Origin of the sequence: Allobrachymonas denitrificans DSM 15123, assembly GCF_900110225.1 — a bacterium.
GTDB lineage: Bacteria > Pseudomonadota > Gammaproteobacteria > Burkholderiales > Burkholderiaceae_C > Brachymonas > Brachymonas denitrificans.
Map to the genome: position 1 here is coordinate 1 of NZ_FOCW01000001.1, position 113,214 is coordinate 113,214.

General features: G+C 65.6%; 101 protein-coding genes and 1 CRISPR repeat array (1 of these 102 only partly in view). Of the genes, 55 read left to right on the forward strand and 46 right to left on the reverse strand.

All coding sequences use genetic code 11. The features are described from left to right. Positions 1–2: 2 nt before the first annotated feature. Positions 3–368: direct repeats of the CRISPR family, unit length 32 nt; unit sequence GTCGCGCCCCGTGCGGGCGCGTGGATTGAAAC. 338 nt (positions 369–706) lie between these two features. Then, a complete protein-coding gene (locus BMW28_RS00005; RefSeq protein WP_091812621.1) occupies positions 707–1,831 on the forward strand; it encodes an alkene reductase in 1,125 nt (374 codons plus the stop codon). Positions 1,832–1,964: 133 nt separating this feature from the next. Beyond that, entirely contained in the window at positions 1,965–3,146 is a 1,182-nt protein-coding gene (locus BMW28_RS00010) for a PQQ-dependent sugar dehydrogenase (RefSeq protein ID WP_091812623.1), read from the forward strand. Positions 3,147–3,152: 6 nt separating this feature from the next. Here the strand turns inward: BMW28_RS00010 and BMW28_RS00015 are convergent, their stop codons facing one another. Beyond that, positions 3,153–4,394 carry a cation:proton antiporter gene (locus BMW28_RS00015; RefSeq protein ID WP_091812624.1) on the reverse strand — a complete coding sequence of 414 codons (1,242 nt, stop codon included), beginning with the start codon at positions 4,392–4,394 and terminating at the stop codon, positions 3,153–3,155. A 62-nt stretch (positions 4,395–4,456) separates the two neighbouring features. Beyond that, a complete protein-coding gene (trxA, locus tag BMW28_RS00020; RefSeq protein ID WP_091812625.1) occupies positions 4,457–5,350 on the reverse strand; it encodes a thioredoxin in 894 nt (297 codons plus the stop codon). A 190-nt stretch (positions 5,351–5,540) separates the two neighbouring features. Here trxA and purE point away from each other — a divergent pair, with 190 nt between their 5' ends. The 3 genes from purE (at position 5,541) to BMW28_RS00035 (ending at position 8,509) form a co-directional block, all read left to right on the forward strand. Next, complete coding sequence (gene purE, locus BMW28_RS00025) at positions 5,541–6,047, forward strand: 5-(carboxyamino)imidazole ribonucleotide mutase (protein ID WP_091812626.1); 507 nt, start codon at positions 5,541–5,543, stop codon at positions 6,045–6,047. Further along, positions 6,047–7,267: a 5-(carboxyamino)imidazole ribonucleotide synthase gene (locus tag BMW28_RS00030; protein ID WP_091812627.1), complete on the forward strand. Its 1,221-nt coding sequence runs from the start codon at positions 6,047–6,049 to the stop codon at positions 7,265–7,267. Before purE ends, BMW28_RS00030 begins: the two co-directional genes overlap by 1 nt. A 132-nt stretch (positions 7,268–7,399) precedes the next feature. Beyond that, complete coding sequence (locus BMW28_RS00035; RefSeq protein WP_091812628.1) at positions 7,400–8,509, forward strand: L-threonylcarbamoyladenylate synthase; 1,110 nt, start codon at positions 7,400–7,402, stop codon at positions 8,507–8,509. A 31-nt stretch (positions 8,510–8,540) separates the two neighbouring features. Here BMW28_RS00035 and BMW28_RS00040 read toward each other — a convergent pair whose 3' ends face one another. Both BMW28_RS00040 and dacB read right to left on the reverse strand, forming a co-directional pair. Beyond that, complete coding sequence (locus tag BMW28_RS00040) at positions 8,541–9,179, reverse strand: MarC family protein (RefSeq protein ID WP_091812629.1); 639 nt, start codon at positions 9,177–9,179, stop codon at positions 8,541–8,543. An 83-nt stretch (positions 9,180–9,262) separates the two neighbouring features. Further along, positions 9,263–10,861, reverse strand: coding sequence for a D-alanyl-D-alanine carboxypeptidase/D-alanyl-D-alanine endopeptidase (gene dacB / locus BMW28_RS00045; RefSeq protein WP_091812630.1), 1,599 nt, complete (start codon positions 10,859–10,861; stop codon positions 9,263–9,265). A gap of 198 nt (positions 10,862–11,059) precedes the next feature. On the opposite strand from dacB, the gene tsaB reads away from it, so the two are divergent. The 8 genes from tsaB (at position 11,060) to BMW28_RS00085 (ending at position 19,569) form a co-directional block, all read left to right on the forward strand. Next, complete coding sequence (gene tsaB / locus BMW28_RS00050) at positions 11,060–11,818, forward strand: tRNA (adenosine(37)-N6)-threonylcarbamoyltransferase complex dimerization subunit type 1 TsaB (RefSeq protein WP_091815239.1); 759 nt, start codon at positions 11,060–11,062, stop codon at positions 11,816–11,818. Further along, positions 11,815–12,336 carry a ribosomal protein S18-alanine N-acetyltransferase gene (gene rimI, locus BMW28_RS00055; protein ID WP_091812631.1) on the forward strand — a complete coding sequence of 174 codons (522 nt, stop codon included), beginning with the start codon at positions 11,815–11,817 and terminating at the stop codon, positions 12,334–12,336. The genes tsaB and rimI overlap by 4 nt, the downstream gene beginning before the upstream one ends. An 80-nt stretch (positions 12,337–12,416) precedes the next feature. After that, a complete protein-coding gene (locus BMW28_RS00060; RefSeq protein ID WP_091812632.1) occupies positions 12,417–13,394 on the forward strand; it encodes a uracil-DNA glycosylase in 978 nt (325 codons plus the stop codon). Continuing rightward, positions 13,391–14,248 carry an orotidine-5'-phosphate decarboxylase gene (gene pyrF, locus BMW28_RS00065; RefSeq protein ID WP_091812633.1) on the forward strand — a complete coding sequence of 286 codons (858 nt, stop codon included), beginning with the start codon at positions 13,391–13,393 and terminating at the stop codon, positions 14,246–14,248. Before BMW28_RS00060 ends, pyrF begins: the two co-directional genes overlap by 4 nt. 541 nt (positions 14,249–14,789) lie before the next feature. Continuing rightward, positions 14,790–15,035 carry a GlsB/YeaQ/YmgE family stress response membrane protein gene (locus BMW28_RS00070; RefSeq protein WP_091812634.1) on the forward strand — a complete coding sequence of 82 codons (246 nt, stop codon included), beginning with the start codon at positions 14,790–14,792 and terminating at the stop codon, positions 15,033–15,035. Between the two features lie 253 nt (positions 15,036–15,288). Continuing rightward, entirely contained in the window at positions 15,289–15,963 is a 675-nt protein-coding gene (locus tag BMW28_RS00075; protein WP_091815241.1) for a response regulator, read from the forward strand. An 18-nt stretch (positions 15,964–15,981) separates the two neighbouring features. Next, positions 15,982–17,499: a sensor histidine kinase gene (locus BMW28_RS00080; RefSeq protein WP_091812635.1), complete on the forward strand. Its 1,518-nt coding sequence runs from the start codon at positions 15,982–15,984 to the stop codon at positions 17,497–17,499. A gap of 186 nt (positions 17,500–17,685) precedes the next feature. Beyond that, on the forward strand, positions 17,686–19,569 hold the full coding sequence (locus BMW28_RS00085; RefSeq protein ID WP_091812636.1) for a potassium transporter Kup: 1,884 nt from the start codon (positions 17,686–17,688) through the stop codon (positions 19,567–19,569). A 113-nt stretch (positions 19,570–19,682) separates the two neighbouring features. Here BMW28_RS00085 and BMW28_RS00090 read toward each other — a convergent pair whose 3' ends face one another. Beyond that, complete coding sequence (locus BMW28_RS00090) at positions 19,683–20,117, reverse strand: SRPBCC family protein (protein WP_159430664.1); 435 nt, start codon at positions 20,115–20,117, stop codon at positions 19,683–19,685. 228 nt (positions 20,118–20,345) lie between these two features. Between BMW28_RS00090 and BMW28_RS00095 the strand changes: the two genes are divergently transcribed. After that, a complete protein-coding gene (locus BMW28_RS00095; RefSeq protein WP_091815244.1) occupies positions 20,346–21,533 on the forward strand; it encodes an MFS transporter in 1,188 nt (395 codons plus the stop codon). 223 nt (positions 21,534–21,756) lie between these two features. Then, entirely contained in the window at positions 21,757–22,272 is a 516-nt protein-coding gene (gene ssb, locus BMW28_RS00100; RefSeq protein ID WP_091812638.1) for a single-stranded DNA-binding protein, read from the forward strand. A gap of 316 nt (positions 22,273–22,588) precedes the next feature. Here the strand turns inward: ssb and rpoN are convergent, their stop codons facing one another. From rpoN to argS, 6 genes are all read right to left on the reverse strand, one after another. Next, complete coding sequence (gene rpoN / locus BMW28_RS00105) at positions 22,589–24,319, reverse strand: RNA polymerase factor sigma-54 (RefSeq protein ID WP_091812639.1); 1,731 nt, start codon at positions 24,317–24,319, stop codon at positions 22,589–22,591. A gap of 5 nt (positions 24,320–24,324) precedes the next feature. After that, positions 24,325–25,140, reverse strand: coding sequence for an LPS export ABC transporter ATP-binding protein (gene lptB / locus BMW28_RS00110; protein ID WP_091812640.1), 816 nt, complete (start codon positions 25,138–25,140; stop codon positions 24,325–24,327). Continuing rightward, on the reverse strand, positions 25,137–25,799 hold the full coding sequence (gene lptA, locus BMW28_RS00115; RefSeq protein WP_091812641.1) for a lipopolysaccharide transport periplasmic protein LptA: 663 nt from the start codon (positions 25,797–25,799) through the stop codon (positions 25,137–25,139). The genes lptB and lptA overlap by 4 nt, the downstream gene beginning before the upstream one ends. Positions 25,800–25,885: 86 nt before the next feature. Next, positions 25,886–26,548 (reverse strand): thiol:disulfide interchange protein DsbA/DsbL, encoded by a 663-nt coding sequence (locus BMW28_RS00120; RefSeq protein ID WP_091812642.1) that lies wholly within the window; start codon positions 26,546–26,548, stop codon positions 25,886–25,888. Between the two features lie 125 nt (positions 26,549–26,673). Beyond that, positions 26,674–27,573, reverse strand: a complete 900-nt coding sequence (locus BMW28_RS00125) for an SPOR domain-containing protein (RefSeq protein WP_091812643.1) — start codon at positions 27,571–27,573, stop codon at positions 26,674–26,676. 17 nt (positions 27,574–27,590) lie between these two features. Then, positions 27,591–29,300, reverse strand: a complete 1,710-nt coding sequence (argS, locus tag BMW28_RS00130) for an arginine--tRNA ligase (protein WP_091812644.1) — start codon at positions 29,298–29,300, stop codon at positions 27,591–27,593. 350 nt (positions 29,301–29,650) lie between these two features. On the opposite strand from argS, the gene BMW28_RS00135 reads away from it, so the two are divergent. The 5 genes from BMW28_RS00135 (at position 29,651) to BMW28_RS00155 (ending at position 39,053) form a co-directional block, all read left to right on the forward strand. Beyond that, the gene (locus BMW28_RS00135) at positions 29,651–31,804 is read left to right on the forward strand and encodes a hydantoinase/oxoprolinase family protein (protein ID WP_091812645.1); all 2,154 of its coding nucleotides are present in this window, start codon (positions 29,651–29,653) and stop codon (positions 31,802–31,804) included. 29 nt (positions 31,805–31,833) lie between these two features. Continuing rightward, complete coding sequence (locus BMW28_RS00140; RefSeq protein ID WP_091812646.1) at positions 31,834–34,152, forward strand: hydantoinase B/oxoprolinase family protein; 2,319 nt, start codon at positions 31,834–31,836, stop codon at positions 34,150–34,152. Positions 34,153–34,277: 125 nt separating this feature from the next. Continuing rightward, positions 34,278–34,781: an acetone carboxylase subunit gamma gene (locus tag BMW28_RS00145; protein WP_091812648.1), complete on the forward strand. Its 504-nt coding sequence runs from the start codon at positions 34,278–34,280 to the stop codon at positions 34,779–34,781. Positions 34,782–35,275: 494 nt separating this feature from the next. Beyond that, positions 35,276–37,090, forward strand: coding sequence for a sigma-54-dependent Fis family transcriptional regulator (locus BMW28_RS00150; protein ID WP_234969902.1), 1,815 nt, complete (start codon positions 35,276–35,278; stop codon positions 37,088–37,090). Positions 37,091–37,229: 139 nt separating this feature from the next. Beyond that, positions 37,230–39,053, forward strand: coding sequence for an IucA/IucC family protein (locus tag BMW28_RS00155; RefSeq protein ID WP_143280520.1), 1,824 nt, complete (start codon positions 37,230–37,232; stop codon positions 39,051–39,053). A gap of 65 nt (positions 39,054–39,118) precedes the next feature. Here the strand turns inward: BMW28_RS00155 and dnaA are convergent, their stop codons facing one another. Next, complete coding sequence (dnaA, locus tag BMW28_RS00160; protein ID WP_091812652.1) at positions 39,119–40,600, reverse strand: chromosomal replication initiator protein DnaA; 1,482 nt, start codon at positions 40,598–40,600, stop codon at positions 39,119–39,121. Between the two features lie 355 nt (positions 40,601–40,955). Here dnaA and rpmH point away from each other — a divergent pair, with 355 nt between their 5' ends. The 4 genes from rpmH to yidC all read left to right on the forward strand — a co-directional run bounded on the left by rpmH (position 40,956) and on the right by yidC (position 43,633). Continuing rightward, positions 40,956–41,090, forward strand: a complete 135-nt coding sequence (gene rpmH, locus BMW28_RS00165; protein ID WP_012207856.1) for a 50S ribosomal protein L34 — start codon at positions 40,956–40,958, stop codon at positions 41,088–41,090. Positions 41,091–41,163: 73 nt separating this feature from the next. Continuing rightward, positions 41,164–41,685, forward strand: a complete 522-nt coding sequence (locus tag BMW28_RS00170; RefSeq protein ID WP_091812654.1) for a ribonuclease P protein component — start codon at positions 41,164–41,166, stop codon at positions 41,683–41,685. Next, positions 41,682–41,990: a membrane protein insertion efficiency factor YidD gene (yidD, locus tag BMW28_RS00175; protein WP_091812656.1), complete on the forward strand. Its 309-nt coding sequence runs from the start codon at positions 41,682–41,684 to the stop codon at positions 41,988–41,990. Before BMW28_RS00170 ends, yidD begins: the two co-directional genes overlap by 4 nt. Continuing rightward, positions 41,987–43,633: a membrane protein insertase YidC gene (gene yidC, locus BMW28_RS00180; protein WP_091812657.1), complete on the forward strand. Its 1,647-nt coding sequence runs from the start codon at positions 41,987–41,989 to the stop codon at positions 43,631–43,633. The genes yidD and yidC overlap by 4 nt, the downstream gene beginning before the upstream one ends. 70 nt (positions 43,634–43,703) lie before the next feature. Here yidC and BMW28_RS00185 read toward each other — a convergent pair whose 3' ends face one another. The 4 genes from BMW28_RS00185 to BMW28_RS00200 form a co-directional block, all read right to left on the reverse strand. Further along, positions 43,704–44,402 (reverse strand): DUF938 domain-containing protein, encoded by a 699-nt coding sequence (locus tag BMW28_RS00185; protein ID WP_091815246.1) that lies wholly within the window; start codon positions 44,400–44,402, stop codon positions 43,704–43,706. Positions 44,403–44,556: 154 nt separating this feature from the next. Next, positions 44,557–45,342: an SDR family oxidoreductase gene (locus BMW28_RS00190; RefSeq protein ID WP_091812659.1), complete on the reverse strand. Its 786-nt coding sequence runs from the start codon at positions 45,340–45,342 to the stop codon at positions 44,557–44,559. A gap of 46 nt (positions 45,343–45,388) precedes the next feature. Further along, complete coding sequence (locus BMW28_RS00195) at positions 45,389–48,061, reverse strand: flavin-containing monooxygenase (RefSeq protein ID WP_234969904.1); 2,673 nt, start codon at positions 48,059–48,061, stop codon at positions 45,389–45,391. Beyond that, the gene (locus BMW28_RS00200) at positions 48,045–49,688 is read right to left on the reverse strand and encodes a GMC family oxidoreductase (RefSeq protein ID WP_091812663.1); all 1,644 of its coding nucleotides are present in this window, start codon (positions 49,686–49,688) and stop codon (positions 48,045–48,047) included. Before BMW28_RS00200 ends, BMW28_RS00195 begins: the two co-directional genes overlap by 17 nt. Before the next feature lie 307 nt (positions 49,689–49,995). Here BMW28_RS00200 and mnmE point away from each other — a divergent pair, with 307 nt between their 5' ends. Together mnmE and BMW28_RS00210 are read left to right on the forward strand one after the other, a co-directional pair. Beyond that, positions 49,996–51,390, forward strand: a complete 1,395-nt coding sequence (mnmE, locus tag BMW28_RS00205; protein ID WP_091812665.1) for a tRNA uridine-5-carboxymethylaminomethyl(34) synthesis GTPase MnmE — start codon at positions 49,996–49,998, stop codon at positions 51,388–51,390. A 62-nt stretch (positions 51,391–51,452) separates the two neighbouring features. Further along, positions 51,453–52,487, forward strand: coding sequence for a virulence RhuM family protein (locus tag BMW28_RS00210; RefSeq protein ID WP_091812666.1), 1,035 nt, complete (start codon positions 51,453–51,455; stop codon positions 52,485–52,487). A gap of 20 nt (positions 52,488–52,507) precedes the next feature. Here BMW28_RS00210 and BMW28_RS00215 read toward each other — a convergent pair whose 3' ends face one another. After that, positions 52,508–53,515 (reverse strand): AraC family transcriptional regulator, encoded by a 1,008-nt coding sequence (locus tag BMW28_RS00215; RefSeq protein WP_091812668.1) that lies wholly within the window; start codon positions 53,513–53,515, stop codon positions 52,508–52,510. 209 nt (positions 53,516–53,724) lie between these two features. Between BMW28_RS00215 and BMW28_RS00220 the strand changes: the two genes are divergently transcribed. The 3 genes from BMW28_RS00220 (at position 53,725) to BMW28_RS00230 (ending at position 57,842) form a co-directional block, all read left to right on the forward strand. Further along, a complete protein-coding gene (locus tag BMW28_RS00220; protein WP_091812669.1) occupies positions 53,725–54,876 on the forward strand; it encodes an acyl-CoA dehydrogenase family protein in 1,152 nt (383 codons plus the stop codon). Between the two features lie 31 nt (positions 54,877–54,907). Further along, complete coding sequence (locus tag BMW28_RS00225; RefSeq protein WP_091812671.1) at positions 54,908–56,101, forward strand: thiolase family protein; 1,194 nt, start codon at positions 54,908–54,910, stop codon at positions 56,099–56,101. Positions 56,102–56,285: 184 nt separating this feature from the next. After that, on the forward strand, positions 56,286–57,842 hold the full coding sequence (locus tag BMW28_RS00230) for an acyl-CoA synthetase (protein WP_091812672.1): 1,557 nt from the start codon (positions 56,286–56,288) through the stop codon (positions 57,840–57,842). 162 nt (positions 57,843–58,004) lie between these two features. Here BMW28_RS00230 and BMW28_RS00235 read toward each other — a convergent pair whose 3' ends face one another. The 4 genes from BMW28_RS00235 to minC are packed head-to-tail and all read right to left on the reverse strand — an operon-like array spanning position 58,005 to position 60,205. Next, the gene (locus tag BMW28_RS00235) at positions 58,005–58,316 is read right to left on the reverse strand and encodes a monooxygenase (protein WP_091812673.1); all 312 of its coding nucleotides are present in this window, start codon (positions 58,314–58,316) and stop codon (positions 58,005–58,007) included. After that, on the reverse strand, positions 58,316–58,579 hold the full coding sequence (gene minE, locus BMW28_RS00240) for a cell division topological specificity factor MinE (RefSeq protein ID WP_091812674.1): 264 nt from the start codon (positions 58,577–58,579) through the stop codon (positions 58,316–58,318). Before minE ends, BMW28_RS00235 begins: the two co-directional genes overlap by 1 nt. Before the next feature lie 3 nt (positions 58,580–58,582). After that, complete coding sequence (gene minD / locus BMW28_RS00245; protein WP_091812675.1) at positions 58,583–59,398, reverse strand: septum site-determining protein MinD; 816 nt, start codon at positions 59,396–59,398, stop codon at positions 58,583–58,585. Positions 59,399–59,440: 42 nt separating this feature from the next. Next, the gene (minC, locus tag BMW28_RS00250; protein WP_091812676.1) at positions 59,441–60,205 is read right to left on the reverse strand and encodes a septum site-determining protein MinC; all 765 of its coding nucleotides are present in this window, start codon (positions 60,203–60,205) and stop codon (positions 59,441–59,443) included. A gap of 328 nt (positions 60,206–60,533) precedes the next feature. Here minC and BMW28_RS00255 point away from each other — a divergent pair, with 328 nt between their 5' ends. The 8 genes from BMW28_RS00255 to BMW28_RS00290 all read left to right on the forward strand — a co-directional run bounded on the left by BMW28_RS00255 (position 60,534) and on the right by BMW28_RS00290 (position 71,206). Then, positions 60,534–61,739 carry an efflux RND transporter periplasmic adaptor subunit gene (locus tag BMW28_RS00255; RefSeq protein WP_091815249.1) on the forward strand — a complete coding sequence of 402 codons (1,206 nt, stop codon included), beginning with the start codon at positions 60,534–60,536 and terminating at the stop codon, positions 61,737–61,739. 113 nt (positions 61,740–61,852) lie between these two features. After that, positions 61,853–63,829 carry a MacB family efflux pump subunit gene (locus tag BMW28_RS00260; protein WP_091815250.1) on the forward strand — a complete coding sequence of 659 codons (1,977 nt, stop codon included), beginning with the start codon at positions 61,853–61,855 and terminating at the stop codon, positions 63,827–63,829. Between the two features lie 8 nt (positions 63,830–63,837). Next, entirely contained in the window at positions 63,838–65,310 is a 1,473-nt protein-coding gene (locus BMW28_RS00265) for an efflux transporter outer membrane subunit (protein WP_091812678.1), read from the forward strand. Between the two features lie 292 nt (positions 65,311–65,602). Then, positions 65,603–66,709, forward strand: coding sequence for a DNA polymerase III subunit beta (gene dnaN, locus BMW28_RS00270; protein WP_091812680.1), 1,107 nt, complete (start codon positions 65,603–65,605; stop codon positions 66,707–66,709). A gap of 333 nt (positions 66,710–67,042) precedes the next feature. Next, positions 67,043–68,563 (forward strand): acetyl-CoA hydrolase/transferase family protein, encoded by a 1,521-nt coding sequence (locus BMW28_RS00275; protein ID WP_091812682.1) that lies wholly within the window; start codon positions 67,043–67,045, stop codon positions 68,561–68,563. A 230-nt stretch (positions 68,564–68,793) separates the two neighbouring features. Beyond that, entirely contained in the window at positions 68,794–69,618 is an 825-nt protein-coding gene (locus BMW28_RS00280) for an amino acid ABC transporter substrate-binding protein (protein ID WP_091812684.1), read from the forward strand. Between the two features lie 171 nt (positions 69,619–69,789). Beyond that, on the forward strand, positions 69,790–70,443 hold the full coding sequence (locus BMW28_RS00285; RefSeq protein ID WP_091812686.1) for an amino acid ABC transporter permease: 654 nt from the start codon (positions 69,790–69,792) through the stop codon (positions 70,441–70,443). Continuing rightward, positions 70,424–71,206, forward strand: a complete 783-nt coding sequence (locus BMW28_RS00290; RefSeq protein ID WP_200785683.1) for an amino acid ABC transporter ATP-binding protein — start codon at positions 70,424–70,426, stop codon at positions 71,204–71,206. The genes BMW28_RS00285 and BMW28_RS00290 overlap by 20 nt, the downstream gene beginning before the upstream one ends. Positions 71,207–71,403: 197 nt before the next feature. On the opposite strand, the gene rsmA is transcribed toward BMW28_RS00290, so the two are convergent. Genes rsmA through BMW28_RS00305 form a run of 3 tightly spaced genes read right to left on the reverse strand, consistent with a single transcriptional unit; the run spans position 71,404 to position 75,760 of the window. Next, positions 71,404–72,216 (reverse strand): 16S rRNA (adenine(1518)-N(6)/adenine(1519)-N(6))-dimethyltransferase RsmA, encoded by an 813-nt coding sequence (gene rsmA / locus BMW28_RS00295; RefSeq protein WP_091812688.1) that lies wholly within the window; start codon positions 72,214–72,216, stop codon positions 71,404–71,406. 26 nt (positions 72,217–72,242) lie between these two features. Continuing rightward, positions 72,243–73,307: a peptidylprolyl isomerase gene (locus BMW28_RS00300; protein WP_091812689.1), complete on the reverse strand. Its 1,065-nt coding sequence runs from the start codon at positions 73,305–73,307 to the stop codon at positions 72,243–72,245. A gap of 14 nt (positions 73,308–73,321) precedes the next feature. Next, a complete protein-coding gene (locus BMW28_RS00305; protein ID WP_091812690.1) occupies positions 73,322–75,760 on the reverse strand; it encodes an LPS-assembly protein LptD in 2,439 nt (812 codons plus the stop codon). Positions 75,761–76,077: 317 nt separating this feature from the next. Between BMW28_RS00305 and BMW28_RS00310 the strand changes: the two genes are divergently transcribed. Continuing rightward, positions 76,078–77,166, forward strand: coding sequence for an aminoglycoside phosphotransferase family protein (locus BMW28_RS00310; protein ID WP_091812691.1), 1,089 nt, complete (start codon positions 76,078–76,080; stop codon positions 77,164–77,166). Between the two features lie 105 nt (positions 77,167–77,271). Continuing rightward, entirely contained in the window at positions 77,272–78,036 is a 765-nt protein-coding gene (locus BMW28_RS00315) for a 16S rRNA (uracil(1498)-N(3))-methyltransferase (protein ID WP_091812692.1), read from the forward strand. A 57-nt stretch (positions 78,037–78,093) separates the two neighbouring features. Here BMW28_RS00315 and BMW28_RS00320 read toward each other — a convergent pair whose 3' ends face one another. The 3 genes from BMW28_RS00320 to BMW28_RS00330 all read right to left on the reverse strand — a co-directional run bounded on the left by BMW28_RS00320 (position 78,094) and on the right by BMW28_RS00330 (position 79,586). Then, entirely contained in the window at positions 78,094–78,315 is a 222-nt protein-coding gene (locus BMW28_RS00320) for a YdcH family protein (protein ID WP_091812694.1), read from the reverse strand. Between the two features lie 150 nt (positions 78,316–78,465). After that, positions 78,466–78,633 carry a DUF3149 domain-containing protein gene (locus BMW28_RS00325; protein ID WP_143280521.1) on the reverse strand — a complete coding sequence of 56 codons (168 nt, stop codon included), beginning with the start codon at positions 78,631–78,633 and terminating at the stop codon, positions 78,466–78,468. A 125-nt stretch (positions 78,634–78,758) separates the two neighbouring features. After that, entirely contained in the window at positions 78,759–79,586 is an 828-nt protein-coding gene (locus BMW28_RS00330; protein WP_234969908.1) for an alpha/beta hydrolase, read from the reverse strand. 70 nt (positions 79,587–79,656) lie between these two features. Here BMW28_RS00330 and BMW28_RS00335 point away from each other — a divergent pair, with 70 nt between their 5' ends. Continuing rightward, complete coding sequence (locus BMW28_RS00335) at positions 79,657–81,147, forward strand: CHASE3 domain-containing protein (RefSeq protein ID WP_091812696.1); 1,491 nt, start codon at positions 79,657–79,659, stop codon at positions 81,145–81,147. An 18-nt stretch (positions 81,148–81,165) separates the two neighbouring features. Then, a complete protein-coding gene (locus BMW28_RS00340; protein WP_091812698.1) occupies positions 81,166–81,579 on the forward strand; it encodes a rhodanese-like domain-containing protein in 414 nt (137 codons plus the stop codon). Between the two features lie 9 nt (positions 81,580–81,588). Here the strand turns inward: BMW28_RS00340 and BMW28_RS00345 are convergent, their stop codons facing one another. Both BMW28_RS00345 and BMW28_RS00350 read right to left on the reverse strand, forming a co-directional pair. After that, the gene (locus tag BMW28_RS00345; protein ID WP_091812699.1) at positions 81,589–82,788 is read right to left on the reverse strand and encodes an AI-2E family transporter; all 1,200 of its coding nucleotides are present in this window, start codon (positions 82,786–82,788) and stop codon (positions 81,589–81,591) included. Between the two features lie 164 nt (positions 82,789–82,952). Beyond that, complete coding sequence (locus BMW28_RS00350; protein ID WP_091812701.1) at positions 82,953–83,222, reverse strand: GlsB/YeaQ/YmgE family stress response membrane protein; 270 nt, start codon at positions 83,220–83,222, stop codon at positions 82,953–82,955. A 298-nt stretch (positions 83,223–83,520) separates the two neighbouring features. Here BMW28_RS00350 and BMW28_RS00355 point away from each other — a divergent pair, with 298 nt between their 5' ends. Continuing rightward, positions 83,521–83,739, forward strand: coding sequence for a DUF2061 domain-containing protein (locus BMW28_RS00355; RefSeq protein ID WP_091812703.1), 219 nt, complete (start codon positions 83,521–83,523; stop codon positions 83,737–83,739). Here BMW28_RS00355 and metW read toward each other — a convergent pair. From metW to BMW28_RS00370, 3 genes are all read right to left on the reverse strand, one after another. Next, complete coding sequence (gene metW, locus BMW28_RS00360) at positions 83,726–84,313, reverse strand: methionine biosynthesis protein MetW (RefSeq protein ID WP_091812705.1); 588 nt, start codon at positions 84,311–84,313, stop codon at positions 83,726–83,728. The two genes, BMW28_RS00355 and metW, sit on opposite strands and share 14 nt — an antisense overlap. Next, a complete protein-coding gene (gene metX / locus BMW28_RS00365) occupies positions 84,310–85,461 on the reverse strand; it encodes a homoserine O-succinyltransferase MetX (protein ID WP_091812707.1) in 1,152 nt (383 codons plus the stop codon). Before metX ends, metW begins: the two co-directional genes overlap by 4 nt. 189 nt (positions 85,462–85,650) lie before the next feature. Next, the gene (locus BMW28_RS00370; RefSeq protein ID WP_091812709.1) at positions 85,651–86,208 is read right to left on the reverse strand and encodes a TMEM165/GDT1 family protein; all 558 of its coding nucleotides are present in this window, start codon (positions 86,206–86,208) and stop codon (positions 85,651–85,653) included. 312 nt (positions 86,209–86,520) lie between these two features. On the opposite strand from BMW28_RS00370, the gene BMW28_RS00375 reads away from it, so the two are divergent. Then, positions 86,521–87,027 (forward strand): RNA recognition motif domain-containing protein, encoded by a 507-nt coding sequence (locus BMW28_RS00375; RefSeq protein ID WP_091812710.1) that lies wholly within the window; start codon positions 86,521–86,523, stop codon positions 87,025–87,027. A 73-nt stretch (positions 87,028–87,100) separates the two neighbouring features. Here the strand turns inward: BMW28_RS00375 and BMW28_RS00380 are convergent, their stop codons facing one another. From BMW28_RS00380 to BMW28_RS00400, 5 genes are all read right to left on the reverse strand, one after another. Continuing rightward, entirely contained in the window at positions 87,101–87,718 is a 618-nt protein-coding gene (locus BMW28_RS00380; RefSeq protein ID WP_091812711.1) for a chorismate--pyruvate lyase family protein, read from the reverse strand. Continuing rightward, a complete protein-coding gene (locus tag BMW28_RS00385) occupies positions 87,715–88,572 on the reverse strand; it encodes an SDR family oxidoreductase (protein ID WP_091812712.1) in 858 nt (285 codons plus the stop codon). Before BMW28_RS00385 ends, BMW28_RS00380 begins: the two co-directional genes overlap by 4 nt. A 69-nt stretch (positions 88,573–88,641) precedes the next feature. Beyond that, positions 88,642–89,346, reverse strand: a complete 705-nt coding sequence (gene lptC, locus BMW28_RS00390; protein ID WP_091812713.1) for an LPS export ABC transporter periplasmic protein LptC — start codon at positions 89,344–89,346, stop codon at positions 88,642–88,644. Beyond that, positions 89,343–89,909, reverse strand: a complete 567-nt coding sequence (locus BMW28_RS00395; RefSeq protein WP_091812714.1) for a KdsC family phosphatase — start codon at positions 89,907–89,909, stop codon at positions 89,343–89,345. Before BMW28_RS00395 ends, lptC begins: the two co-directional genes overlap by 4 nt. A 1-nt stretch (position 89,910) precedes the next feature. Next, entirely contained in the window at positions 89,911–90,927 is a 1,017-nt protein-coding gene (locus BMW28_RS00400) for a KpsF/GutQ family sugar-phosphate isomerase (protein WP_091812716.1), read from the reverse strand. A gap of 165 nt (positions 90,928–91,092) precedes the next feature. Between BMW28_RS00400 and BMW28_RS00405 the strand changes: the two genes are divergently transcribed. From BMW28_RS00405 to BMW28_RS00420, 4 genes are all read left to right on the forward strand, one after another. Then, the gene (locus BMW28_RS00405) at positions 91,093–92,382 is read left to right on the forward strand and encodes a lytic murein transglycosylase (RefSeq protein ID WP_091812718.1); all 1,290 of its coding nucleotides are present in this window, start codon (positions 91,093–91,095) and stop codon (positions 92,380–92,382) included. Positions 92,383–92,536: 154 nt separating this feature from the next. Next, positions 92,537–94,849, forward strand: coding sequence for an NADP-dependent malic enzyme (locus BMW28_RS00410; RefSeq protein WP_091812720.1), 2,313 nt, complete (start codon positions 92,537–92,539; stop codon positions 94,847–94,849). Next, a complete protein-coding gene (locus BMW28_RS00415; protein WP_091812722.1) occupies positions 94,849–95,586 on the forward strand; it encodes a class I SAM-dependent methyltransferase in 738 nt (245 codons plus the stop codon). The genes BMW28_RS00410 and BMW28_RS00415 overlap by 1 nt, the downstream gene beginning before the upstream one ends. 61 nt (positions 95,587–95,647) lie before the next feature. Continuing rightward, positions 95,648–96,307 (forward strand): LysE family translocator, encoded by a 660-nt coding sequence (locus tag BMW28_RS00420; protein WP_091812724.1) that lies wholly within the window; start codon positions 95,648–95,650, stop codon positions 96,305–96,307. Positions 96,308–96,310: 3 nt separating this feature from the next. Here BMW28_RS00420 and ubiA read toward each other — a convergent pair whose 3' ends face one another. Then, entirely contained in the window at positions 96,311–97,192 is an 882-nt protein-coding gene (gene ubiA / locus BMW28_RS00425; protein WP_091812726.1) for a 4-hydroxybenzoate octaprenyltransferase, read from the reverse strand. A 198-nt stretch (positions 97,193–97,390) separates the two neighbouring features. Continuing rightward, positions 97,391–98,491, reverse strand: coding sequence for a LysR substrate-binding domain-containing protein (locus BMW28_RS00430; protein ID WP_091812727.1), 1,101 nt, complete (start codon positions 98,489–98,491; stop codon positions 97,391–97,393). Between the two features lie 266 nt (positions 98,492–98,757). Between BMW28_RS00430 and BMW28_RS00435 the strand changes: the two genes are divergently transcribed. Both BMW28_RS00435 and BMW28_RS00440 read left to right on the forward strand, forming a co-directional pair. Next, on the forward strand, positions 98,758–100,464 hold the full coding sequence (locus BMW28_RS00435; RefSeq protein WP_091815257.1) for a long-chain-fatty-acid--CoA ligase: 1,707 nt from the start codon (positions 98,758–98,760) through the stop codon (positions 100,462–100,464). Positions 100,465–100,515: 51 nt separating this feature from the next. Then, positions 100,516–100,863, forward strand: coding sequence for a phage holin family protein (locus BMW28_RS00440; protein ID WP_091812729.1), 348 nt, complete (start codon positions 100,516–100,518; stop codon positions 100,861–100,863). 141 nt (positions 100,864–101,004) lie between these two features. Here the strand turns inward: BMW28_RS00440 and arsC are convergent, their stop codons facing one another. The 3 genes from arsC to BMW28_RS13215 form a co-directional block, all read right to left on the reverse strand. Beyond that, the gene (gene arsC / locus BMW28_RS00445) at positions 101,005–101,433 is read right to left on the reverse strand and encodes an arsenate reductase (glutaredoxin) (protein WP_091812731.1); all 429 of its coding nucleotides are present in this window, start codon (positions 101,431–101,433) and stop codon (positions 101,005–101,007) included. Positions 101,434–101,499: 66 nt separating this feature from the next. Further along, positions 101,500–102,414 carry a LysR family transcriptional regulator gene (locus BMW28_RS00450; protein WP_091812733.1) on the reverse strand — a complete coding sequence of 305 codons (915 nt, stop codon included), beginning with the start codon at positions 102,412–102,414 and terminating at the stop codon, positions 101,500–101,502. 72 nt (positions 102,415–102,486) lie between these two features. Further along, positions 102,487–102,891: a BLUF domain-containing protein gene (locus BMW28_RS13215; protein WP_327020803.1), complete on the reverse strand. Its 405-nt coding sequence runs from the start codon at positions 102,889–102,891 to the stop codon at positions 102,487–102,489. A gap of 172 nt (positions 102,892–103,063) precedes the next feature. Between BMW28_RS13215 and BMW28_RS00460 the strand changes: the two genes are divergently transcribed. Then, a complete protein-coding gene (locus BMW28_RS00460; protein WP_091812736.1) occupies positions 103,064–105,055 on the forward strand; it encodes a monovalent cation:proton antiporter family protein in 1,992 nt (663 codons plus the stop codon). A gap of 39 nt (positions 105,056–105,094) precedes the next feature. Here the strand turns inward: BMW28_RS00460 and BMW28_RS13060 are convergent, their stop codons facing one another. Together BMW28_RS13060 and BMW28_RS00470 are read right to left on the reverse strand one after the other, a co-directional pair. Further along, a complete protein-coding gene (locus BMW28_RS13060) occupies positions 105,095–106,036 on the reverse strand; it encodes a M23 family metallopeptidase (protein ID WP_234969911.1) in 942 nt (313 codons plus the stop codon). Positions 106,037–106,045: 9 nt separating this feature from the next. After that, positions 106,046–107,116, reverse strand: a complete 1,071-nt coding sequence (locus BMW28_RS00470; RefSeq protein WP_234969912.1) for a L,D-transpeptidase family protein — start codon at positions 107,114–107,116, stop codon at positions 106,046–106,048. A 278-nt stretch (positions 107,117–107,394) separates the two neighbouring features. Between BMW28_RS00470 and BMW28_RS00475 the strand changes: the two genes are divergently transcribed. Beyond that, the gene (locus BMW28_RS00475) at positions 107,395–107,955 is read left to right on the forward strand and encodes an adenine phosphoribosyltransferase (RefSeq protein ID WP_091812738.1); all 561 of its coding nucleotides are present in this window, start codon (positions 107,395–107,397) and stop codon (positions 107,953–107,955) included. A gap of 110 nt (positions 107,956–108,065) precedes the next feature. After that, complete coding sequence (locus BMW28_RS00480; RefSeq protein ID WP_091815263.1) at positions 108,066–108,485, forward strand: YXWGXW repeat-containing protein; 420 nt, start codon at positions 108,066–108,068, stop codon at positions 108,483–108,485. A gap of 32 nt (positions 108,486–108,517) precedes the next feature. On the opposite strand, the gene ahpF is transcribed toward BMW28_RS00480, so the two are convergent. Together ahpF and ahpC are read right to left on the reverse strand one after the other, a co-directional pair. Further along, entirely contained in the window at positions 108,518–110,083 is a 1,566-nt protein-coding gene (gene ahpF, locus BMW28_RS00485) for an alkyl hydroperoxide reductase subunit F (RefSeq protein WP_091815265.1), read from the reverse strand. 184 nt (positions 110,084–110,267) lie between these two features. Beyond that, entirely contained in the window at positions 110,268–110,834 is a 567-nt protein-coding gene (gene ahpC / locus BMW28_RS00490; RefSeq protein ID WP_091812740.1) for an alkyl hydroperoxide reductase subunit C, read from the reverse strand. A 310-nt stretch (positions 110,835–111,144) separates the two neighbouring features. On the opposite strand from ahpC, the gene BMW28_RS00495 reads away from it, so the two are divergent. The 3 genes from BMW28_RS00495 to fumC all read left to right on the forward strand — a co-directional run. Next, positions 111,145–111,447 (forward strand): type II toxin-antitoxin system Phd/YefM family antitoxin, encoded by a 303-nt coding sequence (locus BMW28_RS00495; RefSeq protein WP_091812742.1) that lies wholly within the window; start codon positions 111,145–111,147, stop codon positions 111,445–111,447. Between the two features lie 8 nt (positions 111,448–111,455). Further along, complete coding sequence (locus BMW28_RS00500) at positions 111,456–111,851, forward strand: type II toxin-antitoxin system RelE/ParE family toxin (RefSeq protein ID WP_407640935.1); 396 nt, start codon at positions 111,456–111,458, stop codon at positions 111,849–111,851. A gap of 66 nt (positions 111,852–111,917) precedes the next feature. Beyond that, positions 111,918–113,214: the 5' portion of a class II fumarate hydratase gene (gene fumC / locus BMW28_RS00505; RefSeq protein WP_091812745.1), read on the forward strand. Its footprint extends 110 nt past the window's final position; the window shows 1,297 of its 1,407 coding nt (coding positions 1–1,297); it begins with the start codon at positions 111,918–111,920; the stop codon falls past the right edge of the window.

A 113,214-nucleotide genomic window follows, 5' to 3' on the forward strand; every position in this document is an offset into this window, starting at 1 on the left:
CTGTCGCGCCCCGTGCGGGCGCGTGGATTGAAACGCTATCTTGTAAAGCGTCGTGCGCGAGATTGCCAGGTCGCGCCCCGTGCGGGCGCGTGGATTGAAACTGCAGCCAGGACGCTGCGCAGTCCAGCTCGTCGCCCGTCGCGCCCCGTGCGGGCGCGTGGATTGAAACTCGATGCTTTGACGAATCATCTCCAGATCGACAGCGTCGCGCCCCGTGCGGGCGCGTGGATTGAAACATCCAAGAGACCGCGATTGATACGCTGGAACACGTCGCGCCCCGTGCGGGCGCGTGGATTGAAACAACCGAAGCCGCCCTGGCAACAGAGGCGGCTTTTTGTCGCGCCCCGTGCGGGCGCGTGGATTGAAACGGGAATGCGAGATCGGTACGCGTCCGGCAAACCCATCTTGAAACGGCAGCCGTAATCGAGGATCGTCCCCACGAAGGAGATCGTGGAGACGATGGAACGCTTGATCGATGGAGAGCGCCGGCTGCGGCGCGCATACGTATTGCCGAGAGAGTAGTTTTGCTGGAAAGCGAACTCAGATCGGAAGCAAGGGTAATTTTGTCACTACTTGGAAGAATAGCCACCTGAACCACTTGGAAACATCCCGCTGCAGCACGACTGCTTGTAATCAACGAAAATTAGCTAGCGTAAGCAACTATCGATTTCTGTTGCCGGCTTCCACTACTCCCGATCCCCCCACCATGCCCCAGCTCTTCGACTCCTACCCCCTCTCCGGCCACACCCTCGCCAACCGCACCGTCATGGCCCCCATGACACGCGCCCGCTCGCCCAGCCATGTGCCGGACGAGATGGTGGCCACCTACTACCGCCAGCGCGCCAGCGCCGGCCTGATCGTGACCGAGGGCGTGCCGGTGTCACCCGCAGCGCATGGCGTGCTGTATGTGCCGGGCATCTACACGCCCGAGCAGGTGGCTGGCTGGCGCAAGGTTACGGAGGCCGTGCATGCCGAGGGCGGCGTGATCTTCGCGCAGCTCTGGCACGTGGGCCGCGCCTCGCATGCCTCGCTGCAGGCAGACGGGCAGGCGCCGGTCAGTTCCACCAGCCAGGCGTCCGACAAGATCATGGTGTTCGCGCTGGATGCCGAAGGCAAGCCCGGCTTCATCCCCGCCACACCGCCGCGCGCCATGACCACGGCCGAGGTGCAGCAGACCGTGCAGGACTTTGCCCAGGCCGCCGCCAACGCCATCGAGGCCGGCTTTGACGGCATCGAGATCCACAGCGCCAATGGCTATCTGCTGGAGCAGTTCCTCAATCCGGTGGTCAACGACCGTACCGACCAGTACGGTGCCGACACCATGGAGAACCGCTGCCGCTTCGTGCTGGAAATCGTCGATGCCGTCATCGACCGCATCGGCGCGCAGCGCACCGGCATCCGCTTCTCGCCCTGGGGCAATTTCAACGACATGCCGGCCTATGACGAAACCGCGCAGACCTACCTCTATCTGGCCGGTGAAATGGCCAACCGCGAGGTGGCCTATGTGCACCTGATGGACCAGCACGTCGGCCAGGGCCGCCCGGATGCCTCCGGCATCAACCTGGATTACCTGCAGCTGATGCGTGCCGCCTACCCGCGCGGCGCGCTGATCCTGGCCGGCAACATGACGCTGGACACCGGCAACCGCCTGCTCGAAGCCGGCGTGCTGGATCTGGTCGGTTTCGGCCAGCCCTTCATCAGCAACCCCGATCTGGTCGAGCGCCTGCGCAACGGCTGGCCGCTGGCCACGCCCAACCGCAAGACCTACTATGGAGGCGGTGCAGAAGGCTATACCGACTACCCCGCCTACGACCCGGCCGCCGCAAGCTGAGCGGCGAAGCCAGCCGGACCGGGGCTGGCCGGGAGCGCGATGCCCGCGGCAGACTGCCGCCACGGCCCACGCAGAGGGATTGCAGGAGCATGCGTGCAGCCTGCACCCCTCGGCAGACAGAAGGAAGAGTGCCATGGATCCCCGTCACCACCGTCTGCAACGGCTTGCCACCGGCAGTGCCCTGTTGTTCGCCTGCCTGCCGCTGACGCAGTTGCAGGCCCAGACGCATGCCCCCGTCAATCCCACGCCCGAGCCGGGTGCAGCCGTGGCCGAGACGATTGCCAAAGGGCTGGAGCATCCCTGGGCGGTCGCCTTCCTGCCCGAGGGGCGCTTTCTGGTCACCGAGCGCCCCGGCCGCATGCGCATCGTGCAGGCCAATGGCAGCGTCAACCCGCCGCTGCAAGGCGTGCCGGAGGTGGCTGCCAGCGGCCAGGGCGGTATGCTGGACGTGATCACCGACAGCGACTACGCCCGCAACCGCACGCTCTACTTCTGCTACGCCGAGCCCGGCCCCGGCCGCACCAACAGCACGGCGCTGGCGCGGGCACGGCTGTCGGCCGACGGCCGCAGCCTGGAGCAGGTGCGCGTGCTGTTCAGCCAGAAGCCCAAATTCGCCAGCAGCGCCCATTTCGGTTGCCGCATCGTCGAGCGCAAGGTGGCGGCGGGCAAGCCCGATGGCACGCTGTTCCTCACCCTGGGCGACCGCTACAGCCGGCGTGACGATGCCCAGACGCTGGACAACCACCACGGCAAGATCGTGCGCATTGGCAAGGATGGCTCCGTGCCCAGGGACAACCCCTTTGTCGGCAAGGCAGGCGCGCTGCCCGAAATCTGGAGCTACGGCCACCGCAACGTGCAGGGCGCCACGCTGGCGCCCGATGGCACGCTCTGGGCGCACGAGCATGGCCCGCAAGGGGGTGACGAGATCAACCTGCCGCAGCCCGGCCGCAACTATGGCTGGCCGGTCATCACCTACGGCAAGGAATACAGCGGCGCCACCATCGGCCGCGGCTTGCGCAAGCAGGATGGCATGGAGCAGCCGCTGTACTACTGGAATCCGTCCATCGCGCCTTCGGGCATGGCCTTTGTCACCAGCGAACGCTATCCGGGCTGGAAGGGCGACCTGATGGTGGCGGCGCTCAAGTTCCAGTACCTGGCGCGCCTGCAGATCAGGGACGGCAAGGTGGTGGCCGAGCACAAGCTGCTGCCCGATGTGGGCGAGCGCCTGCGTGATGTGCGGCAGGGGCCGGATGGCTGGCTCTATCTCGTCACCGACAACAGCGACGGCAAGCTGCTGCGCGTGAAGCCGCGCTGAGGCGGCTTACTGCAGGTGGTGCCGGTCCACCCGGGCCTTTTCTGGTGGCGGCACGGCATCACCCAGTCGCAGGCCATAGGCCACCAGCGGCGGCCCCAGCGTTTCCAGCACGGCCACGGCGGCCAGCACGATGGCGCTGACCTGTGTGGCAATATGCGGTGCCAGCACGTTGGTGGACTGCACCAGCCCGATGGCCAGGCCAGCCATGGGAACCAGCGTGAGGCTGATGGCAAAGGACTGGTTCCAGGGGTAGCCGAAATAGCGCGCACTCAGCACCACGCCCACGCCCTTGCTCAGGCTGCGCACCAGCACCAGTGCCAGCGCAAACGGGGCGTACTGGATCACATCGTCCACATTGAGCTTGGCGCCGGCGTAGACGAACAGCACGATGAAAAACAGGTCGGCCCCGCTGCCCAGATCGGTGTTGGCCAGCCGCGCCCGGCGCTGCAGGCCGCGGCAGGCAATGCCCAGCGTCAGGTTGGCAAACAGTGGCGACACCTTGAACGCGACCGACAGGCCCAGCACCAGCATCACCGCGCCCACGATCAGGGCAAAGCGGTAGTGCGCATCATCGCTCTGCGTGAAGCGGCCGATGCTGGTCACCAGCACGGCCACCAGCAGGCCCAGCACCATGGCGCCCAGCATCTGGTAGGCCGGCAGGCCGATGGCGAAGGCCCAGCTGGTTTCGTTGTTCCACAGCGCCACCGGCATGGCCAGCGAATACAGCACAAAGGCGAACACGTTATTGAGCGCCACCAGCGCCTTGGCAGAGTCCACCACAAAGCCGCGCGCGTGCAGTTCGTGCGCCACATGGATCAGCACGGCGGGGGAGGACGACACGGCAATGGCAGCGGCAATCACCGCCGCCAGCGGGCTGGTGCCCAGCCACACCATCAGGCCGAACACGCTGGCAAAGGTGAGCAGGCTTTCGGCCAGGCTGGTGACGATCAGCTTGGGCGTGCGGATCACCATCCACGGGTGCAGGGCGGTGCCCAGCTTGAACAGGATCAGCCCCAGCGCCACGTCCACCAGCACCTGGGTCTGGATCAGCATGTCGTAGCTGAGCAGGCCCAGGCCGCTCGGGCCCATCAGCGCCCCCACCGCCATGAATCCGGTGATGGTGGGCAGCCAGCGCACGCGCTTGGCCAGCAGGCCGCCCAGCGTGCCGATCAGCAGCAACAGGCCGAACAGCGCTGCTGTGTGCAGCGGCGGCCAGTTTTCGGGCAGGAAAGGGATCACCGTGTTCATCGGTGGAGCGCTGTGCGCCTGGCGCGCCGTTCAGCCGGCGCGCGCAGGCCTTTCGGCAATGTTCAGCTCAGCACCACGCTGCTCAGGCGGCGGCGGTAGGTGGCGATGACGGGGTCTTCCGGCGGGATCTGGCCTTCGGCCACGGCCACCTTGGGCGGCTCCATGATGTCCAGCACGGCGATATAGGTCTTGCGCGCCTGCTCGTCGTTCCAGTTCTTGTCGCGCATCAGGATTTCCAGCAGTTCGTCCATGGCGTCCGTCCACTGCTGCTGCGCCATCAGCGCCTGCGCGCGGGCAAAGCGGGCGGCGAAATCGCGCTTGTTGGCGGTGATGGCAGCATCAAGTGCGCCCAGGTCGGCGTTCTCGCTGGCGTCGATGGCATCCATCCAGCGCTGCAGGCTGTCCAGGCGGCGGATGGCGGCGGCCTTGGCGATGACCGGGGCAAAGGCCACCTTGGCATCGTCGCTGCGGCCCAGCTGCAGCAGCAGCTTCACGTAGTCGAAACGGGTGTCGTCATTGGCCGGGTCGGTCGCCACGGCATGCTGCAGCTTTTCCAGGGCGGTGTCGGTATCGCCGGCTTCCAGCGCCTGCTGGGCTTCGTCCTCTTCCTGCTCGGCTTCGAGCTGTTCGGGGCTGGGCAGGTTCTTGTCGAGGAAGGCGCGCACCTGGCCTTCGGGCAGGGCGCCCATGAAGCCGTCCACCGGCTGGCCGTTGACCATCAGCACGCAGGTGGGGATGCTGCGCACGCCAAACATGCCGGCAATCTGCTGCTCGTCGTCGGAGTTGATCTTGGCCAGGATGAAGCGGCCGGCGTATTCGGTTTCGAGCTTTTCCAGCACCGGGCCGAGCGACTTGCAGGGGCCGCACCAGGGGGCCCAGAAGTCCACCAGCACCGGCGTGGTGGCAGAGGCCTGGAGAACGTCGATTTCGAAATTGGCAGCGGTGATGTCGATCATGGCGTTGTGGTGCGTATTCTGTGGAACGGTTGGCCGCTGGCGGGCCGAACCTTACAATACCAGCATTGCTGGCCTTCCATCCTTTGTTGGGCCGTAACCGGATATTTCAAGGCGGGCGCCCTGTGCTGGTGCGCGCCGGTTGCGCGTTGCCGCAACCCTTCACACACATTCAGGAAAAAGGAACACGCTCATGGCAGAGGTGCAAGTCGGCGTCATCATGGGGTCGAATTCGGATTGGGACACCATGCAGCACGCGGTAGAGATCCTGCAGGGCTTTGGCGTGCGCTTCGAGGCGCGCGTGGTATCGGCCCACCGCATGCCCGACGACATGTTCGCCTACGCCGAAACGGCGGCCGAGCGCGGCCTGCAGGCCATCATCGCCGGTGCCGGCGGTGCCGCCCACCTGCCGGGCATGGTCGCGGCCAAGACGCCGGTGCCGGTGCTGGGTGTGCCGGTGGCCAGCCGCCACCTGCAGGGCGTGGATTCGCTGCACAGCATCGTGCAGATGCCCAAGGGCGTGCCGGTGGCCACCTTTGCCATCGGTGCTGCCGGTGCGGCCAACGCGGCGCTGTTTGCCGTGGCCCTGCTTTCCAACAACGATCCGGCCCTGCGCCAGAAGCTGATCGACTTCCGCGCCCGCCAGACCGAGGCCGCACGCAGCATGACGCTGCCCGTGAACGAAGCCGGAGCGGTCTGATGCAGGATGCGGCAACTACGGCAGCCCCGGCGCTGCATACCGTCCGTTCTGCTGCGGATACCGACAGCCTGCACACCACGCTGGGCGTGCTCGGCGGCGGCCAGCTGGGCCGCATGCTGGTGCATGCCGCGCAGCGCATGGGCTATGCCACCGTGGTGCTGGATCCGGCGCCGGACAGCCCCGCCGGCCAGGCCAGCCACAACCAGATCGTGGCCGCCTACGACGACCAGACCGGCTGGGACCAGCTGGCCGAGGCCTGCGACGGCCTGACCACCGAATTCGAGAACGTGCCCGCGGCCGCGCTGGAGTATCTGGCTGCGCGCAAGCCGGTGTCGCCCCCGGCACAGGCCGTGGCCAAGGCGCAGGACCGCATCGAGGAAAAGCGCCACTTCACCGCCTGCGGCGTGCGCTGCGCGCCTTGGCTGGCGGTGCAGACCGAAGCGGATCTGGAAGCGGCCGCTGCGTTGCTGCCCGGCATCCTCAAGACCGCGCGCATGGGCTATGACGGCAAGGGCCAGGCCGTGTGCCACACTGCCGACGAACTGCGCCAGGCCTGGAGCAACATGGGCCGCGTGGCTTGCGTGCTGGAGCAGAAGCTGGCGCTGGCGCTGGAGTGCTCGGTGATCGTCGCGCGTGGCGCTGACGGCCATATCGTCAACTTCCAGCCGCAGCGCAATGTGCACCACGGCGGCATTCTGGCCACCACCTACGCGTTTGAAGGTGCCGTGCCCGTGGCGCTGTCCGACGCTCTGGTCGAGGCCACGCGTCGCATCGCCGAGGGGCTGGAATACGTGGGCGTGCTCTGCGTCGAATACTTCGTGCTGCAGGACGGCAGCTGGGTGGTGAACGAGATGGCACCGCGCCCGCACAACAGCGGCCACTACACCATTGATGCCTGCGAGCACAGCCAGTTCGACCTGCAGGTGCGCACCACCATGAACCTGCCGCTGGTGCAGCCGCGCCACCATAGCCCCTCCATCATGCTCAACCTGCTGGGTGATGCCTGGTACCGCCATGGCGAGCGCATCATCCCGCCGTGGGAGGCGATCCAGCAACTCCCGGGCGTGCAGCTGCACCTGTACGGCAAGCAGGACGTGAAGCCGGGCCGCAAGATGGGCCATGTGACGCTGACGGCTGCTACCGTGGATGAGTTGCAGGACAAGGCAGCCCGGGTCGCCGGGCTGCTGCATCTGCCGTTCGAACGGCTGGATGTGGCGTGACGGCGCCGGCTTGTTGCTGATAATGTGAGGGTGTGGAAGCCTTGAGCCTGCCGTGAATCAGGGTAGAAGCTTTCGATGGATTCTCTCCGCATTAACGAAGGATGTGCGGAGATGCTGAAAGATGGAGTCAGGATGCTGCTAGATGCCACATTGTGGGCTGCCGATGCCACGCGCGATGCCGCCATCGCCGAAGGCGCACGCCTGCTTGCGGCTGGTGAGTTGCTGGGCCTGCCTACCGAAACCGTCTATGGCCTCGCCGCCCGCGCGGATGACGATGCCGCCGTTGCCAAGATCTTTGCGGCCAAGGGCCGCCCGTCCAGTCACCCCTTGATCGTGCATGTGCCCGATCGCGCAGGGGCGGAGCAGTTTGTGGCCGAAGGCTTTCTGCAGCAGTTGCCGAACCATGCGGCGCGGCTGATGGATGCCTTCTGGCCCGGCCCGCTGACCGTGATCGTGCCGCGTCGCCCCGGGGTGGGGGCAGCTGCTGCGGGCGGGCAGGATTCGGTGGGCTTGCGTTGTCCCTCGCATCCGGTGGCCCTGTCTGTGCTGCAGGCGGCTGCGGCTCTGGGCGTTGCTGGCGTGGCGGCTCCCAGTGCCAACCCCTTCGGCCGCATCAGCCCCACCACGGCGCAGCATGTGGAACAGGAATTTGGCGACCGCCTGACCGTGCTGGATGGCGGCGCTTGCCAGGTAGGCATCGAATCCACCATCGTCGACTGCACGCGCGGCCAGCCGGTGTTGTTGCGCCCCGGCATGATCAGTATCGAGAAAATCGCCGAAGTTACGGGAATTTCCGTGCTGTTGCCGGAAGAAGTCGTCGCCCGGCAGGAGGCGCCACGTGCCTCCGGCACCCTGGAGTCACACTATGCGCCGCGGGCGCGTGTGCGGCTGATGCGTGCGCAAGCCATGCAAGAGGCGTTGCAGTCGCTTGCGGAAGGCAGCGATGCGGCTGTCGGCGGAGTCGGTGCGGGGACGTTGACCGGGGGCGCTACCGAGGCTGCGGACGTGGAATCGATCGGTCACAAGCCAATCGCGATCTGGAGCCGGACGTCCCTGCAGGGCAGTGTGCCCGGCGTGGCCCTGCACGCCATGCCCACAGATCCCGAACAGGCCGCGCAGGTGCTGTTCGCCCAATTGCGCGAGTTTGACGACGCAGGCGCAGCGGAAATCTGGGTGGAAAGCGTGCCCGAAACAGCCGCCTGGGCCGGTGTGGCGGATCGCCTGCGCAGAGCGGCAGCCTGAGCGTTCGACCTTGGCCTTTCGGCGTGGGCTCTTAGCCCCCCAGCACCGGAAAAATCTTCTTCAGCCCCTCGCTCATCACCTCGACGCCCAGCGCGGCCAGAATCAGGCCCATCAGGCGCGTCATCACGTTGATGCCGGTCTGCCCCATGGCGCGGGCAATGCGCGGCGCAGCCATGAAACTTACGTAGACGGCCAGCGCCACAATCGCGGCATAGCCGATCAATTGCGCCATTTGCACCCAGTTGGCAGTGCGTTCGGCGAAGATGACCATGGTGGACATGGTGGCGGGCCCGGTCAGCAGCGGAATGCCCAGCGGCACCACGCCGATGCTGGCCTGGCGTGCCGCATAGGAGGTTTCGCTCGCCGTGGTGCGTGCTTCGGCCGGTTGCGCGTTCAGCATCTGCAGGGCGCTGATCAGCAGCAGCATGCCGCCGCCCACCTGGAAGCTGGCCAGCGAGATGTTGAAGAAATCGAGGATCTGCATGCCCAGCAGGGCGCCGGCAACCAGCACCGTCAGCACGGTCAGCGTGGCGGCGCGGATGGTGCGCTTGCGCTGCTCGTCGCTGAAGCTCTGGGTGTAGTGGATGTAGAACGGCAGGATGGCCAGCGGATTGACCAGCGCCAGCAGCGTGATCAGGGGCTTGAGACTGAGCAGGGTGGGGAGAGTCATGATGACGGGTGAGCAGGGCAGTGCGCAGTCTAGCAGGCCGAGCCCGATCGGGGTTGGCCGTGGTGTGAAATCCTCTCAACCCGTCATGAATGACTGCCGCTGGAAGCCACCGGCTGCGTGATGACCCACTCCATCAGTGCCTGAAACGCCGGCCGTGCCGACTGCGCATTGGAACCGTTGGCCATGGCCACCATCACATAGCGCCGCCCCGTTTCCGACAGCACATAGCCGGCCAGCGCAGAGGCGTCCTTCAGCGTGCCGGTCTTGAGATGGGCATTGCCCTTGAAGGCGGTGTGCGTGCGTCGCAGCGTGCCATCCACCCCGGCGATCGGCAGCGAGGCGACAAATTCCGGCATGCCCGGTGTGCGCCACACGCGCTGCAGCATGGCGCCCAGCGAGGACGCGCTGACGCGCCCTTCGCGCGACAGGCCGGAGCCGTTCTGCACATCCGGCATGGGCGTGTCTCCCAGACGGTGCTGCCACCACTGCGTGACGGCCTGCTTGCCGCTTTCCAGCGTGCCCACGCCCGAGTGCTCCATGCCCAGCGTCAGGAACACCTGCTGCGCCATCACGTTGTTGCTGAACTTGTTGATGTCGTGCACGATTTCCGAGGCCGTGGGCGAGGCGCTGTCAGCCAGCGGACGGCGGCCCCGCACGGCCTCGGGCACGGTGCCTTCGCGGATGCTGCCGGCCAGCTCGCCGCCCAGGGCCTTCCACATGCCGGCCACGGCGCGCGCGGCAAACTGCTCGGGTGCCGGATGTGCCAGCGTCAACTGCTGGATGCCGCAGCTGGCCGGGTAGGGTTCGGCCGGCACGATGAGGTTGCGGTCCTTCAGGCTGAGTGCTGCGAGCTTGTTGAGCCAGGGCGCACACTTGCCTTCCGCCAGCGGCAGGGCGGCAGGCAGCGTGACGCCTTCCAGCGGCGGCTCCAGACCGACATAGGCCTGCTTCTGTGCCTCATCTGGCGTGATTTTCAGCGTAAATGTCTTGAAATTCACCAGAAGCGCATCCGGGCGCGCGTTGTAGGGGCGCAGCGGATCACCGTCGAAACTGGCGGGATCGACGGGCGGCACGTCGAAGGCACTGTGGTCCAGCACGATATCGCCACCGATGCGGCGGATGCCGGCGTGCTGCAGTTCGCGCATCAGCAGCCAAAGTCGCTCTACCACCAGCTTGGGATCGCCCCGGCCCTGCAGATAGACGTTGCCGTTGAGCGTACCGTCCTGCACGGTGCCGTCGGTCCAGAGGCGGGTGTGCCAGCGATAGGAGGTGCCGAGCAGGTCCAGCGCTGCCGCCGTGGTGACCAGTTTCATCACCGACGCCGGATTCATCGGCTCCGCCGTGCGGTGGTTGACCAGTGGCGGGCCGCCATCCACCGGCACCACCAGCAGCGCCACATGGTCGGGCGAGACCTTGGCCTTTTCCAGCTCCTGCAGCACGATGGGAGGGATGGTGGTGCTTGCTGCCTGTGTGGCCAGCGTCGGAGTGGGGTCACGTGGTTCGGCCAGCCAGGCCGAGGCGGCGCCGTCCGGGCTGGAGGCTGCGGCACTGGCGGCCGAAGCGGCTTCATCCGAGGTGGAGGATTTCTGGCAGGCGGTGAGGGCGAGCAGGCCGAAGGCGAGCGACAGGCCCAGGCGGCTGGTGCGCCGGGCAAGAGGGGAAGAATGGGGAGAGGCGGGCATGACGGCGGAGGAAAGCAGGCAAGCAGTCTACTCCCCGCCGGGGCGTTGCCGCCTGCGGATTTGCGTCAATCGGTGAACGGCTTGTGGAACAATGCTGCCATGTCCGAAAACCCGTCCGCATCCGCTCCTGTTTCTCCTTCCGTCGCCCCGGTGCCGGAGGGGGCTGCGCCGCTGCCGGCCTGGCAGCCGCAGGCGGGTCTGCAGTTGCTGGCCATGGATACCAGCACCAGTGTCATGTCGGTGGCCGTGGGGCGCTGGCCTGCCGGCGCTGCCGCCCGGGGCGAAGCGCCCGACCAATGGCAGCACACGGGAGCCGGCGCGGCACAATCCTCGGCCACACTGATTCCCACCGTGCAGCGGCTGCTGGGCGAGGCTGGCCTGGGTCTGGCGCAGCTCGATGCCATCGTGTTCGGCGCCGGGCCGGGCTCCTTCACCGGCTTGCGCACGGCCTGTGCCGTGGCGCAGGGGCTGGCGCTGGGAACAGGGCGGCCGGTGCTGCCGGTGGATACCTTGCTCGCAGTGGCCGAAGACTGGCGCAGCCGCCAGCCGGAGCTGGCGCCCGGAACCGTGGTGTGGGCGCTGCTCGATGCCCGCATGGACGAAATCTACGTGGCCGGCTGGCGCTGGCAGCCGCGCGACGGCATGCCTGCTTGGGAGCTGACGCAGCCGGTGCTGCTGGCACGTCCCGAAGACCTGCTGCAGGTGCCCGGCCTGAAGCCGGAGGCGATCTGCGCCGGCAATGTGCAGCCGGTGTATGGCGAACGCCTGCCGGTGACCGTGCAGGAGGGCATGCCCACGGCTGACGCCATGCTGCGACTGGCGCCGGCACTGTTGCTGGACGGCGGAGCCATCGACCCCGCACTGGCCCTGCCGCGCTACGTGCGCGACAAGGTGGCGCAGACCACCGCCGAACGCGAGGAGGCAAAGCTGCGCGCTGCGGGGGCACGCCACGCATGAAAGGTGCCCCGGCCCTGACGGATACCGGCGGCCCGCTGGCACGCCTGCAGCCGGCCACCCTGCCGGATGTGGATGCCATCATGGCGCTGGAGCGGGCGGCCTACCCTCTGCCCTGGACCTCGGGCAATTTCCGCGACATCCTGCTGGACGGCACCGGCCGCTACCGCATGCTGCTGCTGCACCTGCAGCAGGCCGACGGAAGCTGGGCGCTGGCCGGCTATTTCGTGGCGCTGCTCGGTGTGGAAGAAGCGCATCTGCTCAATGTGGCGGTCCATCCCGACCATCAGGGCCAGGGCTGGGCGCGCCTGCTGCTGGAGCAGCTTCGCCTGTGGGCGATGGCCCAGGGCGCGGAGCAGATCTGGCTGGAAGTGCGGCTCAGCAACCCGCATGCGCGCCAGGTGTACGAACGCTTCGGCTTTGTTTCCATGGGCGTGCGCAAGAACTACTACCCGGCCGTGGGCGGCGGCCGCGAACATGCCGAGGTGATGTGCCTGCGGCTGAAGGACGATCGGCCCTGATGCCCGGTTCTTTGCGACAATAAGCCCTTCATGCGATTCCGGACCCCCTCTTTCTGCCGCCCCGAGCGCGGCCTGCCGCCATGACGCTGCACATCGATGCGCGCCGTCGTGCCATGCTGGCCGAAATGGGCGTGCGCGTCTGGTTGCCGATGCCCAAGGAGGCAGAGCCGGCAGCGCTTGCCGTGCCGGCTGCCCGCGAGAAAGCGGGGCACGATGCTGCCTTGCAGCCGACGCAGCCAGACCATGCTGTCGCTGCTCCGGCACGCGAAGCAGCGACTCCGGCGCCTGTTGTCAGCGCGCCGGTCCGTCAGGGCACGCGTCCAGAACCCCCGGTTGCGCCGCCTCCTGCTTTCCTGCGGGTGCAGGCCGATCCCCCAGCATCGCTGCCTTCCGCGGCGAGTCAACCGGCAGCCGACGCGTCCAATGTCCCCGTCCTCGCAGGCCTCCCTTGGCCCGCCCTGCAGCAGGCCGCTTCCGCCTGCACGGCCTGTGCCCTGCACAGCGGCCGCCAGCACAGCGTCTGGGATGCCAGTGCCGCCAATGAACCGGACGGTCTGCCGCGCTGGCTGTTCGTGCTCGACCCGCCGGGACAGGCCGAGAACACCAGCGGCCAGCCGCTGCAGGGAGATGCCGGCAGGCTGCTGGCCAACATGGCGGCTGCCGTGCGCCTGCAACCGGCGCAGATCCTGCGCAGCCATGCCACGCGCTGTGCGCCGGCCGGCCGGGCTGCCACCCTGCCGGAAGTGGCGCAATGTGCCGCTTTCCTGCGCCACGAAATCGCGCTGCTGCGCCCGCAGGTGATCGTGGCCCTGGGCCGCAATGCCGCCTGGAGCCTGCTGCAGCGCACCGAGCCACTGGGCCAGCTGCGCGGCCAGCTGCACCGCATCGCTGTGCCGGCCGGGGAGGCTGCGCTGCAGCCGGTGTTGGCCGACATTCCGGTCATCGTCAGCTACCCGCTGGACTACCTGCTCCGCAACGCGCCGGCCAAGGCACGCGCCTGGGAAGACCTGTGCCTGGCTGCGCTGCACGCCGCGTCAGCGCCTACAATTCGGGCATGACTTTCCTCGAGATGCTTGGCGCGGCGGAACAGCGCAACCAGTCCCTGCTGTGCGTGGGTCTGGATCCCGATCCGAAACGGTTTCCCGGCGCCATGCAGGGCGATGCCGGCCGCATCTTCGACTTCTGCGCGGCCATCGTCGAGGCCACGGCCGATCTGGCGCTGGCCTTCAAGCCGCAGATTGCCTATTTCGCCGCGCATCGCGCCGAAGAACAGCTCGAACGCCTGGTGCAGCACATGCGCCAGGTCGCCCCGCACGTGCCGGTGATCCTCGACAGCAAGCGTGGCGACATCGGCAGCACCGCCGAGCAGTACGCCATCGAGGCCTTCGAGCGCTATGGCTGCGATGCCGTCACGCTGTCCCCTTTCATGGGTTTCGACTCGGTCGAGCCCTACCTGCGCCGGCACGGCAAGGGCGCCTTCCTGCTGTGCCGCACGTCCAACCCCGGCGGCAACGACCTGCAGGCGCAGCCGCTGCGCGATGTGGAAGGCCAGCCGCTGGTGTACGAGCACATCGCCCGTCTGGCGCAAGGCCCGTGGAACCTGAATGGCCAGCTCGGCCTGGTGGTGGGCGCGACCTATCCGCAGGAACTGGCCCGCGTGCGCGAACTGGCGCCAACAGTGCCGCTGCTGATCCCCGGCGTGGGCGCCCAGGGCGGCGATGCCGCAGCCACCGTGCGTTCCGGCTGGCGCGGCACGCGCAATGCCGACGGCAAGGTGCAGAGCAGCGGCTTTGCCATCGTCAACTCCTCGCGCGCCATCCTGTACGCGTCGTCCGGCGATGACTTTGCCACCGCCGCCCGCCAGGAGGCCGAACGCACCCGCGCCACGCTGGCAGCTGCGCAGCAGGAATAAGCCGGGATTGCGCCCGGCAGACCCTCCTGCCCGCCGGGCGTCCCTTGCATCGCGATCCGGCGTAGGACCACTCCGACACGCTGATGCGGGAAAGTCCTATGCCCACGGTCCTGCAGCAGGCATACAGTGAAGTCGTGCCCTGAATGCAAGGCCGTCAAGACGGACCAACGCATGCTTGGAAAGCCAGTCATACCCTGCAATTGCAGCCAGGACCAGCAAGGCCAACGGGGACGGAGGATCGAAGCACACCATCTTCTGAGGATTGGGACGCTGCTTCACAAGATCGGAAGTCCGGCCCACATGCTGATCGATAACGGCTGATAGCTGCAGAAGCAAGACACAGGTTTCCGAATCATGCAAGTCGGTACCAGTTTTCTCCGCCGCATTCAGGGCATTCTCGTTTCCGCTCCCACTGTGCAGCCACGGCCGACCTGCTGAGTCGCCCCCGTCCTACACCCGCAGATTTCCCTCCCCGCCATACTGATTCCATGCCTCGAGGCCATCGGCCCGGAGCATCCATCAACAACAACGGGAGAACGTCATGGAACTGCTTTATTTCCTGCTGATCGGACTGATCGCTGGCTGGCTGGCCGGCCTGCTCGTCAAGGGCGGTGGCTTCGGCATCGTCGGCGACATGGTGATGGGCGTGCTGGGTGCATTCCTTGGCGGTTTCCTGTTCCGCTCGCTGGGCCTGTCGGCCGGTGGCGGCATGCTGGGCGCGATCATCGTGGCGACCATCGGCGCCATCGTGCTGATCCTGCTGCTGCGCCTGATACGACGCGCCTGAGCGCCCCTGCCACGCTGCCTGTTCCGCCGCTCCGGGTGCCGGACCAGCGGCGAGGCAGCCCCGGGTCTCCAAGGTGGTTGCAAACATCAGGGCAACCTCCGAATTGGCTCCGCTTGCGGGGCCTTTTTTGCGCCCGGATCCCCCGCAAGCCGCGTGGCTGCGCGCTTTCCCGGGCATGGGGGGCCTTTCGGTCAGCTTACAATGCAGGATATAAGCACTGGGCCCGCCAAGGGCCGTACGGGGAGTGGAAGGCATGCGGATCCTGATCGCGGAAGATGACCATGTACTGGCCGACGGGCTGATGCGCAGCCTGCGCGCAGCCGGCGCTGCGGTCGATCATGTCAGTACCGGAAGCGAAGCCGAAGCCGCCCTGCTCACCAGCCAGGAATTCGATCTGCTCATCCTCGATCTGGGCCTGCCGCGCCTGCATGGTCTGGATGTGCTCAAGAACCTGCGCGCGCGCGGTTCCAACCTGCCGGTGCTCATTCTCACCGCTGCCGACAGCGTGGAAGAGCGCGTCAAGGGGCTGGATTACGGCGCCGACGACTACATGGCCAAGCCTTTCAGCCTGCAGGAACTTGAGGCGCGCGTGCGTGCCCTGGTGCGCCGCGGCATGGGCGCCGCCAGCACGGTGATCCGCCACGGCCCCCTGAGCTACGACCAGACCGGCCGCGTCGCCACCATCGACGGCAAGATGGTCGACCTGTCCGCGCGCGAGCTCGGCCTCCTCGAGGTGCTGCTGCAGCGCAGCGGCCGCCTGGTCAGCAAGGACCAGCTGGTCGAGCGCCTGTGCGAGTGGGGCGAAGAGGTGAGCAACAACGCCATCGAGGTCTACATCCACCGCCTGCGCAAGAAGATCGAGAAGGGGCCGATCCGCATCGCCACCGTGCGCGGGCTGGGCTATTGCCTCGAAAAAATCCAGGGCTGAGGAGGCCGGACACAGGTCATGGGCATTTTCCGGCGCGAGCAACGGTCGCTGTTTGGCGAGATCCTCGACTGGATGCTCACGCCCCTGCTGCTGCTGTGGCCCATCAGTCTCGCGCTGACCTGGCTGGTGGCGCAAGGCATTGCCAACAAGCCCTTCGACCGGGCGCTGGTCTACAACGCGCAGGCGCTGGCCCAGCTGGTGCAGTTGCGCGACGGCAGGATCCAGCTCTCGCTGCCGCAGCAGGCCAGCGAGATGCTGCGCGCCGACGATACCGATCAGGTGTTCTTCCAGGTGCTGGGCCCGCGCGGCGAGCTGCTGGGCGGCGAGCGCCTGTTCCCTGCCAACCGCATCGATTACGAAGTGCCCGGAGAGCAGGGCTATGTGTTGCGCGACGATGTGCTGCGCACCGCCCAGGGCCAGACGCTGGATGTGCGCGTGGTGATGCTGCGCGTGCTGGCTGGCGAATACACGCTAGGCCCCTATGCCACGCCCGGCGAGCGCGCCGACCGCACCGTCACCATCCAGGTGGCCGAAACGCGCGAAAAGCGCTCCGTGCTGGCCACCGAGATCATCAAGGGGGTGATGCTGCCCCAGTTCATCATCCTGCCGATTACCGTGCTGCTGATCTGGCTGGCGCTGGCGCGCGGCATCCGGCCGCTCAATGATCTGGAGGAGCGCATCCGCGCCCGCAATCCGGATGACCTGAGCCCGCTCGACCAGATGGCTGTGCCGATGGAGGTGTCGCCGCTGGTGGGTTCGGTCAACGAGATGATGGAACGGCAGAAGCAGGTGGCCGAGAACCAGAAGCGCTTCCTCGCCGACGCCGCCCACCAGCTCAAGACGCCACTCGCGGGCCTGCGCATGCAGGCGGATCTGGCCCAGCGCACCGATGCCAGTGCCGATGACCTGAAGCGCTCGCTGCAGCAGATCGGCCTCTCGAGCGTGCGTGCCACGCACTCGGTGAACCAGCTGCTGGCCATGGCACGTGCCGAAGGCGGCAGCATGGTGCGCGAATACTGCAACGTGCCGCGCCTGGTGCAGGAGGTGGTGCAGGACTGCTTCCCGCGCGCGCTGGCCAAGCGGGTGGATCTGGGCTACGAGGGGGCCTATCCGCAGGACGATGGCGTGTGGGTGGAGGGCAACCCCATCCTGCTGCAGGAAATGGTGCGCAACCTGGTGGACAACGCCATCAACTACACCCCCTCCAGCCAGGACGGCATGCCGGCCATGGTCACGGTGCGCGTGCTGGTCGATGCCTACGGTCAGGTGCTGATCGTGCAGGTGGAGGATAACGGCCCCGGCATCGCCGCCAGCGAACGCGAGCAGGTATTCAAGCCCTTCTACCGCACCCTGGGCACCGATGCCGACGGTTCCGGCCTGGGCCTGCCCATCGTGCAGGAGATTGCCCGCCGGCACGACGCCGTCATCACGCTGGAGGATGCGCAGCCGCGTGCGCGCCGCAAGGGGGCGCTGTTCTCGGTGCGCTTCCACTCCGTTGCACCGCCCGAAGACTCGCAAACGGCTGCCGCGCTGTGACATATTGGCGGAGTAGACTCGCTTGCGCCCGCATTGCGCCCCGGGTGTGGCGTGGATGCACGCCCGCATCTGGACAGTGTCAAGAGACAGGCGCATAGTTCATCCACCAAACAACGAGAAGGACGCATAGCCTGCCCTGCGCTGCCTGTGAAGCCACAGGCGGGTGGGGCAGTGTGTGCGATACACATGGACAAGCACCATCCCCACGCCAGCAAATCCACCCTGGGAGCGCTGGTCCTCGGCGCCATCGGCGTCGTGTTCGGAGACATCGGCACCAGCGTGCTGTACTCGGTCAAGGAAGTGTTCGGTTCCGGCCATGTGCAGTTCACCATCGACAACGTCTACGGCATCCTGTCCATCTTCTTCTGGACGCTGACCATCATCGTCTCGCTCAAGTACGTGACGCTGGTGCTGCGCGCCGACAACAACGGCGAGGGCGGCCTGGTGGCCATGCTCACGCTGGCCTCGCAGGCGGTGCAGGACCGGCCCCGGCTGCGCCATGCCATGCTGCTGGTAGGGGTGTTCGGCACCTGCCTGTTCTATGGCGATGGCGTGATCACCCCGGCCATCTCGGTGCTGTCGGCGGTCGAAGGCCTGGAGGTGGTCTCGCCCACCTTCAAGGAATACGTCATTCCCATCACCCTGTTCGTGCTGTTCCTGCTGTTCTGGGTGCAGAAGCACGGCACTCAGGGCATCGGCAAGTTCTTCGGCCCCATCATGGTGCTGTGGCTGATCGCCATTGCGTCGCTGGGGGTGCTGCACATTGCCGGCCATCCCGAAATCCTCTGGGCCATCAGTCCGCACTATGCGCTGGGCTTCATGTGGAACTATCCCGGCACCACCTTCATCATTCTCGGCGCCGTGGTGCTGTGCGTGACCGGCGGCGAGGCGCTCTATGCCGACATGGGCCACTTCGGCAAGAAGCCGATCCGCGTCTCCTGGTTCTTCATCGTGATGCCGGCGCTGGTGCTCAACTACTTCGGCCAGGGAGCGCTGCTGCTCGAGAACCCCGAAGCCGTGAAGAACCCCTTCTTCATGCTGGCCCCCAAGTGGGCGCTGTTGCCCATGGTTGGCCTGGCCACGGCGGCCACCGTGATCGCCTCGCAGGCGCTGATTTCAGGCGCCTTCAGCGTCACCAAGCAGGTGATCCAGCTCGGCTACCTGCCGCGCCTGCAGGTGCAGCACACCAACGTGCATGAAACCGGCCAGATCTACATCCCCTTCGTCAACTGGGGCCTGTTCGTGCTGATCGTGCTGGCCGTGGTGCTTTTCCGCTCCTCCAGCAACCTGGCGGCGGCCTACGGCATTGCGGTGACCACCGACATGCTGATCACCACCGTGCTGACCTTCTTCGTCATCCACTACGCCTGGCGCATGCCGCTGGCGCTGGCGCTGGCTGCCACCGGCTTCTTCTTCGTGGTGGACATCGCCTTCTGGGGCTCCAACCTGCTGAAGCTGGTGCATGGCGGCTGGTTCCCGCTGGTGATCGCCGCCTCGATCTTCCTGCTGATGGTGACCTGGCGTGATGGCCGTGCGCTGCTCAACCGCAAGCTGGTGTCCGAGGGACTGGACCTCAAGAGCTTCCTGGAGGCAGTCTTCTACAGCCCGCCGGCACGGGTGGAAGGCACGGCAATTTTCCTGACCGCCAACGTCGACAACGTGCCGAACGCCCTGATGCACAACCTCAAGCACAACAAGGTGCTGCACAAGCAGAACGTGTTTGTCACCGTGCGCAGCCATGAAGTGCCCTGGGTCGAGCCCGAGCAGCGCCTGTCGGTCCAGCCCCTGGGCAATGACTGCTGGACGGCGGTGGTGAACTACGGCTTCATGGACGATCCCAATCTGCCGCGTGCGCTGGAGCCGCTGCAGCAGCACGGCTGCAGGCTCGATCCGATGCAGACCAGCTACTTCCTCTCGCGCGACAGCGTGGTGCCACGGCTGGGCGACGGCATGGCGCCCTGGCGCGAAAAGCTGTTTGCGCAGATGCACCACAACGCCAGCGGCGCGGCGGACTTCCTGGGGCTGCCGAGCAACGCGGTGGTGGAGCTGGGCTCCAAGGTCGAGATCTGATGCGGGGCGGGGCAACTGCCCGCAAGGGAATCCGGCCAGGAATCGCGGGCTGAGCGGGGAAACTGGCCGGCACAACCGCTGTGCCGCGACCGGTCATGGCGCTGATACGACGTTCAGCCTGCGTGCTGCTCGCAGTGCCGCCGCAGGGCCTGCAGCGCGATGCCCCACTGGTGGTTGCAGAAGCCCAGATAGGGGCTGGTCTCGTCCCAGCCGCTGTGGCGGAAGTCCAGCGTGGTGTCCGGCCCGCCATTGGGCGTGTGCAGCTCGAAGCGCAGCAGGGTGTCTGCCCAAGCCGATGCCGGTGAACTGGCCGCGTGGTGGCTGGTGCAGCGCCACAGCACCAGCTGTTCCGGCTGCGTCTGCAGGATCTGCATGGTGAGCACGCCATGCCCGGGGCCGGGGCGGAAGCTCCATCCGGGCGGACGGCCGTCGTGCAGTTCCAGCTGCGGGCGGTCCCACCAGCTGCCGATGCCGTCTTCCGTCGTCAGGGCCTGGTAGATCACGGCCGGTGCCGCCTTGATCTGGAGCTGGTGGTACAGGGTGGCCATGCGTGCTCTCCTCGGGAACGTGGGGGGCGATGCCAAAAGGCGCATTATCCGGCGCGATGTTGACAGTGCCGTGTCACCTGCCACAAACGCCGGGGCGTGCAAGGGCTTCGAATTGCCGCACAATGTCAGGTTGTGCAGCGCGGCATTGGGGTGCGCGCTGAAATCCTGCCTGTTAGGAATTGCATAGTGACGCAAGCTTCCACCAAAGCGGATGCCGCAGGCACCCGCATGACGCCTTCCGAGCGCCGCTCCAGTCTGGGGCTGGCGCTGATCTTTGCCCTGCGCATGCTGGGCCTGTTCCTGGTGGTGCCGGTGTTCGAGCTGGAAGCCAGCCATTACGCGGGCGCGAATCCGGCCAGCATCGGCATGGCCATGGGCGTGTACGGCCTGACGCAGGCCGTGCTGCAGCTGCCGCTGGGCATGGCGAGCGACCGCTGGGGCCGCAAGCGCCTGATCGCGCTGGGCCTGCTGGTGTTTGCCGTGGGCAGTGTGATCGCCGCCATGGCCACCACCATCGACGGCCTGCTGTGGGGCCGCGCCATCCAGGGCGCCGGTGCCGTGTCGGCTGCCGTGACGGCGCTGCTGGCCGACCAGACGCGCGATGTGGTGCGCACCAAGGCCATGGCCATGATTGGCGCCAGCATCGGTCTGGTGTTCTCGCTGGCCCTGATCGTGTCGCCGCTGCTGGCGGGCTGGATGGGGCTGTCGGGCATGTTCTGGCTGGTGGCCGTGCTGGCGCTGCTGGCCGTGGTGGCGATTTTCGTGATGGTGCCGCCGGAGCCGGCGCTGCATCGCGACGCCGTGGGCGGTTCGCTGGCCGAGGTGCTGGCGCATCCGGCGCTGCTGCGCCTGAACGTGGGCGTGTTCGTGCTGCATGCGGTGCAGCTGGCCATGTGGATGGTGCTGCCGCGTATGCTGGTCGAGGCCGGCCTGGTCAAGGAACACCACTGGTATGTCTATCTGCCGGCCGTGCTCGGTTCCTTCCTGGTGATGGGCGGCGTGCTGTTCCGCATGGAGCGCAAGGGCAAGCTCAAGCAGGTGTTCCTCGCCTCCATCGTGCTGGTGGGGCTGACGCAGCTGGCGCTGTGGTGGATGAGCGGCAGCAGTGCAGGCGAGCCCTCGCTGTGGACGCTGGGCCTGCTGCTGCTGGTGTTCTTCAGCGGCTTCAACATGCTGGAGGCTTCGCAGCCCAGCCTGGTGTCGCGCCAGGCGCCGCCGCAGGCACGCGGCATGGCACTCGGCGTGTACAACACGCTGCAGTCGCTCGGCCTGTTTGCCGGCGGCGCGGTGGGCGGCATTCTGATCAAGCATTCCGGCCCGCAGATGCTGTTCATGGCCAGTGGCGTGCTGATGCTGCTGTGGCTGCTGGTGGCGCTGGGCATGACGGCGCCGGGGCGGCAGGCGGCTGCGCACTGAGCGTTGCGCCTGCATGTGCATCGGCCCAGGCAGGCTGCTCCCGCATAATTTATAGATATTAAGTATTAAATTAGCAACATCAGGTTTGACCCTGATGCAGGGGGCTGCACACGCGGTATCATTCATATCCGGTGCGGATCGTGCGTGTCTGCACCGCTTTCATCAACCCCCTGTGCCACCGTCAGACGCAACTGGCAAGGGTCAACCAGCAAGGACTTATTCCATGGCTTCCGTCAACAAGGTCATTCTCGTCGGCAACCTCGGCCGCGACCCCGAAATCCGCACCTTCCCCAGTGGCGACCAGGTCGCCAACGTCACGATCGCCACGTCCGACCGCTGGAAGGACAAGCAGAGCGGCGAAATGCGCGAGCACACCGAATGGCACCGCCTGGTGTTCAACGGCCGTCTGGCCGAAATCGCCGGCCAGTACCTGCGCAAGGGCTCCCAGATCTACGTGGAAGGCAGCATCCGCACGCGCAAGTGGACGGACCAGGCCAGCGGCCAGGAGCGCTACGCCACCGAAATCCGCGTGGACCAGATGCAGATGCTGGGCAAGCGTGAAGGCATGGGCGGCCCGGGCGATGACGAAGGCTACGGTGGTGGCTACGGCGCTCCCCGCAGCGCACCGGCACAACGCCCGGCAGCCCCCCAGCGTCCTCCGGCAGCTCCTGCACCGGCTCCGGTCCAGGCGCCCCACGGCGGTGGTTTCGGCGACATGGACGACGACATTCCGTTCTGATCCGTTACGGCAGCGGAGCCATTGGCTCTCTCGCAAGCACCAGGCCCGGCTCGTCCGGGCTTTTACATGTGTTCACACACTCGTCACGGTTTTACGGGGTTTCCCTCCCCGGAATCGGATGTCCCGACGCTAAGATGACATCAATCCGTCACACAGACGCGCTTCCCGACCACGGAAGCGGCGGCCGGACCCTCAAGGGTGCCTCCCGCGCGCAGGGCATGCTGCGGATTCCATGCCAGCTTTTTTCAGCCGCACCATAGACAGGTGCCGCATTAAACCCCGGCGCGGTGTATGACCTGCCGGGGTTTTTCACTTCTCAGTCGAGGCGCTTGCGCAGGTGCGCCGGCGGGATGCGCAGCTGTTCGCGGTACTTGGCCACGGTGCGGCGCGCGCACTGGATGCCGCGTTCCTGCAGCAGCTCGCACAGGCGGTTGTCGCTCAGGGGCTTGTGGTCGGGCTCTTCGGCAATCCATTGCGCGATCAGCGTGCGCACCGCGGTGCTGCTGGTGGCGGTGCCGTCGTCGCTGGCGAGCCCGGAGCCGAAAAAGTGTTTCAGCTCGAAGGTGCCCCAGGGGGTATGCAGGTACTTGCCGCTGCTGACACGGCTGATGGTCGATTCGTGCAGGCCCAGGGTGTCGGCAATTTCGCGCATCACCAGCGGCTGCATGGCCAGTGGGCCTTCGGCAAAGAAGCGGGCCTGGCGCTGCACGATGGCTTCGCTCACGCGCAGCAGCGTCTCCTGCCGCTGCTGCAGGCTGCGCACCAGCCAGCGCGCTTCGTTGAGCTGCTGCTGCAGCGCTTCGGCACTGTCACTGCGGTGCTGGCGCAGCAGGCTGGCATAGCGTTCCTGCACCTGCAGGCGCGGCAGGGCATCGGTGTAGAGCTGGACCTGCCATTCCGCTGCACCGTAGCGCGCCGGCATGCGCCGCACCAGCACGTCCGGCACGATGACGTCGCGCTCGGGGTTGGCGAAGCGGCGGGCCGGCTGCGGCTCCAGTGTGGCAATCAGCTGCAGGGCTGCCTTGACGGCATCGGCAGGCTGGCCGCTTTCGCGCGCCAGGGTGCGTACATCGCGGCGCGCCAGCAGCTCCAGTGGCTGATCCAGCAGGAGCCGTGCGGCGGGCGTGGCCGGATGCGTGACGAGGGTCTCCGCGTTCAGTTGCAGGCGCAGGCATTCCGCCAGATCGCGTGCGCCCACGCCTGTGGGCTCCATGGCCTGCAGCAGGCGCAGGGCCATGGTCAGCAGATGCAGCAGTTCGTCGCGCTGCTCCACCGGATCGGTGTCGTCATCGGCCAGTTGCAGCAGCAGGCTGTCGGCCAGCTCTTCCAGCGGATCGGCCAGCCAGCCGCGTTCGTCGAGCGAGTCGATCAGGCACTGCAGGGCCGCCTGCTCCTGCGGATCCAGCCGCAAGGCGCGTGCCTGCTGTTCCAGATGCCCGGCGAGGCTGGAGGCGGCCTGCAGGCTGTCCTGCCAGTCGCCATCATCGTTGCCGGCAGGGGTGGAAGGGTAGCTGCTGTCCGGCTCCCAGGCATCGTTGGAGTCAGCGGGATCGGGGGACTGGGCTTCGCCAGCATCGCTGCCGGAATCCTGCCCGTGCTGCCAGAGTGCGCTCTCGCCGTCCTCCTCCGGGCCGGCACTGCCGGGCGCGGCGTTGTCGGCCAGCACGGCGGCGGCGTCTGTCAGCGTGTGCGAGCCTTCTTCGCCAATCTCTTGCGATGGCCCGGCTTCGGTGCCGCCCACGGGGTCGGTCAGTGCAGGCTCCCCGGAAGGCAGTGCCTGCAAGCCCTCTTCGGTTCCGTCGCCCGATTCCGCCTGCTGCCAGGACAGCTCCTCTGTCTCTGCGGATGCCGTATCCGGACTGGCAGCCTCGGCATCGCCACGGTCTTCGGATTCCTCGGCCAGTTCCAGAAAGGGATTTTCGGCAAGGGCCTGCTGCAGCTCCTGCTGCAGTTCCTGCGTGGACAGCTGCAGCAGCCGGATCGACTGCTGCAGTTGGGGCGTGAGCGCCAGCCCCTGCGCCGTGCGCAGCTGAAGACCGGGCTTCATGGCACTTACATGCGGAAGTGCTCGCCCAGGTAGACGCGGCGCACCTCGGGGTTGGCGACGATCTCTTCGGGCGTGCCTTCCATCAGCACGGTGCCGTCGCTGATGATGCAGGCGTGGTCACAAATGCCCAGGGTTTCGCGCACGTTGTGGTCGGTGATCAGCACGCCGATGCCGCGCTGCTTGAGGAACTGGATGATGCGCTGGATCTCGAGCACGGCAATCGGATCGATGCCGGCAAAGGGCTCGTCCAGCAGGATGAAGCGCGGTTGCGTGGCCAGCGCGCGCGCGATTTCGACGCGGCGGCGCTCACCGCCCGACAGGGCCAGCGCAGGCGATTCGCGCAGCTGGGCAATGTGCAGGTCTTCCAGCAGGGCATTGAGCTGGCTGTTGATCTGCTCGCGATTCAGCTTGCGGCCGCGCTCGTCGATCTGCAGTTCGAGCACGGCACGGATATTCTCCTCGACCGTGAGCTTGCGGAAAATAGAGGCTTCCTGCGGCAGGTAGGACAGGCCCATGCGCGAGCGGCGGTGGATGGGCATGTCCTCGATCGGTTCGCCATCGATGGAGATGGTGCCGCCGTCGGCGCGGATCAGGCCCACGATCATGTAGAAGGAGGTGGTCTTGCCGGCACCGTTGGGGCCGAGCAGGCCGACCACTTCGCCCTTGCGCACAGTGAGCGACACATCCTTGACCACCTTGCGGCGGCCATAGGCCTTCTGCAGGTGGCGCACCACCAGCCGGCTGCCGGCATCCTGCGGCGCGGCAGCAGGGCCGTGACCAGCGGCCAGGGTCGGTTCTTGCAGCTCGCCGGGGGCACTCATCGCGTGTTTCCAATCGCGGAGCTGGGACGCAGCGTGGTGCTGCTGCGCGGCGTGGCCGGTGCCGTGGCGGCCGGCTTGCTGCCGGGAACGACACGGGTGCCGCCAGGCCCCACCGGGACGATGATGGCGCGCACTCGGCCTGCCGGTACCGCGCCAGCGGCCGCACCGCCGGCTCCGGTCGAGGGGCCGCCCACCACGTTGTAGGTTTCGGTGACTTCGTTGTAGACGATGGTGTCGCCCACGACTTCATCGGCCAGGGTGTTGCCGACCAGACGGCGCAGCTTGGCATTGCCGATCAGGCGGGTGATCTGGGTTTTCTCGTCACGCTCGATGCGCGCGCCTTCGCCTTCGAAGAACTCGTTCAGCCCCTCGCGCTTCTGGCGCATGAAAGCGGGTTTCTTGCCGTCGGCGGTGGCCAGCGTGTGCTGGTTGCCTTCGGCGTCCTGGCGCACTTTGACCATGCCGGCACGCAGCACGATGGTGCCCTTGGTGGCCACCACGCGACCGGTGAAGGTGCTGATCTTGTTCAGGTCGTCGTACTGCATGGCGTCCGCTTCCACGTTCATGGGCTTGGTGCGGTCGGCCAGTTCGGCGTGCGCCGGCAGCAGCACGGCGCTGCACAGCAGGGCGGCAACGCTGGAGAGCAGGACTTTGTTCATGTGGGGCGTTCGGCCGGCGCAGGGATGCCGGCAAAAGGGAATGGAGTCATTGTAGCGAAGCGGCCGCGAACGGCCGCCTGCGCCTGTCAGCCCTTGGCAGACTGCACGGCCAGGGCCGTGGCAATCTGCAGGCCGCGCGTGAGGCCCTGTGCGGTTTCTGCATCGATGTAGAACTTGCCGGCCACGCCCAGCGAGGGCACGCCCTCGATGCCGTAATCCATGGCGAGCTGGTTGGCGCGGCGCAGCTTGGCATCCATGCCGAAGGACTTGTAGGCCTGCTCGAAGCGGCCCTTGAGTTCAGGCTGCTGTGCGGCCCAGGCCAGCACATTGGCATCGGTCATCAGGTTGATGCGCTGCTTGTGGATGGCATCGAACACGCGGCCGTGCATCAGGCCGACGTAGCCCAGCGTTTCCAGCGCGTAGAAGGTGCGCTGCAGCGGCGCCATTTCGGGGCGGAAGGCCACGGGGACGCGGCGCACCACCACTTCCGGCGGCACCTGCTTGAGCCAGGCGTTGAACTCGGGCTCGAAGCTGTGGCAGTGCGGGCACCAGTAGCCGAAGAATTCGAGCACTTCGCCCTTGCCCTTGGGGGCATCCGTCGCTGCCGGCTTCTTCAGCACCATGTAGTCCTTGCCGGCCACGGCCTGGGCAGGTGCCTTCTGGGCGTTGGCCTGCAGGCCCCAGCCTGCCAGCCCGGCGACAGCAGCGGTACCGGCGGCGCCGGCGAGGGTGAATTCACGTCGTTTCATTCGGGATACTCCAGGGTCGAAGAGGGACTGCATGATCGCGCAGATGGCAGTCAGACCTTGATGCTAGGGCAAAGTTGCAGGGTGGCGCTGTCTGGTTGTAACAAACAGCGCAGCCGTGCAGGGATTTAGCGCTGCACGCGCACCAGCGCAGCTTCCATGCCGTTGCCTTCCACGCGGCTGCGGGCGGAATCGGCATCGGCCTTGCTGGAGAACGGGCCCAGGCGCACGCGGTAGATGGTGCGGCCGGCCTGGTCGCGCTCGGTAATGCGGGCGCTCATGCCGAGCAGGGACAGGCGGGCGCGCTGTGCATCGGCCTCGGTGCGGTTGCGGAAGGCGCCAGCCTGCACGAAATAGACGAAGGGCTCGCTGGGGGCGGCCTGCGGCTTGGGTGCAGGAGCCGGGGCCGGCTGCTGGGTCTTGGCTGTGCGCGATTCCACCAGTGCGCCGATCGGATCGGTGGAGGCGTTGGCGCGGTCGGCCTTGGCCTTGGCGTCCGCTTCAGCCTTGGCCTTGGCTTTCGCTTCGGCATCCGCCTTGGCCTTGGCTTCGGCGCGGGCCTTGGCACGTGCCTGCTCCTGGGCCTTCAGGTCGGCCTCGGCCTTGGCAGCGGCTTCTTCACGGGCCTTGGCCAGCTCCTGTTCGCGGTCGCCCAGCACTTCGGGGTGGTTGTCCGTCGTGTCCGGTGCCGGCTTGGCCTTGGGCTCTTCGGCCGGATCGGGCTGGGTGGCGGGTTCGTCCTTGGGCGCTTCCTGCACCGGGGGCGGGGCACTGCCCTTCTTGCCCTGCAGGCCGGCGTTGGGATCCCAGTTCTTCAGGCGCGCATCTTCCTCGGCCTGCTGCTGGGCCGTGCGGCCGACGGATTTATCGGTGAAGGGCGTGGGCACCTTGGTGACGTACACCGCCACGGCCAGCGCCACGGCCAGGCCGACCACGATGCCGACAATGAACCCGAGCAGGCCGATGCCACGCTGGCGTGCCAGCGGAGCGGAGGAAACGGGACGGGCAGGAAGACGGACTGCAGCCATAGGTCTCTTTGAAATCGTTACATTTTCTCGGGCGCAGACACGCCGAGCATGGACAGGCCGTTGGCCAGCACCTGACGGGTTGCCGCCACCAGCGCCAGACGCGCCAGACGCACGGCCGGCTCATCGACCAGGATGCGCTCGGCATCATAGTAGCTGTGATAGCTGGCTGCCAGTTCGCGCAAGTAAAAGGTTACATCATGCGGGGCAAAGTCGGCCGCAGCACCCTGCAGCATGTCGGGGTACTGTGACAATTTCAACAGCAGGGCCTGCGCGGCGGGCGTGTCGAGGGCAGTCAGGTCGGCGCTGGCCAGATCGGCCACCTTGCCGCCATCCTTTTCCTGCCACTGCGCCAGCACCGAGCAGATGCGCGCGTGGGCGTACTGCACGTAGTAGACCGGGTTTTCGTTGTTCTTCTGCACGGCCAGGTCGACATCGAAGGTGTATTCGGTGTCGGGCTTGCGGCTGAGCAGGAAGAAGCGCACGGCATCGGCACTGGTCCACTCGATCAGGTCGCGCAGCGTGACATAGCTGCCGGCGCGCTTGCTGATCTTGACCTCTTCGCCGCCGCGCACCACGCGCACCATGGTGTGCAGCACATAGTCGGGGTAGCCCTGCGGGATGCCGACGTTGGCGGCCTGCAGGCCGGCACGCACGCGGGCGATGGTGCCGTGGTGGTCGGTGCCCTGGATGTTGATGGCGCGGGTGTAGCCGCGCTCGAACTTGGCGATGTGGTAGGCCACATCCGGCACGAAGTAGGTATAGCCGCCATCGCTCTTGCGCATGACGCGGTCCTTGTCATCGCCGAAATCGGTCGTGCGCAGCCACAGCGCGCCATCCTGTTCGTAGGTGTGGCCGTTGGCGATCAGCTTTTGCACCGCGTTTTCCACGCGGCCGCTGGTGTACAGGCTGCTTTCGAGGTAGTAGTTGTCGAACTTCAGGCGGAAGGCCTGCAGGTCCTTGTCCTGCTCGTTGCGCAGATAGGCCACGGCGAACTGGCGCACGTTGTCGTAGTCGTCCACATCGCCGTTGGCGGTGAATTCGCGGTCATCGGCGTGGACGGACTTCTTCGCCAGAAAGTCGTTGGCGATGTCCTGGATGTAGTCGCCGTTGTAGAAGGCCTTGCTGGCGGGATTCTCAGGGTCGGTCGGCCAGCAGTCGTCGCCCGGCTTGAAGCCCCTGGCGCGCAGCTGTGTGCTCTTGGTCAGCGTGTCGATCTGCACGCCGGCGTCGTTGTAATAGAACTCGCGGTAGACCTGGATGCCCTGGGTGGCCAGCAGCTTGCAGATGGCATCGCCCAGTGCGGCCTGGCGGCCGTGGCCCACGTGCAGCGGGCCGGTGGGGTTGGCGCTGACGAACTCGACCAGCACCTTCTCGGCGCCCTGCGGCTTGCTGCCGAAGGCTTCGCCAGCGGACAGCACTTCGCGTACCACCTGCTGCTTGGCCTCGGGCTTGAGGCGGATGTTGAGGAAGCCGGGGCCGGCAATGTCGATGGCCGACACCCATTGCTGGTAGGCCGGCTGAGCCTCGAGCGCGGCCTTGAGTTGCTCACCCAGCGCGCGCGGATTCTGCTTGAGCGGCTTGGCCAGCTGCATGGCAGCGTTGGTGGCCCAGTCGCCGTGCGCGGCCTGCTTGGGTTGTTCGAAAGCGGCCCGGGCACCGGCGCCAGGGCTGAGTTTTTCCAGCTCGGCGGCGAGGGCGGCGAGCAATTCCTGTTTGACTTGGAGCATGGGGGGTATTGTAAAGGCGGGCGTGCAATCGGGGGGCACCCCCTGCCGCGCCGGAGCGGGTGGCTGAAGCGCGCAGGGCATGCGCAGCGCATCGTTCGTGAATCCGTCGTTGCTGCGACGCAATAAGTGGACGATGCGTTCGATCCTGCTACGGTGGCGGAGGTTTGGAAACGCGCGGGGAGGCATTCTGGTTTTTCCCAGGTGGCCCAGTGAAATCAACGGGTTGCGAGATTTTTTCCGGCCTTTCGAGAATCTGGCACGCATCCTGCTGGATATCTGGCGAGCACATGGGGTGTTCGCGCCGGCGACGGTGAACAGGTCGCCGGTCGATAAACAGCTAGGAGACATCAATGGAGACAGCGGTTCAAGTCATGGGCATCGATGCCGGGGGCACGATGACCGATACCTTCTTTGTTCGTGGGGATGGGCGCTTTGTGGTGGGCAAGGCGCAAAGCAATCCGCAGGATGAATCCCTCGCCATTTTCAATTCGTCGGAAGATGCGCTGGCGCACTGGAAGCGCACGGTGGATGACGTCTATCCGGAACTGGTGACCTGCGTGTACAGCGGCACGGCGATGCTCAACCGGGTGGTGCAGCGCAAGGGTCTGGATGTGGGCCTAATTTGCAACAAGGGATTCGAGCATGTGCATTCCATGGGCCGTGCCATCCAGAGCTACCTGGGCTACGCCCTCGAGGAGCGCATCCACCTGAACACGCACCGCTACGACGAGCCGCTGGTGCCGCTGAACCGGACCCGTGGTGTGACCGAGCGCACCGATGTGCAGGGCACCGTCGTCATTCCCGTGCGCGAGGCAGAAGTACGCAAGGCCACGCGTGAACTGCTGGACGAAGGCTCCAAGGCCATCGTGATCTGCCTGCTGCAGTCGCACAAGAATGGTGACAGCGAGCGCCAGGTGCGGGACATCGTCCGTGACGAACTGGAAAAAGCGGGCGCTGAAGTGCCGGTGTTTGCCAGCGTGGACTACTATCCGGCGCGCAAGGAAAGCCACCGCATGAATACCACCATTCTGGAGGCCTATGCGGCAGAGCCTTCGCGCCAGACGCTCAAGAAGGTGAGCGACCGCTTCAAGAAGCATGGTGCAAAGTTCGACCTGCGCGTGATGGCCACGCACGGCGGAACGATTTCCTGGAAGGCTTCCGAGCTGGCACGCACCATTGTTTCCGGCCCCATCGGTGGCGTCATCGGATCCAAGCTGCTGGGCGAGACCCTGGGGTATGACAATATCGCCTGCTCCGACATCGGCGGCACCTCGTTCGACATGGCGCTGATCACCAAGGGCAATTTCGCGATTGCGGCCGATCCGGACATGGCGCGACTGGTGCTCTCGCTGCCGTTGGTCACGATGGATTCCGTGGGTGCCGGCGCTGGTTCCTTCGTGCGCATCGATCCCTACAGTGGCTCCATCAAGCTGGGTCCCGACTCCGCAGGCTATCGCGTAGGCACCTGCTGGCCGGAGAGCGGTCTGGATACCGTGTCGGTGTCCGATTGCCACGTCGTGCTGGGCTATCTCAACCCCGACAACTTCCTGGGCGGAGCCATCAAGCTGGACGTGGAGCGTGCGCGCCAGCACATCAAGGAGCAGATTGCAGACCCCCTGGGCCTGAAGGTGGAAGATGCGGCGGCCGGGGTGATCGAACTGCTGGATCTGCAGTTGCGCGAGTATCTGCGCTCCAACGTGGCGGCCAAGGGCTACAGCCCGACGGACTTCGTCTGCTTCAGCTACGGCGGTGCCGGCCCGGTCCATACCTATGGCTACAGCGAAGGCCTGGGCTTCAAGGACGTGATCGTGCCGGCATGGGCGGCCGGGTTCTCCGCGTTTGGCTGCGCCTGCGCCGATTTCGAGTACCGCTATGACAAGTCGGTGGACCTTGCCGTTCCGCAGAATGGCTCGCCGGAAGACAAGCGCAATGCGGCACGCGCCATCCAGCAGGGCTGGGAAGAACTGGCTGCCAAGGTGGTCGAGGAATTCAAGATCAACGGTTTCGACGCCAAGGACGTGATCCTGCGTCCCGGTTTCCGCATGCAGTACATGGGGCAGCTGAACGACCTGGAAATCGTGTCCCCCATTCACTCGGCGGCCAGCGAGGGCGACTGGGACAAGATGGTCGAGACCTTCGAGGAGACCTATTCGCGTGTGTACGCCAGTGCCGCACGTTCGCCGGAGCTGGGCTTCTCGGTGACGGGCGTCATCATGCGCGGCACCGTGGTCACGCAAAAGCCCGTGCTGCCGGAGGATCCGGAGGAAGGTCCCGAGCCGCCGGCCGCCGCTCGCCTGGGTACGCGCAAGTTCTACCGTCACAAGAAGTGGGTCGATGCCACGCTGTGGAAGATGGAAGACCTGAAGCCGGGCAACGAAATCACCGGCCCCGCCATCATCGAATCGGATGCCACCACCTTCGTCGTGCCGGATGGCTTTGCCACCACGCTCGACAAGCACCGCCTGTTCCACCTGCGCGAAACCGGCAGCAAGGTCAGCCACTGAGACACAACGATTAACGGAGACAAACCATCATGAATGCCGTACTCAAACCCCAATTCGCCGATCTGCTGGGCAATGGACAGACACTCAAGCAATTCCGTGACGACATCCTGGAGCGCACCGCCAACACCGGGCACTACGATGGCCTGACGAAGCTGGAGCTGCGCGAGAGCGATCCGATCAAGTACGAGAAGCTGTTTTCCAAGCTGCGTGGCGGCCTGGTGCATGCACGGGAAACGGCCAAGAAGATTGCTGCCAGCCCGATCGTGGAGCAGGAAGGCGAGCTGTGCTTCACGCTGTACAACGCGGCGGGCGATTGCGTGCTCACGTCCACCGGCATCATCATCCACGTCGGCACCATGGGCGCAGCGATCAAGTACATGATCGAGAACGACTGGGAGACCAACCCTGGTATCAACCCCGGTGACATGTTCACCAACAACGACTGCGCCATCGGCAACGTGCACCCCTGCGACATTGCCACCATCGTGCCGATCTTTGTGCAGGACAAGCTGATCGGCTGGGTTGGCGGGGTGACGCACGTGATCGACACCGGGGCCGTCACGCCGGGCTCCATGTCGACCGGCCAGGCACAGCGCTTTGGTGATGGCTACATGATTACCTGCCGCAAGACGGGTGCGAATGACCAGCCGTTCCGCGACTGGCTGCACGAATCGCAACGTTCCGTGCGGACGCCCAAATACTGGATTCTCGACGAGAAAACCCGTATTGCCGGCTGCCACATGGTGCGCGACCTGATTGAGGAGGTGGTGGCCGAGGAGGGTCTGGAAAACTACCTGAAGTTCAGCCACGAGGTCATCGAGGAAGGCCGTCGCGGTCTGGGAACGCGCATCAAGGCGATGACCCTGCCGGGCAAGTATCGCAAGGTGTCGTTCGTGGACGTGCCCTACAAGCATGAGGACGTGCAGACCTCCAACGCCTTTGCCAAGCTGGACTCCATCATGCACTCGCCCTGCGAGATGACCATCAAGAGCGATGGCCGCTGGCGCCTGGATTTCGAAGGCGCCAACCGCTGGGGCTGGCACACCTTCAATGCCCACCAGGTGGCCTTCACCTCGGGCATCTGGGTGATGATGTGCCAGACGCTGGTGCCGACGCAGCGCATCAACGATGGCGCCTACTATGGCACCGAATTCCACCTGCCCAAGGGGGCCTGGTGCAACCCGGATGACCGGCGAACCGGTCACGCCTATGCCTGGCACTTCCTGGTTTCGGGCTGGTCCGCGCTGTGGCGTGGCCTGGGGCAGGCCTACTTCAGCCGGGGCTATCTGGAGGAGGTCAACGCCGGCAATGCCAACACCTCCAACTGGCTGCAGGGGGGCGGCATCAACCAGGAGGGCGAGATCCATGCGGTCAACAGCTTCGAGGCATCCAGCTGTGGCACCGGGGCCTGCGCCATCAAGGATGGCCTGAACCACGCGGCGGCCATCTGGAACCCCGAAGGGGACATGGGTGACATCGAGATCTGGGAAATGGCGGAGCCCCTGCTTTACCTGGGCCGCAACATCAAGACCAACTCGGGGGGCTATGGCAAGTACCGTGGCGGCAACGGTTTCGAGACGCTGCGCATGGTGTGGAACGCCCAGGACTGGACCATGTTCTTCATGGGCAATGGCTACATGAATAGCGACTGGGGAATGATGGGGGGCTACCCGTCTGCCACCGGCTATCGTTTCGAGGCCCACAAGACCGGGCTGAAGGACCGCATTGCCAAGGGCCTGAGCCTGCCGCTGGGTGGCGACAGCAATCCGGACGACGGCGAGTACGAGAAGCACCTGTCCCGCGGTGCCACCGTCAAGCGCGACAACCAGTGCATGACCACCGAGGACTGCTACGACAACTACGACCTGTACCTCAACTACCTGCGTGGCGGCCCCGGTTTTGGTGACCCGATCGATCGCGAGGTGGCTGCGATCGAGAAGGATCTGAACGGCCAGTGCCTGCTGCCGGAATATGCAGAGAAGGTCTATGGCGCCGCGTGCAGCCAGGATGCCAAGGGCGTGTGGCATGTGGATGCTGCGGCAACCGAGGCCCGTCGTGCCGAGATGCGCAAGGAGCGCGTGGCCCGCTCCAAGCCCGTCAAGGAGTGGATGAAGGAGGAGCGCGAGCGCATTCTGCGCAAGGATGCGTCCACCCCCGTGCAGCACATGTATGCCACCAGCTTCGGTCTGTCCGGCAAGTTCCTGGACGAGTTCCGCAGCTTCTGGACGCTGCCGCCGGAGTGGGTGATCGACGAGAACGAGCTCGGCGTTCCGAGCTACGGCTCGAAGTTCCGCATGGATCTCAGCAAGATGCCTGATGTGACCGTCGTCACGCTGGTGGAGGAGTAAGCCGGCATTGCATGCGTGACATTTGCCCCGGCGACCTTGCGGCCTTCTACGGTCCGGTTTGGCGAAGCGTCGGGTCCCGGGGCCCCCATTCACTTGAAATTGAGCCTATTTTCTGGAGACAAATCATGAGTCATTACACACAGGAACAAATCAGCAACATGGTCGACGGTCGCCTGGACTGGGACACCACGCTGCGCATGCTGTCCATGCCCAAGGATGGAGAGCGCTTTCAGATGTACGTGCAGGCCTTGCAGGAAAAGACCGGCATGAAGGACCAGATCGTGCTGCCGCTGGGTCCGCACCTGTATATCGTGAGCGATGCGAAGACGAAGAAGTGGGAAACCAAGTGCGACTGCGGCCACAGCTTCGGTGACTATCGCGAAAACTGGAAGCTGCAGGCCAACATCTATGTGCGGGATACCAAGGACGCCATGGGCGAGATCTACCCCGAGCTGATGTCGCCGGATACGCGCTGGCAGGTCTATCGCGAGTACTACTGTCCCGAGTGTGGCACCATGCATGATGTGGAAGCGCCGACGCCCTGGTACCCGGTCATCCATGACTTCGAGCCGGACATCGAGACCTTCTACAAGGAGTGGGTGAATCTGCCATTGCCGGCGCGCGCCTGACCATCTCCGTCGTTCTCTTCCTGCCGCCCGAAGTTCGGGCGGTTTTTTCGTGAGGCGTACGAAAATCGAACGCCGAGGGCATGGGTCATGGCTGTAAAGTAGCGCCAAACCCGCGTCAAATAAGGGAAAGTTTGCATTGATGAGTCTGTCTGTTCACTGAAGAATCGGCGATCTGGGGATTCGTTGTCGATCCTTGTGTCAGCTCCGGGACACCCTTGACAGCAGGAGGTTGCATCCAGGTCCGATGCCGGTGGAGAGAAAAGATGGTGATCCAGTTCGAACAGTTGTTGGCAGATCCGCGGCATGAGACGGTGGTGCGGAGCGCCTGGGAATCCTTTGTACGCGGGGATGCGGGAAGCCGCGGGAGCTTGCGCAGTCTGGTCGACATGTCCTGGCAGCGCTGCCGCAAGGCCAATGTGGATCCGCGCCGCCTCTGTGGCCCCTCGCCGGTCTCGAGCGACGACTTTGTTTCGCTGCGAACCAACCGGGGGGACATGCTCGAAGCAAGCGCGCCCATCATGGCGCAGGCGCGCGAAATCCTGTCGGAAACCGGCTCGCTGATGTTGCTGGCGGATGCCACCGGCACCATTCTCAATTCCGAGGGTGACTGGCGCACCCAGGACGAGGCGCAATCCATTCACCTGATGCCCGGAGTGAACTGGAGCGAGAAGCTGTGTGGCACCAACGCCATCGGGACTGCACTGGCCGTGGGACAGCCCGTGCAGATTCATTCTTCCGAACATTTTTGCGAAGGCATCAAGCGCTGGACCTGCTCGGCGACGGTGGTCCGGCATCCGCTGGATGGCGGCGTTGTGGGTGTGGTGGATGTGTCCGGCCTGTCGGGCAGCTACAGCCCGCAGAGTCTGGCCCTGGCTGTCTCCACTGCCAGCCGCATCGAGAGCCGGATGCGGCTGGATGAGCTGGAGCGCCGCTATCGGCTGCTGGAGCAGGTCATGGGCCGCTGGGATGCGCATGGCCGGGCGGCCATGGCCCTGTTCGATCGGCGCGGCAGTCTGGTGAAAGCCAACGAACTGGCGCAGTCTGTCGTGATGGCGGGCGGGCGGGTGCTGGACCTGACCGCCATTCGTCGCGTGCCGGGGCTGGCTGCGGGGCAGAGAGGTTTCGAACCACTGCCGGCGCTGCCCGACTGGCTCCATGCCGAGTGGCTGGAGCCCCTCATGGTGCACGGCGAGCATGTGGGTACCCTGATCGTCATCCCGCAAAGCCGCCTGATGCCATCATTGCGGAGCATGCCGGCCAGCTTGCCGGAGACGGCCTCTGTTGCGGATGCCGCACCGGCCATAGCGCCGGCGCCCGTGACTTCCAGCACCAGCGAAAATTTTGCCCATATCCTGACGGAAGACCCCGGCATGCTGCAGGTGATCGAGCGGGCAGAGCTGCTTGCCCGGTCGAGGGCTGCAGTCCTCTTGCTGGGGGAGACAGGCGTTGGCAAGGAGGAGTTTGCCCGAGGCATCCATGCCAATCAGGGGCCTTATGTGGCGCTCAACTGCGGAGGCTTGTCGCGCGAGCTGCTTGTCAGCGAGCTCTTTGGTTACGGAGAGGGCGCGTTTACCGGAGCGCGCAAGGGCGGGATGCACGGAAAGGTCGAAGCGGCCGCAGGAGGCACCCTGTTCCTCGACGAGATCGGCGAAATGCCGCTGGACCTGCAGCCCCAGTTGCTGCGCCTGCTGGAGCAGGGCGAATACTATCGGCTGGGAGAAACCACCCCGCGCAAGGCAAATTTCCGCCTGATTGCCGCCACGCACCGCGACTTGCGCCAGGAAGTGGCCAACGGCCGTTTCCGCATGGACCTGTACTACCGTATTGCCGTGACGACCCTGCGCATTCCTCCGCTGAGAACGCGTCCCGGAGACATTGCCCTGCTGGCCGAACGCTTTCTGCAACGCAGCCTGGAACTGCATGGAAAGCCGCCTTCCCGGCTGTCTGCACGCGCGGTGCAGGCGCTGCAGGCCTATTCCTGGCCGGGCAATGTCCGGGAACTGCGCAACGTGATCGATGGCAGCGTCCTGATGAATCTGCGCGATGCGCAAGGTCGCCATGAAGTCGACATCGAACCCCATTTCACCGAGGGTGCAGCGGATACATCGGTGCCCGAGATGGCCGCGGGCAACCATCATGAAGTGCCGAGCATGGCAGAAGGCGAAGAAGTGCTGATTGGCCGCGCAGTGCGTGCCAGCCAGGGAAACCTCACCGAGGCCGCGCGCCGGCTGGGAATTGCCAAGAGCACGCTGTATGCCAAGATGGAGCGCTATGGCCTCTCCCGCCATGGCATCCTGAGCGGCGGGTAGGGGACGGCCGCCTCCTTGGCGGCTCGACGCGGCGGTGTCTGACACGAAGGCGTCTGCCACCCGTGCTACAACAGCTGTTCCTGTTCTCCGGAGGCTTGTCTGTGGCTCCGGGGCGGCCAACGCACAAGGGGGAGGCACAGTGGAGACTCCGTGGAGAGCGCAGGCGCAGCAGCGCTGTCTGCAGCGGACGCTGGTCGCCATGATGCGCGAAGCGCTGCTGCCACAAATCCGCACCATGCAGGAGGGTGGAGCCTCGTGGCCGCTGGATGGACAACGCACCCTGCTGCTGGAGTGTCAGGGGGGCGAACCCGTCTGTGACAACCTGTGGCAAGACATGGGGGAATTGCGCTGTCGCGGGCTTGGTACAGAAATTGTGATCATCGAGACTGCGCCCCAGTTGCTGCGCCTGATTGCACTGACCCATGCGGCTATCGATGCGCCGGCCGTGGAGCGCCTCGTGCGGGAACTCGAAAACAGTGTGGCCAATGATGCGCTTGCCATGGCCTACCGCGAAGCCTGGGGGCGGCAACTGAAGCTGGAACATGCAGCAGGTTCGCCAGAGGGCTTTCTTGGTGTGGTGCGCGGGATGGCGCCGGCAGCCGGCCTGCTGTTGCTCGAGCAGTGGGGAGCCCAAGGCCATCCCACGCACCCGACGCACAAGGCCAAGCTGGGCATGAGCGAGGCCGAGGTCGTGGCCTACTCCCCGGAGTTCGGTGCCCGTCTGCGTCTCGTGCTGGCAGCGATCCGCCGTGACTGCCTCAACGTGTCGCTGGGGCTCAGTATTCCCGATTACGTGGACTGGTTTGCCGAGCAATGGCCGCAGATCGCCCGCGACTGGCGGGCGGCGCTGGTCTTGCGCGGCATGGAGGATTCCGACTGGCTGCCCTTGCCGCTGCACCCCTGGCAGGCGGCCAACAGCCTGCCCCTGCGCTTCGCCAGCCTGCTGGAGCAGGGCGCACTGGTGCTGCTGGACGAGGTGCAGTGGCCGGCCGCGCCAACCATGTCGTTCCGCACCATGAGCTGCGAGCAGGGGGAGACCCTGCCCCACATCAAGCTGCCGGTGTCGCTGTGGCTGACCTCCGCCGAACGCACGGTGTCACCCAAATCCACCGTGATGGGGCCGCGCCTGACCGCACTGCTGCGCGAGGTGCTGGCGCGGGAGGCCGGATTACGGCAGAAGCTGGACATCGTGGACGAACTGGTGGGGCTGCATTACCGCCATCCTGAAGGGGATGACGACATCGCGAGGCATCTCAGCGTGCTGTTTCGCCGCCATCCCGCTTCGCTTGTGCAGGCAGGCGAACTGGCAGTGCCGGTTGGGGCCCTGTTCGCCCCATCACCCTTCCATGGCCGGCTGCTGGTGACGGATGCGGTGGCGCAGGCCTTTGGCGACCACGGCGAGGGGGCGCTCGCGTTCTATGCCGGCTATCTGGACATGGCACTGCAGGCGGTGCTGCAACCCTATCTCCAGTACGGCATCGCGCTGGAAGCGCATCAACAGAACAGTTTCGTCGTCCTCGATGCAATGTACCGGCCGGTGCGGCTGCTGGTACGGGATTTTGGCGATGTGCGTGTGCATGCGCCCACCTTGCAGGCGCAGGGCCTCACGCTGCAGCCCTATCGCCAAGGACTCACCCTGTACGAGGACAACGCGCCCGTGCGTGACAAGGTGATGCATGCCTTCCTGCTGTGCCACATGATCGAACTGGGGCTGGCGCTGGCGCACACTTATGGACAGCCTTCCCGACCCTATGTGGCGCTGTTGCGCAAGGGGCTGGAGAACCTGTTTGCGCAGTTGCAGCCAGAGGTTGATGCAGAGCGCTGGCAGGCCGAGCGCCAGGCCTTGCTGGAAGATCCCTGGCCGGCGAAATCCTTTCTGCGCATGCGGCTGAACAACAGCTCGGAGGATGTGGTGCTGCGCATGCCGAATCCGCTGCGGCTCACCGCCAGCGCTACCGCGTAGCGGCTGGAAACACCGTCTGCTTCGGGATGAGCCCGGATGCCTTGCGGGCGCGGGACTGTGCTGCGTCAGCCCTTGATGGTCTGCTCCAGCACGTGCAACTGCTGGTTCAGGTCCGGATCGTTGGCGCGTTCACCGCCGATCTTGCGTACCGCATGCAGCACCGTGGTGTGATCGCGCCCGCCGAACATCTCGCCGATCTCGGGCAGGCTCTTCTGCGTCATTTCCTTGGCCAGATACATGGCGATCTGGCGCGGACGGGCGATGTTGGCCGGGCGCTTCTTGCTGTGCATGTCGGCGACCTTGATCTTGTAAAAATCCGCCACCGTCTTCTGGATGTTTTCCACGCTGATCTGGCGGTTCTTGATCGACAGCAGGTCGCGCAGCGCCTCGCGCACCAGCTGGATGTCGATCGGGCGGCCGCTGAAGCGCGAATAGGCCAGGATGTTCTGCAACGCGCCTTCCAGTTCACGCACGTTGGCGCGCACGTTCTTGGCGACGAAAAAGGCCACGTCCTCGGGCAGCTCGCGGCCTTCGGCCTGCGCCTTGTTCATCAGGATGGCCACGCGCATTTCCAGCTCGGGCGGCTCGATCGCTACCGTCAGGCCGGAGTCGAAGCGCGACACCAGACGTTCGGTGATGTTGGCCAGCCCCTTGGGATAGGTGTCGCTGGTCATCACGATATGGCTGCGCTTGGACAGCAGCGCCTCGAAGGCGTTGAAGAATTCTTCCTGCGTCTTGTCCTTGCCGGCGAAGAACTGCACGTCGTCGATCATCAGCAGGTCGAGCGAGTGGTAGCGCGACTTGAATTCGTCGAAAGTCTTGCGCTGGTAGGACTTGACCACGTCCGACACGAACTGTTCGGCATGGGTGTAGAGCACGCGGGCGTTGGGCTTGAGCTCGAGCAGCTTGTTGCCCACGGCCTGCAGCAGGTGCGTCTTGCCCAGGCCGACGCCGCCGTAGATGAACAGCGGGTTGTAGAGCTGACCCGGTGTGCTGGCCACATGCATGGCCGCGGCGCGCGCCATGCGGTTGGCGCTACCCTCCACCAGATTCTCGAAGGTGCGGGCCGGATCGAGCCGGGTGGCCTGCGGCTGCGGTTGTGCCGCGGCGACCGGATCGACGCTCTGCCAGATGTCGTGCTGGTAGGCGTTGCCGCCGTGAACGCCCTGGGGCGCAGCATGGAGGTTGCCATGGCGCGGATCGGACACGGAAGCGGGCGCTGCGGCCATCGCGGCGGCGCGCAGTGCGGTACGTGCCACGGCCGGGCGCGCCTGGCGCGCGGCAATCGTCAGCTCCAGCGTCACCGGCTGGTCGGCCAGCTGGTCGAGGATCTGCTGGATGCGCGGCAGGTATTGCGCGCGGATCCAGTCCAGCTTGAAGCGGTTCGCCACTTCCACCACCAGAGCCTCGCCCTGGGCGCGCGCCTGCAGCGGGCGGATCCAGGTGTTGAACTGCTGGGCAGGAACATCCTGGGCCAGCACATCCATGCAGGCCTGCCACAAGGCCGTATCGGGCACGCTGGCGGGTTGAAGGGCTTCGGCAGACATCAGAGGCAATGGGGGCGCAGAAAGGCGGAAAACAGGGGGAATCGGGGCGCTGCAGGCCGCCGGGCACGCAGCCGGCAGGCACGCTTGAACAGAATTGGCAGCGCGACCTTCCATTCTAGGCCAGGCGGCCCGATGGGTGGTATTTTTGCAGCCACATACGCGACTGGGGCAGTAAGTGATTGATCAAGCGCGAAATTTTTGTGATAATCACGAGCTTTCCCGAAATTTTACGGGAGAACAGGGGCTGGGCAGGCTGCGCAAGCAGGGCTGCTGCGGGCTCGCCATGCACGATGTACGTGCCCGGCAGTGCTGCCACGCAGCCCCGACATAACAACACGACTCGAGGATTTTTCCCATGAAACGCACCTACCAGCCTTCCAAAACCCGCCGCGCCCGTACCCACGGTTTCCTGGTCCGCATGAAGACCAAGGGCGGCCGCGCCGTCATCAACGCACGCCGCGCCAAGGGCCGCAAGCGTCTGGCTGTCTGAGCGCAGCCGGCCGGATTGCCGCCTTTCGGGGTTGCGTGATCCATTCGCCCGCCACGCCGCTGCGCCGCCGTTGATGCAACGTCTGCAGAACAGCGCCCAGTTCCAGGCCGTGATGCAGGGCAGCATCGTGGGGCGTACGCCCCATTTTGTTTTGCATGCCCTGCACTGGCTGCCGACTCCGGATGACCATGCCGGCGCCGGCTTTGCCGCGTCCGGACAGCGCCCGCTGTTTCGTGCCGGCCGCCACTGCGGCGTGCTGGTGCCCAAGCGCTGGGCGCGCCGCGCGGTCACGCGCAGCACCATCAAGCGCCAGATGCGCGCCGTGGCCGCTGCGCACGCCGGGCAGATTCCGGAGCAGACCGCCGTGGTGATCCGCCTGCGCAGTGCCTTCGACCGCAAGCGTTTCATCAGCGCCACATCCGACGCCCTGCGCGTGGCGGTGCGTACCGAGCTGGAACAGCTGTTCTCCCGCGCCTGCTGGCAGGACCTGCGCCCTGTGGCCGGCGTGCCGCTGCACCCGGCGGGAGCCCGTGCCGCAAGCACGCCAAACCCGCCTGCCGCAACGCCTTCTGGCACAATGCGCGCTGCACCATGAAACAGTTCCTCATCTCCGGCGTCAAGGCCTACCGACTGTTGCTCAGCCCCTGGCTGGGTTCGTCGTGCCGTTTCGAGCCGACCTGTTCCGCCTACGCGCTGCAGGCACTGGAACAGCATGGTGCGCTGGCGGGCAGCTACCTGATGGTGTCGCGCATCGCGCGCTGCCATCCCTGGTGCCAGGGCGGCTGTGACCCCGTCCCCGCCGAAAAACCGCGCCTGTTCAGCAGCCTGCTGACCAAGTCCGCGCCAAGGGACGCCGTCCCTTCCGACGACTCCCTGCCTTCAACCAAGCATTCTTCATGAACGATATCCGTCGCTCCATCCTGTGGGTCATCTTTGGCTTTGCGCTGATCCTGCTGTGGGACCAGTGGCAGGTCCATAACGGCCGTCCCGCCACCTTCTTCCCGAGCCAGGCGCCCGTGGTTGCCGCTTCCGGCGCTGCCAGCGGCGGGGTTCCCGCTGCCACGGCGGCGGCCAACGGCGCTTCTGCCGCTACAGCCAGCCCGGCCGCCGGCACGGTGCCGGCTGGCCAGCGCACCGAAGTCACCACCGACGTCTACAAGCTGACCTTCGACAGCAATGGCGGCTCGCTGGTGGGTGCGCAACTGCTCAAGTATCCGGAAGATTCCAAGAACGCCAAGAGCCAGCCTATCGTGCTGATGCAGGACACGCCCAGCCACCAGTATCTGGCACAGACCGGTCTGGCAGGTGGCAACCTGCCCAGCCATCTGACGCCCATGGCTCTGGTGACACCCGAGCGCACCCTGGCTGACGGTCAGAAGAGCATGCAGGTGCGCTTCGAATCCGAGCCCGTGGGTGGCGTGAAACTGGTCAAGACCTACACGCTGACGCGCGGCAGCTACGCCATCGGCGTGCAGCATGACGTGGTCAACACCGGCAGCGCCGCCGTGACGCCGCAGCTGTACCAGCAGTTCGTGCGCGACGGCAGCAAGCAGGCCGGCAGCATGTTCTACTCCACCTTCACCGGCCCCGCTTTCTACAGTGAAGAAGGCAAGTACCAGAAGGTCGAATTCAGCGACGTGGACAAGGGCAAGGAACTGAAGTTCCAGCGCAATGCGCCGGACGGCTACGTGGCCATGGCCCAGCACTACTTCACCAGCGCCTGGCTGCCGCCGGAAGGCATGGCGCGCGAGAACTACGTGCGCAAGGTGGATCATCTGTACGCCGCCGGTCAGGTGTTCAACCTGGGCAGCATCGCTCCCGGTGCCACCAAGACCTTCACCAGCACGCTGTTCGTCGGCCCGCAGGACGAGAAGCTGATGAACGCCACCGCGCCCAACCTGGACCTGGTCAAGGACTACGGCTGGCTCACCATCCTGGCGCGTCCGCTGTACTGGCTACTGACCTTCCTGCACGGCTTCCTGCACAACTGGGGCTGGGCCATCGTCGGTCTGGTGGTGCTGCTCAAGGCTGCCTTCTACTGGCTGAACCACAAGGCCTACGCCAGCATGGCCAAGATGAAGGCCGTCAACCCCAAGGTGCAGGCCCTGCGCGAGCGCTACAAGGAAGAGCCGCAGAAGATGCAGCAGGAGATGATGCGCATCTACCGCGAGGAAAAGGTCAACCCGCTGGGCGGCTGCCTGCCGATTCTGGTGCAGATTCCGGTGTTCATTGCGCTGTACTGGGTGCTGCTGTCTAGCGTCGAGATGCGCGGCGCGCCGTGGATCCTGTGGGTGAAGGATCTGTCCACGCCCGACCCCTACTTCATCCTGCCGATCCTGATGACGGCATCCAGCCTGTTGCAGGTGTGGCTCAACCCCACGCCGCCGGACCCGATGCAGGCCAAGATGATGTGGATCATGCCGCTGATGTTCAGCGTGATGTTCTTCTTCTTCCCGGCCGGCCTGGTGCTGTACTGGCTGACGAACAACATCCTGTCGATTGCACAGCAGTGGTTCATCAACAAGCGCCTCGGTGTGAACTGATCGGGCTTGTGGCTTGAATGCGGAAAGGGCGCCTTGGGGCGCCCTTTTTGCTGTGGGGTGGCAGCGGGTTTCAGCGTGTCTGCAGGGCTGGTGTTTTGCGGCCGAATGCCAACAGCAGGTTGTTGGCCGGCATGGTCACGCGTTGAACCAGTTGCAGGCCGGCGGCTTCGGCCTCGGCGCAGACATCGTTGAGATGACGGATGCCCCAGGCCGGGTCGCGCTGGCGCAGGTCGGCGTCGAAGGCGAGGTTGCTGGGGGCGGGGGGAACCGCATCTTCCAGATAGGGGCCGTAGGTGACCAGCAGGCCCTCTTCGGTGAGATGGCGTGAAGCGCCCTGCATCAGGCCGGCACAGCATTCCCACGGCGCGATGTGCAGCATGTTGGCGCAGTAGATCAGGTCGAAGCGGGGGTGTTTTCCATTGGCGCCGTTCGCTTCGGCGCTGAGGGTGTTGGCGCTGGAAGGGACGGCGGTGTTGCTGCTCGGCAGTGGCCACTGCGGTGCACGAACATCCAGCAGGATGGGCGGCTGCACGTTGGAGAGTCCGGCTTGCTGGCAGCGTTGCAAGATGGCCTTGAACAGGGCGTCGTCCAGATCGCTGGGCTGCCAGTGCCAGGCGGGTAGCGCCGCTGCAAAGCAGGCCACATGCTGGCCGGTTCCGCTGGCGATTTCCAGCGCGTTGCCGGCATGGCCGATCCAGCTTTGCAGCACTTCGAGAATCGGGAGCTTGTTGCGTTCGCTGGCGGCACTGGTGGGGAGTTGGAGGTGCATCATGCCGCCATTGTGTCCGAGTTGCCTAGGCGGCGTGCTGGCCGGAATTACATCAGCACCCTGATCGCGCTGCCTCGGGAGTGGAGGGCGATAGTTGCAGGTGCTCAGAGTTGGGGTGTCGGTCGTTTTGGTGGAGTGACCCGCGAGCAAAGCATCACACCGCAATGCGCCGAGCCACCAACCGGTTCAGCCAGTCCGGGGTGACTGCCGTCAGCTTGTACAGGATCGAGGCCTGTGCGCCCACCGGCCAGTGCACCTTGCCCCAGCCGGGGTGCTGCGAGGCCTTCCAGATCACGGCGGCCACGTCTTCGGGCGTGAGATGCACACCGAGGCGGCGGATGCTCTGGGCGTTCATGCCGTCCACCAGGGCGGTGCGCACGAACAGCGGCATGATGTCGCGCACGCGGATGTCGTGGTCCTGCCATTCGATGTTGAGGGCTTCGGTCAGCCCGCGTACGTAGAACTTGGTGGCCGAGTAGTTGGCCAGCGAGGCCTGTCCGTAGAAGGCGGCGCTGGAGGCGAGGTTGATGGCCTGGGCTCCGGGGGTGGCTGCCAGGTAGGCAAAACCGGCATGGCAGCCATAGAGTACGCCCTTGACATTGATGTCGATCTGGGCGTTGTGGCGGTTCAGGGTGTTGTCCTGCAGCGGGCCGGAGATCAGGATGCCGGCGTTGTTCACCAGCAGGTCGAGCCGGCCGGTGCGGGTGTGGAAGGCGGCCAGTGCCGCATGCCAGTCGTCGGGGCTGCGCACGTCCAGCGGGACGGCCATGGCGTTCTCCGGGCCGAGTTCGGTCACCAGTTCGGCCATGCCGGCCTCGTCGATGTCGCCCATGCCGATGTACCAGCCGCGCGCGGCAAACAGGCGCGCGGTGGCCCGCCCGATGCCGACGGCGGCGCCGGAAATGAACATGCAGGGACGGGATTCGCGGGGCGATGACATGGCTATCTCCGGATGAGGTGCCGGGGAGGCGGAGCCCGATTGGGCTTCATGGTGGCGGAGCGGCACGGGATGCTGGGGGTGGCTGGTCGGCACTGGCATGGGGCGCTCCGGGTATGGGGTTGAGAGGATCGGTCGCGGTTGCAGGCGTGCTTCCGGCAGTGGTGGTGCCTGAAGCTTCTGGCTGGGACGGATGGTGCGATGCTTCCGATGGCGATGGCGATGGCGATGGCGATGGCGATGGCGATGGCGATGGCGATGGCACTTGTACCTGCGCCTCCACGACAGCTCTGGCAAAGGCGCCCAGGCGTCTCACGGCCTGCCGTGCCGACGCCAGCTGGAAGGCCTGCAACTGGAACACGTGCCAACGATTGGCGTACTGTTCATACTGGCACGGTACGCCATCGCGCTGTGCCTGCTGCGCCAGCCGCTGGGCATCGGAGAGCAGCAATTCGTCTTCGCCGACTTGCAGACAGATCGGCGGAAAACCCTGCAGTCCGGCTTCCAGCGGGCGGTGATCCAGCGCATCGGCCGGGCAGGCATACCAGCGCACGGCCTGCTCCAGCCAGCCGGGGCGCAGCATCGGGTCACGCGCGACGTGGGTCTGCATGCTGGCGCCAGACAGCGCAGGATCGACCACCGGCGACAGCAGCATCAGGCCGGCAGGCAGGGCATCGCCCCGGGCGCGCAGGCGCAACAGCAGGGCGAGGGCCAGCATGCCGCCGGCAGAGTCACCGGCCACCACGATTTGCTGTGCAGGCAGTCCCTGGGCACGCAGGGCATCCCAGGCAGCGAGCGCATCCTCCAGCGCGGCGGGATAGGGGTGCTCCGGAGCCAGGCGGTAATCCAGCATCCAGGTCGCCAGGCCGGAATGGGCGGCGAGGCGGCTGCCGATGCTGCGGTGCGAGTCGGGGCCGCCCAGGCAGAAGGCGCCGCCGTGCAGATAGAGCAGCGCTCCCGGAACGGCATTGCGGCGCGGTGTCAGGCATTCGGCTGGCACGTTGCCCAAGGTTGTCCGGGTGCGCGTGTTGCCGCGCACGCCGGGCGTGAGCGGGCCCATCAGGGCGACGACGCGCCGCTGAAAACCGATGTCGTGCGGCGGGCCGATCAGCTGGCGGAAAGCCAGGCGCAGAAACCCGCGCAGAAAGCGCGCATGCAGGGTCTCAAACGGGATGCCGGGCTGCAGCACCCGCTCCGCGTGGGGAAGGCCGGCGAGCGGCTCGGTGAAGCGGTAGGCCTGCAGGCCGGACCAGCGCGTGCGCCAGCGATAGCTCAGGGTGAAGCCGGGCCAGTTGCTGCTGTTGCGGCCCTTGGCATCCAGATACCAGCTCTGGCAGCCCTGCCAGACGGTGTGCTGCAGGGCCTGCTGCACCTGCCGGTCCTGCTGGCGATAGGGGTGCGGATCGACTTCCACGCTGCTGGCGCCGCTGCGCCGCAAGGCTGCCAGACAGCGCATCACATGCGCGATCTGGCTTTCCAGCATGTAGACGATGGAGTTGTGACCCAGATTGGTGTTGGGGCCATACAGCATGAAGAAGTTGGGAAAACCCGGCACGGTCATGCCGAGATAGGCGCTGGCCCCTTCGCGCCAGACGGCGTCGAGGTCGATGCCATCGCGTCCGGTAATGCGCATCGGCGCCAGAAACTCGGTGGCGGCAAAGCCGGTGCCGTACACCAGCACATCGGCGGGGTGCAGCGTGCCGTCTTCGGTTTCCACACCGTCCGGATGGATGCGGCGGATCGGTGTGGTGACCAGCGCGACGTTGGGCCGCGCCATGGTGGCCAGGTAGTCACTGGAGAGCAGGATGCGCTTGCAGCCGATCGGATAGTCCGGCGTGAGCCGGGCACGCAGGGCGGGATCGGCCACCTGTTTGCGCAGCATGTGCCGGAACGGGCGTCCCACCGCAGGCTGCATCAGGCCCTTGAAGCGGGTAAAGGCGAGCGCGCGGGCCTCGTACTGCAGGTAGATTTTCAGGCGGTGCAGCCGCATGCGCCAGGGCTGACTGGCAAAGCGTGTCTGCTCGTCGGCGCTGTAGGCGCGATCGGGGCGCGGCAGGATGTAGGCGGGGGAACGCTGGAATACGCTCAGGTGCGCCACTTGCGGAGCGATTGCCGGCACGAACTGGATGGCAGAAGCGCCGGTGCCGATCACGGCCACGCGCTTGCCCTGCAGATCGCAGCCGTGATCCCAGCGTGCGGAATGGAAGGCGGGGCCGCGGAAACTCTCCAGGCCGTCGATGCGTGGCAGGGCGGGGCGGCTGAGCTGGCCGGTGGCGGTGATCAGGATGCGGGTGGTCAGCGCCTCTCCGCTGACCAGGGTGACCTGCCACAGCTGGGCGGCATCGTCGAAGCGGGCTTCGCGCACTTCGGCGCCAAACCGGATGTGCGGCAACAACTGGTACTTGCGGGCGCAGTGCTGCAGGTAGGCGAGGATTTCGTCCTGCCGGGCAAAGCTGCGCGACCAGTTCGGGTTGGGCTCGAACGAGAAGGAGTACAGGTGCGAGGGCACGTCGCAGGCGGCACCGGGGTAGCTGTTGTCGCGCCAGACGCCGCCCACGTCGTTTGCCTTTTCCAGCAGCAGGAAGTCGGTGATGCCCTGTTTGCGCAGTGCGATCGCCATGCCCAGGCCGCCGAAGCCGCTGCCGATGATGAGGGCGGAGAGCGGGGGCGCTTTCTTCCCCGCCATGGGCGGCAGCGGGGTGAGCTCAGGCGGTGTCGGCATGAGCCACCTCCTCCGTAACCGTGTGCGACACGCGCGAGCGCCCGCGGATCAGGTCCACCGCCTTTTCGGCAATCATGATGGTGGGCGCGTTGGTGTTGCCGCCAATCAGTGTCGGCATGATGGAGGCGTCGACCACGCGCAGGCCCTGCACGCCGTGCACGCGCAATTCCGGGTCGACCACGGCCTGGGCGTCTGTGCCCATGCGGCAGGTGCCGACCGGGTGGTAAATGGTTTCGGCGCGCTGGCGGATGATGGCGCGGATGCCGTCATCGTCGCGCACGTCGGGTGTGAACATGTCGCGCGTGTAGAGCTCGGCCAGCGCGGGGGCCTGCATCAGCTGGTGCGTGATGCGGTAGCCGGCCACCATGTCCTCCAGATCCTGGGGATGCGACAGGTAGGCGGGATCGATGCGCGGCGGCAGGGCCGGATCCGCGCCTTGCAGGCCCACGGTACCACGGCTTTGCGGCCGCAGCAGGCAGACGTGGCAGGACAGGCCGTGGCCCCAGTGGAGCTTGCGCGCGTGGCTGTCCACCAGCGCGACCACGAAGTGCAGCTGCAGGTCGGGAATGGCCAGCTCCGGACGCGACTTGAGAAAGCCGCCGCCTTCGGCAAAGTTGGTGGTGAGCATGCCACGCCGCGCCCTGCGGAACTGCAGCATCTCGCGCAGCATGCGCCAGCTGCCCCGCGTGGAAAAGCCGAAGCTGTCCACGCCGCGCACGTTGTAGCCGAAGGTGAAATCAAGATGATCCTGCAGGTTGCTGCCCACGCCGGGCAGATGCTGCACACAGGCGATGCCGTGCTGTTGCACTGCCGTACCGTCGCCCACGCCAGACAGCATCAGCAACTGCGGCGATTGCAGCGCGCCGGCGCTCAGCAGCACCTCGCGGCGGGCGCGCAGCACCTGACGCTGTCCCTGCAGCAGCACTTCCACCCCCACGGCGCGCTTTCCTTCGAACACGATGCGCTGCACGGCGGCCTTGGTATGCACGCTGAGGTTGTCGCGCTGGCCGATATGCGGCAACAAATAGGCGCGTGCGGCACTCCAGCGCTCGCCCTGATACTGCGTGACCTGGTACAGGCCCACGCCTTCCTGGTCCTCGCCATTGAAATCGCCGGCAATCGGCAGCCCGGCTTGCCGCGCCGCTTCCAGATAGCGTGCATGGAAGGGGCTGTCACTGCGCAGGTCGCTCACATGCAGCGGCCCGTGGTTGCCATGCCAGCGGTCACGGTAGCGCTCGTTGTTTTCGCTGAGGATGAAATAGGGCAGCACCTCGTCATACGACCAGCCGGGGTTGCCGAGCGCCGCCCAGTGGTTGTAATCGTGGCGGTGGCCGCGGATGTAGATCATCGCGTTGATGGCCGAGGAGCCGCCCAGACACTTGCCGCGTGGCTGGTAGGCGCGCCGCCCGTTCAGGCCGGGTTGCGGCACGCTCTCGAAGGCCCAGTTGTTGTAGCGGGTGGGCAGCATGGCGACTGCACCGCAGGGGATGTTCACCGCCGGCCCGCCGCCGCCACCGCCGGCCTCCAGCAGGCAGACGCGGGTGGCTTCGTCCTCGCTCAGACGTCCGGCCAGCACCGAGCCGGCTGAGCCGCCGCCGACCACGATGTAGTCAAATTCCATGCCCATGCGTGTTCTTGTCTCCGCTGTGGTGGGCATTCATCCCGATGGAATCGCACGCCCGTTCGCTTGCTGTGAGCATGCTACCGTGCCCTTGCACCAGATGGTTGGCGGGAACTGCGATTTGAGGGAAAGTCCTCAGGCCGGCGGCATATATTCCGTGCGGGATAGCCGCGTTTGATGCTGATTGGCAAGCGGTCCGCGAACATGCTTGCTGGCCACCTGTGGTGCGTCCACAGGCTGGTTGGTGGGCGGGCCAGCCGCGTGGGCGGCAACATACAATGCCCTGAGTCCTCCTCCTTTCCCGGAATTCGCCATGTTGACCCAGCACGCCCAGCCCATCGCCGCCATCGCCACCGCTCCTGGACGTGGCGCTGTCGGCATCGTGCGCCTGAGCGGCAAGGGGCTGGCGCCGTTGGTGGAACAGCTGCTCGGCAAGCTGCCGGCAGCGCGCATGGCGACCTACATGCCATTCCCGGACGCCGACGGCCAGCCCATCGACCATGGCCTGGCCTTGTGGTTCCCGGCGCCGCACAGCTATACCGGCGAGGACGTGCTGGAACTGCAGGCACACGGCGGCAGCGTGGTGCTGCAGATGCTGCTGGCGCATTGCCTGCAGCAGGGCGAATCGCTGGGCCTGCGCGTGGCGCGGCCGGGCGAATTCACCGAGCGCGCCTTCCTCAACGGCAAGCTGGACCTGGCCCAGGCCGAAGCCGTGGCCGACCTGATCGACGCCAGCACCGAAACCGCCGCCCGCAGCGCCAGCCGCTCGCTCAGCGGCGCCTTCAGCGAGCAGGTGCATGGCCTGCGCGATGCGCTGGTGCATCTGCGCATGCTGGTCGAGGCCACGCTGGATTTTCCTGAGGAAGACATCGATTTCCTGCAGCACGCCGATGCCGCCGGCCAGCTGGCGCGCATCGAGGCGCAGCTGCAGGGCATCCAGCAGCAGGCGCAGCAGGGCGCCTTGCTGCGCGAAGGCATCAAGGTGGTGATTGCCGGCCAGCCCAATGCGGGCAAGAGTTCGCTGCTCAATGCGCTGGCGGGGGCGGAGCTGGCCATCGTCACGCCGATTGCCGGCACCACGCGCGACAAGGTGACGCAGACCATCCAGATCGAAGGCGTGCCGCTGCACGTGATCGACACCGCCGGCCTGCGCGACACCACGCTGGCCGAAGTGGACGAGGTGGAGAAGATCGGCATCCACCGCGCCTGGGACGAGATTGGCCAGGCCGATGCCGTGCTGTTCCTGCACGACCTCACGCGCGTGGGCGATGCGGATTACGACGCTGCCGACGCCCTGATTGCCGAGCGCCTGAAGGCTCAGCTGCCGCCTGCCGTGCCGGTACTGCACATCGCCAACAAGGCCGATGCCGTGGGGCCGCTGCTGGAAGGTGATGACACCCATCTGGCGCTGTCTGCCAAGACTGGTGCCGGTCTGGATGCGCTGCGCCAGCGCTTATTGCAGATTGTCGGCTGGCAGTCTGCGCCCGAAGGCGTGTTCATTGCGCGCGAACGCCATGTGCACGCACTGCGTCGCGTGGCTGGACATGTGGAGCTGGCCAGTGCCCATCTCAACACCCCTGCGCCCGCGCTCGACATTCTGGCCGAAGAGCTGCGACTGGCGCAAAACGCACTCAACGAGATCACCGGAGAGTTCACGCCGGATGACTTGCTGGGGGAGATTTTTGGGAAGTTTTGTATTGGGAAGTGAGAGAGACAGGTGCTTCTGCAGGCTGAATCACTGTCGAACGCTTGCTCGAAGAGGGGGGTGTGATGAACAGCAAAAAACTGATCCGCAACAGCACAGCCGAATTCCTGATCTTCACTGGCCAGGCCGGCGAACAAAGCATTGAGGCCCGCTATGAGGACGAAACGCTGTGGCTTTCGCAGAAGCTGATGGCCGAACTGTTCGGGGTAGATGTGCGCACCGTCAGCGAGCACCTGAAGAACATCTTTGCCAGTCAGGAGTTGGCGGCAGAAGCAGTTATCCGGAAATTCCGGATAACTGCAAGCGACGGCAAGAACTACCAGACCCAGTTCTACAACCTCGATGCCATCATTTCCGTCGGCTATCGGGTTAACTCCATTCGCGCAACGCAGTTTCGCCAGTGGGCAACCGGCGTCCTGCGTGAGTTCGCCATCAAGGGCTATGTGCTGGATCGCCAGCGCATGGAAAACGGCAGCTTCCTGGGCGAGGACTACTTCGAGCGGCTGCTGGCGGAAATCCGCGAGATCCGCCTCAGCGAGCGACGGTTCTACCAGAAGGTCACCGATATCTACGCCACCAGCGTGGACTACAACAACGACGCACCGACCACCAAGACCTTCTTCGCCAAAGTACAGAATAAACTGCACTACGCCATCCACGGCCATACTGCTGCAGAGTTGGTCCACAAACGGGCCGATAGCAGCAAGCCACATATGGGGTTGACTTCCTGGGCGAACGCGCCCGAAGGCAAGATCCTGAAAACCGATGTGGCCGTGGCCAAGAACTACTTGACCAGGGACGAGTTGGATTCCTTGGGTCGTATCGTCAACGCCTATCTGGAACTGGCCGAGGATCGTGCTCGCCGCAAGATACCCATGAGCATGGAAGATTGGTCCAAGCGGCTGGACGCCTTCCTCGAATTTGATGAACGGGAGGTGCTACAGAGCAGCGGCAAGTTTTCTGCAAAACTTGCCCAGACGCATGCGGAAAGCGAATTTGAGAAATACAGAATTGTGCAGGATCGCTTATTTGAAAGCGATTTCGACAAAGCCGTCAAAAAGTTGGTGGCCAGTGAGCCGAACACCAAAGATGACGGATAAGCTGTAAAAGTGCGCACACGTTATCCCTGCCCCTTTCGATACGCCCCCGGCGCACTTCCCGTCCACTGCCGGAACGCCCGCTGAAAGCAGGTCGCATCCTCAAACCCCACCCGCAGCCCGATCTGCGCCACCGCCAGCCGGCTCTGCGTCAGCAACTGGATCGCCACGTCACGCCGCAATTCGTCCTTGATCGCCTGAAAACTGGTTCCCTCCGCCTGTAGCTTCCGCGCCAGCGTGCGCACGGAAAAATGCAGCGCATTGGCCACCTCGGCAATGCTGGCGGATTGCTCCAGCCGCTGCTGCAGGTGCTCGCGCACGCGGTGGCTGACGATGCGCTCGGCAAACGAGACAAACATCCAGTCCGCCGGTGCGCGCGCCAGAAACGCGGACACCGATTGCTGTCCCTGCCGGATCGGCGTCTGCAGCTGTTCCAGATCGAACCAGAGCGCCATTTCCGGCTGGTCGAAGCGCTGCGGCCCCGGATAGAGAAACACGTATTCCGAGCCCTGTTCCGGCCGCGCGTGGGTGAAGTCCACCTGCGCCAGCGGAATCTTGTGCCCCGCGAGCCAGGAGGCAACACCGTGCACCAGCTTGAGCATCATCTTCTGCGCAAAGGTGTTCTGTCGCACCGCCGCGCTGCGCGGCAGCAGGGCGACCTGCACACGTGAACCCTGCGTGCGCAGCACGAAATGCAGATCGTCCAGCAGCAGCCGGAAATACTGCGTGAAGCGGTACAGCGCCGTCACCAGGCTGGGCGAGCCGATCAGGCTCAGGCACAGGAACTTGAGTGTGCCGCCGCGCAGCGGGCGCGCAAACATTCCGGGCGTTTCGTCATCGCACTGCTGTGCCAGCAGGCGATACAGCCCGGCAAACTGCTGGTTGGTCACGCGCGCCCCTGCCTGCTGCAGCAAGGCCGGCGCAATGCCCGCGTGCAGCACGCAGGCCGCCTGCAGGTGCGGGTCCAGCGCTGCGCCTTGCAGCAGATCGTGCACGAAATCGATGGGAATGGTGGGAAGGGAATTTTGCATGGCGTTTGGCTGATTATGCAAACTTTTCGGCCAGAGAGGCCACTGCCATGCAGACACTGCGTGCCTAGAATTGATCCGGTTTCCTGAAGAAAAACAGGCATTAGTGAAAACCCTAGCCCACGCCTTCGTGCAGAAATAGTGCCAACTCTGTATGGCGCACATTGCCAATATCAACCCCCATGAGAAGCAGCCTAGGCTGCCCCAGACCGATGCATTTCGCCCTTACCGAAGAACAGCGCATGATCCAGCAACTCGCCCGTGAGTTTGCCCAGCAGGAGATCGCGCCCCTGTCCGCGCAGCACGACCGTGAGCAGAGCTTTCCGCTGCCGGTCCACGCCAAGGCGCTGGAGCTGGGCCTGCTCAACATCGCCATGCCGGCAGAGTTCGGCGGCGCCGGCCTGGGCGCGCTGGAAGTGGCGCTGGTCACCGAGCAGCTCTGCCGTGCCTGCCTCGGCATCGGCACGGCGCTGTGCGTGAACGCGCTGGCGGCCGAGCCGATCCTGCTGGCCGGTACGTCGGAGCAGAAACAGGCCTGGTTGCCGCGCCTGGCCGCCGGCGAATTTGCCAGCTTTGCCCTGACCGAACCGGGCGCCGGTTCCGACGCCGCCGGCATCCGCAGCACCGCTGTGCGCGAAGGGGATGACTACGTCCTCAACGGCAGCAAGATGTGGATTTCCAATGCCTCGCTGGCGAGCTTCTTCGTGGTGTTTGCCAAGACCGATCCGGCGGCCGGCCACAAGGGCATCAGCGCCTTCGTCGTCGAGCGCAACTCCCCCGGCCTGACCGTGGGCGAACCGCTGGGCAAGCTCGGCCAGCGCGCCGCGCCCACCTGCGAGGTGTTCTTCGACGGCGTGCGTGTGCCGGCGCAGCAGCGTCTGGGTGCCGAGGGCGAGGGTTTCGCCATCGCCATGCGCACTTTTGACCAGTCGCGCCCCATGGTGGCCGCTTTCGGCCTGGGGCTGGTGCAGTGCTGCATCGACGAGGCACTGCCCTATGCCACCGAGCGCAAGTCCATGGGCCAGCGCCTGATCGACCACCAGGCCGTTGCCCACCATCTGGCCGAAATGCAGATCCGCCTCGAAGCCTCGCGCCTGCTCACCTACCAGTCCGCCTGGCTGGCCGACCAGGGCCAGCGCAACACCCTGCAGGCTTCGGTCGCCAAGGCCTACAGCTCCGATGCCGCCATGTGGGCTGCCACGCAGGCGATTCAGGTGCTGGGTGGCATGGGCTACAGCACCGAATACCCCGTCGAAAAGCTGTTCCGCGATGCCAAGGTGCTGCAGATCTACGAAGGCACCAGCGAGATCCAGCGCAGCATCATCGCGCGCGAGATGGAGCGCGGCATGGCCAGCGGCGCCTGAGCGCCCGCATAAGCATCACCAAGGAATTCCCATGACTCTCAACACCAACGATCCCGTCATCCTCTCCGCCGTGCGCACGCCCTTCGGCAAGCGCAAGGGCGCCCTGCGCGAGACGCGCCCCGATGCCCTGCTGGCCGGCATCCTGCAGCAGGCGCTCACGCGCTCCGCTGTGCCTGCCGGCCAGATCGGCGATGTGATTGCCGGCTGTGTCAGCCAGGCCGGTGAGCAGGGCGCCAACATCGCGCGCCAGGCGGTGCTGCTGGCCGGCCTGCCCGAAACCGTACCGGGCGTGAGCCTGAACCGCATGTGCGGATCCAGCCAGTATGCGGTGCATGCGGCAGCACAGGCCATTGCTGCGGGCGATCTGGACTTTGCCATCGGCTGCGGCGTTGAAAGCATGAGCCGTGTGCCCATGTTCCTCGACCTGACGCTGGGCCGGCACGATTTCACCGGATTCGACAACCTGCACCCGCGCATCCTCGAGCGCTTCGCCATTCCGCATCAGGTGGAAAGTGCGGAACTGATTGCCGAGCGCTGGCAGCTCAGCCGCGCCGATTGCGATGCCTTCGCCATCGAAAGCCACCGCCGCGCCCATGCCGCGCGCGAGGCGGGCCTGCATCAGGAAATCGCTGCAGTGCCAGGCGTGGACAAGGACGGCAACCCCCTGCAGCTTGACCACGACGAAGGCGTGCGTGCCGTGATCGACCAGGAACGCATGGCTGGCATGCAGCCGGTGTTCCGCAGCATGGAGCAGGGCGTGGTGACGGCAGCCAATGCCAGCCAGATGTCCGACGGTGCTTCTGCCGTGGTGCTGGCCAGCAGCGCGGCCGCCGCCGCGAACGGCCTCAAGCCCCGCGCCTGCTTCCGTGCCCGCGTGGTGGTCGGCTCCGATCCCGTACTGCAACTGACCGGCGTGATCCCGGCCACCCATGCGGCGCTGAAGCAGGCCGGACTCAGTCTGGCCGACATGGACTGGATCGAGGTGAACGAGGCCTTTGCCAGCGTGGCGCTGGCCTGGGCGCGCGAATTCAAGGCCGACATGGACAAGCTCAACCCCTGGGGCGGCGCCATCGCCCATGGCCATCCGTTGGGCGGCACCGGCGCCGGCCTGCTGGCCAAGATGCTGTCCGGGCTGGAGCATGTGGACGGCCGCTTTGGCCTGCAGGTCATGTGCATCGGCCACGGCATGGCCACCGCCACCATCCTGGAGCGCCTGCCCGCCTGAGCGCCAGCGCCTGAGTGAGCCGCTCCGCCACACCGCCACTATCCGACCAAACGTCCAAAGCCCAAAGCCCAAAGCCCAAAACCACAGAGCCACAGAGCCACAGAGCCACAGAGCCACAGAGCCACAGAGCCACAGAGCCACAGAGCCACAGAGCCACAGAGCCAAAACTAGCCAGGAGACACCCGTGACCCACACCCTTTCCCCCGCCATCCGCCGCACCATCCGCAACACCCTGGGCGATGCCCTGCAGCGCGCCGTGCGCCGCTCCCCGAACAAGGACGCGCTGGTCTTCGGCGACCGCCGCTGGACCTACCAGGCGCTGAACCAGGCCGTCAACCGCGTCGCCAACGCCCTGCTGGCGCAGGGCCTGCAACAAGGCGATCGCGTGGCCGCCTACGGCAAGAACTCCGATGCCTACGTGCTGCTCTGGCTGGCCTGCAACCGTGCCGGACTGGTGCATGTGCCGGTCAACTTCGCCCTCACCGAGGGGGAACTGCGCTACATCGTCGAGCAATCCGGCGCCCGCGCGCTGATCCACGACATCAGCATGCAGGCCCATGTGGACCAGGTGCGCGCCAGCCTGAACTGCTCTGTCCATGGCACCTTCTACGGTGGCGAAGGTCTGGATGTGCTGGCCCTGGCGCAAGGCAACGGCCCCGCCGATGCCCCCGAACTGGATATCGACGAGAACGCCGTCTGCCAGATCCTCTACACCTCCGGCACCACGGCGGCCCCCAAGGGCGCGATGATGACGCACCGCTCGCTGCAGGCCGAATACGCCAGCTGCATTGCCGCGCTGGAACTGAACGCGAATGACCGCTCGCTGGCCTCGCTGCCGCTCTATCACTCGGCGCAGATGCATGTGTTCCTGATGCCGCACCTGCTGGTGGGCGCCACCACCTTCCTGATTCCCGCGCCCACGCCCGATGCCTGCTTCGATGCCATCGCGCAGCACGGCATCACCTCCTTCTTCGCTCCGCCCACGGTCTGGATCGCGCTGCTGCGCCATCCCGGCTTTGCCGCGCACGACCTGTCCAGCCTGCACAAGGGCTACTACGGCGCGTCCATCATGCCGGTTCCGGTGCTGGAGGAACTGCGCCAGCGCATGCCGCGTGTGCGCCTGTTCAACTGCTATGGCCAGAGTGAAATCGCGCCGCTGGCCACGGTGCTGTCACCCGAGGAGCACGCCATCCAGCCCGCCTCCGCCGGCCGGCCGGTGCTCAACGTGGAAACCCGCGTGGTGGATGACCAGATGCAGGACATGCCGCTCGGCGAAATGGGCGAGATCGTGCACCGCTCCCCGCAGACCATGATCGGCTACTGGGACAAGCCCGAGCAGACCGAGGAGGCCTTCGAAGGCGGCTGGTTCCATTCCGGCGACATGGGCTATTTCGACCAGGACGGCTTTCTGTTCGTGGTTGATCGCGTCAAGGACATCATCAACACCGGCGGCGTGGTCGTCTCCAGCCGCGAGGTGGAAGAATGCCTGTTCACCCATCCAGCCGTGTCCGAAGTGGCGGTGATCGCGCTACCGGATGAGCGCTGGATCGAGGCGGTGACGGCGGTGGTGTGCCTGAAAGACGGTTTCAGTGCTAGCGAGGAGGAGCTGATTGCCTATGCCAAGGAGCGTATGGCGCACTTCAAGGTGCCCAAGAGCGTGCACTTCGTGGATGACCTGCCGCGCAGCACGGCGGGCAAGCTGCTCAAGCGGGAACTTCGCAAGCAGTTTGCGGAGGCCTGAAATCAACCTGTGAGCGCGCCTGCCTGTGGGCGCGATGATGCAGGGACATGGCGAGGCGGGCGCTCCGCGTACCAGCCCTCGCCTCAGGCCCACGGCTTAGGTTCCCGGCTTAGGCCCCCGGCTTAGGTCCCGCGCACCGGCACCGACTCAGCAGGCGCCGCCTCAAGCCCCGCGCACCGGCCCCCTGTCAATGCCGGACAGACCGGTATTCACCGAGAACAGCTTGGCGTTCACGTGTGGAACGCCAAAGCTCTTGAGCCGCGCCGTGTGCATGGCCAGATAGGCTTCCGCGCTTTCGCGGTCGGCAAACAGGTAGATGCCGCCGGCTTCCTGCGTCTGCTGGTTTTCGGTCCAGATCTTCCAGATCAGCCCGGCTTCCTGGGCGATGGATTCGGCCAGGCCGCGCATGGCGGTGTGCATTTCCTCGCCCCACGGCCCCTGATAGGGGAAATCGACTTGCAGCAGGGTGGGCATCAGCGCTCGTCCGGCAGTTCGATCTTCACTTCCAGCACTTCCAGGTTGTCCTGGCGATCCAGCTGCACCTTCAGGTCGTCCGGATTGATCTTCACGTACTTGGAGATCACTTCCACCAGCTCGCGCTGCAGGGCCGGCAGATAATCCGGTTCGGCGGCGCTGCGGCCGCTGCGTTCGTGGGCGAGGATGATCTGCAGACGCTCCTTGGCCACACTGGCCGTCTTCTTCTTTTCGCCGAGCAGGAAGGACAGGAAAGATGCCATGACTTAGCGACCTCCGAACAGGCGTTTGAAGAAGCCCGGTTTTTCGGCGTCGGTAAAGCGCATCGGCTTGTCCTGGCCCAGGAAACGGTCGATCACGTCCGAGTAGGCCTCGGCCACATCGGTGCCCTTGGAGTGGATCGCGGGCAGGCCCTGGTTGGACGCCTGCAGTACGGCCTCGGACTCGGGAATCACGCCGATCAGCTTGATGCGCAGGATGTCCTGGATGTCTTCCAGGCTCAGCATCTGGCCGTCGGCCACGCGGTTCGGGTTGTAGCGGGTGATGAGCAGGTGCTCCTTGATCGGCTCGGCACCGTCGATGGCACGGCGCGTCTTGCTGCCCAGCATGCCCAGGATGCGGTCGGAGTCGCGCACGGAGGACACTTCAGGGTTGGTCACCACCAGCGCCTCGTCGGCAAAGTGCATGGCCATCATGGCGCCGCCCTCGATACCGGCGGGCGAGTCGCACACGATGTACTCGAAGCCCATGCCGTCCAGGTCCTTCAGCACCTTCTCCACGCCCTCGAGTTTCAGCGCATCCTTGTCGCGCGTCTGGCTGGCGGCCAGCACGTACAGGTTGTCGCACTGCTTGTCCTTGATCAGCGCCTGTGTCAGGTTGGCTTCGCCCTGGATCACGTTGATCAGGTCGTACACCACGCGGCGTTCGCAGCCCATGATCAGGTCCAGGTTGCGCAGACCGACGTCGAAGTCGATCACGGCGGTCTTGTGGCCGCGCAGGGCGAGGCCGGCAGCGAAGCTGGCACTGGTGGTGGTCTTGCCCACGCCACCCTTGCCGGAAGTCACGACGACGATTTTGGCCATGTTTGCAGTTTCCTCTGTGTGTATGCGTTCGGGTTGCTTGTGTCAGGCGAGGGGCTCGATGATCAGCTTTTCGCCGTCGAGCCAGACCTGCGCCGGCTTGCCTGCCACGTCGGCGGGCAGCTCGGTTTCGGTCGTACGGTAGATGCCTGCGATGGAAACCAGTTGCGGCTCCAGGCAGGTACTGAAAATGCGGGCCTCGGTGTTGCCGCGGGCGCCGGCAATGGCGCGTCCGCGCAGCGGGGCATAGACGTGGATGTTGCCGTCGGCAATCACTTCCGCGCCAAAGCTTACCACGGCCATCACCACCAGATCGCCGCCGCGCGCGTACACCTGCTGGCCGGAACGCAGCGGCTTGTCGATCACGATGGTGCCGGGTGCAGGGGCTGGTACTTCGCTCACCACTTCCACCTCGCGCACCACTTCACGCACCTCGGGGACGGGCGCTGCAGCCACCGGGGCGGCAGCGCGTACGGGCAGCTCTTCGGGAGCTGCGGCCAGTCCGGCCGCCAGTGCCGCCGCCATCTGCGACTCGCTGCCGCCGCGCACCGCCACCGGCAGCGTGCGGTACTGGCGCAGCAAGGCCACGATGGCCGGGAAATCGATGTCTGCATCGCTTTCGCGTACGGCAGCCAGATCGATCAGCAGGGCATCGTTGTCGAAGAAGTCGGGGTCGTTGGCCAGCTGGGTGGCCAGATCGCTGGCAAGCGCGCCGGTGTCGGCGGTCTTGAGCGCGAGGGCCACCACGGACAGGAAGGCGCTCTTGAATTCAAAGCTGGTGCGGCTCTGGGCCGGCGTTTCGACGGTCATGGGTGGCGAATGGACAATCAACAGTGGCAGGCAGTCTTGCCTGCAAATGCCAAAGTGTACCGTGTGTAACGCAACGTCTTGTATCAGCGCGTATCGGAGCAGTGCAGGCGGCACAATCAGGGGCGACATTTCCCCGTAGATGGTGCTTCGTCATGTCCGCATGGAACAATGCAGCAGGCAGCTGCTGTCCGGTATCGGCGCTGCCGTGCGGGCTATCCGGGAACTTCCCGCCCTGCCACGGGTCAGCAAGAAAGGCGCGCACATGCGCCGCGCTCCCCGCAGCGACAGTTGCTGGCCCATCCGACTCGAACAACACACGCTCAACAACATGTGGAAAAAAATCAAGGCTCATCCCTGGTGGACGCTGCTGGCACTGGTGCTGCTGGCGCTGGCAGGCTGGTTTGTTTATACGCAATGGTTTGCCAAGCCGCCCGCACCCACGCTCATCACCGCGCCGGTGGAGCGTGGCGACATCGAGGATGCGGTACTCGCCTCCGGCACCATCCAGGCCGCCCGTCTGGTGAACGTGGGCTCGCAGGCGTCCGGCCAGGTCAAGAAGCTGCACGTCAAGCTGGGTGACGTGGTGCAGGTGGGGCAGCACATTGCCGATATCGACGCCACCACGCAGCAGAACAACCTGAAGGACGCCCAGGCAGCGCTGACGTCTGCCCGTGCCCAGCGCGGTGCGCGCGAGGCGGCGCTGGTCAAGGCGCGTGCCGAGTTCACGCGCCAGAAGTACATGTATGAGCGCGACGCCGCCAGCAAGGCCGACTACCAGGCAGCCCAGCAGACCCTGGCCGTGGCCCAGGCCGACCTGAAGGCCGCCGATGCCCAGATCGCCCAGTACGCGGTGCGTGCCCAGACGGCCCAGGCCAACGTGGGCTACACCCGCATCACCTCGCCCACCACGGGCACGGTGGTGGCCATCGTCACCGAAGAAGGCCAGACGGTGAACGCCAACCAGACTGCGCCCACCATCGTCAAGGTGGCCCAGCTCGACACCATGACCATCCAGGCGCAGATCTCCGAGGCCGATGTGCCGCGCGTCAAGCCCGGCATGAGCGCCTACTTCACCATCCTCGGCGAGCCGGAACACAACTACCCGGCCACGCTGCGCAGCGTCGAGCCCGGCCCGATCGACATGACCAGCTACGAAGGCAAGGCCACCGCCAGCACCAGCAGCAATGCGGTGTACTACAACGGTCTGCTCGATGCCCCCAACGCCGACGGCAAGCTGCGCATCCAGATGACGGCACAGGTCACCATCGTGCTACAGCAAGCCAAGAACGTGCTGGCGATTCCGGCTGGCGCACTGGGCAAGCGCGTCAAGGGCCAGGAGCGCACCTACACCGTGCGCGTGGCGACGGGCGCCAAGGGCGAGCAGACCGTGGCAGAGCGCCAGGTGAAGATCGGCCTGAACAACCGCGTGCAGGCCGAAGTGGTCTCCGGTCTGAAGGAAGGCGAACAGGTAGTGGTGGGTGATGCCAGCGGCGGCAAGGCCAGCGGCCAGCTGCGCGGCCCGAGGATGTTCTGATGATGGCACCGGCTGACGCACCGCAACCCGCCTCCCCGGAAAACCTGGAAGGCCATCCGCTGCTGACGCGCGACGTGGAGCCGACCACGGCACAGGGCGCGGAGGAGGCGCACATGCCGCCGCCCGTCCGCACGGGCGAGCCGCTGATGCGCGTACGCAATGTGGTGCGCGAATATCCGGCAGGCGATGACGTGGTCGCCGTGCTGCAGGACGTGAACCTCGACATCCATGCCGGCGAGATGGTTGCCATCATCGGCGCCTCCGGTTCCGGCAAGTCCACGCTGATGAACATCCTGGGCTGTCTGGACCGCCCCACGCGCGGCAGCTACCAGGTGGAGGGCAAGGAAACCGGCAAGATGGACCCGGACGAACTGGCCCGCCTGCGGCGCGAGCACTTCGGCTTCATCTTCCAGCGTTACCACCTGATGGGCGACCTGCATGCCGTCGGCAACGTGGAGATCCCGGCCATCTACGCCGGTGTGCCGCCAGCCGAGCGTCACGAACGTGCGCGCCGGCTGCTGACCCGGCTCGGCCTGGCCGAGCGCCTGGGCAACAAGCCGGGGCAGCTCTCCGGCGGCCAGCAGCAGCGTGTCTCCATCGCGCGTGCGCTGATGAACGGTGGCGACGTCATCCTGGCCGACGAACCGACCGGCGCCCTCGACCAGGCCAGCGGCCACGAGGTGATGAACATCCTGAAGGAGCTGCACGCCGACGGCCACACCGTCATTCTGGTCACGCACGATGCCGGCGTGGCCGCACACGCCCAGCGCATCGTCGAGCTCAGCGACGGCCGCATCGTGTCGGACCGCATCAACCCAGGCGCCAACACGGAGCTGGCCGTCAAGGACGACACCGACGTGCCACACCAGAAGAACAGCTGGGCCGCCGCCTGGGGCCGTTTCGGCGAGGCGGCGCAGATGGCCGTGCGTGCCATGATCGGCCACAAGATGCGCACGCTGCTGACCATGCTCGGCATCATCATCGGCATTGCCTCGGTGGTGTCGGTGGTGGCGCTGGGCGAGGGCTCGCGCCAGAAGATCCTGAGCGACATCAGCGGCATGGGCACCAACACCATCGACATCATGCCGGGCTCGGGCTTTGGCGACCGCACCTCCGGCCGCATCCGCACCCTGGTGCCCTCCGATGCGCAGGCCTTGCTGCGGCTGCGCTATGTGGACAGCGTCTCGCCCAACGTCAGCACCACGCGCACGCTGCGGCGCGGCAACGTGGACAAGACGGCCACCATCAACGGCGTGGGGGAACAGTTCTTCCGCGTGCGCGGTTACTCCGTGGCCGATGGAGCACTGTTCGACGAGGACAGCGTCCGGCGCCAGACGCAGGATGCGGTGATCGACCCCAACACCTACGACGCCTTCTTCCAGCCGGGCGAGCATGCCGTGGGCAAGGTGCTGCTGATCGGCACCGTACCGGTTCGCGTGATCGGCGTGACGGAGAAGAAGGAAAGCCCCTTCGGCAACCCCGATGCGCTCAACGTCTGGCTGCCCTACACCACGGTGATGGGTCGCCTGATGGGCACCAGCCATCTGCGCTCCATCACGGTGCGCGTGCGTGACGATGCCGACAGCGCCGCCGCCGAATCCGGCATCACCCAGATGCTGACGCAGCGCCATGGCAAGCAGGACTTCTTCACCATGAACTCCGACAGCATCCGGCAGACCGTGGAAAAGACCACGGCCACCATGACGCTGCTGGTCTCCGCCATCGCGCTGATCTCGCTGGTGGTTGGCGGCATCGGGGTGATGAACATCATGCTGGTGTCGGTCACCGAGCGCACGCAGGAAATCGGCGTGCGCATGGCGGTGGGCGCGCGCCAGGGCGATATCCTCAAGCAGTTCCTGATCGAGGCGGTGCTGGTCTGCCTGATCGGCGGCGTGCTCGGCATTGCGCTGGCGCTGCTGATCGGCTGGCTCTTCGACTCCGTCAGCGGCGGCAACTTCAGCATGGTGTTCTCGGTCGCCTCCATCATCGCTGCCTTCTCCTGTTCCACCCTGATCGGCGTGCTGTTCGGCTATCTGCCGGCCAAGCGCGCGGCCCAGCTCGATCCGGTGGATGCCCTGACCCGACAATGAGCACTCGCATGGCCTCTCTTCGTCCTGTTTCCGTTTCCCGTCCGGCATGGCAGCGCAGTCTGGCGGCTCTGGCCGCCGTCAGCGTGCTGGCCGGCTGTGCCAGCACCGCCACGCCCACACCGGCGGTGCAGGTGCCGACCCAGTGGCAGCATGCCCGCAGCACCACGCCCGGCCAGATGTTGCCGGATCGCTGGTGGCAGGCCTTTGGCGATGCGCGCCTGAACCAGCTGGTAGAGTTGGCCCTGCAGCGCAACACCAATCTGGCGCAGGCGGCATACAAGGTGCGCAATGCGCAGCTGCAGGCCGGCAATGCCGCCGGCAACCGCCTGCCCACGCCCAGTGCCAGCGTCAACACCAGTGGCAGCCGTCCGCTGGATGGCGACGGGGGCACCAACCGCAACTACAGCGTCAGCCTCGGCGTGAGCTGGGAGGCGGATCTGTGGGGCAAGCTGGCCACGCAGCAGCGCATGGCCGACTGGGAAGCAGTGGCGACCGAGCAGGACCGCCAGGCTGCCGCCCATGCGCTGGTTGCCACCGTGGCCAAGACCTGGTGGCAACTGGCCGTGGCCGAGAACAAGCTGGCCAGCCAGCGCCAGAGCCTGGCGCGCGCCAACAAGACGCTGCAGCTGGCCGAAGTGCAGTACCGCGCCGGTGCCATCTCCGGCCTGGATCTGGCGCAGGCACGGCAATCGCAGGCCAGCCAGCAGGCGGCCATCCACCAGCTGGAGCAACAGGGCACCGAGCTGCGCAATGCGCTGGCCATCCTGTTCGATGCGCCTCCGGGCCAGTTGCCACCCGGGGCCGAGCCACCGCGCCTGCCCAATCTGGCGCGCTTGCCCGCGGTGCCGGCCGGCGTGCCCGCCGAACTGCTGGGTCGCCGGCCCGACCTGCAGGCCGCCGAGCTGCGCCTGCGCTCCTCGCTGGCCAACGTCGATGCCGTGCGCACGAGCTACTACCCCACGCTCAGCCTCACCGGCAGTCTGGGTGGCAGCAGCAATGCGCTGTCGCAGCTGCTGAGCAATCCGGTCGGTACCTTGGGTGCCGGCCTGATCCTGCCCTTCCTGAAGGCGGGCGAAATGCAGCGCAATACCGCGATTGCGCAGAACAGCTACGAGCAGGCCGTGCTCGGCTTCCGCCAGACCCTGTATCAGGCCTTTGCCGATGTCGAGAATGCGCTGTCCGGGCGCACCAACCTGCAGCAGCAGGTGGTGCAGCTGCAGCAGGCGCTGGCCCAGGCTGAACGCGCCGAGCAGCTGATGGAGGTGCGTTACCGCGCCGGTGCGGTGCCGCTCAAGTTCTGGCTGGATGCGCAGGAAACCCGCCGCAATGCCGCACTGGCGCTGCAGGATGTGCAGCTGGCGCGGCTGGTGAATCTGGTCACGCTGTACCAGGCGCTGGGCGGCAGCCCGCTGCTGGCACCCGTGCCGGTGGAACAGGCGCCGCTGCGCACACAGCAGGTGGATGCGGCCATTGGTGCGTAAGGCACGGGCCAGCCAGACACATGTCCTGCAGGGCATCCCTGGCTGGCTGGCACCGTTGCACGATGGCCAGACACCCCTGAACCCTGTTGCCGTGGCTCCTGCCCGCCGACGCCACAGCTGCCGCGCTGGTTTTCCCTGCCATTGCGCCGGCTTGCGCCCGGTCAGGCTTGGAGCGCGCAAGCCTACACTACAATAACAGGCACACTTGCCGGCCCGTGCCCGCAGAAGGTGCACCGGTACATCGCGTGCGACGCCGCATCCGTCCATTGACACACAGAGACATCCAGACACCATGCAAGTCTTGAAAGCACCCCAGGCCCAGGTTCTCACCGCGCTGCAATCGGTGGCCGGCATCGTCGAACGCCGCCACACGCTGCCCATCCTGGCCAACGTGCTGCTGCGCAAGCATGGCGAGATGATCCAGCTCATCACCAGCGATCTGGAAATCCAGATCCGCACCACCGCCCAGCTCGGCGGCGACGATGGCGATTTCAGCACCACGGTCGGCGCGCGCAAGTTGATCGACATCCTGCGCACCATGCCGGCCGACCAGATCGTCAGCCTGGAATCCAGCCAGAACCGCCTGATCCTGAAGGGTGGCAAGAGCAAGTTCACGCTGCAGACGCTGCCGGCCGAAGACTTCCCGCTGGTGCAGGAAGCGGCCAGCTTCGGTCCCTCCTTCAGCGTGCCGCAGAAGGTGCTCAAGCAGTTGCTGTCGCAGGTGTCCTTCGCCATGGCGGTGCATGACATCCGCTACTACCTCAACGGCATCCTGTTCGTGGCCGAAGGCAAGAAGCTCAGCCTGGTGGCCACCGACGGCCACCGCCTGGCCTTCACCAGCGCCACGCTGGATGTGGAAGTGCCCAAGCAGGAAGTGATCCTGCCGCGCAAGACCGTGCTGGAACTGCAGCGCCTGCTGTCCGACGCCGAAGGCGCCATCGAGATGCAGTTCGCCAACAACCAGGCCAAGTTCGGTTTTGGCGGCATGGAGTTCGTCACCAAGCTGGTCGAGGGCAAGTTCCCCGACTACAACCGCGTCATTCCCAAGGACCACCGCAACCAGGTCACGCTGGGCCGTGCACCGCTGCTGGCGGCGCTGCAGCGCACGGCCATCCTGACCAGCGAGAAGTTCAAGGGCGTGCGCCTCAACTTCGACGCCAACACCCTGCGCGTGGCCTGCAACAACGCCGAACAGGAAGAGGCGGTCGACGAACTCGACATCGACTACAGCGGCGACCCGATCGAGATCGGCTTCAACGTCACCTACCTGATGGATGCGCTGGGCAACATGAACCAGGACATGGTCAGCGTCGCCCTGCAGGACAGCAACAGCTCCGCGCTGGTCACCATCCCCGAGAACGAGCAGTTCAAGTACGTCGTGATGCCCATGCGCATCTGATACGCGGGCGGGCAAAGTGTCATGCTGCAATGCAGCATGATGTTAAATTGTCGCATTCGGGACATTTATCCATGCAAAGCGCAGGACATTGCTTCCAGTTCGCGCCGATCTGTTTGTAAAATACAGCAAAACATAGGGTTTACCCTGAATCTACCCGATTCGGGGTTTGTGTCTTGCCGGTACAGCGACGCGAGTTGCGCCCCTTGCATCCTGTGTGCAAGGCCGGATGCAGCGGTCGATCACCTTGCTGCCTGACACGTGCATTCCTTCCCGTTTCGGTATCACATGGACGGGAGGGTGCTTGGCTGTTTTCTCTCCCATTCAGGTCTTTCCATGTCTACCGAATCCCGCGTTCTCCATCCCGCCTTCCGTCAGAAAATCATGAGCGCCGAGCAGGCCGCTGCCCACATCATGCCCGGCGACAACGTCGGCATGAGCGGTTTCACCGGCTCGGGCCACCCCAAGGTGGTGCCGGTGGAACTGGCCAAGCGCATCGAAGCCACGCACGCACGCGGCGAGGCGTTCCGCATCAGCGTCTGGACCGGCGCCTCCACCGCGCCTGAACTCGACGGCGCCCTGGCCAAGGTCAACGGCATCGAGATGCGTCTGCCCTACCAGTCCGATCCGGTGTGCCGCCAGAAGATCAACGAAGGCACCATGCAGTACGCCGACATCCACCTGTCGCACGTCGCGCAGCACGTGTGGTTCGGCTTCTACGGCAAGCTCAATGTGGCCATCATCGAGGTCACGGCCATTCTGGAGGACGGCTCGCTCGTGCCCTCCACCGCCATCGGCAACAACAAGACCTGGCTGGACCAGGCCGACAAGGTGATTCTGGAGGTCAACAGCCACCAGAGCATGCACCTGCACGGCATGCACGACGTGTACTACGGCACGCAGGTGCCTCCGCACCGCCTGCCGATTCCGATGACGCACAGCGACAACCGCATCGGCGTGCCCTACCTGCAGGTCGATCCGGCCAAGGTGGTGGCCGTGGTCGAGACCAACTCCAGCGACCGCAACACCGACTTCACCGCGCCCGATGCCGAATCGGAACAGATCGCAGCGCACCTGGTCGAATTCTTCCAGCACGAAGTCAAGCTCGGCCGCCTGCCGCGCAGCTTGCTGCCGCTGCAGTCGGGCGTGGGCAACATCGCCAACGCGGTGCTGGCCGGCCTGAACAAGAGCAGCTTCGAAAACATGACGGCCTACACTGAGGTGCTGCAGGACGGCATGCTCGACATGATCGCCAGCGGCAAGCTGCGCCACGCTTCGGCCACGGCCGTGAGCCTGAGCAAGAAGGGCCTGAAGTACTTCGAGGACAACATCGAGCAGCTGCGCAGCAAGATCCTGCTGCGCCCGCAGGAAATCTCCAACCACCCCGAGCTGATCCGCCGCCTGGGCACGCTGTCGATGAACGGCATGATCGAGGCCGACATCTACGGCAACGTGAACTCCACGCACATCATGGGCACGCGCATCATGAACGGCATCGGCGGTTCCGGCGACTTCGCGCGCAACGCCTACATCTCGGTGTTCATGACGCCGTCCATCGCCAAGGGTGGCAACATCTCCTGCATCGTGCCGATGGTGAGCCACGTGGACCACACCGAGCACGACGTGCAGGTGCTGGTGACCGAACAGGGCCTGGCCGACCTGCGCGGCCTGGCGCCCAAGGCCCGTGCCAAGCTGGTGATCGAGAAGTGCGCGCACCCGAGCTTCAAGGACCAGCTGACCGACTACTACGAGCGCTCCCTGCGCGAGTCTCCCGGCAAGCACACGCCGCACATCCTGACCGAGGCCCTGTCCTGGCACCAGCGTTTCGAGGAAACCGGCAGCATGAAGCGCGGCTGATCCGGTTCGGTGCCGGGAGTATTGCAAGGCTCCCGGTGCCCGCTGCCTGCAACACCCTGAAGGGCGAAGCGGCAGATCCGGGAAAGGGCAGGGGGGCCGCGGTCCGCACCTGTCCTTTTTTCTTGCGCCGGCACCGGCCGGTTTCCTGGCCGGACGCGGATGCTGCCCTTGCGTCGCAGCGTGTGCGGCGCGTTATCATCGACATATCTTTATCTGCAACGAGCCGTAACATGCAACGACGTACCTTCGCTACCCGCACCGCCCTTTCCCTGATCGCTGCTTCCGCCCTGCTGTGGGGCTGCAGCAAGTCCGGCACCGAGCCGGCTGCCGGCGCTGCCAGCGCTGCCAGCGCGGCTGCTGCTGCCAGCTACACCAAGGTGGTGGTCGGTCTGGACGACAACTTCCCGCCCATGGGCTTCCGTGACGAGAAGGGCGAGCTGGTCGGCTATGACATCGACATGGCCCGCGAAGCCGGCAAGCGCCTGGGCATCGAGATGGAATTCAAGCCGATCGACTGGAGCGCCAAGGAAGCCGAACTCAACGGCAAGCGCGTCGACATGCTGTGGAACGGCATGACCATCACCGAAGAGCGCAAGAAGAACGTCGCCTTCACCAAGCCCTACATGCAGAACCACCAGATCATCATCGTGACCTCCAAGTCCGACGTGAAGGCCAAGGCTGACCTGTCCGGCAAGGTGGTGGGCGTGCAGGACGGCAGCAGCGCCGTGGACGCCGTGAACAAGGAAGCCGAGCTGGCCAAGTCCATGAAGGAAATCAAGAAGTTCGGTGACAACGTCGCCGCGCTGATGGACCTGAGCACCGGCCGCCTGGATGCCGTGGTGGTGGACGAAGTGGTGGGCCGCTACTACACCAGCAAGAAGCCGGGCGAGTACAAGGTGCTGGAAGAGAACTTCGGCAGCGAAGACTATGGCGTGGGCCTGCGCAAGGATGACACCGAGCTGCTGGCCAAGCTGGACAACGCGCTGGACGCCATGAAGACCGATGGCACGGCGCAGACCATCTACGCCAAGTGGTTCGAGGAAGCGAAGAAGTAATAGGCCCACGGGACGGATGCCCGTGCTTCGGGCAGCGCCTGTGAACGGCTGTGGTCGTGGGTGGGCAGACCAGCACCTTCCGGACGGGTGCTTGTTGCCCCATCCCGATTGGCGCTATGATGCAGGGCTGTCTCGCTGGCCGCCAGACCCCTCTGCCCGACCACCACACGTATGGATTCCATCATCGCGATGCTCCCCTCCCTGATGGAGGGTGCGGGCACCACGCTCAAACTGTTCTTCATCACGCTGCTGCTGTCCATTCCGCTGGGACTGGCGCTGGCCTTGCTGCGCCTGTCGAACTGGGCGGTGGTGCGTTCGGCCGTGAGCGGCTATATTTGGCTGATGCGCGGCACGCCGCTGATGCTGCAGCTGCTGTTCATCTATTTTGCGCTGCCTTTCGTGCCGGTGATCGGCATCAAGCTGCCGGACTTTCCGTCGGCGGTGGTGGCGTTTTCTCTCAATTTTGCGGCCTATTTCGCCGAGATCTTCCGCGCCGGCATCCAGAGTGTGGACAAGGGCCAGTACGAGGCGGCCAAGTCGCTCGGCATGAGCTACGGTCAGACCATGCGCCGCATCGTGCTGCCGCAGATGGTGCGCCACATCCTGCCGCCCATGAGCAACGAGACCATCACGCTGGTCAAGGACACGGCACTGATCTACGTGCTGGCGCTGAATGACCTGCTGCGCGCGGCGCGCAACATTGTGCAGCGCGAGTTCACCGTCACGCCCTTCATCGTGGCGGCTGCCTTCTATCTGATCATGACACTGGTGCTCACCTGGGTGTTCCAGCGCATGGAGCAACGCTATGCCCGACAGAACCAGTAAGCCCGCATTTGCCCTGAGCCTGCAGGACGTGCACAAGCGCTTCGGCAGCAATGCCGTGCTGCGCGGCGTGTCGCTGCAGGTGGCGCCGGGCGAGGTGATCGCCATCCTGGGCTCTTCCGGCTCCGGCAAGTCCACTCTGCTGCGCTGCATCAACCACCTGGAAGCCATCGAGAGCGGCAGCATCGAGATTGCCGGCGAGACGCTGGTGCAGAACGATACCGGCGGACAGGCACGCTATCCGGACGACCGCTCGGTGCGCCGCATCTGCGCACGCACCGGCATGGTGTTCCAGCACTTCAACCTGTTCCCGCACATGACGGTGCTGCAGAACCTGATCGAGGCGCCGATGACGGTCAAGGGGCTGGGGCGTGGCGAGATCGTGCCCAAGGCCGAAGAACTGCTGCGCAAGGTCGGCCTGCAGGACAAGCGCGATGCCTATCCCGGCCGTCTTTCCGGCGGGCAGAAGCAGCGCGTGGCGATTGCCCGTGCGCTGGCCATGGAGCCGGAAATCATGCTGTTCGACGAGCCTACCAGCGCGCTCGATCCGGAACTGACCGGCGAAGTGCTGCGCACGGTGCGCCAGCTCGCGGCCGAGCACATGACCATGCTGGTGGTGACACACGAAATGGCGTTTGCGCGCGAAGTGGCGCACCGCGTGCTGTTCATGGACGAAGGCGTGATCGTCGAGGATCGGCCGGCGCGCGACTTCTTTGCCAGCCCGCAGCATCCGCGCGCGCAGGCGTTTCTGCAGCACATGCTGTGATCCGTGTGGGATCGGGCGTGAGCGCCTGATTCATACAGCAACGGCCGCAAAGGCCGCCGTGCGCCAACTCGGCGCAGCCGTAGGCTCCCTTCGCCTTGCCAACACGGTGAAATCTGCGCAAGGGGCTATTGCGCCAAGGCCGAAAAGCAGTAGAACATTCTTTGTCGAGAAGACTGAACCGTGGCGCTTCAGCCGGATCAGGCCTTCAATGATACATGCTGTGCCAGAGCGACATATTCCGCCACCGGCACTTCTTCGGCCCGGCGCTGCAGATCGAATTCACCGCCAAAGCCCTTGTCTTCCAGCCAGTGTCCCAGCGTATGGCGCAGCAGCTTGCGGCGCTGGCTGAAGGCCGATTGCACCAGCGAGCCAAACAGGGGCATGTCCAGCTCCGGCGGTTCGGCCAGCGGCACCATGCGCACCACGGCGCTGTTCACTTTGGGCGGCGGATCGAAGCTTTCCGGCGGCACGAACAGCACTTGCTCCATGGCGTAGCGCCACTGCAGCATCACGCTCAGGCGGCTGTAGTCGCCCTGTGCAGGCGTGGCCACCATGCGGTCGATCACTTCCTTCTGCAGCATGAAGTGCTGGTCCTGCACCACATCCACATGGTCCAGCAGGTGGAACAGGATGGGGGTGGAGATGTTGTAGGGCAGGTTGCCGACCACGCGCAGCTTCGGCCAGTCGCGCTCCACCGCCAGCGCGGTGAAATCCACCTTGAGCACATCCGACTCGATCACGTCCAGCTGCGGATGCTGGCGCAGGCGGGCCGCCAGATCGCGATCCAGCTCGATCACGGTCATGCGGCCGGCGCGCTCCACCAGCGGCTGCGTCAGCGCCGCCAGACCGGGGCCGATCTCGATCAGGCGCTCATCGGGCTGCGGATCGATGGCACGCACGATGCCGTCGATGATGCCCTGGTCCTGCAGGAAGTTCTGGCCAAAGCGCTTGCGCGCCACATGGCCGCCACCGCCCGTGACCGGGCGCGGCTTACGTGCACCCGCAGGCACACGCGAAGGGGAACGGCGCGAGAGGCTCAACGCGGCTCTGCCCGCATTTCGATGTAGGCGCGATTGCGGATCTCGTTTTCCCAGGCCTGCAGTGCCTGGGCGGCCTTGCGCTCGCGCAGGGCCGCACGAGCCACGGCAATCTGCTGCGCCTGGTTCATGGGCTCGGTGCGGCGCTCGATCAGCTGCACCAGATGCGCGCCGAATCGCGACAGGAAGGGCTGGCTCATCTGGCCGGGCTTGAGGCGGGCCAGTTCGGCTTCGAACTCCGGAACGAACTGGCCGGCAGGAGCCCAGCCCAGATCACCACCGGCACTGGCGCTGCCATCCTGCGAGATCTCGCGGGCGGCGGTGGCGAAGTCGGTCTTGCCGGAGGCGATGCTGCTGCGCACCGTGGCCAGTCGTGCCAGTGCCTGCTTTTCCGTCATGCCCTGGGCCGGACGCAGCAGGATATGGCGGGCATGGCTCTGGTCGGCGGTCAGGGTGGCGCCGGTCTTGCGCTGTTCTTCGCGCAGCAGGTCGAGGGCTTCGATGTCGCTGATGCGGGCCACTTCGGCATTGATGCGGGCATCGCGCACGCGCTCGAGCAGGATCTGGTCGAGCAGGCTCTGGCGGTACTGGCTGGCCGTGATGCCGCGCTCGGAAATGATGCGCTTGCGGAATTCTTCCACGCTCATCTTGCGGTCGCGCGCCAGGTTGGCCTCGATCTGGCGCAGCTCCTCGTCGCCGACGGTCATGCCGCTGTTGCGCGCTGAGAAGGTCGCGGCCTTCTGCAGGATCTCGTCATTCAGGGCGCGGCGCAGCAGCGTGGCGCGATCCGGCACGGCCACCTTGTTGGCTGCAAGTTGCTGCGCCAGCATGCTGGCACGGCGGTTGACTTCGTGGTTGGTGACCGGTTCGCTGTTGACGATGGCCACGATGTAGTCGCCGCTGCGGCTGGACGCCTGGGGCGCCTTTTTCGTGGCGGCAGTCTTGGACTTGCCGGCGGTTTGTGCCTGAGCCGGCAGGGCTGCGGCCGACAAGCCGAGCAGAATGGCCAGGGTCAGGGCGCCGGAGCGGGCCAGGGCCGGAGATTGCTTCACGGTGGTTTTCATCGTGCCATCACCTTTCAGTTGTAATCGGCAAAGCGGCTGCGCTCGACCGTGCGGTCGCGCAGCAGCATGTAGTTGGGGACATTCTCGCGGAAAGTGCGGATCGGGCTGGAGCCGATGCGCGACAGGCCGACGAATTCGAGCTGGAACATGATCTTGTTGTCCATCTTGACGACCGGCAAGGCCTGCGTCTGCTGGCGGCGCAGGGCGATGCGGCCGATCCAGCAGCAGGCATCGTATTCCAGACCCAAGATGGAGTCGACCACGCGCCGGTCGGTGAGCGAGTAGTAGACGCGGCCGACCGAGTACCAGCGGCCGGGACCCTGTCCTAGGCCCGGACCGCGGTCCTCGCCCTTGTCGCCCCACAGGTCGTTGAGCGGCCACTGCCAGCCCACATCCACCTGCTCGGACACGCCGCGCTGCAGGCGGTAGTTGGCCGAAATGGTGCGATACGGGCCGGGGCTATAGCTGGCACCCACCACGCTGCGGATGCTGCGCTTGCTCTCGGGATCCCACTGCACGCTGGCACGGGCATTCCACTTGGGGTTCCACTGGATGTTGCCGTCGAACAGCAGGTTGCTGAAGGAAAATTCGTTGGGCTTGTCGGCCGGGTTGAGCGTGACTTGGCGCGTCTTGAACTGCTTGCGGCCGGCGATGGTGAAACGGGCCAGCTCGGCGCCGTCGTCGGCATCGTACAGGCGGCTGGTGAGGCCTGCGGTCACGGCCTGGGCATCGGCAATACGGTCATCGCCCGAGAACGGGTTGGCGCTGAAGATGCTGGCCAGGTTGAAGTCCTTGAGCGAACTGTCGTACACCGGAAGGAAGCTCTGGTCCTTGTACGGGGTGTAGGCGTAGAACAGGCGTGGCTCCAGCGTCTGCTGTACCTTGCGGCCGAACAGGGTGGTGTCGCGTTCGAACACCAGGCCGCTGTCCACCGTGACGGTAGGCAGCACGCGACTGGCAGACGTGGCACCGTTGGTCATAGGAGAGTCGGTCTGGTACTGCGTGGCGTGCAGTTGCAGCGACGGTGTGACATAGCCCCAGGGACGGATCCACGGGTAACTCAGCTGGCCCACGGCATAGCCGCGGGTACCGTTGGGATAGCCGGTTAATTCGGGGCGCGACTTGAACCGCGTCACGTCCAGATCCAGCGACAGGTCGAAGCCGTTCAGGTCGGTGCGGGCATAACGCGCATGCGCCTGCGGCAGCTTGTCGAACGGCGGGATGATGATGTCCGGTTCCTGCAGGGTCTGCCAGCGCTGGTGTGTGACATAGGCGGACCAGTGGCCCAGCCCCCAGCTGAGCGTTGCCGTGCTGGGCAGTACGCGCTCCGTCAGATTGGTGTAGCTCTGGCTCATGTCGCGGAAATCGCGCCAGTAGTTGTCGTCGCTCACGCGGCGCATGTCCAGGTTCAGGCCGAATGTCCCCCAGTTGGTGGTCGGAATCGCCTGCGTGTGGGCCAGTTGGTAGCGCCAGCGCTCCATGTCGCGCAGCTTGTCGCTCGGCATGTAGTTGGCATCGATCTGGCCGCTATAGCTGTTCTCCAGATAGCGGAACTGGCCGTACAGGTCGATGCCGCGCTTGCCGATGATGGTGGGCGTGAGCGTGGCGTCGCGGTTGGGGGCGATGTCCACGTAATAGGGCTGTGCATATTCCAGCCCGCTGGTGCTGCTGTAGGACACAGTGGGCGGGAGCAGGCCGGAGCGGCGCTTTTCCGACAGCGGAAAACCCACGCCTCCTGGCAGCGGCACGATGGGCACGCCATAGAACACCAGTGCCCCGTCCTCGACATAGCCCTCGTCCTGCTCGGTGTCGATCACCAGACGCTTGCCGCGCACATACCAGGCCGGATTCGACTCCCCCGGTTTGCGCGTATCGGCGCGGCAGGTGGTGTAGATACCGTTGTGCGCCACGCTGTGCTGGTCGTCGAGGAACTCGATCCTGCTGGCTGTGCCGGTGCCGCCGGTCTGGAGAATGGAATAGCTGACGTTGTCGAAGCCACCCTGGAAGGAGTCCATCTGCAGTTGCAGCCTGTCGCCACGGTAGACATTGCCTTCGCGGTTGATGTAGACCTTGCCGGTGGCAGTGACGGTATCGGTGGGCTGGTGGTAGTGGAGCGTCTCGCTCTTGATCACACTGCCGGGCTGGCGCAGTTCGGCATCGCCGGTGGCGGTCAGCTCATAATCCATCTGGCCATCGATGCGGTTGGCATGGATGATGGTGGTGTTCTGGCCGGCGGCGGTTGGCGGTACCTTTTCGTCCAGCCAGGGGCTGGATTGCAGGGAGAGGGGGGCGCTTTGCGTGCCGGGCAACGATGCGTCGGGCTGAGTCTGTGCCTGCACCGGAGCGGCAGCCAGGCTGGCACACAACACAAGGGCTCCGGCGGCCACGGGCGTCAGGGTGCGCCGGCTACCGTTGGCGCGCAATGCTGCGCGGCCGCGGGCCGGGGAAGCCATGCCGGATGGCTGGGACGAGTGCTGAAGCAAAACCACGCGTTTCCTGTCTTGACGAGGAAGACCGTGCCGCCAAGTCCGGCCACGGTCTGCCAAGGATCCGGACAGCATGCCCAGACTCCTGCAAATCCTGCCATTTTGCCAGCCAAACCCGACCCTTGCCCAGAAAGCCCCAAGCGAAAATGTTGCAGAGTACGTGTTCGGTGGCGGAATGCCGGGTTTCAGGTGCTCACCGGCAGGGCATGGCTGCATACAATGGCAACTTGAGCCCGCCCCGGCCGGGTGGCGTGGCTGCTGTTTTCTCCGTTTCCTGTCGTCCCATGTCCCTCGCGTCTTCTCCCTCGTCCGTCAGCTGGGCCGATCCCGCCCGTGCTTCCCTGTTTGATGCCTGGATGGCCAGCGTGGCCCCGCGCCACGGCCTGCAGCCGGACACGCTGCAGATCGCCAGCGCCGACGCCAGCTTCCGCCGTTATCTGCGCATCCAGGGGGCGGCCGGGCAGCCGTCCCGCATCATCATGGACGCGCCGCCCGAGAAGGAAAACTGCCATCCCTTCGTGCATGTGGCGCGGCTGATGGAGGAAGCCGGCCTGCATGCACCGCGCGTGCTGGAGTGGGACGAAACCAACGGCTTCATGCTGCTCACCGACCTCGGGGACGCCACCATGATGAGCGCCCTCGACCCCGAGCAGCCCGAGGCGGCGCAGCCGCACTACCTGCGGGCGCTGGATGTGCTGCTGCCCTGGCAGCTGGCCTCGCGACCGGAGGTGCTGCCGCCCTATGACGAGGCGCTGCTGCGCCGCGAGCTGCAGCTGTTCCCCGAGTGGTATGTGGCGCAGCACCGCCAGCACCAGCTCACGCCCGAGCAGCATCAGGTGCTGCAATCCACGTTCGACCTGATCGTGCAGCGCAATCTGGCCGCGCCGCAGGTGTACGTGCACCGCGACTTCATGCCGCGCAACCTGATGCTGGGCGATGCGCCCGGCAAGCCACTGGGTGTGCTCGACTTCCAGGATGCCGTCTACGGCCCGATTACCTACGACATCGCCAGCCTGATGCGCGATGCCTTCATCAGCTGGGACGAAGATCTGGTGCTGGATGTGACCATCCGCTACTGGGAGCGCGCCCGCAAGGCCGGCCTGATGGATTTCGAGGACTGGCATGCCGACTTCGGCGCCTTCTACCGCGCGGTGGAATGGATGGCACTGCAGCGCCACCTCAAGGTGGCGGGCATCTTTGCGCGCCTCACGCTGCGGGATGGCAAGGAGAAATACCTGGCCGATGCACCACGCTTCATCCACTACATCCGCAGCACCGCGCGCCGTTACCGCGAACTGGCTCCGCTGCTCAAGCTGGTGGATGACATCGAGGGCACCCAGGACGTGACGGGCTATGCGTTCGGCCGGGTCTGAGACGGTGCGCGTCCCGTTGTGGGTAGCAGGAGCACGCGGCCCTCTGCAACGCATGGACATGCCGCAGCCCGCGTCCAGGCAGCCTGCCCGGGGAGGCGCCTGACCATGCCGCGCTTTCACTGCCCGGTGCCGCTGGCCGAGGGCGATACGCTCAGTCTGCCCGCTGGCGCTGCCCGTCATGTGCAGGTGCTGCGCATGCAGCCGGGCGATGCCATCACCCTGTTCCATGGCGGACTTGCGGCCCATCTGCTTGCCGGACAGCCGCGCCCGTCCTATGCACAGGGCAGTTTCGAGGCCGTCATCACACGCATGGGGCGCAGCGAGGTCGAAGTACGCGTCGGCGCACAGCATGACGTGAATGAGTCGCCTGTTCCGCGCGTGCACCTGCTCAGCGGCGTGCCGGCCAACGACCGCATGGACTGGCTGGTGGAAAAGGCCGCCGAGCTGGGCGTGGCCAGCATCCGCCCGCTGATGACCGAGCGCAGCGTGCTGCGCCTCAAGGGCGAACGCGCCGAGAAGAAGCAGGCACACTGGCAGGCCGTCGCAGTATCCGCCTGCGAGCAGTCGGGCCGCACGCGGGTGCCGGAAGTGCATCCTGTCAGTACGCTGGCCGAAGGCGTGCAGGGTGCAGACAAGAGTGCGATGCGCTGGGTGTTGTCGCTCAGCGAAGGCAGCCAGCCGCTGGCAGCGCTGTTGCAGGCCGGCATGCCGGAGGATGTCTATCTGCTCTCCGGTCCGGAAGGGGGGCTGAGTACGGCCGAGGAAGCGTTGGCAATCGCGCAGGGCTTTCTGCCGCTGTCGCTGGGCCGCCATGTGCTGCGTGCCGAAACGGCGCCGCTGGCTGCCCTGGCCTGCCTGATGCTGCGCTAGGCCGGAAAACGACAATGCCCGCACGGGGCGGGCATCATTGGCCGGAAAGGGCGGGGCTCAGGCCTTGCCGTCTGCCTTGCGCAGGATCTGGTAGAGCTCGTCCTTGATCATCAGCTTCTGCTTTTTCAGGGTTTCGATTTCCTCATGCGTGGCATGCTCGATATGGGCTTCCATGTTCTTGATCTTGTGGTCCAGCTCGTTGTGCTTTTCGAACAGACGGTCGAAGTGAGCGTCTTCCATCTTGAGCTGGGAAATCAGGTCGCGGTATTCGGGAAACATGGGTATGGTCCTCTTGGAGTGGGTATGGGCACTGATCAGGCCACGTTGCCTGCTGCCTTTGTGTTACTGCAGGTAACCAGCCGTCATGTCTCCAGTATAAGCGAGCCGGACGCGTGCGGCGAGAGGGGGCGCCGCAGGAAATTGCCGTGCTCAGGTGCGCAGCTTGCGCTCTTCGCTGGCATGGGCCGCTTCATCGCGTGCCACGTTCTTGCGCACAAAGAAGAACAGCCAGGCCGCCATCACCACGATGAAACCGATGGTGAAAAGGGTCAGCAGGCCGATGTCGGTGGCAAACAGTTCGCGCATGAGCACATCCATGGAACTCTCCCATTCAGATTACAAACATAGGCATTGGGCCCGAGATCGCTGCTGCAGCGTTTGACACAAGTCAACAGCCGTCGGGATTGCAGGCTCCACAGTGGCTTGTGCCACAGTTGCATGACCTAGAAATGACGGTCCAGCCAGGCATGCAGGCAGGCAAACGCTGCGTTCCGCACCGCAGGCAGCTCATGGAACAGTTCGTGCCCGCAGTCGCTCCAGCTGTGGGCCTGCACCACGCCCGGCGGTGCGAGGCTGGCCAGGGCGCGGCTGCCTGCCGCATCCACAAAGGCATCCGGATCGGCATACAGCAGCAGGGTGGGCGTCTGCCAGCGGGAGGCCTGCTGCAGCGTGGCCGGGCCTTCGCGCAGCAGGAAGGCGGTCAGGCTGGCCGAGATGCGGTCGTGCACCAGCGGATCGGCCAGATAGTCGCGGACCACTTGCGGATCGTGCGAGAGCTGCTCCGGCGGCAGGCCGTTGGGGAGGTTCAGGTGCGGTGCCACCCGGCCCAGCCAGTGCAGCAGGGGGTGGTAGCGCCGGGGAATGTGCGTGGCCAGCGCCGGCGAGGACAACAGCAGGCCCTGCACCGTTCCGGCCGTCTGCTGGCAGGCCCAGCGCGCCGCCACCAGGCCGCCCAGGCTGTGGCCACAGAGCAGCAGCGGGGTACGTGCGCCCCACTGCTGGCGTGCGCCGTCGATGATGCCGCCCAGATCCTGCAGCAGCTGTCCGGGCTGGAGCAGGTCGCCCCGCTTTCCCGGTGAAGCGCCATGGCCATGGTGGTCGTAGCTGCGCACGGCAAAGCCCGCCTCGACCAGCTGCCGGGCCAGCGTCGCCTGCCGGCCGGAATGCTCGCCCAGGCCATGCACCAGCACGGCCATGCCGCGCAGGGCCCGGCCGGATGGCAGCGGCCAGTCGCGCAGATGCAGTCGGGAAGGGGAGGAGGTATCAGGCACGGTGGAAAGAAAGTGACAATGCGATTGTTTCCTACACGACAGGCGCCGCCTGCCGTGCACAATTGGTTGCATGATAGCTGCAGCACGCTCCGAAACCCGCCTTGGCAATGCCTTGCGCCACTTCTCCCGGCCTCATGCCATGTTGTGGGCGGCGTTGGTGATGGCGCTGGTGCTGCTGCTCAATGAATTCGGCTACATGAACTCGCGCGAGCATCTGGAGCAGTCCAACCGGCTCGAACAGCAGCGCGTGGCACTCAACAACCTGCGTACTGCGGTGATCGATGCCGAAACCCTGCAACGCGGCTACCTGATCTCCGGCGACAAGCGCTATCTGGGCCCGTACCAGCTAGCCGTGTCGCGCATCGAGCCGGCGCTGGACCGGGCCCGCAGCTTCTATGTGGGCTCTCAGCAGAGTCTGAGCGAATTTGCCACCATTTCCCGCCCCATTTCGCGCCGCATTGCCGAAATGGAGGTGACGGTGCGCATGCGCCAGAGTGGCGGTGGGGATGTGGAGTGGCTGAAAGCCTTCAACACCGATGCCGGCCAGACCTACATGGATACGGCGCGCACGGGTCTGGACCGTTTGCGCCAGGCCAACGACAGGGCGCTGGTGGTGAGCAAGCGCGCGCTGGAGCGCAACCTGCTGGCGGCCCGTCTGGTCGTGCTGCTGGTGATTCTGCTCGGAGCCGCGGCTTTCTACCTGCTGGTGCGCCAGTCGCGCCGCATCGACCATATCCAGGAAGAGCGCCGCCAGCTGATCCAGCAGGAGCGTGACCAGCTCGACACCGAGGTACGTGAACGCACGGTGCAGCTGTCCGAACTCACCACGCACGTGATGAAGGTGCAGGAAGCCGAACGCGGACGCATGGCGCAGGAGCTGCACGACGAGATGGGCGCGCTGCTGACGGCGGCCAAGCTGGACACGGCGCGCATCAAGTCCCGGCTGGGACAGCTGGGCGTGGATGACGAGAAGATCACGCAGCGTCTGCAGCATCTGGTGGAATCGCTCAATGCCGGCGTGGCGTTCAAGCGCCAGCTGATCGAGGAGCTGCAACCCTCGTCGCTTACCCACCTGGGCCTGCGGGCCACACTGGAAAACTACGCGCGCGAGTTCTCGGAGCGCACGGAGATCAGCGTGGAAACGGACATCGAGCCGGTGGATCTGGCACCCGATGCGCAGCTGGTGGTATTCCGCGTGATGCAGGAAGCCCTGACCAACATCAGCAAGTATGCGCAGGCAACACATGTGCGCGTGATGCTGCACGACAAGAAGGACTACGCCCTGCTGCAGGTGCTGGACGATGGCGTGGGCTTCAATGTGAACCAGAAGGTCCATGCCAGCTACGGCCTCTCGGGCATGCGGCATCGTCTGGAAGCCATGCATGGCAGCCTGCGCATCGTGTCTGCGCCGGGCCGGGGCACGCGCATCGAAGGTTCTTTGCCGCAGGCGCGTCACCGCATGGCCGAGCCGGTGCGGCAGGAGCCGCCGGCTGCGGCCGGCATGGAGGAAGGCAGTCCGGCCATGCTGCAGGCCGGCCCTGCGCCGGCTACACTCGGGTGATTCCCGAGGATTCCCCGCATGCAGACGACCCCCATCCATTATTCCGGCGATATCGAACCCGAAGAAGCCTACGCCTGGCAGCAGCAGGGGCTGGGCGTGCTGGTGGATGTGCGTACGGATGCGGAACGCGACTGGGTCGGCATGGTGCCCGGAGCCGTGCCGCTGTGCTGGCGCACCTATCCCGGCATGGTGCCCAATCCGGATTTCGATGCCCAGGTGCAGGCGCTTGCGGCGCAGCATCCCGGGCAGCGCCTGCTGTTTCTCTGCCGCAGCGGGGTGCGCTCGGTCGGTGCGGCGCAGCGTGCGACCGAACTGGGGTTGGAGGGCTGCTACAACGTGCTCGAAGGCTTTGAAGGCGACCTGGATGGTGCGCAGCAGCGCGGCCATCGGGGCGGCTGGCGCTTCCGCGGCCTGCCGTGGATCCAGAAGTAGGCAGGCTGGTTACTCGCGCAGGAATTCCGCTACCGGATGCAGTGCATCGACGCGTGCGGCAATCACCTTGATCACCACCACCAGCGGAATCGCGATCAGCAGGCCCAGGGCTCCCCACAGCCAGCCAAAGAACAGCAGCGCGATGAATTGCGCCGAGTGATTGATGTTGGCGATGCGGCCCAGAATCCAGGCATAGGCGATCGACCCCACCAGCGCGGCCACCACCAGCGTGGAACCTGCAGCCAGCACCGCCGGCACGATGGCGCCCCATTGCTGTACGCCGGCAATGAACACGCCGATGGCGGTCAGCAGCGGGCCGACGTAGGGGATGACGTGCAGGATGCCCGCCAGTGTGGCCCAGATTTCGGCGTTGCGGAAGCCTTGCGCCACCAGCACCATGTAGGTGAGCAGGCCCAGCAGCAGGTTGACCAGCACCAGCGAACCCAGGTATTTCTGCACCGAGGAATGGATGTCGTCCAGCAGTTCCACCGTCACGCGCTTGTGCTGCCATCGGCTCCCGACCACCCGTACGGTCTTGCGCCGGAAACTGTCACCGGCCGTGAGCAGGAAGTAGGCCAGCAGCAGCACCGACCCCAGCGTGCCGAGCCCGCCCATCACGCGCAGGGCGCGCTGCATCAGCATGGACGAGACGCCTTCCTGGGGCGGGGCGGCCTGCGCCGTGGCTGACTGCGTGGCCCGCGTGCTGCCCGTGCCGCCGCTCTTGAGGGCGTTGTCCACCGCGCGCGCTGCCTGGTTGAGCTTGGAGAGCGAACTGCTGCGGTCGACCTGCACCTGGCGCACGCTGCGCGTGATGCGGTTGATGGACTCCGGCATGGATTCGGCCAGATCGATGGCTTGCCACCACACGGCGTAGCCGATCCCGCCGATCACCCCCATGAAAGCCACGATGGCCACGGCGCTGCCGAGGGCGCGCGGCAGCCGCATGCGGCTCTGCAGGAAATCGACGATGGGTCCCAGCGTGTACGACAGAAAGATGCCTGCCACCAGCGGCATGAAAAAGGCATCGGCCCATTTCAGCAGGAAGATCACCAGCGTCACGTTGAGCAGGATCAGCGTCCAGGTCAGCAGGCGGCGCTTGGAGAAGGCGGCCGTTGCGGACTCTGCTTCAGGCTCGTCCCCGCGCAGTCCGGTGACCACGGGAGAAGGCGCTAGCGGTGTGGCAGGGGGCAGAGGAGGCTGGTCGGGCATGATGGCGGAACGAGGTGGTTTCACAGTATGCCGCGAAGCCCTGCGCAGGGGTAGCGGGCGTACGGCTCATGCAACAAACATCAAGAAATGACGCCACTCCGTTGCCGGAAGTGGCGTCTCCTGTGCTCCGGGCCGGCGCGCTGCCGGCCGGGGGCAGTTCAGGCTCAGCGCACGCTGCCGCGGCGCACCAGATTCACGATGGCCAGCAGGATGATGGCGCCGATCAGGGACACCACGATGCCGCCAATGCTCAACGGATTCTCATTTATGGTGCCCATGCCCAGCAGCGGGGAAATCAGCCAGCCGCCGATCAGGGCGCCCACGATGCCCACCACGACGTTCAGGAACAGGCCCTGTTGCGCGTCGGTACGCATCACCAGGCTGGCCAGCCAGCCCACCACACCGCCTACGATGATCCAGATCAGAAATCCCATGATGTTCTCCTAATGAAAGCTTGCAGTTGAAACAGGTTCGGCAAGACCGGCGCTGTTTACCGGGCCCGTATCTGCCGGCTGCCACTGCGGCTTTCGGCTCGGGTTAGGTGCATTGTTTTTCAGAACGCGCTGCAGGGCTGTGGGCAGCAGGGCCGAACGCATGTAGGAATGCGCCGCCACGAATGGCAACAGCTGTTGCCATCAGGCGTGGCTACCAGCGGCATAGGGAATTGCAATCCAGACCAGTAATGAGAATTGATATCATTAACTATCGAAAGAGCAATGCAGGAGAGCCACCATGGCACACATCAAACGCTGGTTGCGCCCCCACCAGCGCACCCTCTACAAGACGATGAGCTACTACGTGATTCACGTGCTGGTGGCAGCTGGTGTGGCCTATGCCGTGACCGGCAACCTGGTTGCTGCACTGACACTGAGCCTGCTTGAGCCGACAGTGCAGGCCTTTGCCTTCTTCCTGCACGAGAAGGCCTGGCAGCGGCAGGTCAGCCGCGCGTGACCTGATAGACAGCGGTGCTGGCACGCACATTGGGCAGGCTGCGGATCACGCGCCCCTCATGCAGGCCGAAGCGGTCCTGCACGCGCAGGCCGCAGCGCGCGGCCAGCACGCCGAAGTCGGCATAGGTGCCGACGCGGATGTTTGGCGTGTTGTACCACTCGTAGGGCAGGCGCTTGTTCACCGGCATGCGACCGCGCAGGATGGACAGGCGGTTGGGCCAGTAGGCAAAGTTGGGGAAGGCGACAATGCCCATGCGGCCCACGCGCACCGTCTCGCGCAGCATGGTTTCGGCGTTGCGCAGGTGTTGCAGCGTGTCGATCTGCAGCACCACGTCGAAGCTGTTGTCGGCGAAGATGTTCAGGCCTTCGTCCAGGTTCAGCTGCAGCACGTCCACGCCGCGGCGGGCACAGGCCAGCAGGTTGGCATCGCTGATTTCCACGCCGTAGCCGGTGCAGCCGCGGTGCTGCTGCAGCCAGGCCAGCAGCGCGCCGTCTCCACAGCCCAGATCCAGTACATGCGCGCCTTGCGGCACCAGTTGGCCAATGGCCTCGATGGCGACTTGTCCTCCGCTCATGCTGCCACCTTGTTGTCAAAATAGGCGCGTACCAGATTCAGGTAGCGCGGGTCATCCAGCAGGAAGGCGTCATGGCCGTGCGGGGCGTCGATCTCCGCATAGCTCACATGGCGCCGGTTGTCGAGCAGCGCCTTCACGATCTCGCGGCTGCGCGCGGGCGAGAAGCGCCAGTCGGTGGTGAAACTCACCACCAGAAAGTCTGCCTTGGCCTGCGCCATGGTGCGCGACAGGTCGCCGCCGAACTGCTGCGCCGGATCGAAATAGTCGAGCGCGCGCGTGATCAGCAGGTAGGTGTTGGCATCGAAGTAGGTACTGAACTTGTCGCCCTGGTAGCGCAGATAGCTCTCGATCTGGAACTCGATGTCCTGCGTCGAATACTTGTAGCCGGTGCTGTTGTGCGTGACGGCCTCGCGCAGTTCGCGGCCGAACTTGCTGTTCATCACGTCATCGCTCAGATAGGTGATGTGGCCGATCATGCGCGCGATGCGCAGGCCGCGGGCCGGCACCACGCCATGCTCGTAGAAGTGGCCGTCGTGGAACTCGGGATCGGTCACGATGGCGCGGCGCGCCACCTCGTTGAAGGCGATGTTTTCGGCGCTCAGGTTGGGCGCGCTTGCGATCACCACGGCGTGGCGCACGCGCTCGGGGTATTGCAGCGTCCAGCTCAGCGTCTGCATGCCGCCCAGGCTGCCGCCCATCACGGCAGCCAGCTGGTGGATGCCGAGTTCGTCGAGCAGGCGTGCCTGCGCATTGACCCAGTCCTCGACCGTGACGACCGGAAAATCGGCGCCGTACTGCTTGCGGCGGCTGTCGGACGGGGCATCGGGGTTGGCATCACGCGGGCCGGTACTGCCGAAGCAGGAGCCGATGTTGTTGACGCCGATGACGAAAAAGCGGTTGGTGTCCACCGGCTTGCCGGGACCGATCATGTTGTCCCACCAGCCGACATTGCCGGGCTCGTCGGCATAGTGGCCGGCCACGTGGTGCGAGGCGTTGAGCGCGTGGCAGATCAGCACCGCGTTGGACTTGTCGGCATTGAGCGTGCCGTAGGTTTCATAGGCCAGCGTGTAGCCGCGCAGGCTGGCACCGCTCTGCAGCGCCAGCGGCTCTGCAAAGTACATGGATTGGGGGGTGGCAATGAACGACATGGAAAAAAGCAAACCCGGTACCGCACAGGACGGAAACCGGGTGTCTGGCTCCGTTTTAGCGGCATTTGTTACGCGCCCGCAAGCTGGAAGCAAATCGGCGCAATGGGGCCAGTATAGCGCGGCCGTCTCTCCACTGTCACGCGCAGGGTTGTTTGTCCATCAGACGGGCTGCGCTCCGGGTCTGGGCACTTACCAGAGCACTGCTGCAACAGCGAGGCCGACGAAGATCACCGCACAGATGCGGTGCACCCAGTGCAGCGGCACCAGCCGCGTGATGCGCTCGCCCAGGAACACCACCGGCACGTTGGCCAGCATCATGCCCAGCGTGGTGCCGGCGACCACGGCAGTCAGCTCCTGGTAGCGCGCCGCCAGCGCCACGGTGGCGATCTGCGTCTTGTCGCCCATCTCGGCCAGGAAGAACAGCACCACGGTGGTGGCAAACACGCCGTACTTGGGCGACTTGGGCTGGTCGTCCTCGTCCAGCTTGTCGGGAATCAGCATCCACACCGCCATGGCCAGGAAGGAGGCCGCCAGTACCCAGCGAAGCACTTCGGGCGAGAGCAGGGTGGTGATGAAGCTGCCCACGGCGCCGGCCATGGCGTGGTTGACCAGAGTGGCGGCCAGAATGCCCCAGACGATGGGCCAGGGCTTGCGGAAACGGGCAGCCAGGACGAGCGACAGCAGTTGCGTCTTGTCGCCCATTTCGGCCAGGGCGACCAGGCCGGTTGAAACGAGAAAGGCTTCCATGGAGGAGGGAATGGGAGAAGGGTCAGTTTTCCGCTGGGTGCGGACGCGGGATTATCGCAGGACGCGCAAAGACACTGCGCTAGATCAAGAGTGCATTATTTCAGGGTAAATACTGGCAGTGTGGGGATTTGCTGACACCAAAACTACACATATCTGCCCCATAATGCTCCGGGTATCCACACGCGGCGCGCGCGTTGCGGGCGGGTACATGTTTGCGGTGATTGCTTTGCGTGAATGAGGTCGATGATCAATCCGTCGTCAGCCCAAAACGGACATCGCTTGGTTTATTTGTTTTTCTGAAAGAGTCCGTTCATGGGCAACAAACTTTACGTGGGCAACCTGCCCTATGCTGTTCGCGACAACGACCTGCTGCAGCAATTCAGCGAGTTCGGCGCAGTGACCAGCGCCAAGGTCATGATGGAGCGCGATACCGGCCGTTCCAAAGGCTTTGGTTTCGTCGAGATGGGCAGCGATGCCGAAGCCCAGGCAGCCATCAATGGCCTGCATGGCAAGGACATGGGCGGCCGCGCCCTGGTGGTGAACGAGGCTCGTCCGATGGAACCGCGTCCCCCCCGCAGCTTTGGTGGCGGCGGTGGCTACGGTGGTGGTCGTCGTGAAGGCGGTTACGGCGGTGGTCGCGAAGGCGGCTACGGTGGTGGCCGTGAAGGTGGCTACGGCGGCGGCCGCGAAGGCGGTGGCGGCTACGGCGGTGGTCGCGACTTTGGCGGCGGCAACAGCGATGGTTTCCGCAGCCCCTACGGCGGTGGCCGTCGTGACGGTGGTCGTCGCAACAACTACGACGACAACAACAACTATTGATCGATGGCAGGGCTGATCCAGCCCTGTATCGTGCAGGAACCCTGCTGCGGGCACTGCCCGGGGCAGGGTTTTGTCATTTGGGGGGTGGCCAGTCGAACACTTCCGGGGCAAACCATTCGGTCACGAGGATACGGGCCCCGTTGATGTCGAACACCGAACTGCGGCGCCATACGCCCTGCCGGGGCAGCATGGCGGTGTGCTCGGGCGCATGGCGCTGCCACAGCTGCAGCACATGGCGGGCAGCAGGGCTGTGCGCGGCATCGTGATACCAGCGCAGCGGGCTGCGGTGGATGTGCGGGGTGTCGAACAGCAGTTGTGCCAGAGGCTTGTCGCCCAGGCCGCGCAGGCCGCGCCAGCGCAGGCGCGATTGCGGCGCCAGCACGGCCGAGCGGGCCAGTACGGCAGGGCGCTCCTGCCCTGCTGGGCCGCACCAGAGGAGCACGGTGCGCACATGGGCACTGCCGGCCTGCTGGAACGGCTGGCGCCGCAGCGCACGGGCTTCTTCCGGCCAGAGCGCATCGCTGCCTTGCTGCAGCACCTGCACCTGCACCCGGCCACTGGCACGTGTCAGATGGCGCGTGAGGGAGCCTTCGGCCTGCAGCCAGCGCCGCATGCGCGCGGCCACCGGCCGGCGCTGCAGGCTGCGCAGCTGCAGGGGGTTGGGCGTCAGGGGCGCGGGAGCGGTGGTCATGGGGTGGAAGGCGGGGCAGGATGGTGGCCCGGCGTATCAGGATCTGCGCAGGAGGCGGCGGGCACATCCGGCGTGCCTGGCGCGACAGGGTCAGCGGGAGCCACAACCCCGGTCAGTGGCCTGGGCGTGAGCCTCGGTTTGCGCGGCCGGCCCGCAAACAGGCGGTCGAACACGGCGTTGGGCAGCAGCCGCAGTAGTTTGGCGACCACGCCCATTTGCCACGGAATCACGCGGTAGCTGGCGCCTGCCGCAATGGCCCGCTGGGCACGCTCTGCAAACTGGTCGGCGCTGAGCAGGAAAGGCAGGCTGAAGTGGTCGCCTGCCGTCATCGGCGTGGCGATATAGCCTGGCAGCAGCGTCACGACCCGCACGCCGCTGCCATGCAGTTCGCCGCGCAGGCTCTCGCAATAGGTGAGGGCGGCGGCCTTGCTGGAGCAGTAGGCCCCATGGCCGGGCAGGCCGCGGATGCCGGCCACGCTGGCAATGCCCACCAGGCTGCCGCTGCCGCGTTCGCGCATCGGGCGGATGAAGGCCTGGAAAGTGGCCGCCATGCCCAGCACATTGGTGGCCAGGATCTGCTGCATCACGTCCAGATCGGCGCGTTCGGAACTGTCCATGCCGTGGCTGATGCCGGCGTTGGCAATCACCACGTCAGGCACGCCCTGACTGGCCATGCAGGCATGCGCGGCGGCGATGACGCTGTCGGGCTGCGTGACGTCGGCAGCATGCAGGGTGATGCGTGCCGGATCCAGGCCTTGCCGCTGCACCCAGTCCGCCATGGCTTGCTGGCGGCGGGCCACCAGTGCCAGGCGCCAGCCGGCGTCGTGGTAGCGTCGCGCCAACGCCTGGCCCATGCCGCTGGAAGCGCCGGTGATGAAAACGAGCGGAGTCCGGGACGACGACACAGGAAAAACAGCTCTTGTTTACTGCCGCGCCGGCGAGGGCTGGATCTGGGCCCGTACGCGGCCATCGACGCGCAGCACCTTGTTGTCTGCCGTGTATTCCAGTCCGCTGCCGTTGATCACGTCCTTGCCCTGGGTGATGCGCACGGGGCGGTCGGTGCTGATGTGTTCCTGCTGGTTGATCACATGCAGGTAGTCGCTTTCCAGCACGGTCGGCACGCGCGGCTGGCCGTTCTTGTCGGGTCGCGGGTCGGTGCGCACCACCCGTACGTTGTCGAACAGTTCGATGTCCTTGCCCTTGCTGTCGGAGACGGAGCGGTCGGCGGTGGCACGCGTGACCACGCCGCTGGCATCCAGGCTGTAGCTTTGCAGCTGTTGCGTGCGGATGGTGTCATTGCCCGGCAGGTGGTCGCCAAATGCGCCCTGGATTTCGGTCTGCAGAATGCCCTGCGGGTTGAAGTTGCGCAGGCTGAATTCCTTCATGTAGTAGTCGGGCTCGTTCGGCGGCGGTGCAGGCCTGGGCTCTTCGGCCGCCGGCATGCTGCGCACCAGCCAGGTGGTGGCCAGCACCAGCAGCAGTACCAGAATGACCGGCATGAAATCGACCAGGCGGCGCCAGATCTTGTCGGACAGACGCTCCGGCGTGCTGGTGGCTGCGGGCAGCGGACGCAGCACACTGGCCAGTTGCAGGCCGGAGTCGCTGGAAGGGGGCTGGGGCGTGCTCATGCCGGGTCGTCCGCGGTGGTTAGGTAGGGGGCCAGCAGCGCGGCGTAGCGGCCCTGCGCCTGCAGCAGCAGGTCGCACAGTTCGCGCACGGCGCCTGCGCCGCCGCTGGCGCGCGTCACATGGCGTGCGCGGGCGCTGACTTCGGGGTGGGCGTTGGCCGGTGCCGCGGCAAAGGCGGCGTGCGAGAGCAGCGGCAGGTCGGGCCAGTCATCGCCCATGGCGGCGGCCTGCGACCAGTCCAGCCCCAGGGTGGCCAGCAGGCGCTCGGCTGCCGGCAGCTTGTCTTCGGTGCCGTACACGGCGTGTTCCACACCCAGCGCCTGCAGGCGTGTGCGCAGCGGGGCAGAGTCGCGGCCGGTGATGATGGCGGGCGTGATGCCGCCTTTCTGCAGCAGTTTCAGGCCGTGGCCATCGAGGGTGTTGAAGCGCTTGATGGTTTCGCCGCTCTCGGTGTAGAGCAGGCCGCCATCGGTGAGCACGCCGTCCACGTCCAAGAACACCACGCGGATGCCCTGGGCTGCCAGCAGCAGTTCGGGATCGAAGGTCAGGGCGGGTTGCTGCATGTCAGATCACCTTGGCCAGCATCAGGTCGTGCGTGTTGAGGGCGCCGACCAGACGGCCATCGGCATCGGTCACCGGCAGGCTGTTGATGCGGTACTGCTCCATCAGGTGGGCGGCATCAGCGGCCAGCGCATCGGGGCGGATGCTGCGCGGGTTGGCGTGCATGAGTTTGTCGGCGCTGAGCTGGCGCAGGTCGGTGCCGCTCTCGAGCAGGCGGCGCAGGTCGCCATCGGTGAAGATGCCGACCACGCGGGCATCGGCATCGACCACCAGTGTGGCGCCCAGTCCCTTGGCACTCATCTCGCGCATGACCTGGCTGAAATCGGCATCCAGCGGTACGGAAGGCGCGGCATCGCCGGCGCGCATCACATCGGCCACGGTGGTGAGCAGGCGACGGCCGAGTGCGCCACCGGGATGGGAGCGGGCAAAGTCCTCGGCGCGGAAACCGCGTGCATCGAGCAGGGCCACGGCGAGCGCATCGCCCAGCGCCATCTGCACCGTGGTGCTGGCGGTGGGGGCGAGGTTGAGCGGGCAGGCTTCCTTTTCCACGCCGCTGTCGAGCACGATGTCGGCATGGCGTGCCAGGCTGGACTGCGGCTTGCCGGTCATGGCAACCAGTGGCACCCCCAGGCGCTTGAGCACGGGCAGGATGCGTGCCAGTTCCTCGCTTTCGCCACTGTTGCTGATGGCCAGCACCACGTCGACATCGCGCACCATGCCCAGGTCGCCGTGGCTGGCTTCGGCGGGATGCACGAACAGCGCCGGCGTGCCGGTGGAAGCCAGCGTGGCCGCAATCTTGCGCCCCACATGGCCGCTCTTGCCCATGCCCATCACCACCACGCGGCCGCGTGCCGCCAGGATGGTGGAGAGGGCGCGGGCGAAATGGGCACCGGTATCCGGCTGCTGCAGGCGTTGTGCGCATTGTTGCAGCGCCTGGGCCTCGACGGCGAGCGCCTGCTGTGCCAGTTCCAGCGCGCGGGCACTGTCGAAGGGGGATGCGGGAGTCAGGTTGTGATCCATGATCGCACGATTGTACGGGGGGAGGGCCGACGCTGCCTATGACGGAATGCAAGCGCCATGCGCGCGCACGGGCTTGCTGGTCCTGTCACAGGCAATCCCCGAAGAAGCGGGCAGATGGAGCCCGGTATGATGGACGCTGGCCCTGTTGACGTGTGGAGTGAGCCCATGAAGTTGTCCCCTGCAAACCCCTTGCGTGTGCGTGCACGCGTACGCCAGCGTGTAACCGGCCTGCTGGGAGCAGGCGCCTGCCTGCTGGCAGCCTTGCCCGCAGCGGCGCAGACGCCGCCACCGCCCGTGTTGAGCACGGCCGAGTTCCAGGCCTGCCTGGCTCGTCTGCAGGGCAGCTCCGATTTCCGCGGGATCGACCCCGCCGTCTATGCCCAACATACGCGCGGGCTGAAGCCCGATGCCACGGTGCTGCCGCTGCTGAACCGCCAGCCCGAGTTCACCATGCCGGTGTGGGACTACATGGCGGTGCTGGTGGATGCCGAGCGTGTGGCCGATGGCCGTGCGGCCTACCGTCAGTGGCTGCCCACGCTGCGCCAGATCGAGCAGCGCTATGGCGTGGAGCCGGCGATGGTGATGGGCGTGTGGGGCGTGGAGAGCAATTTCGGCCAGATCATGGGCGGCCGCCCGCTGGTGCAGTCGCTGTCCACGCTGTCGTGCTTCGGTCGCCGCCAGGCCTATTTCCGCACCGAGTTTGCCAACGTACTGCGCATCCTGCAGGGTGGGCATGTGCCGGCCGAGAAGCTGACCGGCTCCTGGGCTGGCGCCTTCGGCCAGACCCAGTTCATGCCCAGCACCTTTCTGCGTACAGCGGTCGACTTTGACGGCGATGGCCGCCGCGACATCGTGAGCAGCGTGCCCGATGCGCTGGCATCCACCGCCAACTTCCTGCGCAAGGCGGGCTATCGCACGGGCGAGCCCTGGGGCTATGAAGTGAAGCTGCCGGGCGGTTTCGATACCAGCCAGGCCGGTCGCCGCAACAAGCGGGCGCTGGAGCACTGGCAGGCCCAGGGTGTGCGTCTGGTGGATGGGTCGCCCCTGCCGGCCACGCTGTCGCAGGCGGGGCTGCTGCTGCCCGCGGGTGCCAATGGCCCTGCCTTCCTGGTAGGCAAGAATTTCGACACGCTGTACAGCTACAACGCCAGCGAGAACTATGCGCTGGCCATTGCCCAGCTCTCGACGCTGGTTGCCGGCGAGAAGACGCAGACCGGTTTTGTCACACCCTGGCCGACGGACGATCCCGGTCTGAGCCGCGCCGAAAACCGCGAACTGCAGACCCTGCTGTTGGCTCGCGGCCACGATATCGGCGCGCCGGATGGATTGATTGGCGAGAAGACGCGCGCCGCGATCCGCACCGAGCAGGGGCGTCTGGGGATGCGGGCCAATGGTCGTGCCGGACAGCAACTGCTGTCGGCATTGCGCCGGGATGGCACGGCCATGCAGCGCTGACGCGGGCGGCCGGATGCAGCATTGTCTTTACAGCAAGCACTCCGGCACCAGATAATTATGTATTATTTCACGCAGCAGAATAGATGCCTCGCAGGGAGGCAGGCAGCCGCGTTGTCGGGCGCGGCAGGCAAGCAAACCGACGACAGGAACCACCATGAGCACTGAAAGTACGATTTCCACCTCCCAGGCCGCCTTGCGCGAAGCCGCCCGCGAGTACCACCGCCAACCGGTGCGCGGCAAGATCTCCGTGACCCCCACCAAACCGCTGGTGAATCAGCGTGACCTGTCCCTGGCCTACTCTCCCGGCGTGGCCTATCCCTGCCTGGACATCCAGGCCGATCCTTCCCTGGCGGCCGAATACACCGCGCGCGGCAACTTGGTCGGCGTGATCACCAACGGCACCGCCGTGCTCGGTCTGGGCGATATCGGCCCGCTGGCCGGCAAGCCGGTGATGGAGGGCAAGGGCTGCCTGTTCAAGAAATTTGCCGGCATCGACGTGTTCGACATCGAACTGGACGAGCGCGATCCGGACAAGCTGGTGGACATGATCGCCGCGCTCGAGCCCACGCTGGGCGGCGTCAACCTGGAGGACATCAAGGCGCCCGAGTGCTTCTACATCGAGCAGAAGCTGCGCGAACGCATGAAGATTCCGGTCTTCCATGATGACCAGCACGGCACCGCCATCATCTCCTCCTCCGCGCTGATCAACGGTCTGGAACTGGTGGGCAAGGATATCGGCAGCATCAAGCTGGCGGCTTCCGGTGCCGGTGCGGCAGCCATTGCCTGTCTGGACCTGATGGTGGCGCTCGGCGTGAAACGCGAGAACGTCTATGTCTGCGACTCCAAGGGCCTGATCTATGACGGCCGCCCGGGTGGTCTGGATGCCTCCAAGCAGCGCTATGCACAGAAGGACAACGGCGACCGCACGCTGGCCGACGTGGTGCGCGATGCCGACGTGTTCCTGGGCTGCTCCACGTCCAACGTGCTGACGCAGGACATGGTCAAGAGCATGGGCAAGCAGCCCATCATCCTGGCGCTGGCCAACCCCGATCCCGAGATCAAGCCCGAACTGGCCAAGGCCGCCCGTCCGGACTGCATCATCGCCACCGGCCGTTCGGACTACCCGAACCAGGTCAACAACGTGCTGTGCTTCCCCTATATCTTCCGCGGTGCGCTCGATTGCGGCGCCACTACCATCACAGAAGAGATGAAGGTGGCCTGCGTGCACGAGATTGCCGCGCTGGCCAAGATGGAAATCAGCGACGAGGTGGCTGCAGCCTACGTCGGCCAGGAGCTGAAGTTCGGCCCCGAGTACATCATTCCCAAGCCCTTCGATTCCCGTCTGATCCTGCGCATTGCGCCGGCGGTGGCCCGTGCTGCCGAGGCATCCGGCGTGGCCACGCGTCCGATCGAGGACATGACAGCCTATGTGGACAGCCTGGGTACCTTCGTGTCGCACACCGGCCTGTTTATGCGCCCGGTGTTTGCGCTGGCGCGCGAAGTGCCGGCCGGCAGCAAGCGCGTGGTCTACACCGAAGGCGAGGACGAGCGCGTGCTGCGCGCCGCCCAGCAGGCCTATGACGACGGCATTGCCGAGCCGATTCTGGTGGGCCGCCCCGACATCATCGAGGCGCGCATCCAGAAGCTGGGCCTGCACGTGCATGTGGGTTCCGGTTTCGAGGTGATCGATCCCGAGAACGATCCGCGCTTCCGCGCCTACTGGGAAACCTACCACCAGTGCATGGCGCGTGACGGTATCTCGCCCGATGCGGCGAAGATCGCCGTGCGCCGCAGCAACACCATCATCGGCGCGCTGGCGGTCAAGCTGGGCGATGCCGATGCCATGATCTGCGGTCTGGTCGGCAACTACGACAAGCATCTGGAAGCGGTCCACAACGTGATCGGCACGCAGCCCGGCCAGAAGTTTGCCGCCCTGAACGCGCTGATGCTCGAAAAGCAGACGTTGTTCATTGCCGACACCTACGTGAACGAGGATCCGACGGCAGAAGAGCTGGCGCACATTGCGCTGCTGGCCGCGCAGGAGGTGAAGCGCTTCGGCATTACCCCGCATGTGGCTTTCCTGTCGCATTCCAACTTCGGCACCAGCAAGCGTCCCAGCGCCGTCAAGATGCGCCATGCCTACGAGCTGTTCCGCGAGCTGGCTCCCGAGATCCAGGCAGAGGGCGAGATGCAGGGCGATTGCGCCATGAATCCCGAGCTGCGCCGCCACATGCTGCCTGGCAACGCCATGGAAGGCGCGGCCAACCTGCTGATCTGCCCGAACCTGGATGCGGCCAACATCCTGTTCAACGTGCTCAAGATCACCGGCGGCAATGGTCTGACCATCGGTCCGATGCTGCTCGGTGCTGCCGCCAGTGCGCATATCCTGACGCCGTCCTCCACCATGCGCCGCGTGCTGAACCAGACCGCCCTGGCGGTGGTGAACGCGCAAGCACGCCGCAAGTGATGCAGCAGGCGCCGCACCGCCTGCCGCACGCGCTCTGGCATGCTGCCAGCGAGCGCTACCGGCGTGCGGGGCGCTTTGCCTGGCATTTCGCGCGCGGCAAGCTGCGGCATGACCCGGCCTTTGCCAGCGTGCTGGCGAAGGGCTGGATCCGGCCGCAGTCGCGCGTGCTGGATCTGGGTTGCGGGCAGGGGCTGCTGGCCAGCCTGCTGCTGGCGGTGGACAGCCTGGCGCACGAACAGCACTGGCCGCAAGACTGGGCACCGCCTCCGCGTGGCTGCCGCGTGCACGGCCTGGAGTTGATGCCGCGCGATGTGGCGCGGGCCCGCACTGCCCTGGCCGACCATGCAGCCAGGGCACGGGTGGAGCAGGGCAACATCGCCCACGCTCCCTTCTCCCCGGCGGATACCGTGGTACTGCTCGACGTGCTGCACTACCTGCCGCATGAAGCACAGACGCAGGTGCTGCAGCGGGTGCACGATTGCCTAGCGCCCGGCGGGCATCTGGTGCTGCGCATCGGCGACCACGCCGCCGGCCTGCGCTTCCGTTTCAGCCAGCTTGTGGACAGGGTCATTTTCCGCGCGCGCGGGCATGCGAGCAGTTCGCTATACTGCCGCACCGCCGATGATTGGGCGCAGTTGCTGCGCGACCACGGTTTTGAAATACAGCCGGGGCGCATGGTGAGCGGATCGCTGTTCGCCAACACGCTGATGCTGGCACGCAAGCCCGACGCTGCCTGATCGCCGGCAATCCGGGGCATGGGCATGCACGCCGGACAACTGCCAACAAGAGGATTGCTGTATGGACATGGAACTGTGGTTCGCCTTCATGGTGGCGTGCTGGCTGATCGCGCTTTCGCCGGGCTCGGGCGCCATTCTGGCCATCAGCCATGGCAGCGTTTATGGCGTGCGGCGCACCAGCGCCACCATTGCCGGCCTGCAGACGGGCCTGCTGGTGATCCTGCTGGTGGCGGGCCTGGGCGTGGGCTCGGTGCTGATCGCTTCCGCCACGGCCTTCACCGTGCTCAAGGTGCTGGGTGCGCTCTACCTGATGTACCTCGGCATCAAGCAATGGCGCAACACGCACGGCATGCTGGAGGGGGATGTGGTGCAGCAGGCCGTGGCCGAAGGGCAGGGCGACTGGAAGAAGCGCTTCATGACCGGCATGCTCACCAATGTGACCAACCCCAAGGGCATCGTGTTCATGGTGGCGGTGCTGCCGCAGTTCATCAATGCCAGTCGGCCGATTGCGCTGCAGCTGGCCATCATGGCGCTGACCATGACGCTGATCGACATCGTGGTGATGCACGGCTATGCCCTGAGCGGGCGCATGCTGCGCCGAGTGCTGACCACGGCGCGTGCCGTGCGCTGGCAGAACCGGGTATTTGGCGGCGTGTTCGTGGCCTTGGGAGTGGCGCTGCTGTTCACGCAGCGCGTGGCGCGGCCGGCTGTGCCTGCCTGAGGATCAGGCCAGCGCCAGCGCGCCCAGAAACACCACGAATCCAACCCAGTGGTTCTGCCGGAAGGCGACGAAGCAGGGGCCGCGTTCGCGCGTGCGGATCAGCAGGTAGTGCCATCCGACCTGCGCCAGGGCCACCAGCAGCGTGATCAGCCAGGCGGCGTGGCGCCAGCCGGGGTGGTCGAGCGTGGCACCCAGGTTGGCGTGCTGCCAGAAGATGGTCCACCAGATCGCCTTGTGCACCAGGTAAAAGCCCATGATGGCGGCCACATCGAAGCGGCCGAAGGTGATAGCCGAGGTCTTGATGCCGATTTTCAGGTCGTCGTCGCGGTCGACCATGGCGTACTCGGTATCGTAGGCCAGTACCCAGCACAGATTGGCCAGCAACATCCACCACACGACGGGCGGAATCTGGTTCTGCACGGCGGCGTAGGCCATGGGCAGGCCCATGCTGAAGGCCATGCCGAGCACGGCCTGCGGGATGGAGAAGAAGCGTTTGGTGTAGGGGTAGAGGATGGTGACAGCCAGGGCGGGAACGGACCACAGCACGGTCAGCCAGTTGGTGGTCAGCACCAGCAGGAAGGACACCAGTGCCAGCACGCCGCCCACGCCCAGCGCCTCGCGCACGCTGATGCGGCCGCTGGTGATGGGACGGTTGGCGGTGCGCTTGACGTGGCGGTCGAATTCGCGGTCGGCCACGTCATTGATGCAGCAGCCGGCGCTGCGCATGAGGATGGTGCCCAGGGTAAAGACGATGATCAGGTGCCAGCCCGGAAAGCCGCGCGCGGCCAGCCAGAGGGCGGCGAGGGTGGGCCAGAGCAGCAGCAGCCAGCCGGCAGGGCGATCCCAGCGGATCAGGTCGAGATAAAGACGGAGACGTTCTTGCATGACTCCGCGATTGTAAAAGCCGGCTGTGACAGGCGATCGCGGTGGCGGAAGCAGCAGAGAAGAACGCTCGGAAGAAGCTGTGCCGCGTGCAGCCTGATCAAGGACATGCTTGGCGGCCCAGCGGCCCAGCGGCCCAGCGGCCCAGCGGCCCAGCGGCCCAGCGGCCCAGCGGCCCAGCGACCCACGTCCCGCGAAGTCTCAGGACAGCCGCTGCACCCCTGGCAGTGAGCAGGCATACACCGCGTTGCGCAAGGCGGCAATGGCCTCGTAGCGCGTGAAGCTGCGGCGCCAGGCCAGCACGACGCGGCGCGTGGGCACGTCATCGGGCTGGAACGGAATGTAGCGCACGAAGGGTGCATCGCTGTGCGGGCTGAACAGGGCGTCCGGGCGGGCGTTGCCTGCTGCGGGCAGGGTGCCGGTGGCCGTTCCGGCATTCCCCAACTCGGGCGCCGCGGGGGAGTGGCTGTCCGTCTCGGAGGCAGCGGAGCGACGCGTGCGGCCCGAAGTGCCTGCTTTGGATGCAGACGGCTGCAGCAGTTCCGGTGGCACGCTCAGCGCCGGCACCAGCGTCACGCCCATGCCGGCCGCCACCATGTGCTTGATGGTCTCCAGCGAGGAGCCCTCGAAGCTCTTCTGGATGCCGTCGGCATGGCTGGAGAAACGCGCGAACTCGGGGCAGACTTCCAGCACATGGTCGCGGAAGCAATGCCCGGTGCCGAGCAGCAGCAGGTTTTCCTTGCGCAGTTCCTCGGCGCTGACGCTGGATCGGGCCGCCAGCGGGTGGCTGGAGGGCACGGCTGCCCAGAACGGCTCGTCGTACAGCGCGGCCTGCGCCAGGCCCGAATCGGGAAAGGGCTCTGCCAGGATGGCACAGTCGATCTCGCCCGAGCGCAGCATCTCCAGCAGCTTGCTGGTGAAATTTTCCTGCAGCATCAGCGGCATCTGCGGCGTGAGCGCCATGTTCTGCCGCACCAGATCGGGCAGCAGGTAGGGGCCGATGGTGTAGATGATGCCCAGGCGCAGCGGGCCGGCGAGCGGATCCTTGCCGCGCTTGGCGATGTCGCGGATCAGGTTGGATTGCTCGAGCACCACCTGGGCCTGGCGCACCACCTCCTCGCCCAGCGGGGTGAGGGTGACTTCGCTGGCGCTGCGCTCGAACAGCTTCACGTCGAGTTCTTCCTCCAGCTTCTTGACGGCCACGGACAGCGTTGGCTGGGCCACGAAGCAGGCCTCGGCAGCGCGCCCGAAATGGCGTTCGCGCGCAACGGCAACGATGTACTTGAGTTCGGTGAGCGTCATGACAGCAATCGAAAATGTCTGCCGGCATGGTAACAGCCCCGCAGCGCAGATCCTGACCCCCAGATGCGGTACAAGCGCCACAGTTCACCCTAGGATAAACCCCCGATCTGCAATGTCATGGCACATCGGGCTTTCGGGTAAGCTGAAGGTAAGATATAACTGCACGCCGAACGGTCGTGCTATTTGGTGCGACCCAACAATAACAGCCACACGCTGACAGCAGGCCGGCAGCGGGGGCACAAGGAAGACATTGCATGAGCGAATTCATTGACAGCCGCCCCTGGCTGGCTGAGTACCCCCCCGGCGTGCCGGTGGACATCGACACGAGCGGTTACAGCTCGCTGGTGGACATGCTGGAGCAGATGTTCACCCAGTTTGCTGACCGCACGGCCTTCACCATGATGGGCCGGGACATGAGCTTTTCCGAGCTGGATCTGGCCAGCCGTTCGCTGGCGGTCTATCTGCAGAAGATCGGCCTGCAGCGCGGCGACCGCGTGGCGGTGATGATGCCCAACATCCTGCAGTACCCGATTGCCGCCATGGCCATCGTGCGTGCCGGCATGGTGCTGGTCAACGTCAATCCGCTCTACACCGCGCGCGAGCTGGAGCACCAGCTCAAGGATTCGGGCGCCAAGGCCATCTTCATCGTCGAGAACTTTGCCCACACGCTGGAGCATTGCCTGGCACACACCGACGTCAAGCACGTGGTGGTGGCGGCCATGGGCGACCGCATGGGCATGCTCAAGGGTCTGGTGATGAACTACGTGGTGCGCCACGTGAAGAAGCTGGTGCCGGCCTACAACCTGCCGGGCTCGGTGCGCTTCAACGATGCGCTGGGCAAGTATCCGGCCAAGCAGTACCAGCCGGTGCAACTGGGCATGAACGACATTGCCGCGCTGCAATACACCGGCGGCACCACGGGGGTGGCCAAGGGCGCCGTGCTGCTGCACCGGAACATCGTGGCCAACGTGCTGCAGTGCGAGGCTTGGTACCAGCCGGGCCTGTCGCAGCGTCCGGCGCACCACCAGTTGGGCTTTGTCTGCGCGCTGCCGCTGTACCACATTTTCGCCTTCACGGTAAACATGCTGCTGTGCTCCAAGCTCGGCGGCAAGAACATCCTGCTGCCCAACCCGCGTGATCTGGGGTCGGTGATCAAGGAGCTGCAGAACCACATCTTCCACAGCTTCCCCGGCGTGAACACGCTGTTCAACGGGCTGGCGCACCACCCGGACTTCGACAAGGTGGACTGGAAGCACCTGCGCATCACCGTGGGTGGCGGCATGTCGGTGCAGGGCGCCGTGGCCAAGCTCTGGCTGGAGAAGACCGGCTGCCCGATCTGCGAAGGCTACGGCCTGTCGGAGACCAGCCCGGTGGCGAGCTGCAACCCGGTGACCAATACCGATTTCACCGGTTCCATCGGCGTGCCGGTGCCCAGCACGATGATGAAGCTGGTGGATGACAACGGCAACGAGGTGTTCAACCTGGAGGACCGCGGCGAGATCGCCATCAAGGGCCCGCAGGTGATGGCCGGCTACTGGCGTCGTCCGGATGAAACGGCCAAGTCGCTCACGCCCGACGGCTATTTCAAGACCGGCGACATCGCCATCATGGACAGGCGCGGCTATTTCACCATCGTGGACCGCAAGAAGGACATGATTCTGGTGAGCGGCTTCAACGTCTATCCGAACGAGGTGGAAGAAGTGGTGGCGTCCGTGCCGGGCGTGCTGGAGTGCGCGGCGGTGGGCCTGCCGGACGAGAACTCGGGCGAATCCGTCAAGCTGTTCGTGGTGCGCAAGCCCGGCAGTGATGTGAGCGAGGAAGACATCCGCGAGCACTGCCGCGAGGACCTGACCGGTTACAAGCGGCCCAAGACCATCGAGTTCCGCGAGGCGCTGCCCAAGACGCCGATCGGCAAGATCCTGCGCCGCGAACTGCGTGACGAGGAAATGAAGAAACTGCAGGCCCAGGCCTAGGCCAAGGCAGCGTGACACGGCAAGTGCATCATTCCCTGCTATGCTAGTGCCATGGTCAAGATGATTGTGAAATGGCTGCTCTATGCAGCCGCTCTGGTGCTGGTGGCCAACCTGGTCAGCGGCATTACCGTCAGCAGCTTCGGTTCTGCCTTGCTGGCAGCCGTGGTGATTGGCCTGCTCAACCTGCTGGTGCGTCCGGTGCTGGTGGTGCTCACGCTGCCGGTCACGGTGATCACGCTGGGGCTGTTCCTGCTGGTGATCAACGCGCTGCTGTTCTGGTTTGCCGGCAGCATCCTGGCCGGCTTCAGTGTGTCGGGATTCTGGGTGGCGGTGCTGGGTGCCATCGTCTATTCGCTGATCGGTCTGGTGATCGATGCGGTGGTGGAGAAGGTGCTGTAAACGCTCCGGTACCCAGAGGCAGAGAAGGCACCCATGAGGTGCCTTTTTCATGCGCCAACTGTGTGCGGGCCGGGACGTACGTGTTGCGGCTGGACAGCATGCAGGCGCCCGGCTGGAGCGCGCCGGGCGGTAGGGCGGTCCTCAGTCCTTGCACACCAGCTGGCCGCTGGCATCCACCACCGGCTCACCGTCTTCCTTGCTGAAGGCACCCTGCTGGGGCTGGTCCAGAATCTCCAGCACTTTCTCGGACGGACGGCACAGGGCCGCGCCCTTGGGTGTGACCACGATGGGGCGCTGCAGCAGGATGGGGTGCTGCACGATGAAGTCGATCAGCTCTTCCTCGCTCCACTTGGGGTTGCCCAGGTCGAGTTCGGCATAGGGCGTGCCTTTCTCGCGCAGGATGGCGCGGGCCGGCAGCTGCAGTTGCTGCAGCAGGGTGCGCAGGGCCGCATGGTCGGGCGGGGTCTTGAGGTATTCGACCACGGTCGGTTCGATGCCGGCATTGCGGATCAGGCCGAGCACGTTGCGCGAGGTGCCGCATTTGGGGTTATGGAAGATGGTGGTGCTCATGGGCAGACTCCGGGTATCAGGTCAGACAATGCGCCGGATTGTGGCATGCCGCCGCAGCGGCGCGGCTTACTGTTCCCAATAGCCCGGATCGCCATACCGGCTCTTGAGGTAGTCGATCCACAGGCGCAGGCGCAGCGGCAGGTGCTTGCGCTGGGTGAACACGGCGTAGATGCCGTTGGGCGGTGCGGCAAACTCGTCCAGCAGCGATACCAGCCGGCCGCTGGCTATGTCGTTGGCCACTTCCCAGGTGCTGCGCCAGGCGATGCCGTGGCCGCCCAGGCACCAGGCGTGCAGCACCTGGCCGTCGCTGCAGTCCAGCGGGCCGCCGGGCTTGATGTGCAGCAGTTCGTCGCCTTCCATGAAGGCCCAGCCGCGCGTCTGCGAGGCTTCGCTGCTCAGGGTCAGGCACTGGTAGCGCTCGCTGTCCAGCAGTTCGCGCGGGTGGCGCGGGGTGCCGTGGCGGCGCAGATAGGCCGGCGTGGCCACGCACAGGCGACGGTTGTCGGCGAGACGGGTGCTGACGAGGGAGGAGTCCGGCAGGTCGCCCACGCGCACGCCGCAGTCAAAGCCTTCGGCGGCCAGGTCGACGACGCGGTCGCTCAGGTTGAGCGAGATGCGCACATCGGGATGCAGTTCGTGAAACAGCGGCACCAGCGGCGCCACGTGGCGGCGGCCGAAGCCGGCAGGGGCGGTGATGCGCAACTGCCCGCTGGCGCGCACGCTGCCGGCGCTGACGGCGGCTTCCATGTTGGCGACATCGGCCAGGATGCGCGCGCTTTCTTCCAGAAAGGCTGCGCCTTCATGCGTGAGGGTGAGGCGGCGCGTGGTGCGCACCAGCAGCTTCACGCCCAGGCGCGCTTCCAGTGCATCCAGCCGGCGGCCGATCATGGCCGGGGCCACTCCTTCGGCCTGCGCAGCGGCGGTCAGGCTGCCGCGCTGTGCCACCGAGACGAAGGTTTCGATCTGCTTGAACTTGTCCACGATGCATGATCATAGCGGGCGGGGCGTTGTGGGGTGCCTTCACCGCGGCGGGCAGGCGACGGATCTGCGCCCTCAGCCCAGGTCGAGCGCCTTTTCCAGCTGCAGGAAGCAGCGCATGCAGTCGTCGGCAGAGCGGCCTTCCAGGCCGTCCAGCGGATCGCTCTCGCTGACGGTGGCATAGCCGAGGCGGAAATCGGCGAAGCGGCGCTCGGGCAGTTCGCGCTGCAGCAGCATGACGATGTTGCAGTGGCGTTCGTCCTGCTCGATGGAGCGCATGATGTCCAGCACCTGGTCGCGCGGGCCCTCGAGCTGCTGGCAGAAACGCTCGCCATTGAAGACGAGCAGGCCGGTCACATCCTGGCACTGGTTGCGCTCGCGCGCCACCTTGAGACTGGGCGCCACTACCGATGCCGTGTGTCCCGGAGCCAGGGTGCTGACGTAAAGAAGCTCGAAAAGAGGCATGACACGGGATAACACGAAGTTTCGGGGCAGGTGCCATTATGCGAAAAACCCCTGATGGCGGCAAGGAAACCCCGCTTGTGCTTGATCCATCGCAGGAAGTGGGGGATTTCCGACGCTGCCGGTTTTTCCGTGGGCGTTCGGGTGTTTGCAGGAGGTACGCACCGGTCACCGGCAGTACACTTTCAGGATGACGTCGCTCGAATTGACCCTCTTCTTCCTGCTGGCGGCGGTCTTGGGGGTCGTGATCTTCCGCAGCTTCAAGCTGCCGCCCATGCTGGGCTATCTGGCCGTGGGCGCGGTGATTGGTCCGCACATGCTCGGCATGGTGCAACGCAGCGAGCGCATCCAGCATCTGGCCGAGTTCGGTGTGGTATTCCTGATGTTCGTCATCGGGCTGGAATTCAGCCTGCCCAAGCTGCGCACCATGAAGCGCCACGTGTTCGGCCTGGGACTGCTGCAGGTGCTGGCCACGATGATGCTGAGCACGCTCATCATTCTCGGCATCCGCTGGGTCATGCCCAGCGTCTGGCATTTTTCCTGGCAGGGAGCGGTGGCGCTGTCCGGCGTGCTGGCCATGAGCAGCACGGCCATCGTGGTCAAGCTGATGGCCGAGCGGCTGGAGCTGGATACCGAATACGGCAAACGCGTGATGGGCGTGCTGCTGTTCCAGGACTTGGCCGTGGTGCCCTTGCTGGTGCTGATTCCGGCGCTGGCTGCCAATGACGACGATCTGGGCATGGAGCTGCTGCTGGCGCTGCTCAAGGCGGTGGGGCTGATTGCCATCCTGCTCACCGGCGGCCAGCATGTGATGAAGCGCTGGCTGTTCACCGTGGCGCGGCGCAAGAGCAGCGAGCTGTTCATGCTCAACATCCTGCTGATCACGCTGGGTCTGGCCTGGCTGACCGAACAGGCAGGCCTGAGCCTGGCGCTGGGCGCCTTCATTGCCGGAATGCTGATTTCCGAGACGCCCTACAAGTACCAGGTGGAGTCGGACATCAAGCCCTTCCACGACCTGCTGCTGGGCCTGTTCTTCATCACCATCGGCATGATGCTGGACTGGCACGAGGTGGTGCTGCACTGGGAGTGGGTGCTGGCGCTGGTGACGGTGCCGGTGCTGTTCAAGCTGTGCGTGGTGTGGGGGCTGGCCTATATCCTGGGGGCCAGCAATGGCGTGGCCCTGCGTACCGGCCTGTATCTGGCGCAGGCGGGGGAGTTCGGCTTCGTGTTGCTGAACCTCTCGCTGCACAACAAGCTGGTGCCGGCGCCGCTGTTCAATGCCATTCTGGCCAGCATGGTGCTGTCGATGATCGCCACGCCCTTCATCATCATGTACAGCAAGGACATCGTGCTGCGTCTGGCGGCGAGCGAGTGGATGAGCGAATCGCTGCAGATGACCTCGATCGCGCGGCAGAGCATGGGCCAGAAGGGCCATGTGATCATCTGTGGCTATGGCCGTACTGGGCAGAGCTTGGCGCGCATGCTGGACAAGGAGTCCATTCCGCATATCGCGCTCGACCTGGACCCGGATCGTGTGCGCAAGGCCAGCGCTGCGGGCGAGGCGGTGGTGTATGGCGATGCCTCGCGCGCGCAGGCACTGACGGCGGCCGGCCTGTCACGCGCCAGCGCGGTGGTGCTCACCTTTCTGGATGTGCCGCTGGCGCTGCATGTGCTGGACCAGTTGCGCAAGCTGGCGCCGCAGATTCCGGTGGTGGTGCGCACGCAGGATGACCGCAATCTGGACGCCCTGCGCGCGGCCGGTGCGACCGAGGTGGTGCCCGAAGCCATCGAGGGCAGCCTGATGCTGGCCGGCCACGCGCTGGCGCTGGTGGGCGTGCCCATGCGGCGCGTGCTGCGCACCGTGCAGCAGCAGCGCGAGCAGCGCTATCGCCTGCTGCGCGGCTATTTCCGTGGCGCCAACGAGGAGCTGCAGGATGACGACAGCGAGTACGAAAAGCTGGAAACCCTGGTGCTGGCCGAGGGCCTGCAATGCCTGGGCCAGGTCGTGGATGACATCCGGCCGCTGCTGGACCGCTTCGATGTGCATCTGGTCAGCGTGCGGCGCGCCAGTGGTGCCTCGCTCTCACCGCGTGGCGATCTGATTCTGGAGCCGGGCGATACGCTGGTGCTCAGCGGCAAGCAGGTGGATCTGGCCGAGGTGGAGGATGCCCTCTGCCATTGAGTGCCGATGGCCTCTGCCCGGATTTTCCCGGCGCAGTGCTCAGCGCCAGAGCCGGTAAGGGTTCAGATAGGCGCCACGCCACCAGTTGCGCTCGGGGCCGAGCTTGAAGGCGGCAAAGTGCAGATGGGGTGCTGCAGCGTCGGCATTGCCGGTGCTGCCCACGTAGCCGATCACGTCGCCACGCCGCACCTCCTGGCCTTCCTGCAGGCCTTCGGCATAGCCCTGCAGGTGGGCGTAGTAGTAGCCATACTGGCTGGCAGGATCGAACTGGTATACCGTGATGCCGCCGGCTGCGCTGTTGAACAGCTTGACGATGCGGCCGTTCTCGACGGCGCGCACCGGCGTGCCGGCCGGCGCCATGATGTCAATGGCTTCATGCAGGCGTCCGTTGCTGCGGGACTGGGTGTAGGTGTCCTGCAATTGCGCGGCCTTGACGCCATCCACCGGAATCAGCAGCTTGCGTGCAGCCAGTTCGGCCACTTCGGCGTCAGTGACAGGTGAAATGGCCGGAGCGCTTGCGCCGGACTGGGGGGCGGGCACGGCATTGACGTCGGCAGCCATGGCGGCGGTTGTTGCTTGCGAGGCGCTGGCACCGGTGGACGGACTGCTGGCCGCAGTCGCCGGCGATGCCATCGCGGGCGAGGAAGCGGAGGCTGCCGTGTCCGGCATGAGCGCCCCCGAACTTGCTGCGGAAGCAGGGCTGGAAGCGGCGACACCGGCAGCAACGCCGGATGCATCCGCAGAAGCAGCAGATGCCGCTCCGGACGCAGCAGGGTCCGCAGGCAGCGGCTGTGCCTCCGGCTGCCCGCCCTGTTTCAGCCACCACACCTGCGCGGCATACAGCATCACCCCCAGCAGCACCAGCCAGAACAGCGTACGCCGCAGCGTGACGGCGAGCCAGCTGCGGCGCGGGGGCTGCGGGCGGGACTCCGCAGCAGGATGGGAGGAGGACGGAGGGGGTATCGTGCGTTGCTCGGCCATGCCTGATTATTACGCGCGCACGATCACCTTGAAACCGGGCTTGGCCAGTTGCGCCACGCGGGCCGCGTCCCAGTTGGTCATGCGTACGCAGCCGTTGCTTTCGGTGTGGCCGATCTTGGCCGGCTCGGGCGTGCCGTGGATACCCCAGTGCGGCTTGCTCAGGCCCAGCCACAGATTGCCCACCGGGCTGTTGGGTCCGGGGGCGATGCGCGCCTTCTGGTCGTTCTGGTTGGCCTTCTTCAGCAGCTTGGGGTTGTACATGTAGTCGGGGTTCTTCACTTCATTCTTGATCACCATGGTGCCCACCGGCAGCGGATCCGAGGTGCCACCGATCGTCACCGTAAAGGCCGCCACGATGCTGTTGCCGTCCTCGCCTGCCAGAAACAGGGTATACGCCGACTTGTCAATGCGCACCGAGCCTGCCTTGGCAGGAGCCGGGGTGTCGAGCACATTGGGCACCACGATCTCCGTGCCGGCCTTGAAGGCCTTGCCCGGGTTGAGCGCCGCCAGAAAGCGCGGGTTGACGTGAAACTTCTCGCCCAGCGCCTCCTCCAGCGATTGGTAGTGCAGCGCCTTGAGCTTGGCCTTGTCGGCCATCTTGCGCGGAATGCGGGTGAAGGGGCCGTCTGCGTCCTGGGCCGTGATGGTGTAGCGCGTGAGCGGGGCGGTGGTGTCGGTGCGCAGCGCCTTCCAGGTGTCTGCGTCGATCTGGCCGCTCACCTTGATGCCGCGCGCCTGCTGGAACGCGCTGACGATGCGCTGCATGTTGCGGCCGAAGTGTCCGTCCGTCTCGCCCGTGGAGAACCAGGCGCGGTCCAGCAGGATCTGCGCACGTGCCACGGCCGCCCCCTTGCTGCCCTGACGCAGCAGCGGCGTGTCGCTGGCGGCGTTGAAGGCATCGAAAGCCAGCGAATCGGCTGCCTTGTCGGCGGCTGCGCTCGCTGGGCTGGCAGGCGGCTTGGCCGCAGTGGCAGCGCTTGCAGCCCAGGCTGGCAGACTTACGGCGGCCAGCGTGGCAGGCACGGTAGCGCCCTGCAGCATGAAACGGCGGCGGCTGGATTGCGGGGTGGCGTTCGACATGAAAACTCCTTCTTGTTCGTTCACTGGACTGGCAGCGTGCGCAGGGCGCCGTGCCATCGATGGCCCTGATTGTGCAAACGCTGCAGGGGTACGCCCTGTAGGAACCGGCCGCACCTGCGCGGCAGCCGATTGCCCCTTGTGCCTGTATCGCGCGTTGCATGCAGAGCCCTGTTGAACGACTCAACAGGCCAGGGAATGGCTGGCCTTCACGACAGCCCGCTACACTGTGCACATGCGGCCACAGCGTGCCGATACGTGCCAAGACAGGGAGTGTTGACATGCCTACGAGCAGCTACAACGTGCAGGACTATCTGCGCAGCCACATCCGTACCGTACCCAACTGGCCGGCCCCCGGCGTGCAGTTCCGCGACATCACGCCGCTGCTGCAGAACCCCAAGGTGTTCCGCGTGCTGATTGATGCCTTTGTGCATCGCTACATGGATCCGCACCTGCGTCCCGATGTGGTGGCGGGGCTGGATGCGCGCGGCTTCATCGTCGGTTCGGTGCTGGCGTACGAACTCAACGTGGGCTTTGTGCCGGTGCGCAAGAAGGGCAAGCTGCCCTTCACCACGGTGGAAGAAACCTACGAGCTGGAATACGGCAGCGCCACGGTCGAACTGCACACCGATGCCGTCAAGCAGGGTGACCGTGTGTTGCTGGTGGGTGACCTGATTGCCACCGGCGGCACCATGCTGGCCGGCAAACGCCTGCTGGAAAAGCTGGGCGCCACGGTGATGGAGGGCGCTGCCATCGTCGATCTGCCCGAACTGGGCGGCAGCCAGCGCCTGCGCGATTCGGGGCTGGCGCTGTTCACCCTGGTGGACTTTGCCGGCCACTGAGGCGAACCGGCGGCATTTACAACTTCGCGGGAACTGCACCGCGCCAGGCCGACTCCAAACAGGAACCGGATTTCCGGATGTTTCCCTGTTCCTTCTGCGAGTGGCCCGCCATGTCAGACCTGCCTCTTTCCCCTGCCGCTGCTTCCGCGTGGTTTGGCACGCCCCTGTTGCGCCGAGGGCTGCTGGCGCTGGCCGGTGGCTTGCTGTCCCTGCTGGGCGGTTGTGCCGTCTACAGCTCGGGGCAGCCCGTCCATGATGACTACCGCCAGCCCCTGGTCTATTCGCAGACCGAGCCGGTGCGGGAAGTGGTGACGGTGCGCCCCAACGTGGGGGTGGTATGGGTGCCGGGCGTCTGGGTCTGGGGTGGCACGCGCCACCACTGGCGCCCGGGCCACTGGGCGGGGCGCCCTTCGTACTATGGCAACCGCGCACGCTGGGCCGGCCATCCGCGCGGCCAGCGCTGGCATGCGCCTCGCGCGCCGCGCAGCTCCATGCAGATGCGCATGCGCAGCGGCGGCTGGCGCCGCTGAACCGGGCGCGCGAAGCGCCCGGCATCTCGCCGTCAGTGCGCCGGAGCGCCGGAGCGGATCAGGTGGTCAAATGCGCTCAGTGACGCCTTCGCACCTTCGCCCATGGCGATGATGATCTGCTTGTAGGGCACGGTGGTGCAGTCGCCTGCAGCAAAAACGCCCGGCACGCTGGTAGCGCCACGCGCATCCACCACGATCTCGCCCATGCGGTTCAGTTCGACCGTGCCCTTCACGAAATCGGTGTTGGGCAGCAGGCCGATCTGCACGAAGATGCCGGCCAGTTCCAGCTCGTGCGCTTCCTCGGTAGCGCGATCCTTGTAGCGCAGCGCGCTCACCTTCTGGCCGTCGCCCACCACTTCGGTGGTCTGCACGTTCTTCAGCACTGTTACGTTGGGCAGGCTGTGCAGCTTCTTCTGCAGCACGGAGTCGGCCTTGAGCTCGGGCATGAACTCGAACAGCGTCACGTGCTCGACCACGCCGGCCAGATCGATGGCTGCTTCCACGCCGGAGTTGCCGCCGCCGATCACGGCGACCTTCTTGCCCTTGAACAGCGGGCCGTCGCAGTGCGGGCAGAAGGCCACGCCCTTGGTCTTGTACTGGGCTTCGCCGGGGATGTTCATTTCGCGCCAGCGGGCACCCGTGGCCAGGATCACGGACTTGGCCTTGAGCACGGCACCGTTCTCCAGCGTCACTTCGGCCAGGCCGCCTTCGGTTGCGGGCTTCAGGCTGCTGGCGCGTTGCAGCGCCATGATATCCACGTCATAGTCCTTCACGTGCTCTTCCAGCGCGGCGCCCAGCTTGGGGCCATCTGTGGCCTTGACGGAGATGAAGTTCTCGATTGCCAGCGTATCCATCACCTGGCCGCCGAAACGCTCGGCCACCACGCCGGTGCGGATGCCCTTGCGAGCCGCATAGATGGCAGCTGCTGCGCCAGCGGGGCCGCCGCCCACCACCAGCACGTCGAAGGCCTCCTTGGCGTTGAGCTTTTCGGCATCGCGTGCAGCGGCACCGCTGTCCACCTTGGCCAGCAGCTCTTCCACCGTCATGCGGCCGTTGGCCAGCATGTCGCCGTTCAGGTACACGGTGGGCACGCCCATCACCTGGCGCTCTTCCACTTCCTTCTGGTAGAGCGCGCCGTCGATGATGGTGACCTTGATGTTGGGGTTCTGGATGGCCATCAGGCTGAGCGACTGCACCGTCTCGGGGCAGCTGTGGCAGCTCAGGCTCATGTAGCACTCGAAGTTGTAGTCGCCCTGCAGGTTGCGGATCTGCTGCAGCGTGTCTTCTTCCACCTTGGGCGGATGGCCGCCGGTCCACAGCAGGGCCAGCACCAGCGAGGTGAATTCGTGGCCGAGCGGAATGGCGGCAAAGCGCAGCTGCGTGCTGGTGCCGAGGCGCTGCAGCGTGAACGAGGGCTTGCGCGCGTCGTTGCCGTCGGTGCGCAGCGTGATCTTGTCGCTCATGCCCTGGATCTGCTCCAGCAGGCCGCGCAGTTCGGCGGACGACTGGCTGTCATCCAGCGAAGCGACCAGCTCGAACGGCTGCGTGACGCGTTCCAGATAGGCTTTCAGTTGGGTGGCAAGTTCCTGGTCGAGCATGGTGTTCTCCTTGGGCAAAAAACTGGTGTCAAGAATGTCGGGCCCGGTGGTCAGACATTGTTCAAAGCAGTCTTCGTGGGCACGTTTGGGTAAAAAAAGGCCAGACGGCGCAGCAAACAGGGCTGCGTCGCCGTCTGGCGCTGGGGGATGGCCCGCAGGGGAGCCATCTTCCTTGGAGGCAGATTTAGATCTTGCCAACCAGGTCCAGAGAGGGCTTCAGCGTCTCGGCGCCTTCGTTCCACTTGGCGGGGCAGACTTCGCCCGGGTGCTCGGCCACGTACTTGGCAGCCTTGGCCTTGCGCAGCATTTCGCCGGCGTCGCGGCCGATGCCGTTGTCATGGATTTCGCACAGCTTGATCTGGCCTTCGGGGTTGATCAGGAAGGAACCGCGCAGAGCCAGGCCTTCTTCCTCGATCATCACGCCGAAGTTGCGGGTGATGGTGCCGGTCGGGTCGCCCAGCATGACGTACTGCACCTTCTTGATGGCGTCGGACGTGTCGGCCCAGGCCTTGTGGGAGAAGTGCGTGTCGGTGGACACGGAGTAGATCTCCACGCCCAGCTTCTTGAACTCTTCGTACTTGTCAGCCAGGTCTTCCAGCTCGGTCGGGCACACGAAGGTGAAGTCGGCCGGGTAGAACACGACCAGAGACCACTTGCCCTTCAGGTCTTCGTTGGTAACCTGGAAGAAGCCCTTGCCGGCCTGGAAGGCCTGGGTCTTGAACGGCAGCACGGTAGTGTTGATCAGGGACATCGGTTATCTCCTTGCAATGATGGGTGAAAAAACGAACGGAAGCGGCAGCAGCCGGCTTCATCGTGCACCTGCCTAGAGGCAGGTGTGTGACAGAGAGGCAGTTGCCGTTTCCGAACACAGGGTTATGGTAACGCAGGGTGGGTGATTTGTGGTTTGGATTAAGCTAAGCGCTTGATAGTCTCAGGCTATATTGAGGGGGAGACCTCCACTTGCCGGTGCGCCCATGAATGCTACTTCATGATGGTGCTTGTTTTTTGCTCTGTATAAAGTACAGTATCACGTACATTTGCATTGAACAAAGGAGCCAGCCATGGCCTTCACTTCCCATGACATAGTCCCGCTGTCTCAGGCAAGAGCAAACCTCTCTGACCTCGCTGATCAGGTGAAAGAGGGAGCCGAGAAGATCATCACCAAGAACGGCGAGAGTTACGTTGCCCTCATCGATGCCAAGCGTCTGGACTACTACCATCAGCTTGAGCGTGAGCGGATCCATCTGCTGCTGATTGACGATGCAAGCCGAGGCCTTGCCGATGTTGCAGCGGGCAAGGTCAAGGACGCACGCAGCACGCTGGGTACGATCCAGCGCCGTCGCGCAGCCCGGGCCGCAGGATAAGAAGCGGCATCGTGACAAGCCGGCACATTGTCCAACTCACAGCGAACTTCGAGCGCAATCTTGAGGAGCTGGAAGCCTTCCTGACCGAAGCCGAGGCGCCGCAGGCGTTCGATGCGCTGCTGGATGAGCTGGTGGATATCGTCATCCCCAATCTGGAGAGCTTTCCCGGCATGGGGCGCCTGTTCCTGGAGCGCCCCGTATGTTCCGTGGAGGTGGCCAACAGCATTGCCCGGCTAACCAGGCAACTCGGTGCGCTCGCTACGGATGGCGAACTGCGTGAATACGTGATGGCACATCATGTTGTACTCTATGCGCGGATCAAGGACGTGGTGTATCTGTTGTCGATTCGCCATCAACGTCAACTTTCCTTTGATTTTCAGGCGTTGTGGATGACGGGAAGCTAGAAGAACACTGACGCAAAGCCCAGGCACCGCGTAGTACCATGCACATCACCGTGCAAGGAGGTCATCGTGCCAACTACCCGCATCGAAAACGACTCCATGGGCCCCATCGAGGTCCCAGCCGACCGCTACTGGGGCGCCCAAACCCAACGTTCCGTAGAGCACTTCCCCATCGGCACCGACCGTTTCCGCTGGACGCGCCCAATGGTGCGTGCCCTGGGCATCCTCAAGCAGGCAGCCGCCCGAGCCAATGCCGAGTTGGGCGAACTGCCCGCCAATCTTGCCCAGGCCATTGACGCCGCAGCCCAGGGAGTGATCGACGGCACATTAGACGACCATTTCCCCTTGGTGGTCTTTCAGACCGGCTCCGGCACCCAGTCCAACATGAACGCCAACGAGGTGATCGCCAACCGCGCCATCGAGCAACTGGGGGGCGAACTGGGCAGCAAAACGCCCGTGCATCCCAACGACCATGTGAACCGCGGCCAGTCGTCCAACGACACCTTTCCCACCGCCATGCATATCGCCGTGGTGGAGCAGTTGCAGGAGCGCCTGCTGCCCGCCGTGCGCACGCTCAACGCCACACTGCAGCAGCGCGCGCAGGCGTTCGACGATATCGTCAAGACCGGCCGTACGCACCTGCAGGACGCCACGCCGATCACGCTGGGGCAGGAGATCGGCAGCTGGGTGGCGCAGATCGATCAGGCGCTGGCAGGCGTGGAGCGCTCGCTGGGCGGGTTGTATGCGCTAGCGATTGGCGGCACGGCCGTAGGCACGGGCCTGAATGCCCATCCGCGCTTTGGCGAGACCTGCGCCGCGCATATCGCGCGCATCACCGGCCAGCCCTTCCATGCGGCCGAGAACAAGTTTGCCGCCCTGTCCGCGCACGATGCGCTGGTGGATTGCTCCGCCAGCCTGCGCACGCTGGCCGGGGCGCTGTTCAAGATGGCCAATGACGTGCGCTGGCTGGCCAGCGGCCCGCGCTGCGGCATCGGCGAGTTGCGCATCCCCGAGAACGAGCCGGGTTCCTCCATCATGCCGGGCAAGGTCAACCCCACGCAGTGCGAGGCACTGACCATGGTGTGCGCACAGGTGTTCGGCAACGATGCGGCGGTGGCGTTTGCCGGCACGCAGGGCAATTTCCAGCTCAACGTCTACAAGCCGGTGATGGTGCACAACGTGCTGGAGAGCATCGCGCTGCTGGCCGATGCCAGCCTGGCCTTCGAGCGCTACTGCGCCGCCGGTATCGAGCCGGACCGGGCGCGTATCGCAGCGAATATGGAGCGCAACCTGATGCTGGTGACGGCGCTCAATCCGCACATCGGCTACGACGCGGCCGCCAAGATCGCCAAGCATGCGCTGGCGC

Excerpts from the sequence above, each read along its gene's own strand:
- ssb (WP_091812638.1), top strand. The coding sequence starts at position 21,757 with ATGGCTTCCGTCAACAAGGTCATTCTCGTCGGCAACCTCGGCCGCGAC.
- BMW28_RS00090 (WP_159430664.1), bottom strand. The coding sequence starts at position 20,117 with ATGGCCACCCTGTACCACCAGCTCCAGATCAAGGCGGCACCGGCCGTG.
- dnaA (WP_091812652.1), bottom strand. The coding sequence starts at position 40,600 with ATGTCTGCCGAAGCCCTTCAACCCGCCAGCGTGCCCGATACGGCCTTG.
- BMW28_RS00125 (WP_091812643.1), bottom strand. The coding sequence starts at position 27,573 with ATGGCTGCAGTCCGTCTTCCTGCCCGTCCCGTTTCCTCCGCTCCGCTG.
- BMW28_RS00195 (WP_234969904.1), bottom strand. The coding sequence starts at position 48,061 with ATGCCGACACCGCCTGAGCTCACCCCGCTGCCGCCCATGGCGGGGAAG.
- BMW28_RS00170 (WP_091812654.1), top strand. The coding sequence starts at position 41,164 with ATGCAACGTCTGCAGAACAGCGCCCAGTTCCAGGCCGTGATGCAGGGC.
- BMW28_RS00040 (WP_091812629.1), bottom strand. The coding sequence starts at position 9,179 with ATGACTCTCCCCACCCTGCTCAGTCTCAAGCCCCTGATCACGCTGCTG.
- BMW28_RS00415 (WP_091812722.1), top strand. The coding sequence starts at position 94,849 with ATGCAGCAGGCGCCGCACCGCCTGCCGCACGCGCTCTGGCATGCTGCC.
- dacB (WP_091812630.1), bottom strand. The coding sequence starts at position 10,861 with ATGCCCGCCTCTCCCCATTCTTCCCCTCTTGCCCGGCGCACCAGCCGC.
- BMW28_RS00420 (WP_091812724.1), top strand. The coding sequence starts at position 95,648 with ATGGACATGGAACTGTGGTTCGCCTTCATGGTGGCGTGCTGGCTGATC.
- BMW28_RS00480 (WP_091815263.1), top strand. The coding sequence starts at position 108,066 with ATGTCAGACCTGCCTCTTTCCCCTGCCGCTGCTTCCGCGTGGTTTGGC.
- BMW28_RS00275 (WP_091812682.1), top strand. The coding sequence starts at position 67,043 with ATGTCTACCGAATCCCGCGTTCTCCATCCCGCCTTCCGTCAGAAAATC.
- yidD (WP_091812656.1), top strand. The coding sequence starts at position 41,682 with ATGAAACAGTTCCTCATCTCCGGCGTCAAGGCCTACCGACTGTTGCTC.
- rpoN (WP_091812639.1), bottom strand. The coding sequence starts at position 24,319 with ATGAAGCCCGGTCTTCAGCTGCGCACGGCGCAGGGGCTGGCGCTCACG.
- BMW28_RS00280 (WP_091812684.1), top strand. The coding sequence starts at position 68,794 with ATGCAACGACGTACCTTCGCTACCCGCACCGCCCTTTCCCTGATCGCT.
- BMW28_RS00185 (WP_091815246.1), bottom strand. The coding sequence starts at position 44,402 with ATGCACCTCCAACTCCCCACCAGTGCCGCCAGCGAACGCAACAAGCTC.
- ahpF (WP_091815265.1), bottom strand. The coding sequence starts at position 110,083 with ATGCTCGACCAGGAACTTGCCACCCAACTGAAAGCCTATCTGGAACGC.
- minD (WP_091812675.1), bottom strand. The coding sequence starts at position 59,398 with ATGGCCAAAATCGTCGTCGTGACTTCCGGCAAGGGTGGCGTGGGCAAG.
- BMW28_RS00220 (WP_091812669.1), top strand. The coding sequence starts at position 53,725 with ATGCATTTCGCCCTTACCGAAGAACAGCGCATGATCCAGCAACTCGCC.
- purE (WP_091812626.1), top strand. The coding sequence starts at position 5,541 with ATGGCAGAGGTGCAAGTCGGCGTCATCATGGGGTCGAATTCGGATTGG.
- BMW28_RS00015 (WP_091812624.1), bottom strand. The coding sequence starts at position 4,394 with ATGAACACGGTGATCCCTTTCCTGCCCGAAAACTGGCCGCCGCTGCAC.
- trxA (WP_091812625.1), bottom strand. The coding sequence starts at position 5,350 with ATGATCGACATCACCGCTGCCAATTTCGAAATCGACGTTCTCCAGGCC.
- dnaN (WP_091812680.1), top strand. The coding sequence starts at position 65,603 with ATGCAAGTCTTGAAAGCACCCCAGGCCCAGGTTCTCACCGCGCTGCAA.
- BMW28_RS00440 (WP_091812729.1), top strand. The coding sequence starts at position 100,516 with ATGGTCAAGATGATTGTGAAATGGCTGCTCTATGCAGCCGCTCTGGTG.
- lptC (WP_091812713.1), bottom strand. The coding sequence starts at position 89,346 with ATGAGCACGCCCCAGCCCCCTTCCAGCGACTCCGGCCTGCAACTGGCC.
- BMW28_RS00350 (WP_091812701.1), bottom strand. The coding sequence starts at position 83,222 with ATGGGATTTCTGATCTGGATCATCGTAGGCGGTGTGGTGGGCTGGCTG.
- BMW28_RS00355 (WP_091812703.1), top strand. The coding sequence starts at position 83,521 with ATGGCACACATCAAACGCTGGTTGCGCCCCCACCAGCGCACCCTCTAC.
- pyrF (WP_091812633.1), top strand. The coding sequence starts at position 13,391 with ATGACTTTCCTCGAGATGCTTGGCGCGGCGGAACAGCGCAACCAGTCC.
- BMW28_RS00325 (WP_143280521.1), bottom strand. The coding sequence starts at position 78,633 with ATGGATGTGCTCATGCGCGAACTGTTTGCCACCGACATCGGCCTGCTG.
- BMW28_RS00030 (WP_091812627.1), top strand. The coding sequence starts at position 6,047 with ATGCAGGATGCGGCAACTACGGCAGCCCCGGCGCTGCATACCGTCCGT.
- BMW28_RS00470 (WP_234969912.1), bottom strand. The coding sequence starts at position 107,116 with ATGTCGAACGCCACCCCGCAATCCAGCCGCCGCCGTTTCATGCTGCAG.
- BMW28_RS00380 (WP_091812711.1), bottom strand. The coding sequence starts at position 87,718 with ATGACCACCGCTCCCGCGCCCCTGACGCCCAACCCCCTGCAGCTGCGC.
- lptA (WP_091812641.1), bottom strand. The coding sequence starts at position 25,799 with ATGAACAAAGTCCTGCTCTCCAGCGTTGCCGCCCTGCTGTGCAGCGCC.
- BMW28_RS00145 (WP_091812648.1), top strand. The coding sequence starts at position 34,278 with ATGAGTCATTACACACAGGAACAAATCAGCAACATGGTCGACGGTCGC.
- BMW28_RS00290 (WP_200785683.1), top strand. The coding sequence starts at position 70,424 with ATGCCCGACAGAACCAGTAAGCCCGCATTTGCCCTGAGCCTGCAGGAC.
- mnmE (WP_091812665.1), top strand. The coding sequence starts at position 49,996 with ATGTTGACCCAGCACGCCCAGCCCATCGCCGCCATCGCCACCGCTCCT.
- BMW28_RS00255 (WP_091815249.1), top strand. The coding sequence starts at position 60,534 with ATGTGGAAAAAAATCAAGGCTCATCCCTGGTGGACGCTGCTGGCACTG.
- BMW28_RS00150 (WP_234969902.1), top strand. The coding sequence starts at position 35,276 with ATGCTCGAAGCAAGCGCGCCCATCATGGCGCAGGCGCGCGAAATCCTG.
- BMW28_RS00305 (WP_091812690.1), bottom strand. The coding sequence starts at position 75,760 with ATGGCTTCCCCGGCCCGCGGCCGCGCAGCATTGCGCGCCAACGGTAGC.
- BMW28_RS00335 (WP_091812696.1), top strand. The coding sequence starts at position 79,657 with ATGATAGCTGCAGCACGCTCCGAAACCCGCCTTGGCAATGCCTTGCGC.
- yidC (WP_091812657.1), top strand. The coding sequence starts at position 41,987 with ATGAACGATATCCGTCGCTCCATCCTGTGGGTCATCTTTGGCTTTGCG.
- argS (WP_091812644.1), bottom strand. The coding sequence starts at position 29,300 with ATGCTCCAAGTCAAACAGGAATTGCTCGCCGCCCTCGCCGCCGAGCTG.
- BMW28_RS00095 (WP_091815244.1), top strand. The coding sequence starts at position 20,346 with ATGACGCCTTCCGAGCGCCGCTCCAGTCTGGGGCTGGCGCTGATCTTT.
- BMW28_RS00005 (WP_091812621.1), top strand. The coding sequence starts at position 707 with ATGCCCCAGCTCTTCGACTCCTACCCCCTCTCCGGCCACACCCTCGCC.
- BMW28_RS00075 (WP_091815241.1), top strand. The coding sequence starts at position 15,289 with ATGCGGATCCTGATCGCGGAAGATGACCATGTACTGGCCGACGGGCTG.
- BMW28_RS00370 (WP_091812709.1), bottom strand. The coding sequence starts at position 86,208 with ATGGAAGCCTTTCTCGTTTCAACCGGCCTGGTCGCCCTGGCCGAAATG.
- BMW28_RS00410 (WP_091812720.1), top strand. The coding sequence starts at position 92,537 with ATGAGCACTGAAAGTACGATTTCCACCTCCCAGGCCGCCTTGCGCGAA.
- lptB (WP_091812640.1), bottom strand. The coding sequence starts at position 25,140 with ATGAGTGCCCCCGGCGAGCTGCAAGAACCGACCCTGGCCGCTGGTCAC.
- BMW28_RS00345 (WP_091812699.1), bottom strand. The coding sequence starts at position 82,788 with ATGCCCGACCAGCCTCCTCTGCCCCCTGCCACACCGCTAGCGCCTTCT.
- BMW28_RS00400 (WP_091812716.1), bottom strand. The coding sequence starts at position 90,927 with ATGGATCACAACCTGACTCCCGCATCCCCCTTCGACAGTGCCCGCGCG.
- BMW28_RS00070 (WP_091812634.1), top strand. The coding sequence starts at position 14,790 with ATGGAACTGCTTTATTTCCTGCTGATCGGACTGATCGCTGGCTGGCTG.
- BMW28_RS00010 (WP_091812623.1), top strand. The coding sequence starts at position 1,965 with ATGGATCCCCGTCACCACCGTCTGCAACGGCTTGCCACCGGCAGTGCC.
- BMW28_RS00235 (WP_091812673.1), bottom strand. The coding sequence starts at position 58,316 with ATGCCCACCCTGCTGCAAGTCGATTTCCCCTATCAGGGGCCGTGGGGC.
- BMW28_RS00135 (WP_091812645.1), top strand. The coding sequence starts at position 29,651 with ATGGAGACAGCGGTTCAAGTCATGGGCATCGATGCCGGGGGCACGATG.
- BMW28_RS00215 (WP_091812668.1), bottom strand. The coding sequence starts at position 53,515 with ATGCAAAATTCCCTTCCCACCATTCCCATCGATTTCGTGCACGATCTG.
- BMW28_RS00225 (WP_091812671.1), top strand. The coding sequence starts at position 54,908 with ATGACTCTCAACACCAACGATCCCGTCATCCTCTCCGCCGTGCGCACG.
- BMW28_RS00340 (WP_091812698.1), top strand. The coding sequence starts at position 81,166 with ATGCAGACGACCCCCATCCATTATTCCGGCGATATCGAACCCGAAGAA.
- BMW28_RS00405 (WP_091812718.1), top strand. The coding sequence starts at position 91,093 with ATGAAGTTGTCCCCTGCAAACCCCTTGCGTGTGCGTGCACGCGTACGC.
- ahpC (WP_091812740.1), bottom strand. The coding sequence starts at position 110,834 with ATGTCCCTGATCAACACTACCGTGCTGCCGTTCAAGACCCAGGCCTTC.
- BMW28_RS00060 (WP_091812632.1), top strand. The coding sequence starts at position 12,417 with ATGACGCTGCACATCGATGCGCGCCGTCGTGCCATGCTGGCCGAAATG.
- BMW28_RS00475 (WP_091812738.1), top strand. The coding sequence starts at position 107,395 with ATGCCTACGAGCAGCTACAACGTGCAGGACTATCTGCGCAGCCACATC.
- metX (WP_091812707.1), bottom strand. The coding sequence starts at position 85,461 with ATGTCGTTCATTGCCACCCCCCAATCCATGTACTTTGCAGAGCCGCTG.
- BMW28_RS00085 (WP_091812636.1), top strand. The coding sequence starts at position 17,686 with ATGGACAAGCACCATCCCCACGCCAGCAAATCCACCCTGGGAGCGCTG.
- BMW28_RS00315 (WP_091812692.1), top strand. The coding sequence starts at position 77,272 with ATGCCGCGCTTTCACTGCCCGGTGCCGCTGGCCGAGGGCGATACGCTC.
- BMW28_RS00080 (WP_091812635.1), top strand. The coding sequence starts at position 15,982 with ATGGGCATTTTCCGGCGCGAGCAACGGTCGCTGTTTGGCGAGATCCTC.
- BMW28_RS00210 (WP_091812666.1), top strand. The coding sequence starts at position 51,453 with ATGAACAGCAAAAAACTGATCCGCAACAGCACAGCCGAATTCCTGATC.
- BMW28_RS00260 (WP_091815250.1), top strand. The coding sequence starts at position 61,853 with ATGCCGCCGCCCGTCCGCACGGGCGAGCCGCTGATGCGCGTACGCAAT.
- BMW28_RS00120 (WP_091812642.1), bottom strand. The coding sequence starts at position 26,548 with ATGAAACGACGTGAATTCACCCTCGCCGGCGCCGCCGGTACCGCTGCT.
- BMW28_RS00385 (WP_091812712.1), bottom strand. The coding sequence starts at position 88,572 with ATGGGCCAGGCGTTGGCGCGACGCTACCACGACGCCGGCTGGCGCCTG.
- minC (WP_091812676.1), bottom strand. The coding sequence starts at position 60,205 with ATGACCGTCGAAACGCCGGCCCAGAGCCGCACCAGCTTTGAATTCAAG.
- BMW28_RS00200 (WP_091812663.1), bottom strand. The coding sequence starts at position 49,688 with ATGGGCATGGAATTTGACTACATCGTGGTCGGCGGCGGCTCAGCCGGC.
- BMW28_RS00375 (WP_091812710.1), top strand. The coding sequence starts at position 86,521 with ATGGGCAACAAACTTTACGTGGGCAACCTGCCCTATGCTGTTCGCGAC.
- minE (WP_091812674.1), bottom strand. The coding sequence starts at position 58,579 with ATGGCATCTTTCCTGTCCTTCCTGCTCGGCGAAAAGAAGAAGACGGCC.
- BMW28_RS00310 (WP_091812691.1), top strand. The coding sequence starts at position 76,078 with ATGTCCCTCGCGTCTTCTCCCTCGTCCGTCAGCTGGGCCGATCCCGCC.
- ubiA (WP_091812726.1), bottom strand. The coding sequence starts at position 97,192 with ATGCAAGAACGTCTCCGTCTTTATCTCGACCTGATCCGCTGGGATCGC.
- BMW28_RS00140 (WP_091812646.1), top strand. The coding sequence starts at position 31,834 with ATGAATGCCGTACTCAAACCCCAATTCGCCGATCTGCTGGGCAATGGA.
- metW (WP_091812705.1), bottom strand. The coding sequence starts at position 84,313 with ATGAGCGGAGGACAAGTCGCCATCGAGGCCATTGGCCAACTGGTGCCG.
- rpmH (WP_012207856.1), top strand. The coding sequence starts at position 40,956 with ATGAAACGCACCTACCAGCCTTCCAAAACCCGCCGCGCCCGTACCCAC.
- BMW28_RS00300 (WP_091812689.1), bottom strand. The coding sequence starts at position 73,307 with ATGAAAACCACCGTGAAGCAATCTCCGGCCCTGGCCCGCTCCGGCGCC.
- arsC (WP_091812731.1), bottom strand. The coding sequence starts at position 101,433 with ATGAGCACCACCATCTTCCATAACCCCAAATGCGGCACCTCGCGCAAC.
- BMW28_RS00265 (WP_091812678.1), top strand. The coding sequence starts at position 63,838 with ATGGCCTCTCTTCGTCCTGTTTCCGTTTCCCGTCCGGCATGGCAGCGC.
- rimI (WP_091812631.1), top strand. The coding sequence starts at position 11,815 with ATGAAAGGTGCCCCGGCCCTGACGGATACCGGCGGCCCGCTGGCACGC.
- BMW28_RS00285 (WP_091812686.1), top strand. The coding sequence starts at position 69,790 with ATGGATTCCATCATCGCGATGCTCCCCTCCCTGATGGAGGGTGCGGGC.
- BMW28_RS00495 (WP_091812742.1), top strand. The coding sequence starts at position 111,145 with ATGGCCTTCACTTCCCATGACATAGTCCCGCTGTCTCAGGCAAGAGCA.
- BMW28_RS00190 (WP_091812659.1), bottom strand. The coding sequence starts at position 45,342 with ATGTCATCGCCCCGCGAATCCCGTCCCTGCATGTTCATTTCCGGCGCC.
- BMW28_RS00460 (WP_091812736.1), top strand. The coding sequence starts at position 103,064 with ATGACGTCGCTCGAATTGACCCTCTTCTTCCTGCTGGCGGCGGTCTTG.
- BMW28_RS13060 (WP_234969911.1), bottom strand. The coding sequence starts at position 106,036 with ATGGCCGAGCAACGCACGATACCCCCTCCGTCCTCCTCCCATCCTGCT.
- BMW28_RS00035 (WP_091812628.1), top strand. The coding sequence starts at position 7,400 with ATGCTGCTAGATGCCACATTGTGGGCTGCCGATGCCACGCGCGATGCC.
- BMW28_RS00395 (WP_091812714.1), bottom strand. The coding sequence starts at position 89,909 with ATGCAGCAACCCGCCCTGACCTTCGATCCCGAACTGCTGCTGGCAGCC.
- BMW28_RS00320 (WP_091812694.1), bottom strand. The coding sequence starts at position 78,315 with ATGTTTCCCGAATACCGCGACCTGATTTCCCAGCTCAAGATGGAAGAC.
- BMW28_RS00430 (WP_091812727.1), bottom strand. The coding sequence starts at position 98,491 with ATGACGCTCACCGAACTCAAGTACATCGTTGCCGTTGCGCGCGAACGC.